The following is a 114,503-nucleotide window of genomic DNA, read 5'->3' as shown; positions in this document are numbered from 1 at the left end:
ACACCACCCAGCTCCGCGCCCGACATCGACTTCAGGCCGCCGAGCAGGCGACCGATCGGCGTACGGACCCCGGCGACGATGACGTTTCCGGACATGAGGATGCCTCCCACCAGCAGACGAACTTTCGCTGTCGACGATACCCAGCGGCGCGCACCGTCCGCGAGCGCGGTGCTCCGGCTCGGCTGAGGAAAACCTCACACGCCGGCCCAGGCCTCGTCGTACGACGATGTCTCCATGACCGTGGACCTCCCACACGACCTCTTCATCGCGATCGACCACGTCGGCATCGCCGTGGCAGACCTGGACGCGGCGACGACCTTCTACCGCGAGACCTTCGGCATGGAGACGGTGCACCAGGAGGTCAACGAGGATCAGGGCGTGCTCGAGGCGATGGTCCGGGTCGGACCTGCCGGCGGCGCGTCCGGGGCGATGATCCAGCTGTTGGCGCCGCTGGACGAGACCTCGGCGATCGCGAGGTTCCTCGACCGCAACGGCCCCGGCATCCAGCAGCTCGCATACCGCGTCACCGACGTCGACGCTGCCTCGGACGTGTTGCGCGGGCGCGGCCTTCGCCTGGTGTACGACGAGCCTCGCCGCGGCACCAGCGGCTCGCGGGTGAACTTCGTCCACCCCAAGGACACCGGCGGCGTCCTCATCGAGCTGGTCGAACCCGCCTCACCCACCTGACCGCCGAAGTGGAAGTTGTCCCGGGCCGAGGCGGGAGTTCCCCCGAGCCGAAGTGGGAGTTCCCCCGGAGAATCTCCACCTCGCGTGCGGAGAAGTCCCACTTCGGCCGCGGAGAAGGCCCACTTCGGCGGCTGAGCCGTCGGTCACACCGCGAGCATGGGTCGGCCGTGCGCTACTAGGGTGCCGAGCACCCCACCCGTCGATCCCGACACCTGGAGACGACCCGTGCAGCAGATCCTCGAGGCCATCTCGTCCGGCACCGCCCCCACGGAGGACTTCGCCGCGTTGGAGGTGCCCGAGAGCTACCGCGCCGCCACCGTCCACCAGGACGAGGTCGACCTCTTCGAGGGGCTGGACGCCAAGGAGAAGGACCCGCGCAAGTCGCTCCACGTCGACCGGGTGCCGGTGCCCGAGCTCGGACCAGGTGAGGCGCTGGTGGCGGTGATGGCGAGCGCCATCAACTACAACACCGTCTGGACCTCGATCTTCGAGCCGATGCCGACCTTCGCCTTCCTCGAGCGTTACGGACGGCTCAGCCCGCTCGCCAAACGGCACGACCTTCCGTACCACATCGTCGGCTCCGACCTGTCCGGCGTGGTGCTGAAGACCGGCCTCGGTGTCCACACCTGGAAGCCGGGCGACGAGGTCGTCGCGCACTGTCTGTCGGTCGAGCTCGAAGGGCCCGACGGGCACAACGACACGATGATGGACCCCGAGCAGCGCATCTGGGGCTTCGAGACGAACTTCGGCGGCCTGGCCGAGATCGCCCTGGTGAAGTCCAACCAGCTGATGCCGAAGGCGGCTCACCTGACCTGGGAGGAGGCCGCCTCCCCCGGCCTGGTGAACTCCACGGCGTACCGCCAGCTGGTCAGCCGCAACGGCGCCGGCATGAAGCAGGGCGACAACATCCTGATCTGGGGTGCGAGCGGCGGACTGGGTGGCTTCGCGACGCAGTACGCGCTCAACGGCGGCGCCGTACCGGTGTGCGTGGTGTCGAGCGAGGAGAAGGCCGAAATCTGCCGTCGGATGGGGGCCGAGCTGATCATCAACCGCTCGGAGAAGGACTACCGGTTCTGGAAGGACGAGCAGACCGCCGACCCGACGGAGTGGCGCCGTTTCGGCTCCGACATCCGGGAGCTCACCGGAGGCGAGGACGTCGACATCGTCTTCGAGCACCCGGGCCGCGAGACCTTCGGCGCGAGCGTGTACGCCGCGCGCAAGGGCGGCACCATCGTGACCTGCGCGTCCACGACCGGATACCTCCACGAGTACGACAACCGCTACCTCTGGATGAACCTCAAGCGGATCATCGGCTCCCACTTCGCCAACTACCGCGAGTCGTGGGAGGCCAACCGGCTGATCGCGAAGGGGATGATCCACCCGACGCTGTCGCGCAGCTACCCGCTCGACGAGGTCGGCCAGGCCGCGCTCGACGTCCACCACAACCTCCATCAGGGCAAGGTCGGCGTCCTCTGCCTGGCCCCTGAAAGTGGCCTCGGTGTGCGCGACGAGGACACGCGCGCCCGCCATCTGGACGCCATCAACGCCTTCCGCGGCGTCTGAGAGCCACGTCCGGCCAGGTCAGGTCGGCGTGTCGCAGCTACCCGTCAGAGGGCCACGTCCCACCGGGTGGAACTCGTTTCCACGCATCGGCCAGACTGGGTCCACATCGAGTTCCGGGAGGAAGTCCGCATCATGAGCGACCAGGGCCTGTCCATCTTCGACGAGCCGGAAGAGACGCCGAACGGGGATGACCAGCCGACCCGGGTGATGGAGGCCCAGAAGGACCGGGCGAAGGGCGCCAAGCCCTCCTCCAAGCCCTCCCCCAAGCCCTCAGCGAAGCCGGCCAAGAAGGCCGCCGCGACGTCCGCCGCGACATCGGCCGAGCCGCCCGCCGACGCCTCGACCGCGACGGCCGAGGTCGCGGAGAGCACAGCGGACCCGGAGCCCACGAAGCAGGTGACAGCGACTCCAGCGCCGGCGACCCAGGCACCGGCGGCACCCGCGCCGGCCGCCCCCAGGCCGAGCCGACCGACTCCGACGATGCCAGCCGCACCGGCTCAAGTGAGCGCACCGGCGTTCGCGACGGCACGCCGCGGCGGCTACGACAAGGCTTCCGTGGACGCCCAGGTCCGACAGCTGGTCCAGGACCGGGCCGGCGCCACCGCCGCCCTGGCCCAGGCCCAGCAGCGGGTGGCCGACCTCGAGGACCAGCTGCGCACCGCCCAGGACGAGCTCGCCGAGAACGCCAACCCGTCGTACTCCGGCCTCGGCGGCCGCGCGAGCGCGATGCTGCGCCTGGCCGAGGAGGAGGCCAGCGAGATTCGCGAGGCGGGCAGGCGCGACGCGGACGACATCCGCGAGCAGGCGACCCGCGACGCGAAGAACATCCGAGCCGAGGCGACCCGCGAGGCCGACGACATGCGCATCGTCCAGCTGAAAGAGCTCGACGAGACGCGGGCCCGAGTCACCGCCAACGCCGAGCAGGAACGCGCGCTGGCCGTGGCCGAGGCCGAGGACCTGCGTGCGTCCGCCAAGCGCGAGAGCGACCAGATCCGGCTCGCCGCGCAGCAGGAGACCAAGGAGCTGAAGGTCGGCGCGACCCGCGAGGCGGAGCAGGCACGCGCCTCTGCCGACCGCGAGGTCCAGGAGGCGCGGCGCACGCTCGCGGTCGAGCGGGAGCGGCTGGCCAAGGAGGCCAGTGACCACCACGCGACCGCGACCGCCGAGACCAACCGCCTCGTCGAGGAGGCCGAGCAGCGGGCGAACGCCGCCGAGACCCGAGCCCGCGAGGCCACCGCACAGGCCACCACCCACCGTCAGCAGGCCCAGACCGAGTCCGAGGCCATGCTCTCCCGCGCCCGCCGCGAGGCCGAGCAGATCGTGGCGTCCGCGCGCACCCAGGCCGACGCGATCACCACCGCCGGGAACGCCGAGCAGGAGCGCAACCTGTCCGCGCTCAAGGCCGAGGTCGACCGGATGTCCAAGCGCCGCGAGGCCATCTCCGCCCAGCTCGGCTCGCTGCGGGAGATGATGGCCGGCTTCGACGACGAGGAGTCCTGACCGTCCCCCGAGCCACGCGCGGGTCGGCGGCTCCGCGGTGCGGGCACGGCGGACCCCCATAATCGGCGCATGACCGACACCTCCGGGCCGGACGACGATGCCGGACGCGTCGAGCGCGTCGAGGAGGACGCCGAGGACCGGCCCGCCGAGCCGGAGCGAGCCCCCGTCGCTGTCGAGGTGGACGACGCGGTCGACTTCCTCCACCACCCGGACCTCAGCCCCGACGAGGTCGGTGAGCCCGGCCGCCCCCTGAACACACGTTCGCCCTTCATGTGGGGGCTCTTCGGCGGGCTCGGCGCCCTGGTGGCCGTGTGGATCGGCCTGATGGTCGTCTCCATCCGCGGCGTGCTGGTGCTGGTGGTGGTCGCCCTGTTCCTGGCGGTCGGTCTCAACCCGGCCGTCGAGTTCCTGATGCGTCGTGGCCTGAGCCGTCCGTGGGCCGTGCTCTGCGTGATCTTCGGCGTGGTGCTCGTCTTCGCGGGGTTCCTGGTGGTCCTGGTCCCGATCATCAGCCATCAGGTGACCGCGATCGGCGACAACCTGCCCGCCTGGTTCGACCGGCTGCAGAAGAACGACCAGATCCGGAAGTTCGACGACAAGTACGACATCACCACGAAGGTCGAGGACTACGTCAAGGAGGGGACCTGGGCGCAGAAGGCCTTCGGTGGAGTCGTCGGCGTCGGCCTGGCGCTCCTCGGGCTCCTGCTGAACGCGTTCATCGTCATCGTCCTGACGCTGTACTTCCTCGCGTCGCTGCCGTCGATGAAGCAGGCGGCGTACTCACTGGCCCCTGCGTCCCGTCGCGAGCGGGTCTCGCTGCTGGGCGACCGGATCCTCCGCAATGTCGGCGGCTACGTCTCCGGCGCGTTCGTGGTGGCGACGTGCGCCGGCCTCAGCACGTTGATCTTCCTGTTCATCGTCGGGCTCGGGAGCTACGCCCTCGCGCTGGCGATGGTGGTGGCGCTGCTCGACGTGATCCCGATGATCGGGGCCACCATCGGGGCGGTGATCGTCTGCGCGATCGCGTTCGCCACCGACGTCAAGACCGGGATCACCGCGGTGATCTTCTACATCGCCTACCAGCAGTTCGAGAACTACCTCATCTACCCGAAGGTGATGTCGCGGTCCGTGGAGATCCCCGGCGCCCTGACCGTGATCGCCGCCCTGATCGGAGGCACGCTCCTCGGGGTCGTCGGCGCCCTGCTGGCGATCCCGACGGCCGCCTCGATCCTGCTGCTGGTCAGAGAGGTGTTCCTGCCCAGACAGGAGGCCCGCTGAGCGGGCCGTCCCACACCTCCCTGGCAGACTCGCGCCCATGAGCTCCTGCTGCACTCCTGACCGAGATCCAGGAGCCGGGGGCCACCGGAGTGCCGAGCCGCATCCGCCGCGCGCAGCTGTCGCGGGTCCGCCACCCGACATCGCGACGATCCCGGCCGGGACGTTCGCGATGGGCACCGACGATCCCCGCGGGTACGCCGCGGACGGCGAGGGCCCGCCGCACCCCGTCGAGCTCGCGGCGTACCTGATGGGGACGCACACGGTGACGAACTCCGAGTTCGCACGGTTCGTCGATGCCACCCGACACCTGACCACGGCCGAGCAGTTGGGGTCGTCGTTCGTCTTCGCCGGCCTGCTCCCGGACGACTTCCCGCCGACGCGCGCGGTGGCCGCCGCCCCTTGGTGGCGCGAGGTCCCGGGCGCGACCTGGCGGAGCCCCGAGGGCCCGCAGTCCTCCATCACCGGCCGCGAGGATCACCCGGTCGTCCATGTCAGCTGGTACGACGCGGTCGCGTACTGCCGGTGGGCCGGCGCCCGCTTGCCCACCGAGGCGGAGTGGGAGCACGCCGCGCGCGGGCCGGAGGAGGGCCACCATTTCCCGTGGGGCGAGGTGCGCGAACCCGGCGGTGAGCACCGGATGAACGTCTTCCAGGGCCATTTCCCGCAGCACGACACGGGCGACGACGGCTGGGTCGGAACCTGCCCGGTCGGCGCCTTCCCACCGAACGCGTTCGGGCTGTACGAGACGACGGGCAACGTGTGGGAGTGGTGCGCCGACTGGTTCGCCCCCGACTACTACCGCACCTCCCCCGCCGTCGCGCCCATGGGGCCGGCGTCGGGCACCGCCCGGGTGCTGCGCGGAGGCAGCTATCTGTGCCACGACAGCTACTGCTGGCGCTACCGGGTCGACTCGCGGAGCTCGAACACGCCGGACAGCAGCGCCGGGAACGTCGGCTTCCGGGTAGCCGCGGACCTCTAGATGCCCTTCACCGAACCCTGGGCTCGCGTGATGGACGGGTAGCGGGCCATCGCCTCGAGCTCGCCCAGGTCGGTGTGGTTGCGGATGTAGCGGCGGGCTGCGTCGTACGGCGGAGCGTAGTCCCACTCGGGCTGCCGGCCCCGAGCGTGGGCTTCTCCCACGATCCGGCGGCGGCGCTGGCTCTCACGCACCTCCGCATCGATCCGGTCGAGGTCCCAACGCGCGGCGACCTCGGCGCGGAGCTCGGCGAGGATCTCGGCGGCGGCCGGGTCCTCGGCGCGGTTGATCCGCTCCAACGGGTCGTCGGGGAGGTGGAAGAGCTGGTCGGGATCGGCCGGGGAGTGGATCAGCTTCCAGGAGCCGCGGCGGTACATGACGATCGGGGCGATCGCACCCTCGGCGAGGTACTGGCCGACCACCACGTCGCGGTCGTCGTGGTCGCCGCGGAGCAGGGGCATCAGGCTCTCGGCGTCGAGATGCTCCGCGGCCGCCTCGTCGTCGCCGCCGGCGATCCCGACCAGCGTCGGCAGCAGATCCATCGTGGACACCGGCGAGGCCACCCGCGACGGCTCGAAGCGTCCGGGAGCGGACACCACGAGCGGCACCCGGGCGGAGCCTTCGTAGAAGGACATCTTGTACCAGAGCCCGCGCTCCCCCTGCATGTCACCGTGGTCGCTGGTCAGGATCACGACGGTGTTCTCGAGTCGACCGGTGACCCGCAGGATCTCGAGCAACCGGGCCAGGTGGTCGTCGACGTACGAAACCGCGCCGAGGTAGGCGTGGCGCGCGTCGCGCACCATGTCATCGGTGATCTCGACGTCCTCCATCGCGCAGACCGCGCGGAGCCGCTCGTCGTGCGGGTGGGTGATCGAGGCGTCGTACCCGTACGCCGGCATGGGGATGTCGTCGGCGTCGTACCGGTCCCAGTACTCACGGGGGATCGCGTACGGGTCGTGCGGATGGGTGAACGAGACCACGAAGCACAACGGCCGCTCGTCCCCGGACCGGATGTGCTCGAACAAGCCACGCTCGGCGGTGTAGGCGACCTCGTCGTCGAAGTCGAGCTGGTTGGTGCGGATCGTGGAGCCGGCGTCGGTCACCGACGACATGTCGTGGTACCAGTGCGGCCGCGAGTCGGCGCCCCAGTCCGGCGTCCAGTCGTAGTCGGCCGGGTAGATGTCGGTGGTGAGCCGCTCCTCGAAGCCGTGCAGCTGGTCGGGACCGCAGAAGTGCATCTTTCCCGACAACACCGTGCGATAGCCGGCGTTGCGCAGGTGATGGGCGAAGGTCGGGATCTCCGAGGAGAAGCCCGCCGCGTTGTCGTAGCTGTGCGTGTTCGACGGCAGCAGCCCAGTCATCAACGATGCACGGGCGGGCGTGCAGAGGGGGCTCGCGGTGTAGGCGTTGTCGAAGACGACGCCCGTCTCGGCGAGCTCCGCCATCGCCGGAGCCCGGGTCACCTCGTTGCCATGGAACGGCATGGCGGCGGTCGTCAGCTGGTCGGCCACCACGATCAGGATGTCGGGCCGGTCCGAAGCGGTCACGCCATGGGCTCTGGCTCGTTCGGCATCGTCGGCAGTGGCGCGCCCTGGACCTCACTCGTCGCGACCTCGAGGGACGGGGTGTCCGAGATCAGGTGGCGCGTGTAGTCCTGTTGCGGGTTCGCCAGCATCGCCGCGGTCTCGCCGTACTCGACGATGGCGCCGTCCGCGAGGACCGCGACCTTCTGGGCGATCGAGCGCACCAGCGGCAGGTTGTGCGTGACGAAGACCATCGACAGGCCCAGCTCGCGCTGCAGCTCACCGAGCAGCTCGACGATCGCGGCCTGCACGCTGACGTCCAGTGCCGAGGTGATCTCGTCGCAGATCAGTACGGACGGCTTGGAGATCAGCGCGCGGGCGATCGCGACCCGCTGCCGCTCGCCACCCGAGCACTGGTCGGGATAGCGCCGGGCGTAGCTCGCCGACAGCGAAACCTGCTCGAGCATCTCGGCGACCCGGCTCTCCGCCGTGCGACCCGTCGCGATCCCGAAGACGCTGAGCGGCTGCCCGACGGTCTCGCCGATCGTCTTGCGCGGGTTCAGCGAGCCGTACGGATTCTGGAAGATGTACTGGATCTGGCGGCGGATGTCGGTGCTGCGAGCCCGAGCGGACTTGGCCAGCTCGACGTCACCGAGCCTGATCGAGCCGGTCCAGTCGTGGTGAAGGCCGGCGATCGACCGCGCGGTGGTCGTCTTGCCCGACCCCGACTCGCCCACGATGGCCAGGACCTCACCTTGTTCGAGCGTCATGTTGATCGAGTGCAGCACCTCGGTGGGGCCGTAGAAGCCCACGACGTTCTCGAGGCTGAGGGCGGGCGCTTCGCTCTCGATCGGCGGGAGCTCGACGGGATCGCCGTACTCAGCCTGCTCGTAGGTGACCACCTCGCGTGCCTTGATGCACCGCGACACGTGATCGGGAGCGAGCTCGAGCATGTCCGGGACCCGCGCCTCGCACTCGTCGACGCGCAGGCTGCAGCGCGGCGCGAAGGCGCAGCCCGGAGGACGTTTCGCGGGCGACGGGGCGTGGCCGGGGATGCCGACGAGGCTGCGACCACCGGCCAGGCGCGGGATGGCCCCGACCAGGCGGCGGGTGTAGGGGTGACCCGATGAATCGAAGAGCTGGTCGGCGGGACCGAGCTCGACGATTCGGCCCGCGTACATCACCGCGACGCGGGTGGCGACGGCCGCCACGACCGCGAGGTCGTGGGTCACGTAGAGAGCAGCCACACCGTGCGCCGCAGCGAGCTCACGCACGGTCGCCAGCACCGTGGACTGGGTCGTCACGTCGAGGCCGGTGGTCGGCTCGTCGAGGACGATCAGGCGGGGCCGGTTGGCGAAGGCCATCGCGAGCCCGATCCGCTGCTGCTGACCGCCTGAGAGCTGGTGCGGGTAGCGCTTCAGGTACGCCGGGTCGTCGTCGAGCGCGACCTCGCGCATCATCTCCGCCATCCGCGCGGCGTTCTGCTCGTCGTCGTTCTGGCCGTGCGCCTCGAGCACCTCACGCAGCTGGGTCCCGACCCGCAGAGCGGGGTTCAACGAGGAGGCCGGGTCCTGCGGGACGTAGGAGACCAAGGACCCACGCAGGCGACGCAGGTCGGCGTCGCCCATCGCCCGGATGTCCTGGTCGCCGAGCATGATGGTGCCGCCGGTGATCTCGAGGCCGCGGCGGGCGTGACCCAGCAGGGAGAGGCCGACGGTGGTCTTGCCGGAGCCGGACTCGCCGACGACTCCGAGCACCTCGCCGGGAGCGATCTCGAAGGAGATCCCGTCGACGACCGGCGTGCCGTTGGTCGTGGAGATCTCCAGGTCCCGCACGGTGACCGCGGGACCTGCTCCCACGGCTGCGCTCTGCCGGTCGGGCAGCTGGTCGGTCGTCACTCGTCGCCTCGTTCCCGGTCGATGCCGGCCGCGGTGCGGGCGATGCCGTCACCGATGAGGCCGGTGCCCATCGTGAGCAGCGCGATGGCCAGGATCGGTAGCAGAGCACCCCACGGCTGCGTGGCCAGCGACAGCTGGTTCTGCTGGATCATCGTGCCCCAGTTGGCGCCGTTCGGGTCGTTGGCCAGGCCCAGGAAGGCCAGGGCGGCGATGACCGCGATGGAGTAGGTGAGCCGCAGGCTCGCCTCGACCATCATCGGGCCGAGGATGTTGGGGAAGAGCTCCCCGCTGATGATCCGGACTCGGGACATGCCCATCGCCTCGGTGGCGCCGATGAAGTCACGCTCGACGACCGGCTGGGCCGCACCGCGCGCGACGCGCGCCACCCTGGGCGCGGTGGTGAGGGCGATCGCGATGATCGTCACCCAGTTCTTCGGCCCGACGAGGGAGACCGCCACCAGGGCCAGCATGATCTGGGGGAACGCCATGATCACGTCCATCGCCCGCATCAGGACGTCGTCGAGCCAGTTCCGCGAGTACGCCGCCACCAGGCCGATGGCGAGGCCGACGACCAGGCCCATGGCCGTCGAGACGACCGCCAGGACCAGGATCGTCAGGCCGCCGTCCAGGAAGCGGCTCCAGACGTCCTGCCCGAGGTAGTCGGTGCCGAAGAGCGCGCCGTTGCCCGGCGCGGAGAACGGCTTGCCGACGAACTCGTCAGATGCGTGCGGAGCGATCAGCGGACCGAAGACCGAGATCAGCACCAGGATCCCGACGAGGACGAGGCCGACGCGCGTGCGACCGAGCCGGAGGGACCGACGGATGAGGTTCGACCCGCGTCCCGACGGGGTGGGGACGTCGACGCCCTCGGCCACCAGGGCAACGGCTTGGTCCCTGCTCAGCTCGACGTCGCGATCGCTCATAGCCGGGTCCTCAGTCGGGGCGTGACCAGGATCGTGGCCACGTCGGCCAGCAGGTTGAGCAGCACGTACAAGCCGGCGATCAGGATCGCCAGCGCCTGCACCACGGGAATGTCGTGGTTCACCACGGCATCCACCAGCTCGCTTCCGATGCCGGGGTAGTTGAAGACGTACTCGATCACGACGATGCCGCCGGCGAGATAGGCGAGGCTGATCGCCGCGACCTGGAAGACCGGGCCGATGGCGTTAGGCAGTGCGTGCCGGTAGAGCACGGTGCGCTCGGACAGCCCCTTGAGCCGGGCCATCTCGACGTAGTCGCTCTCGAGCACCTCGATCATGGAGGCCCGCATGATGCGCGAGACGTACGGCGTCACCGCGATCGCCAGCGTGGCCACGGGCAGGATCAGCTCGTCGGGATACTCCCACGCACGGTGTCCGGGTGGCACGGGACTGATCGCCGGCAGCCAGTGGAAGACCGACGTCGAGAACAGGATGACCAGGAGGAGGGCCACCACGAACTCCGGCAGCGACGCGAGCGCCAGCATGGTGTTCGAGACGATCGTGTCGAACTTCTTCTCCCGGTGCAGCGCCGCGTAGGAGCCGATCGCGATCGAGAGCGGGATCGAGATCACCGCTGCGATGAGCACCAGCACGATGGAGCTCACCAGCCGTGGGCCGAGCGCGGTGCTGACCGGCTGCTGCGAGGCCAGCGAGGTGCCCAGGTCGCCGTGCAGCAGGCCGCCGAGCCAGCTGAAGTACTGGCCCACGACGTTCTGGTCTAGGTTCAGCTGCGCCTGCAGCGCCGCCAGCCGGTCCGGAGTGGCGTCGCGGCCGAGGATCGCTCGCGCCGGGTCACCGAGGGCCTGCGTCCCGGCGAAGACGATGATCGAGACCAGGAACATCACCAGGACGCCGAGCAGCACCCTACGGACGATGAAGCCCCAGATGCCTCCACCGCGCAGCCACTTCATCGGTGGGCGCCTCCTCAGGCGAACCAGATGGTGCGGAACCCATGCCCGAAGCTCGCCAGGTTCAGCGTGCCCTTGCTGGGCGTAAGACCCTTCACGTTGCTGGCGTAGCCGTCGATGAGAGCGTTGAAGTACGGGATGATGTAGCCGCCGAGGTCGTACTCGTACTTCTGCATCTGGTGCTGGATGTCGATGCGCTTGTTGCTGTCCGTCTCGGCCAGGGCCTGCTTGTAGAGGGACTCGAAGTCCGACCCCGAGCCGGACTTGGGGGGCCAGTGCGTCTCGTTGTACGGCGAGTTCGGCAGCGAGCCCTGCTGCACCTGGTTGAGGTAACCGCGGGTTCCCCAGAAGTCCACCGAGAACGCCAGCTTGAGGTAGGAGTCGCCGTAGTAGTTCGGGTCGTTCTTGACCGTCACGTTGACCCCGGCGGCCTTGGCCTGCGAGGCGAACACACTGGCGAGCGGGACCATGCCGGACGCGCCGTTGGTGGTGTGCAGGTCGACGCTGAGCCCTTCCTTGCCCGCCTGCTTGAGCAGCGACTTGGCCTGTTCGATGTCCTGCTCGCGCTGGGGGAGGTCGGAGTTGTAGCCCTCGTCGAACGGCGAGTAGAGGTCGTTCGCGATCTGGCCGAAGCCGTTCCCGACCTGCTCGAGAATGGCCTTCCGGTCGATGATCAGCCGGAACGCCTGACGCACCTTGGGGTCGTCGAACGGCGGCATGTCGATCGCCATGCACAGCGGGATCCAGCCGCCGGTCTGGGAGTTCAGGACTCCGATGCCGGACGCCTTCGAGGCATCCACCTGCCCGGCCGGGATGTCGGTCATCGCGTCGATCTGACCGCCCTTGAGCGCGTTGAGCTGGGCGGTGGAGTCGTTGAAGTCGGTGATCGTCACCGTGTCGAACCACGGCGACCCGTCACCGCGCCAGTAGTTCGGGTTGCGCTCGTGGACGCTCTCCTGGCCGGGCGTGAAGCTCTTCAGCTTGTAGCAGCCGGTGCCGACCTGCGTCGAGGCGTCGCCCGAGAACTTCTCGTAGCCCACCGGAACCATGCCGAACGTGTAGCTGGCCAACGTCTGCGGGACCGTCGAGTCGGCGGTCAGCAGCGGCAGCTGGACGGTGTGCTTGTCGACCTTCTTCAGGTTCTTGATGTCCATCGTCGCGGTCGCGGCGAACCCGGTCAGGCCGTTCTTCTGGGTGCCGATGCGCTGCAGCGAGTAGATGACGTCGTCGGCGGTGAACGGCTTGCCGTTCTGGAACTCGATACCGTCGCGGATCTTGATCGTGTACTGCGTCGGGTTGTCGGCCTCGACGCTCTCGGCGAGCCCGTCGGTCTGCAGCTGGTAGTTGTCGTCGAAGACCAGCAGGGTCTCGAACGCGGTCATCAGCCGGGCCTGGTCGGGCTTGGTGACGATGTTCTGCCCGTCCATCATGTCCTTCGAGCCGCCACCGGTGACACCGAGGCGGAAGTTGCCGCCCTGCTTGGGGGTCCCGGCCCCGCCACTGGTCTCGGTCCCACCCGAGGGGGCCGGTGAGTTGCCACCGCAGGCCGCCAACGTGCTCGCGGCGACGACCCCTGCGGCGCCCATCACGAGTCCTCGCCGCGACGGGATCCAGAGACCGCCCTCCGGCTCGGACACCTGCCAGCGCTTCTCGCCTGATCCGGTCATCTGCGACGCCCTCTCGCCCGCCGGTCGTCCTGTAGCTGTCACCGATGTCGGTGCCAAGGCGTTCCGGGTGTTCGTATGATGAATGCACGGTTCACATCCGTGTCAAGCGCCACACCCGGAAATGAGCCCCCCAAACGATAGTGGGGCCGAAAGTCCCGGGATTTGGGCATGGAAGGTGCGCCATGAGCAACAACATCCCCGTCCCGGACCTCGACACGTTCCGTGAGCCGCAGCGTCAGTTCGAGCATGTCGAGGTCCCGGCCACGGCCCCGAAGCCCTGGCCGCGCGACGAGCGGCCGCTGGTCACCCGCATCGTCGGTGGGGGGCGCGAGTGGGATGTCGAGGAGTTCCTCACGGTCACGTCGTCGACCTCCTGCGTGGTCGTCGTCGACGGGGTCCTCGTGCACGAGTGGTACGCCGACGGCGTCGTCGCCGAGGCTCGGCTGCTCGGCAACTCGGCGACCAAGTCCGCCCTGGCGCTGCTCACCGGAGTCGCGGTCTCCCGTGGCCTGCTGCCCGACCTCGACCTGCCGGTCCGCGACCTCGTCCCGGAGCTCTCGGGCAGCGGGTACGACGCGGTGACCGTCCGCCAGGTCCTCACCATGACCACGGGCGTGGGTTGGGTCGAGGACTACCACGACCCCGACAGTGCCGCGTCGCGCATGATCGGGCGCTGGCGCGAGGGTCTCGGCGGGATCCGTGAGCTGCTGGGCGACATCCCGGCCGGTGACCCCCCGGGCACCCGCTACGCCTACTGCAGCCCCGACTCCATGGTGCTCGACTGGGTACGCGAACGGGCCACCGGTCAGGTGTACCCCGAGGCCCTGGCCGAGCTGTGGCGTTCCGTCGGCGCGGAGCAACCCGCCGTGGTCGGACTCGACGGACCGGCTCAGGCCGGCGGCGTCGCCATGGCCGCAGCCGCGCTCGCCGTCACGTCGCGGGACTGGGCCCGGATCGGCTGGCTGCAGGTGGACGGCAGCTGGGACGGAGCTCAGCTGGTCGACGAGTCTTGGGTGGCGGCGAGCAGCCGTCCGGAGCGCTCGTTCCTGGAGCCCGGCCGCCTGCCGAGCACCATCACCACGCACGCCGGGTTCGGCTACCACTGGTGGCCCACCACCCCCGATGGGTCCTGCGTGATGGCCGATGGGATGCGCGGTCAGTTTGTCTACGTCGATCGACCGCGCCGTACCGTCGTCGTCAAGACCTCCGCGTGGCCCTACGCCGACGCCTGGTGGGACCGCCAGTGCCGCGACCTGTGCTACCTCGGACTCCCCGCCATCGCGGAGTCGGCGGCACGCAGATGAACGGTCGCCGTCCTCCATGCCACGATGTGCCCGTGGTCATGGACGAGGACGTCGCGGAGCTGGGACCTGAGACGGGTCTCCCGTCGCGGGTGCAGTCCGTGGACCGGGCACTCCGGCTGCTCGAGGTGGTCGCTGCGACGGCGCCCCGCGGCGAGACGGTCGCCACGCTCGCCGGTCGCTGCGGCCTCAACCGCGCCACCGCCTGGCGGCTGCTCGGGACGCTCGAGGCACACAGCCTGGTCGAGCGAGACCCGGCGACGAACCGCTACCGGATCGGTCTGGCGATGATCCGGATGTCGGCCTCAGCCGGGTACGACGGACTCGTGCGCCGGACGCGGCACATCCTCGAGAGCGTCTCGGAGAAGACCGGCGAGACCGCCGACCTCGCGGTCGCCGGCCGGCACGGCGTCACCTACGTCGGCGAGGTCGCCCCGCCCTCGGTGATGGCCATCAACTGGGTGGCGCGCGAGGTGCCGCTGCACGCCACCTCCACGGGCAAGGCGTTCCTGGCGTGGCTCCCCGCCGACGAGGCCCGCCGCATGCTCGACGACCCGCTCCCGCGGTACACCGACACCACGCTGACCGATCCCGACGACCTGATGAAGGAGCTCGCCGCCACCCGCGAGCGCGGGTACGCCGAGTGCGCCGGCGAGCTGGAGCCGGCGTTGTACGGCGTCTCGGCCCCGATCCTCAACAGGGACGGTCGGCCGCTCGGGGTCTTCAGCATCTGGGGGCCGGTCGCCCGGGTCCCCGTGTCGCGTTTCGCCGAGCTGGGCCCGCTGGTGGTCGGAGCCGCGGCAGAGGTCCGCTCGGCCCTCCTGGACTGATCACGACAAGCCCGCAGAGGGTGTCGAACGACCGTTCAACTTGACCGGCTCGGGCTCTTGACAAGCGGGGTTCACGGCTAGGACCGTTTCACATGATGCGAACCACGTTCGCATCATGCACTTCCGACGCCGAACCAGGAGACGCTCATGCCGGCACGCAAGGTCATCATCACGTGCGCAGTGACCGGGGCGGCGCACACGCCGACCATGTCGCCGAACCTTCCGTACACCGTGGAAGACGTCGTCAACCAGTCGGTCGCCGCCGTCGAGGCCGGCGCCGCCATCATCCATCTCCATGCCCGAGACCCCCGCGACGGCCGGCCCACTGCGGAGCCCGCGGTCTTCCTCGACTACCTCAAGGGCATCAAGCACTCCACGGACGCGGTCGTGTCGATCACCAGCGGAGGCGGCACCGGGATGTCGGTCGAGGACCGGCTGCGCGTCATCTACGAGACCAACCCCGAGCTGTGCACGCTCAACCTCGGCACCTTCAACTACGGCAGCTTCCCGATGATCGCGAAGTACGCCGGCGCCTGGAAGTTCGACTGGGAGGAGCCGTACCTCGAGAGCACCCGCACCGAGCCGTTCGTGAGCACGTTCGCCGACATCGAGCACATGCTCACCGACGTCCGCACGCAGACCGGTTCGCGGTTCGAGTACGAGGCCTACGACGTCGGCCACCTGTACACGCTGGCGTACTACCTCGACGCCGGCCTGGTGGAGCCTCCGATCTTCCTGCAGACGATCATGGGCGTGATGGGCGGGATCGGCGCCAGCGTCGAGCATCTCGCCCACATGAGGTCGACCGCGGACCGTCTGCTCGGGGATGCTTACGAGTGGTCCGTGCTGGGCGCCGGTCGCCACCAGTTCGAGATGATCACCGCCTCGGCGGTGATGGGGTCCCACGTCCGTGTCGGTCTCGAGGACGGCCTCTTCATCGGGCGGGGTCAGCTCGCCGAGTCGAACGCCGAGCAGGTCGCGAAGATCAGGCGGATCCTCACCGAGCTCTCGATCGAGATCGCCACGCCCGACGAGGCGCGCCAGATCCTCGGGCTCAAGGGCTTGGACCAGGTCGGCTGGTGAGCCGGCGCGGCCGCCCCCAGCCGGACGCGGTCCGGACGGTCACGGTCGTCGGTACCGGCGTCATCGGCGGTGGGTGGGCGGCCCACTTCCTGCGGCGCGGGTACGACGTCGTCGCCTGGGACCCCGGTCCCGACGCACGCACCCGGCTCGCCGGGCTGCTGGACACCGCGTGGCCGTCGCTGGAGCGCCTCGGGCTCTGCGACGGCGCGAGCCGCGATCGGCTGCGCTGGGCGGACACGCTCGAGGATGCGCTCGTCGACTGCGACTTCGTCCAGGAGTCCTCGCCGGAGGTGCTCGAGAAGAAGATCGCCCTGCTCTCGGAGATCGACCGGCTGACCGGCCCGGAGGTCGTGGTCGCCTCGAGCACGTCGGGCCTGTTGATGACCGACATGGCAGCGGAGTGCCGACACCCCGGCCGCTTCCTGGTCGGTCACCCGTTCAACCCGCCGTACCTGATCCCGCTGGTCGAGGTCGTCGGGGGCCGCAAGACCGACCTCGAGGTGGTGACCTGGGCCGAGGCCTTCTACACGGTCGCCGGCAAGACCTCGCTCACGATGGAGCAGGAGGTGCCGGGCTTCGTCGGCAACCGGCTCCAAGAAGCGCTGTGGCGCGAGGCCCTGCACATGATCGACTCGGGACAGGCGACGGTGCAGCAGATCGACGACTCCATCGCCTACGGTCCCGGGCTGCGGTGGGCGATCATGGGCCCGATGCTCACCTTCCACCTCGCCGGAGGTCCCGGCGGAATGGGGCACATGCTCGACCACTTCGGCCCCGCGCTGCTCGAGCCATGGACGCGGCTCGAGGCCCCGGAGCTGACCACCGAGCTGCGCGACCGCGTGGTCGCGGGCGCCGTGACGGCGGCCAACGGCCACACCGTCGCCGAGCTCGAGCAGAAGCGCGACGCGTTCCTGGTCGACCTCCTGCTGCTGCTGGAGCGGCACCGTGGCGATGGCTGAGCCGGCCGTCGAGGCCGAAGACGGGGCGCCGTTCACGGCGTACCGGGAACCGGTACGCCGGGAGTGGCTGGACTACAACGGTCACCTGAACGACGCTAGCTACGCCCTCGTGTTCAGCGCCGCCCACGAGCTCGTGCTCGAACACCTCGGCCTGAGTGCGGCCTACCGGGAGAGCCACCAAGCGTCGATGTTCACCGTCGAGACCCACATCCGCTTCCTGGCGGAGTGCTCGGACGGCCAGACGCTGACCGCTTCGACGATCCTCGTGGACGCCGACGACAAGCGGCTGCGCCTGTACAGCGAGCTGTACGCCGACGGCGTGCTCGCCGCGACCGGCGAAAGTCTCTACGTCCACGTGGACACGACCGCCGGCCGCAGCGCCGTCCTGCCGGACGACCGCCGGACGCGCGTCGAGGCGATGCGCGAGGCCCACGCCGAGCAGCCGCGCCCACCGCATCTCGGCCTCGGGGTGGGGTCGCGGCCGTGAACGACCGGATCACCACGCCGTACGAGGGCCGGCCGGCGGTCTGGGACGACGACGCAGTCATCGACGCGCCCCTGCGCCTGCACCACACCACCGCGCCGCCGGAGTGGATGGACTACAACGACCACATGAGCGAGTCCTGCTTCCTGCTCGCGTTCGGGGACAATGCCGACGCCTTCTTCCGGTTTCTCGGCATCGACGAGGCCTACCGGGCGGCCGGGCACTCGCTGTACACCTCCGAGACGCATCTCCACCACCGACTCGAGGTCGCGCTCGGCGAGCCCCTCGTGATGACCCTGCAGGTCCTCGACCACGACGATCGTCGGCTGCACCTCTTCCACGAGATGCGCCACGGCGAGTCCGACGTACTGATCGCCTCCGCCGAGCAGCTGCTCGTTCACGTCGACACCGAGGCCGGCCGGTCGGCCGACCTGCCGGAGCAGCTGCGGACGCGGCTCGACGCGATCGCCGCGGCCCATGCCGCACTGCCCCGCCCCGACGTGGTCGGCCGGCCGATGGGCATCAGACGCCGGCACGGGCAGGACGGACAGGACGGATAGGACGGATAGGAGTGGTCATGGACTTCGGTCTCGACGACGAGCAGCGGGCGATCGTCGACACGGTGCGCACGTTCGTCACCCGGGAGCTGTATCCCCATGAGGAGGAGGTGGAGCGGACCAACGAGGTTTCCCAGGAGCTGGCGGCCCAGATCCGAAAGCGCGCGATCGAGGCCGGACTCCATGCCGCGAACATGCCCGCCGAGCTCGGCGGCGGCGGCCTGGACGCCGTGGGCATGACCCTGGCGGAGCGCGAGCTCGGCAAGACCAGCTATGCGCTCCAGTGGCTCGTGGCCAGACCCAGCAACATCCTCCAGGCGTGCGAGGGCGACCAACGCGATCGCTATCTGATGCCGGCCATCAAGGGTGAGCGCTACGACTGTCTCGCGATGAGCGAGCCCGGCGCGGGATCCGATGTCCGGTCGATGACGACGCGGGCGGTGCGCGACGGGGACGACTACGTCATCGACGGCACCAAGCACTTCATCAGCCACGCCGACAAGTCCGACTTCGTGATCCTGTTCGCCTCGACCGGCAGCGATGAGGTGCGCGGGCGCAAGGTCAACCTGATCACCGGCTTCCTGGTCGACCTCGACTCCCCCGGCCTCACCGTCGTGCCGGGACCGCACAGCGTCTCGCACCGCGGCTACCACCACAGCGAGCTGGTCTTCGAGAGCTGCCGGGTGCCGGTGGCCAATCGGCTCGGCGAGGAGGGTCACGGCTTCGACCTGATGGGCGAGTGGCTCGGGGCGAGCCGGCTGACGGTCGCAGCCACCAGCGTCGGCCGTGCCCGCCGCGTGCTCGACATGACGATCCGGTGGGCGGCGGACCGGCAGCAGTTCGGGCAGCCGATCGGGAAGTTCCAAGGTGTCTCCTTCCAGCTCGCAGACATGGTCACCGAGCTGGAGGCCGCCGACCTGCTGACGCTGCGCGCCGCGTGGAAGCTGGACCACGGCACGATGACCGACCAGGACGCCGCGATGGCCAAGGTGTTCGCCTCGGAGACGCTGGGCCGGATCACCGACCGTGCCCTGCAGATCCATGGGGGGATGGGCCTGATGGAGGAGCTGCCGATCGAGCGGTTCTGGCGCGACGCACGGGTCGAGCGCATCTGGGACGGGACGAGCGAGATCCAGCGGCACATCATCGGTCGCTCGCTGCTGCGCCCGTTGGACGCCTGAGTGGACGTGCCTGACACCGCGCGGCTGCAACGCCTGCTGAACCCGCGGAGCCTGGCCGCGATCGGCGGTCGTCCCGCCGAGGTCGCCGTCGAGCAGTGCCGGGCGATCGGGTACGCCGGTGACGTCTGGCCCGTCAACCCCACACGCCGGCAGCTGGGCGGCGTCCCCTGCCTCCCCGACCTCTCGCAGCTGCCCGGCGTACCGGACGCGGCGTTCGTGGCGGTGAACCGGGAGCGCACGATCGAGGTCGTCGCCGAGCTCGCGCGGCTCGGCGTCGGCGGTGTCGTCTGCCATGCGTCGGGGTACGCCGAGGACGGCGACGAGGGTGCGCGGCTGCAGAGCGAGCTGGTCGCGGCCGCCGGAGAGATGGCTCTGGTCGGGCCCAACTGTCTGGGCTTCGTCAACTACCTGGACGGCGCAGCGTTGTGGCCCGAGCAGCAGGGCGGCAAACGGGTCGAGTCCGGTGTCGCGCTGATCGCCCAGAGCGGCAACATCGCCGAGAACCTCACCATGCAGCGCCGGTCTCTCCCGGTGGCGGCCCTGATCACCATCGGCAACAGTGCCGTGACCGGTGTGGTCGACCTGATCGACGCGATGCTGGCCGATCCGCGGATCACCGCGATCGGGTTGTGCCTCGAGGAGATCCCGGAGGTCGCGGACTTCTCCCGGGTGGCGCTCGAGGCGCTCCGCCGCGCGGTGCCCATCGTGGCGCTCAAGTCCGGCGCATCGAGTCTCGGCGCCCAGGTGACACTCAGCCACACCAGCGCGCTCGCCGACTCCGACGTACTCGTCGACGCGCTCCTCGGTCGCCTCGGAGTGGCTCGCGTGCATGACGTCGAGACGTTCCTGGAGACGCTGAAGCTGCTCCACGTGCACGGCGCACGGCCGGGCACGTCGATCGCGTCAGCCAGCTGCTCGGGCGGCGAGGCCGCCCTCCTGGCCGACCTCGCTCACCGGACCGGACTCACCCTGCCCGAACTGCCGCCGCACACCCGGCAGGGACTGCACGCCGTACTCGGCGAGCGGGTCGCGGTGCGCAACCCGCTCGACTACCACACCTACATCTGGGGTGACCTCGCGCGGCTCACCGAGTGCTTCACGGCCCTGCTCGATGCCCGCGTCGACCAGCACCTGCTGATGCTCGACTTCCCGCGCGGCGACCGTTGCGACGTCGGCGAGTTCGAGACGACCGTCGCGGCGTGGGAGGCGGCGCAGCAGAAGACCGGGGCGCGCGCGTGCATCGTCTCCTCGCTTCCGGAGTCGATGCCGGAGGACGTCGCCCAGCGGCTGCTCGACGCCGGCATCGCGCCGATGCAGGGCCTCGTCAGCTGCCTGGCCGCGATCGAGCTGGCCGCGCAGATCGGCGTCGCGCAGACAGCGGTCGACGAGATCCTCCCGCTGCCCACGGCGGGACCGCTGCCGACGCAGACGGTCGAGCAGTGGGACGAGGTCAGGGCCAAGAACGTGCTCGCTGCCTACGGGCTCCCGGTGCCCGCCTCCGCCGTGGTCGTCGATGCCGCGGACCTGCCCGCTGTGGCTGCCGAACTCGGGTTCCCGCTCGTGCTCAAGGCGGTCGCGGACGGTCTCGCCCACAAGTCCGACGTCGGTGGCGTCGCGATCGGCCTCGACTCGGAGGGCGCCGTACGCCGTGCTGCCGAGGAGATGTCGGGGATCGCCGAGCGGTACCTGGTCGAGAAGATGGTCGACGGGGTGGTCCTCGAGCTGATCGTCGGCGTGCAGCGCGATCCCCGCCTGGGCCTGGCACTCACGGTGGGGGCCGGCGGCGTGCTGGTCGAGCTCGTCGCCGACACCGCCACCCTGCTCCTCCCGGCCACCCGCCTCGAGATCCGGGCGGCGCTCAGGGGTCTTCGAGTCGGTCCGGTCCTCGAGGGCTTCCGCGGAAGGCCCGCCGACCTCGAGTCCGTCGTGTCCGCGGTCGAGGCGGTCGCGGCGTTCGCCGTCGACCACGCAGACCGCCTCGTGGAGCTCGAGGTGAACCCCCTGCTGGTGCTCGCCTCCGGCGCGATGGCGGTCGACGCCCTGATCCGCTTGGCTGAACCCGACGGGTGACGAGGAGGACGACGTGGAAGCGGTGCGCACCGAGGTCGTGGACGACATCCTCGTGGTCACGCTCGACCGGCCCCGGGCGAATGCGATCGATGTGGCGACCAGCCGTGCGTTGTACGACGCGTTCGCGCGGCTCGAGTCGGATCCGGCACTACGCGTCGGGATCGTGACCGGCGCCGGGGAACGATTCTTCTCCGCAGGCTGGGACCTGAAGGCGGCCGCCGCCGGCGAGGCCGTCGACGCCGACCACGGGCCTGGTGGGTTCGCGGGCCTGACCGAGCTCTTCGACCGCACCACACCGGTGATCGCGGCCGTCAACGGTCTGGCGCTGGGCGGCGGACTGGAGCTGGCCCTCGCCGCCGACCTCATGGTGCTGGCCGAGCACGCCGAGCTCGCGCTCCCGGAGGTGCGGGTCGGGGTCGTGGCCGACTCCGGCGGGCTGCTGCGTCTCCCGCGCCGCCTTCCGGACGCCGTCGCCCGCGAGCTGTTGCTGACAGGTCGCCGGATGGCGGCCGACGAAGCGGCACGGTGGGGACTGGCCAACCGCGTCGTGCCGGGTGCCGAGCTGATGACGGCCGCCCTCGACCTCGCGCGCGCGATCAGCACCGGAGCTCCGCTGGCCGTGGCGGCGATCCAGGAGGTGCTGGCCACCACCGCCGGCCTCGACCTGCGCGAGGCCTTCGCACGCCTGCGCTCGGGCGAGCTCACGGCGTACACCCGGATGCTCGGTTCGGAGGATGCGGTCGAGGGTCCCCGTGCCTTCGCCGAGAAGCGGCCGCCGGAGTGGCAGGGTCGCTGAGGCACGCGCTGACCCGCCAGAAGGGAACGCTCCAGCACGCCGACCCGCCAGAAGGAGACGAGCCGTTCTGACGGGTCAGCGCCGGTGGGGCGCCCGTTTCTGACGGGTCAGCGCCGGTGGGGCGCGCGTTTCTGACGGGTCAGCGCTGGTCGGTCTCCCCGGTGCGCACGACGATCACTCCGGCGAGGAGCAGCACACCACCGAGCAGCTGGATCTCGCTGGGCAGCTGTCCGAGCAGCAGCCAGGCGAAGACCACGCTGAAGAGGACCTCGAGCAGCGCCACGAACGACGCCAGTCGCGCCCCGAGTGCCCGGGTGGCGAGGATCCCCGAGACGTAGGCGACTCCGGCGGTGACGACGCCGAGGGCCAGCAGGGGCAGCCACCAGGGGACGGCCACGTCGTTGTACGTCGCGTCCGCGGTGCCGACACTCAGGTCGGCCAGCCCGACCAGACCGGCCAGGCCCAGGGCGATCGAGCCGACGACGAGCCCACCGGTGGCGAGCACGATCGGAGGCAGACCGTTGTCCTCGCTCGAGGAGACCACGAAGAAGAACGCGCACCCGACCATGCCGCCGAGTGCCCAGAGCACGCCGAGACCGTCGACCGAACCGACGGAGAAGACGTCGAGCACCAGGAGCAGCCCGGCGATCGCGACGGCCGCTCCGGCGACGGTCAGTCGGGAGGGCGTCTGGCGGTGACGCGCCCAGAGCCAGCCGACCACGGCGACCGGCGCGACGTACTCGATCAGGATGGCGATCGCGACGGGAAGACGGTCGATCGCGTTGAAGTAGGCGAACTGGACGCCGGCACCCGCCACCAGACCGAACGTCAGCAGGAACCCGGCATTCGCGCGCAGCAGGTACCACCGACCGCGCAGGGCGAGCACGGCCGGAGCCAGCAGGGCGAGCGCACCGACCGCGAGTCGGCAGAGCACCAGCGCGCCAGGCGACCAGCCTGCGTCCAGGAGGCCGGCCGCGAGCCCTCCGGACAGCCCGAAGGACGCCGCGGCCAGCACCGCGAACGCGAGCCCGACCCGCGCACGGCGGCCGGCCACGACCCGAGTGTCATGAGTCAACGTCGCCATGACACGTGACATTACGACCGGCTCGTGTAATCTGTCAACATGGTTTTCACCCATGACACGGAGGCTGCGTTGCTGGCGGCCGTCGCGTTGGTGAACTCCGCCGAGGAGCCCGACACGCTGACCACCGTCGACGAGCTCGCCGGCTTCCTCGACGAGCACGAGTTCACCGGGACGCGGACCGGCGACGCCGCCGAGCTGGCCGCGGTCCGGGCGCTCCGTCCGCGGCTGCGCGAGGTGATGACGCGCGACCGCGACACGGCCGCGGGTCTCGTCAACGACCTGCTCGGCGAGGAGCACGCCCTCCCCCAGCTCGTCCGGCACGGCGGTCACGACTGGCACATCCACGCGGTCGCGCCGGATGCCCCACTCGCGACCCGGATGGCCGTCGAGGCGGCGATGGCGATGATCGACGTGATCCGCGGCGACGAGATGTCGCGCCTCGACATCTGTGCTGACCCGGACTGCGAGGGCATCGTCCTGGACCTCTCGCGGAACCGGTCGCGCAGGTTCTGCAGCACCACCTGCACGAACCGCGCCGCGGTCGCCGCCTACCGCGCCCGGCAGCGCTGAGACCGTGCGCATCGCGGTGGTCGGCGCCTCCGGGAAGACCGGCCGGGCGATCACGACGTCCCTCGCGTCGCGGGGCGCGGTCGTGGTGCCCGTCGGACGCCGGGAGTGGCCCGCGCTGGCGGTCTCCCTCGCCGGCTGCGACGCGGTGAGCATCGTGGCGCCGAACCTGCACCCCGACGAGCCGCCCCTCGTGGGCGAGGTGCTGGCGGCCGCGGAGTCGGCGGGCGTGGCCCGGGTCGTCTACCACTCGGTCGCCGCGGCGTTCGCCCCGGCGATGCCGCACCACCTCGGCAAGGCTCGCGCCGAGGACGTCGTACGCCGATCGTCGTTCGCCTGGACGATCCTCCAGCCCTGTGCCTACGTGCAGAACCTCGTCCCCGCGCTTCGGGCGGGCACGCCGTACCTCGAGGTGCCGTACGACGTGGACCGGCCGTTCGGACTGGTAGACCTCGACGACGTCGCCGAGGCGACGGCGGGGGTGCTGTTGGACGACGGCCATGCGGGTGCGACGTACGAGCTGGGCGGGCCGGACCTGGTCTCGGTGTCCGACGTCGCCCTGGCGGCCAGCGCGGTGCTCGGGCGGCCGGTCGTGGCCCGGCGGCAGGATCCGACGGACTGGGCGACCGGTCCGGGCGCCGCGCTCGAGCCGCGTGAGCGCGAGTGGCTGACGGCGATGTTCGGCTACTACGACCGGCACGGTCTGCCGGCCGGCGGTCGCGTGCTGCGTGGCCTGCTGGGTGGTCGCTCGACGTCCCTCGCCGAGACGCTCACGCGGGAGCTGACCGGCTCCGACTGAGCTTCCGGTCACGAGTCGTCCGGAATCCTCGCTAGCGTGGCGTCCATGGCTATCGCACGTTTCCCGACGGTCGTCCTCGACTGCCCCGACCCGAAGATCCTTGCCGAGTTCTACGGCGCGATGCTCGACTGGAAGGTCGAGGTGCCCGACGAGGGGTGGGCCCATGTCCGCGCCGACTACGGGGACTCGATCGGCTTCCAGAAGGTCGACGCGTACACACCACCGCAGTGGCCGGGACAGGACGGCCCCCAGCAGATGCACATCGACGTGGTGGTCGAGGACCTCGACGCAGGTGAGGCTGCCGTCCTCGAGCTGGGCGCGACCAGGCACGAGCACCAGCCGGGTACGACGTTCCGGGTCTTCCTCGACCCGGCCGGCCATCCCTTCTGCCTCTGCGTGGACTGAGCGTCCTGCCGATGACGACCACCGAAGCCGCTGGCGCGCTGACCGTTCGAGCGCTGACACCGGAGACCTGGGACGCGTTCGCCGACCTCCTCGAGCGACACAACGGCGTGTTCGGCGGCTGCTGGTGCACGTGGTTCCAGACCCTGCCCTCAGAGAAGACCTTCGACGCGGAGAGCAACCGCGAGCTCAAGGAGCGGCTCGTCCGCGAGGGCAAGGCCCATGCCGCGCTGGTCTTCGACGGCGAGGTCGCGGTCGCGTGGTGCGAGTACGGCAGCTGCGCGGAGCTGCCGAACATCTACCACCGCAAGCAGTACGACGAGGAGGCCGACCTCCACCCCGACTACCGCATCACCTGCCTCTTCGTCGGCAAGGGATATCGCCGCAGTGGTGTTTCGGCGCTCGCCCTGCGCGGAGCGGTCGACCTGATCGCGCGGGCCGGCGGCGGCGTCGTCGAGGGCTATCCGCACGACACCCAGGGCAAGAAGCAGTCCGTGCTCTACAACGGCACCCGCAGCCTCTTCGAGCGCGAGGGCTTCGAGTTCGTGCGCCCCAAGGGCCAGAAGAACACCGTGATGCGGAGGACCGTCACCGCGGCCCGATGACCGACGTCGACCGTCACTCGGCGCCGGATCCAGCGGCGTCGAGGAACCACCTCAGCACCTCGAGGAACACCTCCGGCCGCTCGGAGTGGACCCAGTGGCCGGCTCCCTTGACGGTCACCAGTCGGTTGCGTGGGAACCAGCGGTCCATCGCGCCTGCATACGCCGGGGCGGTGTAGTCGGAACGCTCCCCGGCCACCCAGAGCACCGAGCCCTGGTACGGCGGGGTGCCCGCCAGCTGCTTCTCCGGCCAGCCGCCGATCACGGGGAGCGCCGGGCCGAGCACATCGAGGTTGACCTGCCAGCGCCAGCCGTCACCGTCTCGGCGGAGGTTCTGGAGCAGGAAGCTGCGCACGGTCGCGTTGGGCACGGCCTCGGCCAGGGCTGTGTCCGCCTCGCCGCGCGTCGAGATCGTGTCCAGGGGCAGCCCGCGCATCGCCGCGACGTACCCGGAGAACTCCGAGAGGTGGTCATACGCCGTCGGGGACACGTCGACCACGCACAGCCGCTCGACGAGCTCGGGATGGCGGAGCGCCAGCACCATCGCGACCTTGCCGCCGAGGGAGTGGCCGACCAGGGCGACCGGGTCGTCGGCCCCCAGGAGTCCGGCCACCCGATCGGCGACCCGGACGTAGTCGAACCCGTTCTCCCAGGTCGAGCGACCGTGATGCGGCAGGTCCACGAGGAGAACCCGGTGTTCGTCGGCGAGAGCCTTGCCGATCTGGGTCCAGTTGCGTCCCTGACCGAAGAGACCGTGCAGGAAGACCACGCGCGAGCCCCGGTCACCCAATGCCGTCGTGTGCAGCGCAGTGGTGTCCAGGGGGCCCGGCTCGGTCACCGACGCAGTCTTTCAGAGGCCGAGGTCAGCACCACCGGCGTACGCCGTGCCGGGTCAGGTCGACGTCGCGGCGTACGACGGCGATCCGATCGGACCAGTGGCCGCACGTCCGCCGGAACGCCTTCGCGTGGTACTCCACGGCCAGCACGTGGTCGCCGTAGTGGTCGACGTAGCCGCCGCACTCGCGGTACTGCCCGCACTGCTCGGCGACCGCGAGGTCGAAGCCGACGCTCGTGCCGTCCCACTCGGCCCAGTTCTTCTGCGCGGCCGCCGGGCCGGCGCCATGCGCGCGGGTGACCAACCGCGCGGCGTACTTCTTGTTGTCGGCGCGGGTCAGCAGGAGGGCGCCCCGGGGTACCCGCACGACGCTTGTCAGAAGTCGAAGCCGTCGAAGACGTCGCCGATACCGCCGGCGACGTCGCCGATGCCGTCACCGATCCCACCGGCGAGGTCGCCCATCCCGTCGCCGACGCCCGCGGCCAGATCGCCGAGCCCGTCACCCATCATGTTGAAGGCGAAGCCCATGAAGATCCAGTCCATCGGACCGAAGCCGCCGAAGTAGCCCGCGGCGTACGGCCGGTAGGCGGGGCCGCCCTGCCAGTAGGGCACCCGCTGGGTGCCGACCATCACCTGCCGGGCGTCCGGCTCGGCGCCCGCCCTGACCCGCTCCGCGTCGAGGGCGCAGGCGGGGACCTTGCGGTCGGCGCCGCCGACCGGCGCATAGGTGACGTCCTCGACCGACAGCCCGTGCCGCGGGTCGAAGAAGCACGCCGGCCGGCGCTGCGGGATCGGCTCCCCCGCGACGCGCGCGTGCACGCACGCGATCGCGTATCGGCCGTCGTCGAGGATCTTGGTGACGTCCTGCACCTGCTCGGGCCGCTCGATCCGGTCGGCCGACGTCTTGGCGGCCTCGTAGGCGTCGAGCGCCCGCTGGTAGTCGGCGTTGGCGCCCTCGTCGAGCTGCCGACCGGCGAGGTCGAGGTCGAGGTCCTGCAGCTCGACGCCGAGCGCGGTCACGTCCTCGAACGCGAGCTTCTTGACCGGCTCGAGCTCCCGGACCGCCCGATCGGCGGCCACCTGCTTGTTGCGACGGCGTACGACGACGAAGACTGCCACCGCCAGCAGCACCAGGACCAGCACGATCACGCCACCCATGGACAGAGCCTACGTGGCGATCAGGACTCGCCAGTGCCGCCCGCGGCCCGGATCGCCCGCCCGCCCATCTCCGTCAGAGCGGTGCGCAGCTCGGCCGGCTCCTGCACCTCGAACTCCCAGCCCAAGAACGACAGGTGGAACGCCAGTCCGTACAGCGTCTCGGCACCCGCCTCGAGCAGCGTTGTGTCGTCGTCGATCGCGGTGAGCACGACCGAGCGAACGCTGGTGCGCTCGGCGACCTCCTTCAGCGGAGCTCGGACGACGATCCGCGCCTGGAAGCGGTACGCCGCGCTGGCCACCGCCCGCTGGACGTAGGCCGCGGGGTCCTCGTGCTCGCGCTCGCGAAAACGCCAGGTCGTCGGGGCGACCCTCGTCATCCGGTCGAGGCGGAAGGTCCGCCAGTCGTCGCGGTCGACGTCGTACGCCATCAGGTACCAGCGGCGGCCCGTCGCGACGAGCCCGACCGGCTCCACGGTGCGGGCGCTCGGGGTCTTGTCGCGCGACTCGTAGGCGAAGCGCACCCGGACCGTGTCGCGCACCGCGCGGGCGAGCTGCAGCAGGGCGTCGCCGTCGACGGTCGCCATCCCCGAGTCGAGGGTCTGGGTCGCCGCGTGGATGGCGCGCACCTCGCTGCGCAGCTTCGGCGGCATCACCTGGTCGAGCTTGGCCAGCGTCCGTAGCGCCGCCTCGCTCGCGCCCGAGACGGTGCCACCGGCGGCCATCCGCAGCGAGACCGCGACCGCGACCGCCTCGGCGTTGTCGAGCAGCAGTGGGGGGAGCCCGCGCCCGCGACCGAGCTGGTATCCGCCTCCGATGCCCTGCGTGGCGTGGACCGGATAGCCGAGCGCACGCAGCCGCTCGACGTCACGACGGATGCTGCGGGTGGTGACACCGAGCCGCTCGGCGAGCGCCGGCCCGGTCCAGACGGGCCGCTGCTGCAGCAGCCCGAGCAGGTGCAGCACGCGCTCGGTGGTCTCGGCCATGCCGGCCAGTCTGCCAGGAGTAGCGGACAGATCCTGTCCTGTTTGCAGGCGAGACTGGGACCACCTACCGAAAGGAACCGCCATGGCCCTCCACGTCCCGCCCGTCGCCGACGAGACCGACGCCATCCACGCCTTCCTCGCCCAGGCCCAGGACGCCTTCCGCGCCCTGCTCCATGGCCTGACTCCACGCCAGGCGTCGATCGCGCCCAGCGCGTCGTCCCTCTCTCTCGGCGGGCTGGTCAAGCACGCGACCGCCGTCCAGCGGGGATGGCTCGCGAGCGCCGAGGCAGCACCGGCGCTACCGACCGAGGCCGAGCGGTCCGATGGCGTCGGCGACTACTTCGAGGGCTTCACGTTCCGCGAGACCGACTCGCTCGAGGACCTCCTCGCGGCGTACGACGAGATGTGCGCGGCGGTGCTGGACGCCGTACGCCGCATCGACCTGGACACGGCGGTCCCGGTGCCGGACGCGCCGTGGTTCCCGAAGGACGTCGAGGCGTGGAACGTCCGCTGGGTCTGGTGGCACCTGATGGAGGAGCTCACCCGGCACGCCGGGCACGGCGACATCGTCCGCGAGACCGTCGACGGTGCGACGATGTACCCCCTCGTGGCCGCCCGCGACGGGCTCCCCGACCTGCCCTGGCTGCCGGCGTGGAAGCCGGTCGACCCGCCCTTCACCAGCGGTGTCTCGACGGTGCGCCTGCACGCGGCCGACCTCCCGGCCGCCCGTGCGTGGTACGCCGACCTGCTCGGCGCCGAGCCGTACTTCGTCCGTGACGAGTACGTCGAGTGGCGCGTCGGGCCCCACGACCACGAGCTCGGGATCCTCGACCTGAGGTACGCACCGCAACACGAGCAGGGCGGGACCGTGACCTACTGGCAGGTCGACGACCTCGGCGCGGCGCTGACCGACCTGCTGGCCCGTGGCGCGACCGTGCACGAGGACGTGCGCGACTTCGGCGGCGGCTACCGTGGCGCCGTGGTGATCGACCCGTTCTGCAACGCGCTCGGGATCATGCAGCGACCGACGGTCCCGACGACCGGCACTCACGACACGGGAGAAGCGGCATGAACGTGACCCTCGCCCGCAGCTGGAACGAGACGCTGCGCGACCAGCTCGACTTCCACTACCGCCGGCATCTCCGGCCACGCATGGAGGGGCTGACCGACGAGGAGTACCTCTGGGAGCCGGCGCCCGGATCGTGGAGCATCCGGCCCCGCGGGAGCTCCACCTCCCCGGCGCCGATCGGAGCAGGCACGATGCAGCGCGACGACGCACCGGACGAACCCGACCCGGCTCCGGTCACCACCATCGCCTGGCGGATCGCGCACATGACCGTCGAGTGCCTGTCGATGCGGACCATGAACCATTTCGACGGCCCGACCGCGCACTGGGAGACCTGGGAGTACGCCGCCACCGCCGACGAGGCGCTCGCCCAGCTCGACGCGGCGTACGCCGGGTGGTCGGCCGGTGTGGAGGGGCTCGGCGAGGACGGGCTGGCCCGCGCGGTCGGCCCGGCGGAGGGGCCTTGGGCGGAGTCGCCGTACGCCGACCTCGTGCTCCACATCAACCGCGAGCTGATCCACCACGGCGCCGAGATCTGCCTCCTCCGCGACCTCTACCGAGCCACCCACTCCCAGGAGATCTCATGAGCCGCACCGTCCAGGTCAGCTTCGACTGCGCCGACCCGAATACCCTCGCGGGCTTCTGGAACGAGGTGCTCGGCTACCGCTACGACTCGCCACCGCCCGGCTTCGCCACCTGGGAGGAGGCGCTCGACCACTTCGGGGTCCCCGAGGAGGACCGCAACAACGCCTCCGCCTCGGTCGACCCCGACGGCGTCGGGCCGCGGCTGTGGTTCCAGAGGGTGCCCGAGGGCAAGGTGGCCAAGAACCGGCTCCACCTCGACGTCCGCGTCGCCACCGACCTCTCCGGCGACGAGCGGATGGCAGCACTCGAGACGGAGTGCGCGCGGCTCGTCGGGCTCGGGGGACGTCGGGTACGCCGGTTCGAGCCCGAGCCGCCGATGAGCAAGGGCTTCCTGGTGATGCAGGATCCCGAGGGCAACGAGTTCTGCTTGGACTGATCGCCCTCGGCCAGGGCTGGCTCAGTCGCCGACGATCCCGTGGTGCTGGGCCAGGTACCGCTCGACTCGGCGGTCGGGGACCAGCCAGATCAGGGCCACCGCGATGAAGGGGATCAGCGCGAGCCACGGCTCCACGAACGCCAGCAGGATGCCGATCAGGTAGATCACCGGCGAGAGCTTGCCCTTGAGGTCGTTGCCGACGACCTCGCGCAGCCGCGGGCCGGTGACGGGCAGCCGCATCATGCGGAGCTGGAGGAGGTAGTAGGCGATCGCCGCGGCGAGGAGGTTGACGCCGTACACGACGGTCGGGGTGAGCGCCACCTTCGACTCGTCGAGCCAGGCGGTGGTGAACGGGTAGAGCGACAGCCAGAAGAGAAGGTGGAGGTTGGCCCAGAGCACCGAGCCGTCGACGTACTCGGCGATCTGGAACATGTGGTGGTGGTTGTTCCAGTAGATGCCGATGTAGACGAAGCTCAGCACGTAGGTCAACAACCCGACGCCGGTGTCGTGCCAGAGGTCCGAGAGGTGGTCGCCCTCCGGCTTGTGCAGCTCCAGGACCATCACCGTGATGATGATCGCGAGCACCCCGTCGCTGAACGCCTCGAGGCGGCTGGTCGGCATGCGCAGATCCTAGGAGGACCGGCGCATGTCGACCCTCGTCAGGAGCAGATGGCGGACCTGAGGGCGGCCTCGAGCGGGGTCCCCTTGTCGTCGTGACCGGTCCGGTGCGACTCGGCTCGGGCGGCCGTCTGCTCGGCTCCGCCGAATGGGACGGTCGTCACTCAGGACGTGTAGTCGCGGAAGCCGCGCTTGGTCTTGCGACCGAGGTAGCCGGCCGTGACCAGGTGCTCCAGCAGCGGCGCCGGGGCGAAGCCGGGCTCGCGGAACTCGAGGTACAGCTCCCGCTGGATCGCCAGCGACACGTCGTTGCCCACCACGTCGAGGAGCTCGAACGGACCCATCGGGAGGGCGCAGCCGAGCTTCATCGCGGTGTCGATGTCGTCGGCCGTGGCGTAGTGCGCCTCGAGCATCTTCACCGCGTCGTTGAGGTAAGGGAACAGCAGCGCGTTCACGATGAAGCCCGCCCGGTCGCCGCACGACACCGGCACCTTGTCCAGCGTCGCGCAGAGCGCGAGCACGGTCTCGTGCACGTCATCGGCCGTGGTGACCGTCGAGACGACCTCGACCAGCTTCATCACCGGTGCGGGGTTGAAGAAGTGCATCCCGATGACGTCCTGTGGCCGCTTGGTGGCGGTGGCGCAGGAGATGATCGGCAGGCTGCTGGTCGTGGTGGCCAGGATCGCCCCGGGCTTGCAGATCTCGTCGAGGTTCTCGAACAGCGTGGTCTTGACCTCGAGGTCCTCGGCCACGGCCTCGACGACGAGATCGACCGTCCCGAGGTCGTCGAGACTGGTCGTGCCGGTCAGGTGGCCGAGGATCTCGCCCTTGGCGTCCTGCTCGAGCTTGCCGCGCTGGATCGCCTTGTCGAGCGAGCGCTCGATCGCCCCACGCACGCCGTCCACCTTCGCGGTCGAGCGCCCGGCGTACGTCACGTCGTACCCGGCCTTGGCGAAGACTTCGACGATGCCTGTGGCCATCGTCCCCGTGCCGACGACGCCGACCGAGCGGACCGGACGCTTCAGCTGCGGCCGGTGCTCGGCGTCCGGCGTGTGGGCGTCGGCGACGACCAACGAGCTGTCCGGGCCCTCGTAGGCGTAGAACCCCCGGCCGGTCTTGCGGCCGAGGAATCCGGCAGTGACCAGCTGCTTGAGGATCGGGGCCGGCGCGTGCAGGCGGTCGCGGCCCTGCTTGTACATCGTGTCCAGGATCTCGTACGCCGTGTCGAGGCCGATCAGGTCGAGCAGGGCCAGCGGACCCATCGGGTACCGGCAGCCGAACCGCATCGCGGCGTCGATGTCCTCGCGCGTCGCGAACCGCTGCTCGAACATCGAGGCCGCGTGGTTGAGGTAGCCGAACAGCAGCGTGTTGGCGATGAAGCCGGCCCGGTCGCCGCAGATCACCGGGCTCTTGCCGAGCCTGGCCACCAGACCCTTGACGTCCTCGAGCACCTCCTCCTCGGTGACGACCGTGCGCACGATCTCGACCAGGTTCTGCACCGGGGCGGGGTTGAAGAAGTGGACGCCGATGACCCGGCCAGGATGGAGGTTCGCGGTCGAGATCTCGGTGACGCTGAGGCTCGAGGTGTTGGTCGCAAGGATCGTCTCCGGCTTCACGATCCCCTCGAGCTCGCGGAAGATCGACTTCTTGATGTCGATCGACTCCACGACCGCCTCGACCACGAAGTCGGCGTCCGCGAGGTCCTTGAGGCTGGTCGTGAACGTGACCCGGCCGACCAGCTCGGCCTGGTCCTCCTCGCTCAGCTTGCCGCGCTGGACCGCGCGACCGGTGGAGTGCTCGAGGTGCTGGCGGCCGCGTTCGACGGCCTCGTCGGTCACCTCGACGCCGACCACGGAGAACCCGTTGCGTGCGAACACCTCGGCGATGCCGGCACCCATCGTGCCGAGACCGACGACTCCGATCGTGGTGAACTCGCGGCTGGTCTGCGTCTCGGGCGCGGCGGCGTCGGTGGGACTGCTCGTCATGGGGCGCATCCTCCCACGCACCCCGACGCGGCCACCGCGAGGTGGCCCACAGCCGTCTGGGGCCGACAGGGGCACCGCAGGTCGCCATGACGCATACCACGGGTCGTGACCGGATCGTGACCGGCGCCGAACCGGGGACTCCCCTAGAGTCACGGTCATCGCCCCGGAACTCGGACCGGGGCCGAGTCGATCGGATCTCGGATGCGACACACCCCCCTCCTCGTCCTGCTCGCCGGCTCCGCGCTCGCCCTCGGCGCGTGCGGCGGTTCGGGGTCGTCCTCGGACACCGGCAGCGAGGTCGACACCGGCCAGCTGGGCAACACCGGCAGCGGCACGGATGCCACCGCGACGGGTCCGGTCACCATCGACGGAGCCCAGAAGGGCGGCATCGTCACGGTGCTGACCAACACCGGGCTCACCACGACGATCGACCCAGCCGAGGCCTACTACCTCGACACGATGTCGATCGACGGGCAGCTGATCACCCGGTCGCTGACGCAGTACAAGTACGACCCGACGTCCAAGCAGATGGTGCTGGTGCCCGACCTCGCCACCGACCTCGGGCAGCACAACGACGACTACACGAAGTGGACCTTCACGATCCGCGACGGGGTGAGGTTCGAGGACGGGTCGCCGGTGACCGCGAAGAACATCGCCTGGGCCATCCAGCGGTGCATGGACGCCGAGACCTTCCCGACCGGCCCCTGTCAGTACTACTCCAACGTCTACTTCCGCGGCGGCTCGTCGTACAAGGGCCCCTACACCGCCCCGAACCAGAAGTTCACGGCCGTGAAGGTCAACGGCGACAAGCTGACGATCTTCATGGACAAGCCCTTCCCCGACATGCCCTACTGGGGCGCCTTCCCCGCCAACGGCCCGGTGCCACTGGGCAAGGCCTCGGACCCGAAGACCTACAAGAACCACCCCCTCTCGACCGGGCCGTACATGATCAAGTCGTTCAGTCCCGCGAAGGAGCTGGTGCTGCAACGCAACCCGCACTGGGACCCGAAGACCGACCCGGCGCGGACGGCGTACCCCGACGGCTACGACTTCAAGACCCAGCAGCCGTCGGAGAAGATCGACCAGATCGTGATGTCGGACTCCGGGTCCGGGCAGACGACGCTGACCTACGACAACCTGCTCGCCCCCGATTACCAGACGATGAAGGAGAAGTCCTCCGACCGGCTCACCCTGGGCGGCCAGCCGTGCACGTTCTACTGGGGACCGGACAACCGGAAGATCACCGACAAGCGCATCCGTGAGGCGCTGTCGTGGGCATACCCCTACAAGAACGCCATCCTGGCCGGTGGCGACATCCCGGGGGTCACGGCGGTCCCCGCCACCAACCTGATGCCGTCCGGCATCCCCGGCCGTACGCCGTACAACGTGACGGGGCGCGAGCCCTTCCAGACCGACCCGGCCAAGGCCAAGGAGCTGCTGCAGCAGGCGAATGCGATGGGCTACGACATCACGTTCCTGTTCCGCTCGGACGACCCGGTCAGCGTCAAGGTCAAGGACGCCATCGTGAAGGCGCTCGGGCAGGCCGGCTTCAAGGCGACGCCGGTGCCGACGACGATCGCGAACTACGTCGCCGACCGAGGCAAGACCACCTCCGACATCAACGTCCGCTCGGCCAGCTGGTGCTCGGACTGGCCCTCGGGCAGCACCTGGCTGCCGACGGTCTATGCCGACACCGACGCCGAGAAGACCCGCTCGTTGGGCGCGAACTACTCGGTGTTCTCCAGCAAGGCGGTCGCCAACCAGATCAACCAGATCCAGCTGCTGCCGCTCGATCAGCAACCGAAGGCCTGGAACGACCTCGACAAGGAGGTCATGACGAAGTACTTCCCGCTGTTCCCGACGTACTACGGCGGCGTGGTGATGGCGCACGGGTCACAGGTCAAGGGCATGAGCGACGACAGTGCGCTGGGCATGCCCACCTGGAACACGATGTGGGTGGGTCGGTGACCTGACTCTGGTCCGGGGGCCTGGTCCGTCTTCAGGCAGGGTCCCCGACCAGGGCGGTCACCGCGTCCGCACAACCCCACGACAGGGTGACGCCCGCGCCGCCGTGGCCGTAGCAGTGGATCACGTCGCCGACTCGTTCCAGCCGCACTTCCGGGCGAGCGGGGCGGAGCCCGACCTTGTGCCGCAGGATCCGCGCCCTCGCCACGTCGGGGACGAGCGCGGCGGCTCGCCGCAGGATGTCGTCGGCGACCTCGGGTGACGGCGAACGGCTCCAGTCGCCGTCTTCGTCGGTGCCGCCGAGGACGACGTCGTCGGTGCGCGGGATGACGTACGTCGGGACCTCCCCCGCCGGCCCCTCCTCCGCCAGCCACCACTCGTCGAGACCGAACTGCTCGACCACCACCACCTGCCCGCGCACCGGTCGCGTCGTGGTGTCGCCGGCGAGGGCGCGTGATCCGAGACCGGAACAGTTCACGACCAGCGGCGCCTCGGGGAGCCGCGCGAGGGCCATCCGGGTGATGGTTCCACCCGCGTCGAGGACGCGCTCCGAGAGCCAGCTGAGGTAGCGCGGCATGTCCACGACCGGCGTGACGAACGTCCACGCGTCGACGTACGGCGCGCGCGGGTCGACCCGGTCCAGCGACGGCACGGCGTCGAGCCACCATGGATCGCCCGGCTTCTCGAGGAACAGCTCGGTGCCCCTGCGCATGGCGACCCCGTCGGCCCCCTGCGCGGCGAGCCGCGCGAACTCGGCGTACGCCGTCTTGCCCCAGGCCGTCACCTTGTCCTGCGGGAACGCGAGGTAGGGGTACCAGATCGCGGCCGCCACGCTGGATGTCGTCTCGAGGGGAAGATCGCGCGCCAGGACGTCGACGCGGTGCCCGGCCTCGAGCAGGCGCAGTGCGCAGCTGAGACCCACGACTCCAGCGCCGACGACGACGATCCGATCCGGGCGCTCCGGCATGCGGCCGAGTCTGCCCCACCCGGTAGGGTCACCGCCCGTGAGGCTGCGTCGATGAGGCTGGTGGTCGCTCGCTGCCAGATCGACTACGCCGGGCGCCTGACGGCTCACCTGCCGATGGCGACCCGGGTGCTGATGATCAAGGCCGACGGGTCCGTGCTGGTGCACTCCGACGGCGGCTCCTACAAGCCGCTGAACTGGATGTCGCCGCCGTGCACGCTGCGGGAGGGCGCGTCCGAGGACGGCGCGGTGCTGTGGACGGTGACCTCGCGGTCCTCGTCCCAGGGCCAGGCTGACACCCTGCAGATCCTGATCGACGAGGTCTTCAGCGACAGCTCCCACGACCTCGGCATCGATCCCGGACTGCAGAAGGACGGAGTCGAGAAGCACCTCCAGGAGCTGCTGGCGGAGCACCCCTCGACCCTGGCCGACGGCCTGACGCTGGTCCGCCGGGAGTTCCCGACCGCGATCGGCCCGGTCGACCTGATGTGCCGCGACGCCGACGGCGCCTCGGTGGCGGTCGAGATCAAGCGCCGCGGCGAGATCGACGGGGTCGAGCAGCTCACCCGCTACCTCGAGCTGCTCAACCGCGACCCGCTCCTGGCACCGGTCCGCGGGATCTTCGCCGCCCAGGAGATCAAGCCGCAGGCGCGGGTGCTGGCCACCGACCGCGGGATCTCCTGCGCCGTCGTCGACTACGACAACCTGCGGGGCTTGGACAACGCCGACGATCGCTTGTTCTGAATGCTGTCGGCGGTGACGAGCGGCCGCCCAAGTAGCGCGATCGCGCTGTTATGACAGCCGCGAGCGGCCACCCGCTGTCACAACCGCGCGATCGCGCCGTTTGAGCAGCCCCGGCCGAGAGCGCTCAGGCGCCCACCGCACCGGCTGCGCGCTGGAACAGCTCGACGAGCAGGTGGGCGTACCCGAGGGCGTCGTCGATCGCGCGATGGGTGTGGGGCACCTCGCCGAACCACTCCGAGGGCAGGGTGGCCGGTGACACCTCGCGGACGGATCGACCGGTGACGGCCGCGGCGTACGACCGGAGGCAGAGCGTGTCGTGGAAGAGCGGCTCGGACTCGTAGATGCCGTCGATCAGCTGGTGGTCGGTGAAGCGACGCAGGTAGAAGTCGATCCACGAGCCGTCGAAGGCCACGGGGTGGGCCGCGAAGATCCGCGGGCCCGGCAGATCGAGGACGAACGCCACGAAGTCATTGATCACCTCGGCCGCCTCGCGCGGATCGGTCGTGGCCGCGAGCAACGCCGCTGGCTCGTCGTTCTCGAACCACGCGCGGGTGCCGGGATGCCACGAGCTGCCGGGCAGCTCGGCGAGTACCGCCTCGAAGCGCCCGCGTTCCTCGCCGGTCGCCGTGACGGCCACGGTGGCGAAGGAGAGCATCGAGTGCTGACCCGGCCGGAAGCCGGTCGCCTCGATGTCGGTCACGAGGTACGTCGCGTCGTCGGCGTCGGCGGTCACGAGGCGCCACCCTGCCAGACGGGTCGGACGCGACACCGTCCCGCTGCGACTCAGGACGCGTCGGCCTCCCGCGGCTCCACCCGTGACCGGGCGGGGCCGGACCCGTTCGCGCGCAGCAGGGGCTCGGAGCGCGGCTCCGGCGGGCCGGCGGGGAGCTCGGGCTCGTCCGCGGCCGCGTGCGGCAGGGACGCCTCGCCACTGGCCGCGGCCTCGAAGAACCTGAGCATCTCGACGGGGAAGGGCAGCACGAGGGTGGAGTTCTTCTCGGCGGCCACCTCGACCATGGTCTGCAGCAGTCGCAGCTGCAGCGCGGCCGGGGTGGCGCTCATCGTGCGCGCGGCCGAGGCCAGCTTCTCCGAGGCCTGGAGCTCACCGTCGGCGGTGATGACGCGCGAGCGGCGCTCGCGCTCGGCCTCCGCCTGGCGCGACATGGAGCGCTTCATCGACTCAGGCAACGCGACGTCCTTGATCTCGACCCGGTCGATGTCCACCCCCCACCCGGCGGCGGGGCTGTCCATCATGATCTCCAGCCCCTCGTTGAGCTTCTCCCGGTTGGACAGCAGGTCGTCCATCTCGCTCTTCCCGATGATCGACCGCAGCGAGGTCTGGGCGACCTGGAGGATCGCGAATCGGTAGTCCTCCACGACCACGGCAGCGCGCCAGGGGTCGGTCACCCGGAAGTAGACGACAGCGTCGACCTTCACGGTCACGTTGTCGCGGGTGATGCCGTCCTGGGCGGGCACCGGAAGCGTGATCACCTGGACGTTGACCTTCGTCATCCGGTCCACGAACGGGACCAGAGCGGTCAGGCCGGGCTGGCGCACGCTCTTCTGAGCCCGACCGAGCCTGAAGACCACCCCGCGCTCGATCTGCTTCACCACCCGAGCACTCGCGAACCACATCACGGCCCCGAGAGCGAGGAGGACCAAGAACACCAGGGCCACCACGTCCATGTCGCCTCCCAACCGGGCACGCCACTTCCTCCCAAGGGTACGCCGGGGCCGCGAGGCGTTCAGGCGGCCACCGACTCGGACTCGACGACCTCCTCCTCGGCCGGCGCGGGCAGCCGGCCCGGCAGCAGGAACGCCGAGGCGACCGCACCGGCCAGGCAGAGCAGCCCGACGACCACGCAGGCGGTCGACATGGCCGACATAAACGAGTCGTGGAACGCCGTCAGCAGCTGTGGGTCCCGTAAGGCAACCGCCTGAGCGACCCCGACCGAGTCCTGCGCCCGAGAGACCACCGGGCCCGGCAGCGCCGCGAACGCGCCCGAGGCGAGGTGCGATCCGAAGACCGACGCGAAGATCGAGCCGACCACGGCCACCCCGAGGGTCCCGCCGAGCTCGCGGGTCGCATCGTTCACCGCCGACCCGACGCCGGCCCGCGCCGGAGGCAGTACGAGCAGGATCGACTCGGTCGCCGGGGTGGAGATCAGTCCCATCCCGAGGCCCATCATCACCATCTGCGGCACGATCACAGTGGCGTACGGCGTGGCGACGCCGGACGTCGAGATCCAGAGGAAGGCCGCTCCGAACAGCACCATCCCGGTGGTCACCACGATCTTGGTCCCGATCCGGGGCGCCAAGGCGGCGCCGACGACGGAGGCGACCGCGATCGACAACGCGACCGGCAGGATTCGCGCGCCCGTCGAGAGCGCGCCGAACCCGCGCACGAACTGGAAGTACTGGGTCACCAGGAAGATGAACCCGAACAGCGCGAAGAACGTGATCGTGACGGCTCCGCTGGCGGCGCTGAACCGGCGGTCGCGGAACAGCGAGACGTCCAGCATCGGGTGCGTCGTGCGACGCTCGCGCAGCACGAAGGCGCCCAGCAGCATCGCCGCGATCGCGAACCCGCCCAAGGTCTCGGCCGACCTCCAGCCGTGCGCGGGCGCCTCGATGATGGTGTAGGTGAGCGTGGCCAGCATCGCCACCGACAGTCCCAGGCCGGGCAGGTCGAGCGGCGGCACCGATGGGTCGCGCGACTCGGGGATCAGGGCGTACGCCGCGACGGACGTCACCAGCGCGAGCGGGACCAGCGCCCAGAAGACGCTGCCCCAGTAGAAGTGCTCGAGCAGCACGCCGCCGGTGACCGGACCGGCCGCGACGCCGAGCCCGACGACCGCACCCCAGATGCCGAGCGCCGTCGCGCGCTCGCGGCGCTCACGGAACGTGTTGCTGATGATCGACAGGGTCGTCGGGAAGATCAGGGCAGCGAAAGCGCCCATCACGAAGCGAGCGGCCACCAGCGCCTCCGCCGACGTGACCAGCGCACCGACGGCGCTCGCCGCGGCGAAGCCGACCAGGCCGGTGATCAGGGCCGGACGCCTCCCGAACCGGTCCGACAGGCTGCCCGCCGCCAGGACGAGCCCGGCAAAGGCGAGGTTGTAGCCGTCGACGACCCACTGGAGCTGGCGGGTGCCCGCCGAGAGCTCACGCGAGATCGACGGCAGGGCGACGTTGACGATCGTGGTGTCGAGGTTGATCGCGAGCACGGCCGCGCACACCGTGGCCAGGACCCACCCCTTGCGAACGGTCTGGTGGGGCGCGGTCCGCTCCCTCAGCGAGCTGCTCATCTGTATCTCCGCGGTTCTCGAATCCCATGTGGACGCTGACAACATCACGGTACGACGGGATGTAACCAGTGTCAACATCCATTACCCTGGATCCGTGAGGGATCGCATCCAGCCGTACCACCACGGGAACCTGCGACCCGTCCTGGTCGACACCGCGGTCGAGCTCGCCCGCACCACCGGTCCGGACGGGGTCGTGCTGCGCGAGGTCGCGCGCCGCGCCGGGGTCTCGCACAACGCGGCGTACCGCCACTTCGACGACCGCGCCGCCCTCCTCTGCGAGGTCTCCGACCGTGCGATGGCCGACCTCGAGCAGGCGATGAGGACGCGCATCGAGGCGGTGGCGATCGACGACCCGGTGGCGCGAGCCGTCGAGCGGCTCCGCGAGACCGGGCGCGCCTACGTCGACTTCGCGATCCGCGAGCCCGGCCTGTTCGAGGTCGCGTTCAGCGCCGGGGTGACGGCCGACGAGCACGACGCGGCGACCCGGGCCGGCCCGTACGGCCTCCTGAACGCCGTGCTCGACGAGCTGGTCGACGTCGGCGCGCTCTCATCCGAACGCCGCCAGGGCGCCGACGTGGCGTGCTGGGCAGCCGTCCACGGCTATGCCGAGCTCCACGTGCACGGCCCACTGCGCGACGTACCGGCCATGTTCCGAGATCAGGTGCTCGAGTCGGTGCTCGACGTCGTGCACCGCGGGCTGCTCGGGTAGTCAGCCCGCCACGCGCCACCCATCGGCGTCGTTCTCGAAGACGTACGCCGAGCCGTTGAGGACGCCGTCGCTGGCCGGTGCGTCGGGAGACCCGGGCGCGATCGCGCCCCAGAGCGCGAGCATCACGCCGCCGTGGGTCACCACGAGGACCGTCTCCCCGCGGAACTGGTCGGCGACGTCCTCGAGCACGCCGAGCACCCGATCGGCCGTCTCTCGTCCGGTCTCCCCGCCGGGGACCCCGCGCGACAGGTCACCGGCGAGCCAGGCCCGGACCATCCCGTCGAAGAAGCCGTGCTCGTAGGGATGTCCCAGGTAGTCGCCGGCCGGGAACTCGTGGAGCCGCTCGCGCACCCGCACCGGCAACCCGAGCACGCCGGCCGCGATCTCCGCGGTCTGCACCGCGCGCGACAGCTCGCTGCACATCACCGCCGCAACCTTCTCCGAGCCCAGCCGCTCGCCCAGGTCACGTGCCTGCTTGCGACCGAGCATGGTCAGGCTGCCGCCCGTCGCGTTCATCTCGGGCGTCTCGTACTCCGCCTCCCCGTGCCGGGCCACGATGATCCGGGCCGGGCAGTGCACGTCGCTCACACCACCAACCTAGCCAGGGGACCACGAGCTTCGTCCCGCCCCGTCGGGAACGCGCCGCACGGCCCGGGTACCGGCGCCCTGTCGGCATTCCCACTCGGCCACCTCATGCGCTCGCGCCTGGCGGCCAACCCGACGTACTCCGTCGCCTACCTGTGGGCGTTCACGTTCGAGACGCTCTACCTGACCCGTGGGTGTGGCCGCCTGAGCCGTCCGCGGGGCAGGATGCCCAGCATGCGGATCTACCACGTCGCCACGCTGCCCGACTGGAAGCAGGCGCAGGACACCGGGACGTACACGACGTCGACGTACGGGCGCACGCTCGAGCAGGAGGGCTTCATCCACGCGGCGTACCACGACCAGGTACCCACCGTGCGGGACCGGTACTACGCCGATGTGGCCGAGCCGCTGCTGGTCCTGGAGATCGAGAGCGACCTGCTCGACGCCGAGGTCCGGGAGGAGCCGGTCGGCGACGCGACGTACCCGCACGTGTACGGCCCGATCCCGACCGACGCCGTCGTCGCCTGGCGACCGGCGCGGATGCCGACCATCGACCTCGGGGCCAGCCGCGCGCCGCGTCCTCCGCTCCCCACGATCACGATGGCGTTCCGTGGTCTGACGCTCGTGCTGGCGACGGCCGCGCTGACCGCGTTCGTCTGTGCGGTCATCGCGCAGTCCCGCACGGACGACGGCCACCTCCCGGAAGGAGTCTCCTTCGTGCTCTGGTCCTTGCTGGCGGTCCTCGCGGTCCCTTCCGTCTTCGCCCTCGGGTACGGCGAGTGGGTGCGCCACCAGGCGGCGCAGGCGGGTGAGCTGGCCGGCGAGTAGTCAGGCCGACTGCTCGACCGGCTCCCAGCCCAGCTCGGATCGCCGCTCCTAACGCTGACCCGTCAGAAGCGCGCAGCCTCAGGGCGCTGACCCGTCAGATGACGACTCGGCGGGAGGTCAGCCTCCGGCGGCCCTGGGCGCCGAGGGGTCGTCGCCCTCGAGGCCGCCCTCACGCGCGACGTACTCCTCGATGTTCTCCACGACGTCGGCGTTGCGGCGTACGACGGCGAGCAGGTCGCTCATGGATGCGACCTCCTCGACCTGCTCCTTGATGAACCACTGCAGGAACTGCTCGGAGGCGAAGTCGGACTCGTCGCGCGCGATCACGAGCAGCTCGCTGACCTGGGTGGTCACCCGGTTTTCCTGCTCCAGCGCCAGCTCGACCGGCGCGACGACGCCGTCGAACGAGGAGACCGGCGCCGCAATCGTCGGGATGGCGACCTCGGAGTCGGTGTCGAGGAGGTACTGCACCATCATCAGCGCGTGGCTGCGCTCCTCGAGCGCCTGGGTGTAGAAGTACGCCGCCATCTGCGGCAACGTCAGCCCGTCGTAGTGGATCGCGCAGGCGAGGTACTGGTTGTGAGCGGCCAGCTCGTGGCCCACCTGCTCGTTGAGACGCTCGACGAAACGGGGTGCAGGCACGGGAACTCCTCGGTGATCGACAGGGATCTCAGGCGGCCTTGACCAGCTTGCGCTTCTTGACCGTATAGCCCTGCGGCAGCGTGCCCTCCTTGAGCATGCGGATGGGACAGCGCTGGCAGCGCGTGTCGCTCACGCAGCACTTGGCCTTGGGCTTCTTCTTCTTGCCCTTGGTCTTCTTGGACACGCGCGCACTCTAGCCAATCAGGTGAGGCTTACCTAACTCCGACTGCCCGGGCAGGCACATGCTCCACCGGCCGGTCATCTCGATCCGCGACGCGCCACCGTGGATGAAACCTCCCGCGGCGTGGTAGCGGGCGATCTGATGCCAGGTCGCGCGGGAGTGCGGTGGGGTCCCCCGGCGTGGCCCGCGGCGCTGTCATCCCCGCCCGACGCTCGTCCGGGCCGTCGGGTTGACGCGTCGCCTCCGGAAGAGGATGCGGATCAGTCGAGGTCGTTCGCCTCGCGGATCACGTCGACGATCCCGTCCATGATCTCGGTCAGCCCGAAGTCCTTCGGCGTGTACACCGCCGCCACGCCGGCGTCGATCAACCGGCGGGCGTCGGCGTCGGGGATGATCCCGCCGACGACCACCGGGACGTCACCGATGCCGGACTCCTCCAACGCCACCAGGACCGCCGGCACCAGCTCCATGTGGGATCCGCTGAGGATCGACAGCCCGACGCAGTGCACGTCCTCGGCCACCGCGGCCGAGACGATCTGCTCGGGGGTGAGCCGGATGCCCTGGTAGACCACCTCGAAGCCCGCATCGCGAGCTCGTACGGCGACCTGCTCGGCGCCGTTCGAGTGACCGTCGAGGCCCGGCTTGCCGACCAGGAGTCGCAGCCGGCCACCCAGCTCGTCCCCGGTCTCGCGCACGCGGCGGCGTACCTCGGCCAGCTCCTCACCCGCCGAGCCGACCGTTGACGAAGCGCCGACGGCACCGCTCACCCCGGTCGGTGCCCGGAACTCGCCGAACACCCCGCGCAGGGTCCCCGCCCACTCCCCCGTCGTCGCACCAGCCCGCGCGGCGGCGAGGGTGGCGGTCATCAGGTTTGCGTCGGTCTTCGCATCGGCCGCCAGCCGGGCCAGGGCCTCGGCGACCGCGGCCTCGTCGCGCTGCTCCTTCCAGGCGCGGACGCTCTCGATCGCGGCCCGCTCGGCCTCGGGATCGGCGGCCTGGATCGCGGCATCGAGGTCGGCGGTGAGAGGCGACGGCTCGGTGGTCTCGAACCTGTTCACACCGACCACGATCTCCTCGCCGGACTCGATCCGGGCACGGCGGACGGCGTGCGACGACACCAGTTCCTGTTTCATGTAGCCGGACTCGACGGCACCGATCGCTCCGCCCATCGCCTGGACGCGGTCGATCTCCGCCCTCGCGCTCTCGACCAGCTCGGCGACCTTGCCCTCGACCACGTGCGAGCCGGCGAACAGGTCGTCGTACTCCAGCAGGTCGGACTCGAAGGCCAGCACCTGCTGGAGCCGCAGCGACCACTGCTGGTCCCAGGGCCTCGGCAGGCCGAGCGCCTCGTTCCACGCCGGCAGCTGTACGGCGCGCGCGCGGGCGTCCTTGGAGAGCGTCACGCCCAGCATCTCCAGCACGATCCGCGGCACGTTGTTCTCCGGTTGGGCCTCGGTCAGGCCGAGGCTGTTGACCTGTACGCCGTACCGGAAGCGGCGCATCTTCGGATCGTCGACGCCGTACCGGTCACGGGTGATCTCGTCCCAGAGCTGGACGAACGCCCGCATCTTGCACATCTCCTCCACGAACCGGACACCGGCGTTGACGAAGAACGAGATGCGGCCGACGACCGTGCCGAAGTCCTCCTGTGACACCTGGCCCGACGCCTTGACCGCGTCGAGGACGGCGATCGCGGTGCACAGCGCGTAGGCGAGCTCCTGGGTCGGCGTCGCGCCGGCCTCCTGCAGGTGGTAGCTGCAGATGTTGATCGGGTTCCAGCTCGGGATCTCGTGGACGGTGTAGGCGATCACGTCCGAGATCAGGCGCAGGGAGTGCTCGGGAGGGAAGACGTAGGTGCCGCGGGAGAGATACTCCTTGACGATGTCGTTCTGGGTGGTGCCGTCGAGCTGGTGGGCCACTTCGCGTGCATCGACGCCGGGGTTCTGCTCCTCGGCGACCACCTGGTAGAGCGCCAGCAGCCACATCGCGGTCGCGTTGATCGTCATCGAGGTGTTCATCTCGGTGAGCGGGATGTCCTCGAAGAGTCGTCGCATCTCCCCCAGGTGCGGGATCGGGACACCGACCTTGCCGACCTCGCCCTTGCTCAGGGGGTGGTCGGGGTCGTAGCCGGTCTGCGTCGGCAGGTCGAACGCCACCGAGAGACCGGTCTGGCCCTTGGCCAGGTTGGTGCGGTACAGCGCGTTGGACGCCGCAGCGGTCGAGTGGCCGGCGTACGTGCGCATGACCCAGGGACGGTCCTTGGCGGGCATGAGCCGAGGGTAGGTCCGGCGAACGACGGCCCGCCCGCATCTGTGGGCTATTCCTCACGTGCGCTACTGCACACGGTGGGATCGGTCCGGACCGGTCGATTCTCCCGCGGGATCGCGCCCCGATCCCTACAGTGGAGGCATCCGCGGGTGGGGGCCCGCGCCTGAGCGGGGGAACTCATGAACGAGCAGCACACACCGGTGCCCGCGCGCCGAGGCATCGATCGTCGCAGCGTCGTCCGGGCCGGGGTCTGGACCGTCCCGGTCGTGACCCTGGCGACCGCAGCGCCGGCCTTCGCTGCCGTCTCGGGCCCCACGAAGGGGACGCTGCGGTTCGACACGTTGAACCTCTTCGGGGCCGACTACGACGACAAGGGCAAGCCGACGTCGCTCCAGTCGCAGGTCCAGGTGCAGAACGCCTACACCGCCGGCGGCCCGACGCTGACGAGCCTGTCCCTCTTCGTCACCTACTCCGACGCCCGCGTCGACGGCGACGCCCCGCAGGCGGTCACCGGCACAGGCTGGACCTCCGGCTCGGTCACGAAGACCAATGGTGGCTGGATCTACAGCTTCGTCTGGGTCGGCAGCCTGGCGGCGTCTCAGTCGACACCGCAGCTGAGCTACAAGGTGCCGTTGAAGAACAACTCGAGTGGCAACGCTGACATCTCGGCCATCGCCTCGGCCACCGGCGTGCAGTCGGCCACCGGCAGCGCGTCCACCAACCTCTGACCCGACCCTGACCAGACGGCTCAGGCGCTCGCGGCCGCCCGCTCGACCTCGATGAACCGGGCCAGTCGCGAGAGCTGGAGCATCCGGCGTACGGCGGGCCCGCAACCGCGCACACGCAGGTGCTGTCCGGCGCGGCCGGCCTCGATGGTGGCGTAGGCCAGTACCCGCGCCGCGGTGACGTCGAGGGTGTCGACGTCGGTGAAATCGATGGTCAGGTCGCTGTCGTAGCCATCGAGATGCTCGTGGATGGCGTTGCGGACGTCCATCGTGCTCCGCACGTCGAAGTCGCCGCTGAGCCATAGCGTGTGCCCGTCGTGGACAATTTCCATCGTCCGTCCCCCGATCCCCGTCCTCGTGGTGAGGCGTGTGGTCCGGCTCATCGATCTGCTCCGTCCTCCGCGGACCCGAGTCCCCGGCATTGGTGCTCTCTGAGCAACGTTCCTGTATCCACTATGACGCGCTGACCCAAGCGGAGGTTTGCGCCGGAGCGGGGCGAATCCCCGTGCGGCCGTCGCGCACTACGCTTCAGAGTCATGGTGAACCTGACGCGGATCTACACCCGCACGGGTGACGCGGGCACGACCCGGCTCGGTGACCTGAGCACGACGTCGAAGAACGACCCCCGACTCCACGCCTATGCAGACGTCGACGAGGCGAACGCCCAGCTGGGGGTGGCACTTGCTCATGACCTCGAGGAGCCGGTCCGGGATGTTCTGATACATGTCCAGAACGACCTCTTCGACGTCGGCGCGGACTTCTGCACGCCGATCGTGGAGAACCCGGAGTTCCCGCCGCTGCGGATCACGCAGGAGTACGTCGACCGGCTCGAGGGCTGGTGCGACGAGTACAACGCCGACCTACCCAAGCTTCGGTCGTTCATCCTGTCCGGCGGCACTCCGACCGCGGCCCAGCTGCACATGGCACGGACGGTCATCCGTCGGGCCGAGCGCTCGGCGTGGGCGGCGTACGACGTGCACGCCGAGACCATGAACCCGATCGCGATCCGGTACCTCAACCGCCTCTCCGACCTGGTGTTCATCCTGGCCCGCTACGCGAACCGCGAGCACGGCGACGTGCTCTGGGTGCCGGGAGGGGAGCGCTCGTGACGGGTCAGACGCCCGGGGGCTCGACAGCCTCGACCGACGGAGCCGGCACGGCGCCGAAGCCGGATCCGGTCGACGAGCTCGTCTCGACCACGCACTCCCTGCGGCTGCGGCGCGGCGAGCTGCGCTACACCGCGCGGACCGGACGGGTGGTGCTCCGCGAGGAGGAGCTCAAGAAGGGCGTCTTCCAGGGCTGGAAGGCCCGCGCCGAGATGTCGGTGACGGCGTACACGCTCGACGACACCGACGTCACCACCCGCCCGATCACGTTCGTCTTCAACGGCGGCCCGGGCTCGTCGTCCGTCTGGCTGCACATGGGCCTGCTCGGGCCGCGCAGGGTCGACGTCGGCGACGTGACCGCGCCGCACCCGCCGCCGTACCGCCTGGTCGACAACGCCGAGACGCTGCTCGCGGCCTCCGACCTGGTCTTCATCGACCCGATGTCGACCGGCCACACGCGCGCCGTCGAGGGTGGCAAGCCCAGGCGCTATCACGGCTTCGCCCAGGACGTGGAGCAGGTCACCGAGCTGATCCGGCTGTGGTGCACCCGTGAGGACCGCTGGATGTCGCCGAAGTTCATCATCGGCGAGTCGTACGGCACCGTGCGTGCGGTGGCCGTCGCCGAGCGATTGGCCTCGCGACACGCGATGGGGCTCAACGGCCTGGTGCTGGTCTCGAGCGTGCTCGACTTCGGCAGCCAGGACTTCGAGCACCACCGGGCCGACGAGTCGTGCCTGAACTTCCTCCCGACGTACACCTCGATCGCGCACTACCACGGCAAGGTCAAGGGCCGGGCGGCCAAGCTCCGGGCCGAGGCCGAAGCGTTCTCGGCCGGCTCGTACCGGCTCGCGCTTGCCGCGGGGCGCCGGCTGCCGGCCAAGGAGCGCACCTCGATCGTGCGCACGCTGGCCCGGCTGACGGGGCTCTCCGAGGAGTACGTCGACCGCACCGACCTGCGGGTCGAGCACTGGCGCTTCTGCACCGAGCTGCTACGCGACCGAGGAATGACCGTCGGCCGGATCGACGGCCGTTTCATCGGCCCGCTGTACTCGGCCATCGCGGAGAACATGGACCACGACCCGTCCATGGACGCGATCGAGGCGCCGTACTCCGCGGCTCTGCACCACTACCTGCGCGGCGAGCTCGGCAGCCGCCAGGACCTCCCCTACGAGGTGCATGCCACGTCGATCAAGCACTGGTCGTTCAAAGAGTTCGAGGGAAAGCCGATCTTCGTCGCCGACAAGCTGGAGCGGGTGATGCGGGCCAACCCCCACCTGCGGGTGCGGATCGAGTACGGCTACTACGACCTGGCCACGCCGTACCACGCGGCGGAGAACATGGTCGCCCACCTCCGCCTCCCGGATGCCGCCTTCGATCGGATCGAGCACGAGTACTTCGAGACGGGTCACATGCCCTACCTCCACGAGCCCTCTCGGAAGCGCGAGGCGGCCTCGATCGCCGCCTTCGTCGAGCGGGGCTGAGCGTGGCCCCTCGGCCTCGTCCGGAGCCGATGATGGCGCCTCCGGGCGCCGTCTCCGTGTTCACCGACGGCGCATGCTCCGGCAACCCCGGACCCGGCGGCTGGGCGTGGGCGGTCGACCGCACGACGTACGCCTCGGGCGCCGAGCCGGTCAGCACGAACCAGCGCATGGAGATCCGCGCCGCGCTCGAGGCGGTCACCGCCCTCGAGGGACCTCTCCTCGTGGTCAGCGACTCGACGTACGTCGTGAACTGCTTCCGCGACCGCTGGTGGGAGGGCTGGCTCTCCCGCGGCTGGCTGACCTCGGCGAAGAAGCCGGTCGCCAACCGCGACCTCTGGGAGCCGCTGATCGCGGCGGTCACCGAGCGAGGCGACATCGCCTTCCACTGGGTGAAGGGCCACTCCGGTCACGAGATGAACGACTTCGTCGACCAGCTCGCGGTGGAGGCGAGTCAGCGCGGGTAGCGTTCGCCCAAGCCTCAGGACCCTGCGACCAGCCGATCCATGGCGGTGAGGAGACACCCGGGTGCCTCGTGCCAGACGAAGTGGCCGGCCCCCGGCTCGACGTGGGACCACGCGCCCGGGATGCGGGCGGCGCTGTCCGTGCCGGCACTGGGTGGCATCGGGCTGAGCGCGCCGACGAGGACACCGAACGGCACCGTGATCGACGCGAGCGCCGACTCGAGCTCCGGCAGTCGGGTCGTCAGATCTCCCCAGAGTCCCAGGTTCGCCGCTTTGGAGAACTCCATGTGCGGCATCGGCGGTGCCGATGAAGGGTCGGCGAAGTAGGACGGCCAGAAGAGGGAGAACGCCTCGAGGGACTCCTCCGGCGTCGCCTCGCCGGCCATGTCCTTCTCGTCCAGCTCGCGGGCGCGCTCACGTTCGGCCGCGTTCACGCGCGCCACCATCTCGGCTCCGAACGCCACGCCACCGCCGTCACCGACGGCTCCCAACGGGTCGACGGACAGCACACCGGAGAGCCGCTCGGGAATGACGAGGGCGGCGTGGAACACCAGGTGCCCGCCCCACGAGTGGCCCATCAGGTAGGCGGAGTCCCATCCGAGTCCGTCCAGAACGGAGGCCAGGTCGGCCACCGCCTCGGCCACCGTGAACTCGCCCTGCTCGGTGGACGGCGCGATCCCGCGCTGTTGGTACGTCGCGACCTGGTAGCGGGTGGCGAGCTCGGCCACGGCGTCGTCGAGATAGGCGCCGTTCATGCCCGGGCCACCGTGCACGGCGAGCACACGAGGGCCCTCGCCGGCGACCCAGCCCGAGAGGCCACCTGACTCGGTGGCAGCAGTGAAGGGGGTTCGATCCATCGCCGCAGCGTAAGGCAGTTGCTAGCGTGCGCGGAGAAACTGGACGAGGGAGGGGCGGCCGCTGTGCTGTCGGACATCGAGATTGCCAATGCTGCGACGTTGCGCCCGATCGGTGCGGTGGCCGGCGAAACCCTCGGGATCGACGAGCGGCACCTGGTGCCGTACGGCCACTACAAGGCCAAGGTCGACCTCAACTATCTGGCCTCGCTCGCCGACCGGCCGCTCGGGCGCCTGGTCCTGGTGACCGCGATGTCGCCCACTCCCCCGGGCGAAGGCAAGACCACGACCACGGTCGGTCTCACCGACGCGTTGCACGGGCTGGGACACCGGACGGTCGCCTGCCTGCGCGAGCCGTCGATGGGCCCGGTGTTCGGGATGAAGGGCGGCGCGGCGGGCGGCGGCTACAGCCAGGTCGTGCCGATGACGGACATCAACCTCCACTTCACCGGTGACTTCGCGGCGATCGCCGCCGCGAACAACCTGCTGGCGGCCCTGATCGACAACCACGTGCACCACGGCAACGCGCTCGACATCGACGTCCGGAGCATCACCTGGAAGCGGGTCCTCGACATGAACGACCGCGCCCTGCGCGAGGTCGTGGTCGCGCTCGGCGGACACGCGAACGGCTTCCCTCGCGAGGACGGGTTCGACATCGTCGTCGCATCGGAGCTGATGGCGATCTTCTGCCTGACCGAGTCGTGGTCGGACCTCAAGCGACGCATCGGTGACATCGTGATCGGCCAGTCGCGAGCGATGAAGCCCGTCACCGCGCGCGACCTCGGTGCCGACGGCGCGATGGCGGCGCTGCTGCGGGACGCGCTCGCGCCGAACCTGGTGCAGACCATCGAGGGCGCCCCGGCCTTCGTGCACGGCGGTCCGTTCGCGAACATCGCGCACGGCTGCAGCTCGGTGATGGCCACCCGCTCCGGACTGCGGTTGGCCGACATCGTGATCACCGAGGCCGGGTTCGGCGCGGACCTGGGCGCGGAGAAGTTCGTCGACATCAAGTGCCGCAAGTCCGGCCTGCGTCCCGACGTCGCCGTGGTGGTGGCGACGGTGCGCGCCCTGAAGTACCACGGCGGCGTACCTCTCGCCGACCTCGGTACCGAGGACCTGGGCGCGGTCGAGGCCGGCATGGTGAACCTGCGCCGGCACCTCCACAACATCCGCGAGGTGTACGGCGTGCCGTGCGTCGTGGCGATCAACCGCTTCCCGACCGACACCGACCTAGAGGTGGCCAAGGTCGTCGACCTCGTCGACGAGGAGGGTGTCCGGGCCTTCCCCGCGACGCACTTCGTGGACGGCGGCGGCGGCGCCCAGGACCTCGCCAAGGGCGTGCTGCAGGCGCTCGACGAGCCGTCGCCGTACACCTTCTCGTTCACCTATTCCGACGAGCTGTCGCTCACCGAGAAGGTCGAGGCCATCGCGACCCGGTTGTACGGCGCGGGCCTGGTCACCTGGGAGGCCAGGGCCCGGCGACGGCTGCAGCGCATCGAGCGAGACGGGTACGGCGCACTACCGGTGTGCGTGGCCAAGACGCAGTACTCCTTCTCGACCGACCCGACCGCGCTGGGCGCACCGAGTGGTCACGAGCTCCATGTCCGCGAGGTCCGGCTGTCCGCCGGCGCGGGCTTCGTCGTCCTGGTCTGCGGCGACGTGATGACCATGCCGGGGCTCCCCCGTGAGCCGTCCGCCGCCCGGATCGACCTGGCCGAGGACGGGACCATCCTCGGCCTCTCCTAAGACCCGACCGGGTCTCCCCGTCACGTTTCGCTCGGCTGTCTCGACTCGGGGTGAGAGACAGTCGAGACGAGAGGTGAGAGCGATGCACGTCTACATCGCAGGTGGCACGGGCGTGGTCGGGAGGAGGCTGATCCCCCGGCTGGTCGCGCGCGGGCATCGGGTCACAGCGACGACGCGAGACCCGGCCAAGACCGCCGGGATCGAAACCCTGGGCGCGCAGGCGGTCGTCGTCGACGGGTTGGACAGCGCGGCCGTCGGCGAGGCGGTGGCGAAGGCCGAGCCGGATGCCGTCGTACACCAGATGTCGTCGCTGGCCGGCAAGCTCGACCCGAAGCACTTCGACCGGTCGTTCGCGATGACCAACCGGCTACGCACCGAGGGACTGGACCATCTGGTCGCCGCCGCCCAGGCCAGCGGGGTGCGGCAGATCGTCGCCCAGAGCTACACGGGCTGGCCGAACATCCGCTCGGGCGGATGGGTCAAGGACGAGGAGGACCCGCTCGACCCGGAGCCGCCGAAGGCGCAGCGGGAGTCGCTCGCGGCGATCCGCTACCTCGAGGAGACCGTGCAGAAGGCGGACGGCACGGTCCTGCGGTACGGCGGGTTCTACGGCGACCCCTCGGACCCGATGATCCCGATAGTGCGGAAGCGGCAGTTCCCGCTCGTCGGCGGCGGCACCGGTTACATGTCCTGGGTGCACCTGGACGACGCGGCGAGCGCGACCGCGCTGGCGCTCGAGCAGGACGCCCGCGGGGTCTTCAACATCGTGGACGACGAGCCGGCCCCGGCCTCCGAGTGGCTGCCGTACCTCGCCGACTGCATCGGCGCGAAGTCGCCGCGGCGGCTGCCGGTCTGGGTCTCCCGGCTGGCCGCCGGTGACGTCGCCGTCTCGATGCTGACCCGCACCCGCGGCTCGTCCAACGCGCGGGCCAAGCGCGAGCTCGGGTGGGACCTGCGCTGGCCGTCCTGGCGGGAGGGTTTCCGACATGGCTTGGCGAGGTAGGAGTACGGCGTGAGTGACGAGGAGTTCGAGGACCTGCGCCCGCTGCTGTTCTCGATCGCCTACCGGATCCTCGGCAGCGTCAGCGAGGCCGAGGACGCCGTCCAGGAGACCTGGCTGCGCTACCACGCGAGCAGCACGGTCCCGATCTCGCTGAAGTCCTTCCTGTCCGCGGTCGTGACCCGGGTGTCGATCGACGTGCTGCGATCGGCGCGGGTCCGCCGCGAGTCCTACGTCGGTCACTGGCTGCCGGAGCCTCTGCTCACCGACGGCGAGGCCGCGACGTACCCGGATCCGGAACATGCCGCGGAGCTCGCCGACTCGCTGTCGATGGCGGCCCTGTTGCTGCTCGAGCGGCTGAGCCCGGAGCAGCGGGCGGTCTTCGTGCTGCACGACGTGTTCGCGTTCCCGTTCAGCGAGATCGCCGAGGTCATCGGCAAGTCGGACGTCGCGTGCCGACAGCTCGCGTCGCGCGCGCGCCGGCTGATGGAGGACGGCAGACCGCGGTTCGACGTCGACCGTCGCGAGCGCGAGGAGCTCGCCGCACGGTTCTTCGACGCCCTGACCGTCGGAGACGTCGACGAGCTGCGACAGCTGCTCGCGGCCGACGTCGAGGTGTACGGCGACGGCGGCGGCAAGGCTCCGCAGTGGATGAGGGTCGTCGTGGGCCTGGACAACGTCGCGCGGATGTTCGCGGGGTTGGGTCAGCGGTTCGCCGGCAGCGGGCTCCAGGTCGACCGGCACGAGGTCAACGGCCAACCGGGCGCGGTCTTCCGCGACGCCTCCGGTCGGGTGATCAACGTGCTCACGCTGGACGTCCTGGACGGCCGGATCCAGGTCATCCGTTCGGTGATCAACCCCGACAAGCTCCGGCACATCGGGCCGGTGGCGGATGCCTGGGCGGTGCTGCGCCAGACGTCACCGAGCGCCGGTTCCTGACGTCAGTCCTCGGGCATCGAGCGACGGTCGCCGACCGGGCGGCCGGCCTGCGGGAAGCCGAGCACGCCTGCCGCGACCCACCACTCCATCACGTCGTAGGTGAGTCGTCCCGCCACCACCGAGGGATCGCCGTCGGACAGCCGTGCCGCCTCGGCGAGGTCGCAGGCGAAGATCGACATCCCGCGGTACGACGTGTCGCTCTGCTCGCCGAACGGTCCGTTCACCACCAGCAGACCCTGCCGCCTCAGCTCGGCGCGATACGCCAGATGGCTCGCCTGGAGCTCGTCGAGCTCCTCGTCGGACATCTGCGGCACCTCGGCCGGCCGGCGCAGGACGACGAGCGTGTACACGTCGAAGGCGTCGGGGATGTTGGGGTCGCGTGGCATGGGGCCGTCACGATAGCGGGCGCCCCGGGACGCGGTCGACGGCCGCGACGGCCGGTTCGTCGTGCTCGTTCACAGCGACGACATCAGGAGTCGAAGCCCATGCCGAGGCGGTCGAGGGTGCGGAGCCAGAGGTTGCGCCGGCCCTGGCGGCGGTCGGCGGAGGCCAGCGACCGCCGGGTGAGCTCGATGCCCGTCCAGGCGAACGGCTCAGGTGGGAAGGGCAGCGGTCTCTTCCGCACCATCTCGAGGCGGGTGCGCTCGGAGTCGACGCCGTCGAGCAGGTCGAGCATCACGTCGGCGCCGAAGCGGGTGGCGCCGACACCGAGCCCGGTGAAGCCGAGGGCGTACGCCGCGCGCCCGGCGTACGCGGTGCCGAAGAAGGCACAGAAGCGGGTGCAGGTGTCGATCGCCCCGCCCCAGCGGTGGGAGAATCGCAGGCCCTCCAGCTGCGGGAACGTGGTGAAGAACTGCCGGGCCAGCAGGTCGAACGTCTCGGGCCGCTGGTCGTAGTCCGGGCGGACGTGCCGGCCGACGTGGTAGATCGCGTCGTAGCCGCCCCAGAGGATCCGGCCGTCCCGGGTCATCCGGAAGTAGTGGAACTGGTTGGTCATGTCGTCGAGCCCCTGCCTCCGGCGCCAGCCGACCGCGTCGAGCTGCGCGGGTGAGAGCGGCTCGGTCATCAGTGCGTAGTCGTACACGGGAACCGTGTGCAGCCGCACCCGGCGGACCAAGGAGGGGAACGCGTTGGTGCCGAGCGCGACCCGGCCGGCGCGCACGACGTACCCCGCGTCGGTGCGGACGTCGAGGCCCGCTCCCCCGCGCCCGATGCCCCCGACGTGGGTCCCCTCATGGATGCGGACGCCGAGCGCCTCGGCCGCCGCAGCGAGACCCCAGGCGAGCTTCGCAGGATGGACCAGGGCCATGTCGCGCGGCTCGAAGACACCGCCCAGGAACGTCGGCGAGCTCACCTCGGCCCGGAGGGCCTCCTGGTCGAGGTACGTCGCGTCGGGGTTCTCCGCGGTCATCTCGCGCAGCCACTCGAGATGGTGCGGCTCGGTGGCGACCGTGATGGCACCCGGCCGCTCGAACTCGCAGTCGATGCCGTAGTGCTCGAGCGTCGCCTCGATGGCGTCGAGGTTGTCACGGCCGAGCCGGTCGAGGGTGTCGATCTCGTCGGGCCACCGATCGGCGCCGTTGGCATGCCCGTGCGTGATCGACGCGGCGCAGAAGCCGCCGTTCCGGCCGGACGCCGCCCAGCCGATCCGGCTGCCCTCGAGCAGCACCACGTCGCGCCCGGGGTCCCGCTCCTTGGCCAGGATCGCGGTCCAGAGACCGGAGTAGCCGCCGCCCACGACGCAGAGGTCGGCGACGACGTCGGCGCCGGGCCCCGGTCGCGGCGCAGGCCGGTCGGGGCTGTCGAGCCAGTACGGCGTGGTCGAGGAATCGGCGAGCGACGGGTGGAGGTCCCCTGGCATGGCGGCATCGTGTCAGAACGGCCGGACCTCAGCTGCGGGCCGTCTCCGCCTCGACGAAGGCTCGGGCGTGGCGAGGTCGCCGCAACCGGATCACGGCTGGTCCGGACGTGGCGGTCTCCCACGCCCGCATCTCCCTCCGCTTCCGCTGGAAGGAGGTGAGCTGCCACATGACCAGCGTGTCGCGCGCGAGCACGGCCCCACGGAGCGTCTCGCGGTTCCCGTTACAGACCTCCTCGCCGTCGATGATCCGGGCGGCCGTCCGCCGGAGCAGTCGACCGAGACTGGTCAGCCGCGGGTAGTCCAGGGCGACGACCAGGTCGGCACGCTCGATCACGAGATCCCGCCAGTGGCCGTACGCCGAGTCGAGGACCCACGCGTCGGTGCACGTCAGGGCGTCGAAATGGGCGATCTGGTCCGCGACCGGCATCGGCACCCAATCCGGGCTCCAGGTGATGTCGTCCACGCTGGTGACGGGGAGTCCGGTCAGCTCACCGAGGATCCTCGCCATGGTCGACTTCCCGGACCCGGTCACGCCGTACACCAGGATCCGGCGAGCGTCTCCCAGCCGGTCGGTCTCGGGCACCCGGCGATGGTATAGAGCGAGGAAGGATCACGCAGGGGCCACCCGCGGCTTCCGGACCGAGCTGACCAGCACGGCGGCCGGGATCATCGCGATCGCGATCACCAGCAGCGACCGCAGCGTGCCTACCTGGTCGCCGACGAAGCCGAGCAGGGGTGGCCCGGCCAGGAAGGCGCCGTATCCGATCGTCGAGACCACGCTGACTCGGCGGGCGGCGCGGGCCGGGTCGTCGCCGGCGGCGCTCATCCCGACCGGGAAGCCCAGTGCGGACCCCAGGCCCCACAACACGATGCCGACGACGGCCAGGGCGGCGACCCCGGTCCAGACGACGATCAGGACGCCTGTGGTCGCCGCCAGCGCCGAGGCGAGCATCGACGGAGCCCGCCCGAACCGGTCGAGCACGATCGGTCCGCCGAGCCGGCCGAGCGTCATCGAGGCCACGAAGAGCGCGAAGCCGAGGACGCCGACCCAGTGGCGCGCGTCGTACCCGTCGATGAGCGAGAGCGCCAGCCAGTCGTTGGCGGCACCCTCCGCCAGCGTGAACGCCAGCACCATGAGGCCGATCGCCAGGGTGCGCGGCTCGAGCCAGGCCGACCGGCTGGCGGTCGCATCGTCCACCTCGTGCTCCTCGTCGGCGGGCAGCAGCCGACGGCTCGCGACGACCGCGACGATGACGGCCACCGCGGGGACGACGGCGTAGTGCACGGCCAGGGGTACGCCGAGGCCCGCCGCGACGGCTCCGACTCCGGCGCCCGTGAACGTCCCCAGCGACCAGCCGGCGTGAAAGCGCGGCATGATGCTCCGGCCCAGCTCCCGCTCGACGGCCGCGCCGTCGACGTTCATGGCGACGTCCCAGACGCCGGTGCCGAAGCCGTAGGCGAGGAGCCCGACCGACGCTCCGAGGGCCGAGCCGGCGGTGGCCATGGCACCGGCCACGACCAACCCGACCAGGTCGACCAGCGCGCCGAGCCGGACGACGGCGCCGGCGCCGAACCGCTCGATCAGATGCCCACTCGCCGGCATCCCGATCATCGAGCCCACGGCCACCGACAGCAGGAGTGCGCCCAGGGCGCCGTTGGTGAGGTCGAGGGACTCGCGCAGGTCGGGCACGCGGGAGGCGAGCGTGGCGAAGCAGAAACCGTTCAAGCCGAACACCAGGGCCACCGCGTTGCGAGCGGTGGTCGCGCCGGCCAGGGTCGGCGACGAAGTCACGGGCCGCCGATCACAGGTGATGAGCGCCAGGTGGGGCCGCCTCGAGCCAGGACTGGAAGCCCATCAGCGACGAGGAGCCGAGCGCCAGCTCGATGACACCGCTGGGCGTCTCACAGCGGATCACGACGTGGCCCGGGTAGAGGGAGAGCTGCTCGACGCCCTCGGGCTCGCGGCGCTCGACGTACGCGAGCGTGGTGCGGGCCCAGACCCGCTTCGGCCGGGGCGAGAGCGAGAAGATCCGGAACCACTCGAGCGAGTCACCGGCGTACCGGCCGAGGCCCAGTAACCAGCCGCGCCCGGGCGTGGTGGCCCGGGCGCGGTAGCTGAGCTCGAAAGTGCCGCCGTTGCGGGAGAGCCAGCGTCGGCGGACGATCAGGGCGACTCCCAGGAGCAGCACGAGCAGGAGCACGACGGCGGCCGACTCCAGCAGACCCTCCCAGATCGGCAAGACTTCCTCTCCTGTCAGCCCCAGCGGGCGATCAGTCCTCGCCCTCCAGCGCGGCCTTGCGCTCCTCCAAGAGGCGCTTGGCCTCGTCGAAGTCGCTCTCGTGGGCTAGCTCGGCGTACTCGCACAGCAGCCGGACGTGGTTGTCGGCGACGGAGATGAACCCGCCGTCGACGGCCGCGACCCAGTGCCCGTCATCGACGGTGCGCACGTCCACCTGGCCGGCCGCCAGCACCGACATCACCGGCGTGTGGTCGGCCATGATGCCGATCTCGCCGGCCAGCGTGCGGCAGTTGACCACGGTGGCCTCGCCCGACCAGACCTCACGGTCGGCCGCGACGAGGGACACCTGCATCGTCTTCGCCATCTCAGAGGCTCTTCTGGATCTCGTCCCACTTGCGCTCTACGTCGTCCAGACCGCCGCACATGAAGAACGCCTGCTCCGCCACGTGGTCGTACTCGCCGTCGGCGATCTTGTTGAACGCCTCGACGGTCTCGGTGACCGGGACCGTCGAGCCCTCGAGGCCGGTGAACTGCTTGGCGACGTAGGTGTTCTGGGACAGGAAGCGCTGGATGCGGCGCGCCCGGCTGACGATGATCTTGTCCTCCTCGGACAGCTCGTCGACGCCGAGGATCGCGATGATGTCCTGGAGCTCCTTGTTGCGCGGGAGGATCTGCTTGATCCGGATCGCGCAGTCGTAATGCTCCTGCCCGATGTACTGGGCGTCGAGGATCCGCGACGTCGAGGTCAGCGGATCCACCGCCGGGTAGATGCCGAGCGAGGCGATCTCACGCGACAGCTCCGTGGTGGCGTCCAGGTGGGCGAACGTCGTCGCCGGCGCCGGGTCGGTGTAGTCGTCGGCGGGCACGTAGATCGCCTGCAGCGAGGTGATCGAGTGACCACGCGTCGAGGTGATCCGCTCCTGGAGCGTGCCCATCTCGTCGGCCAGGTTGGGCTGGTAGCCCACCGCTGACGGCATCCGCCCGAGCAGAGTCGAGACCTCCGACCCGGCCTGGGTGAACCGGAAGATGTTGTCGATGAACAGCAGCACGTCCTGGTTCTGTACGTCGCGGAAGTACTCCGCCATCGTCAGCGCGGACAGCGCGACCCGCAGCCGGGTGCCCGGCGGCTCGTCCATCTGGCCGAACACCAGGGCGGTCTGGCCGATGACGCCGGCCTCGGTCATCTCCTGGATCAGGTCGTTGCCCTCACGGGTGCGCTCACCGACGCCGGCGAACACCGAGACACCGCCGTGGTCACGGGCGACGCGCGCGATCATCTCCTGGATCAGCACCGTCTTGCCCACGCCGGCACCGCCGAACAGGCCGATCTTGCCGCCCTGGACGTACGGCGTGAGCAGGTCGATCACCTTGATGCCGGTCTCGAACATCGTGGTCTTGGACTCGAGCTGGTCGAACGCCGGAGCCTTGCGGTGGATGCCCCAGCGCTCCTTGACCTCGAACTTCTCGCCCTCCACGAGGTTCAGCGGCTCGCCGAGCATGTTGAACACGTGACCGAGGGTCACGTCGCCGACGGGCACGCTGATCGGGCCACCGGTGTCGGTCACGGTCGCACCGCGGACCAGGCCGTCGGTCGGCTGCAGCGAGATCGCTCGGACCATGCCGTCTCCGATGTGCTGGGCGACCTCGAGCGACAGCGTGTGCTTCTCGCCGGCGAGCTCGAACTCGCACTCGAGCTTGTTGTACATGTCGGGCATCGAGTCCACGGGGAACTCGATGTCGACGACGGGGCCGATGACCCGGGCGATCCGGCCGCCCGCACCCTCGGTGGCGTCGGCCTTCTTCTCTTCAACCGTGGCACTCATGTCTCTCAACTCACTTCGTTGCTGGTTCGCGGGGGTTACTCGCCGCCGGCGTTGGCGTCGGCCAGCGCGTTCACGCCACCGACGATCTCGCTGATCTCCTGGGTGATGCCCGCCTGGCGGGCCTGGTTGGCGATGCGGGTGTACTTCTTGATGAGCTCCTCGGCGTTGTCCGTCGCGGACTTCATCGCCTTCTGCCGGGCCGCCAGCTCCGAGGCGGAGGCCTGGAGCAGGGCGAAGAAGATGCGGCTCTGGACGTATCTGGGCAGGAGCTCGTCCAGCACCTCCGCCGGCGACGGCTCGAACTCGTACAGCGGGAGCACGTCGTCCTTCTCCGGACGTTCGTCGCTCTCGACGACCTCCAGCGGCAGCATGCGTAGGTTGTGCGGCTCCTGCACCAGCATCGACCGGAACTGCGTGTAGACCAGGTGCACCTCGTCGACCTGCTCCGGCTCGCCCTCCTCGGCGGTGAACGCGCCGATCAGCGCCTCACCGATCTCCTTGGCGTTCTGGTAGCGCGGCTGGTCGGAGAAGCCCGCCCAGCTCTGCGCCACGTCGCGGCCGCGGAAGCGATAGTAGGCCTCCCCCTTGCGGCCGGTGAGGTAGGTGACGACCTGCTTGCCCTCACCGCGCAGCCGCTCGGCGAGCCGCTCCCCCTCCTTGAGCACGCTCGAGGAGTAGGCACCGGCCAGACCACGGTCGCTGGTCACGATCAGGATCGCGGCCCGCTTCGGGTCTTCCGGCTCGGTGGTCAGCGGGTGGTCGGTGTTGGAGTACGTCACCAGCGCCGAGACCGCCCGCGTCAGCTCCCGTGCGTACGGCGCGGCCTGCTGCGCCCGCTGCTGCGCCTTGATGATCCGGGACGCGGCGATGAGCTCCATGGCGCGCGTGATCTTCTTGGTCGACTCGACCGAGCGGATCCGGGCGCGGTACTCACGCAGCGATACGGCCATGTGTCAGCCCCGCTTCTGCTTGACGATCTGCTCCTGCTCGAGCTCCTCGTCGGTCACGGGGTCGGCCTTGGCCTCCGTGCCGGGCTTGATCGACTGGCCCTCGCTGGTCTCGAACTGGTCGAGGAACTCGTCGTACGCCGAGGACGCGTTCTCGTCGGCCGCGTCGTCGAACGTGCGCGACTCCCTGATGCCGTCGAGCAGGTCCTTGTGCTGGCGGGCCAGGAAGTCGAGGAACTCCTGCTCGAACCGCAGTACGTCGTCGACCGGCACGCGGTCGAGACGGCCGGTGGTGCCGAGCCACAGCGAGACCGTCATCTGCTCCAGCGGGTAGGGCGAGTACTGCGGCTGCTTGAGCAGCGCCATCAGCCGCTGACCGCGGTCGAGCTGCTGCCTCGACGCGGCATCGAGGTCGGAGGCGAACATCGCGAACGCCTCCATCGCGCGGAACTGCGCCAGCTCGACCTTGAGCGAGCCGGTGACGGCCTTCATCGCCTTCGTCATGGCGTTGCCACCCACGCGGGAGACCGAGACCCCCACGTCGATCGCCGGGCGTTGGTTGGACGCGAACAGGTCGGACTGCAGGAAGATCTGCCCGTCGGTGATCGAGATGACGTTGGTCGGGATGTAGGCCGACACGTCGTTGGCCTTGGTCTCGATGATCGGCAGGCCGGTCATCGAACCGGCACCCATGTCGTCGGAGAGCTTGGCGCAGCGCTCGAGCAGGCGGCTGTGCAGGTAGAACACGTCGCCGGGGTAGGCCTCGCGGCCCGGTGGGCGGCGCAGCAGCAGCGACACGGCGCGGTACGCCTCGGCCTGCTTGGTGAGGTCGTCGAAGACGATCAGCACGTGCTTGCCCGCGTACATCCAGTGCTGGCCGATGGCCGAGCCGGTGTAGGGCGCGAGGTACTTGAAGCCAGCGCTGTCGGACGCCGGTGACGCCACGATCGTGGTGTACTCCAACGCTCCGGCCTCCTCCAGGGCGCCACGCACGGCGGCGACGGTCGAGCCCTTCTGGCCGATCGCGACGTAGATGCAGCGAACCTGCTGCTTCTCGTCTCCGCTCTCCCAGTTCTGCTTCTGGTTGATGATCGTGTCGATCGCGATCGTGGTCTTGCCCGTCGACCGGTCGCCGATGATCAGCTGACGCTGGCCGCGGCCGATGGGTGTCAGCGCGTCGATGGCCTTGATCCCGGTCGCCATCGGCTCGCTCACCGACTGCCGCAGCATCACGCCCGGGGCCTGGATCTCCAGGGCGCGGCGCTCCTCGGACTCGATCTCACCGAGGCCGTCGATCGGGGTGCCGAGCGGATCGATCACGCGGCCCATGAAGGCGTCGCCGACCGGGACCGACAGGATCTCGCCGGTACGTCGGACGGACTGGCCCTCCTCGATCTTGTCGAAGTCGCCGAGGACCACGACGCCGATCTCGCGAGTGTCGAGGTTGAGCGCGAGGCCGAGCGTACCGTCCTCGAACTCCAGCAGCTCGTTGGCCATCACAGAGGGAAGACCGGTGACGCGCGCGATGCCGTCGGCGGTCTGCGCGACCGTGCCGACCTCCTCCTTGCTGGCCGCCTCGGGCTTGAAGTCCTCGACGTACTTGGTCAGTGCGTCGCGGATCTCCTCCGGACGGATCGTGAGCTCCGTCATCTCTTCCCTACTCTCTTGTCTGTTCTTCGAAGTCTGTGTGCGGTGGTCGAGCCTGTCGAGATCACCCGACGAGACTCCTTCGCGCGTCGTCGAGCCGGCCCGCAACCGTGCCGTCGATGACGTCGTCGCCGATCTCGACGCGCAACCCCCCGAGGACGTCCGGATCGATTTCGACGTTGAGGTGGACCGTCGTGGCGTACTGGCGGCCGAGGATCTCGGCGAGGCGGGTCTCGTCGACCTCGCTCATCGGCCGGGCGACCCGGACCGTCGCGACGATCTCGCTCTGCGTCTCTGCGGCGACCTGGCGGTACGTCGCGAGCGCGTTGGTGACCGTGCGGTAGGTGCCGGCGAGCGACTGCTTCACCAGCGTGATCGTCGCGGGGACGGCCTTTCCGTCGAGCAGCGAGTCGACCAGCGCGGCCTTGTCGTCGACAGAGCGGGCGGGGTCGGACAGGGCCGAGCGCAGCTGCGGGTTGCCGTCGACGATGCCGGACAGCTCGAACAGCTCGTCGGTCACCCGATCAGCCTTGGCACCTGCGGACCGCACGATGGCGATCTCGCTGAGCCGCTCCAGTACGTCGGCCAGGTCGCGCGGGCGCGTCCAGCGACGGCCGACCGCGTCGGTCAGCAGGTCGAGGGTCGGATCACCGATCCGGCCGGTGAACACCTGCTGGACCATGCCCTGCTTGGCCTCGACGGGCAGGGACCCGTCCGTGGCGAACCGGCGCAGACCTGCCTCGCTGCGGAAGAGCTGGCTCACCGTGAACAGCTCGTCGCCGAGCGTGGCCGCGGCCTGGTGGGTCCCGATCGCGCCGTCGAGCCGCTCGATGAGCGCGGTCAGTGCCTCGGCGGAGCCTCCCCGCAGGTCCATCAGTGCGCCTCCTCCAGGTCGGCGAGGAAGCGCTCAACCACACGGCCCTGGCGCTCGTCGTCGTCCATGGACTCGCCCACGATGCGGCCGGCCAGGGTGGTGGCCAGGCTGCCTACGTCGCGACGTAGCGACGCGAAGGCCGACTTGCGGTCGGCCTCGATCTGGGCGTGCGCGTGCTCGACGATGCGGTCGGCCTCACCCTGCGCCTTCTCCCGCGCCTCCTGCACGATCTGCGCCCCTTGCTCGCGAGCCTCCTCGCGGATCCGCGCCGCCTCGTGCTTGGCGTTGTTCAGCTGCTCCTTGTAGTCAGCCTCGGCCTTGCGCGCGTCGGACCTGGCCTCGTCGAGCTCGGCGAACTGGGTGCGGATCGCCTCCTGACGCTTGGTCATCGCCCGGTTGATCGGCGGGATGAGGTACTTCCCGAAGATCCAGACCAGGATCGCGAAGGCGAGGAGCTCGACCAGGAAGGTCCCGTTGGGGACGAGGAAGTTGCTCGCCAACGGCACCACGGGGGTGCTGACAAGTGTGTCCATCAGTCAGTCCTGTCTTCCTGCCGGGTGTCTCGGGGGCCTCGACTCACTTGCCGAGGACGAAGACGAACAACGCCATGAAGGCCAGGTTGATGAAGTACATGCCTTCAACCAGCGCGACCGTCAGGAAGAAGATTGTCTGCAGGCGCCCCTGAGCCTCGGGCTGGCGCGCCACGCCCTGGATGTACGACGAGCCGGCCAGGCCGTCACCGACGCCGGCGCCGATCGCGCCACCCGCGAGAGCCAGGCCACCGCCGACGAACGCGCCGGCCGTCTTGATGGCCGATTCCATGGTGGTTGCTGCCACTATTTCTCCTTGGTTCCGCGCCGGGTGCCGACGCAATGGGTGTACCTCTGGTGCGGTCGAGCGTGAGTCGCTCAGGCCGCGAGTTCGGGTTCGGCTGGCTTCGCCTCCGCATCGGGCTCGGTGTCGTCGGAGTGCTCCTCGGAGAGGTCCTCACCGTGGCCCGCGCCCGCCATGCCGAAGTAGAGCACCGTCAGCAGGGCGAAGATGAAGGCCTGGATGCCTCCGATCGCCATGTCGAACAGCTTCCACAAGATCGCGAACGCGACGGAGAGGACGCCTCCGATGGGGATGACGCCGACCGTCCACGCGGTGAGAGAGGCGATCAGGGCCAGCAGGATGCCGCCGGCGAAGATGTTGCCGAAGAGTCGGAGGGCCAGGGAGATCGGCTTGGTGATCTCCTCGATGATGTTCAGCGGCAGCAGGAAAGGGTAGGGCTTGAGGAAGTGGCTGAGGTAGCCCTGGACACCGTTCTGCTGGATGCCGTAGGACCAGGCCCCGATCATCACCACGAGCGCCATCGCGTAGGTGAGGTTGGTGTCCGACGTGGGGGCGGGGAGGAAGTGGTAGTGCTCGTTGGGCTCGCTCGGGATCATCTCGAGCCAGTTCGCGATCAGGATGAAGAAGAACAGGGACACGGCCAGCGCGACGGCGAACGGGTTGACGCGACCGAGGTTGTCCTCGACCTGCTCCTTGACCTGGTCGACCACCAGCTCCCAGAGGATCTGGAGCTTGGTGGGCACGTGGTCGTCGATGTTGCGGGTGAGCTGGTGCCGGGCCCAGAAACCGAGCACCACGACGATCGTCCCGGCGACCAGGGTCGTCCAGATCGTGTCCATGTTGAAGGTCATGCCCAGGAACTGACGCTGGACGTGCTCGCCGATCTTGATGTCGGTCGCCCAGATGACGGCGGGGGTCATGGGTCCTTCAGCTCCTTCAGCAGGGGCACGGTGGTCATCACGAGTGCGATCAGCCGGAAGATGGCCAGCCCGAACAGCAGTCCGATGCCGTCCGGCCAGAACCACACCGCGATGCCCACGGCGACCACGGACAGCACCAGCAGCCGGACGAGGGTGGACATGGCCAGCTTGTTGCGGGTCGGCTGCTCACCGGACGTGATGATCCGTAGCAGCCAGTACTCGGTGGCCAGGTGGTTCAGCAGGCCGAGCGCGACACCTCCGGCGATACAGCCGGCGAGGGTCCACTCGTCGAGCTGCCCGAGCACCCAGTACGCCGCCCCCGCGAGCACGAAGGCCACCACGATGGTCTTGCGCTGGTCGCGCACAACGCGCCAGTAGGAAGGACGAGCCTCGGGCACCGTGGACGGGCTCTCCTGCTCAGTCACGGCCGTCACCGGACCGACAGGCGTGGTCATGACGCACGCTCATCGCAGGACGCTCCTGACCCGCACCCAGAAGGCCCCGGCACCCGACGCGATGCCGAGCGCGAGGCCCACGAGGGTGAACGCCGGCGTCGTACCGGCCGCGTGGTCGACGAGGAGACCGAGCACCGTCCCGAGGACCACCGCACCCGCGAGCATCCCGCCGAGGCCCGCGAGATCGCGACCCCGCAGGGTCGGGTCCGGGTGTCCGTCGGCCATACACGCAAGTCGCTCTCAGGGGTGTTTACGTCGGGATGATCAACGTCGCCGACGCACACTCCACGGGGCCTCGGCGACGCTCGGAAACTATCACAGCGAGTCCCTGCCTCGAACCGGGCGGGGAGCGTGCACACCACGGCCCCGGAACGGGTCACGAGGCGGTCGGTCGTCATGGTCTGGCGGCCTGATCTGATCGGCAACGGGGTGCTTGTGAAAAGTAGCACAAGCGTTCCGGCGAGCGCCAATCGGGTTCCCTCGAGGTCACCCGGCCGAGCGGATCGGCGTCAGGTCACCTTGTCCGCGGCCGGGTCCCCGGCCGGCACCTGTTGGCGGTGCAGGCCCGGGAGCAGGAGCGTCAACGCGATGGTGACCGCCGCCGCGCTCCCGATCAGCGTCCACATCAACGGCCCGGTGTAGAGGCTGATCACGACCGTGCTGCCGGCGACGAGGGCGGCCCACATCCACATGATCAGCACCGCGCGACGCTGCGAGTGGCCGATCTCGAGCAGCCGGTGGTGGAGGTGCTGCTTGTCCGGAGCGAACGGCGAGCGTCCGGCGCGGGTTCGCCGGATCACCGCCAGTACGAGGTCTGCGATCGGGACCACGAGCAGGGTGATCGGCAGCGCCAGTGGGAGGAAGGTCGGGGCCAGGCTCGCCGGTGAGCCCATCGCGCCCTTGCTGAGCTCGGTACCGGAGTACTGCCCGGTGAGCGTGATCGCGCTCGCGGAGAGGACGAGCCCGATCAGCATCGAGCCGCTGTCGCCCATGAACACCCGGGCCGGGTTTACGTTGTGTGGCAGGAACCCGATGCAGGCTCCGCCCAGCATGGCGCTGAGCAGCGCCCCGGTCGAGGCCAGGGACGCGTTGTTCAGGTTCGTCAGCTGGTAGCAGAAGACGAAGAACGCGATCGCGCCGATACCGACGACACCGGTGGCCAGGCCGTCGAGCCCGTCGACGAAGTTCACCGCGTTGATCGTGGCGACGACCACGAACGCGGTGAGCAGGGCACCCTGCGCGGAGTCCAGGGCGAACTGGCCGCCGTGGCCGGTCGGGAAGAGGTAGTACTGGATGCCGTTGAGCACCAGGAACCCGGATGCGAGCACCTGACCGCCCAGCTTGGTCAGCGCGTCGAGCTCGAAGAGGTCGTCGAGCGTGCCGATCGCGCAGATCATCGCTCCCGCGATCAGCACGATCCGGGCGTCGTGGAACACCACCGGGTCGCTGCGCGAGAGGAACGGAAGCTGGTGCGCCACGACGTACGCCGCGGCCAGGCCGCCGAGCATCGCCAGGCCCCCGAGGTACGGCACCGGCTCGGCGTGCACGTCGCGGTCGCGCACCTTGGCGACCGCGCCGGTGCGCAGGGCGATCTCCCGGGCGATGACCGTCAGGAGGTACGTCGCGGCCGCCGCGACCAGGAAGACGAGGAGGTACTCACGCACGGGGCACGCCCGGTCCCGCCTCGTCCTCGTCGGTCTCGATGACCGTGCAGCCGAGCGGCTGCAGGACGTCGTTGAGCGCCTCCACGGAGAGCGCGCCCGCGCGGAGCAGCCGCGGCTGCGAGAGTCGCACGTCGAGGATGGTCGAGGCCTCACCCTTGGGTGAGGGACCACCGTCGAGCACCACCTCCACGTTGTCGCCGAGCATGCCGTCGGCGGCCGCGGCCTCGGTCGCGGCGGGCAGGCCGCTGAGGTTGGCCGAGCTGACCGCGAGAGGGCCGGTGCGCTCGAGCAGCGCCAGGGCGATCTCGTGGTCGGGCATCCGCACCGCGACCGTGCCACGGGTCTCCCCCAGGTCCCAGGTCAGGGACGGCTGCTGCTCGCAGACCAGGGTGAGCGGCCCCGGCCAGAAGGCCTCGGTGAGGGCGTCGACGTACGCCTGGACGTTGGTGGCGAGGGCGGCGAGCGTGGTCGCGGCACTGATCAGCACCGGCGGCGGCATCTCGCGGCCACGGCCCTTCGCCTCGAGCAACGCCTGGACGGCGGCGTGGTCGAACGCGTCGGCCCCGACGCCGTAGACGGTGTCCGTCGGGAGCACGACGAGGCCACCGCGCTGCACGGCCTGCGCGGCCGCCTCGATCGCGGTCTCCCGGTCCTCGTCGGACGCGGTGGGGTACGTCGTGCTCACTCGATCCTCTGAATCGTCCATGTCGATCTGCGGGGTCGGGCTTATCGTGCCAGTCGCGCGGTCAGGTACCGCGCACGCCCGGTCAGGTCCGGGTGGTCGCGCACCTGCTCCCACCGCCCGGTGGCGCTGAACACGGCCGGTGCACTCTCGCCCTGGACGTCTGCGTGCTCGACCCCGACCCGGGCTCCGGGCCGCAGCAGGAGCGCCGCCCGGCCCTCGACGACCCGGATCGTGTCGAGCCCGTCGCCGGTCGCGTAGAGGGCCAGCTCGGGGTCGTGGTCGCGCACCTCGACCGCCACCGACTCCCAGGCCTCGTGCGGGATGTACGGCGGGTTGCTGACCACCACGTCGACCGTGCCGGCCAGGTCGGCGAAGGCGTCCGCCAGGTCACCCAGCCGCAGCTCGACACCGGTGCCGGCCAGGTTGCGAGCCGCCCAGGCATGGGCGGCCTCGTCGAGCTCGATGGCGTGCACGTCGGCGGCCGGGACCTCGGCGGCGACGGCCTTGGCCATGGCGCCCGAGCCGGTGCCGAGGTCGACGACGACGGGCGCTGCCGTGCCGGCCGTGACGGCGGCTCGGGCCTCGTCCACCGCCCATCCGGCCAGCAGCTCCGTCTCGGGCCGGGGCACGAACACACCCGGGCCGACCTGGAGCTCGACGTACCGGAAGTGCGCCACCCCGGTCAGGTGCTGGAGGGGCTCGCGAGCCGCCCGTCGCGCCACCAGCGCGTCGTACTCGGCTGCCTGGGCCGGGCCGACGTCGCCGGTGAGCGGGAGCCGGCTGCGCGGGACTCCGAGGACGAACACGAGCAGCTCGCTCGCGTCGTTGTCGGGCGACTCGACCCCGGCTGCCGCGAGCCTGCGTACGGCGTCGGCGACCAGGTCGCGCGGGGTCGTCACTCAGCCCGCCTCGACCGCGTCCAGTCGCGCCTCGAGGTCGGCCTCCACGCACGAGTCGACGACGGGCTGCAGGTCACCGTCGAGGACCTGGTCGAGGTTGTAGGCCTTGTAGCCGGTGCGGTGGTCGGAGATGCGGTTCTCCGCGAAGTTGTAGGTGCGGATGCGCTCGGACCGGTCGACGGTGCGTACCTGGCTGCGCCGGGCCTCACCCGCGGCCGCGTCGGCTTCCTCCTGGGCGGCGGCCAGCAGCCGGGCCCGCAGGATGCGCAGCGCCTGCTCCTTGTTCTGGAGCTGGCTCTTCTCGTTCTGGCAGCTGACCACGATTCCGGTCGGCAGGTGGGTGATGCGGACCGCGGAGTCGGTGGTGTTCACGCTCTGGCCGCCGGGGCCGCTGCTCCGGAACACGTCGATGCGCAGGTCGTGCTCATCGATCTGGACGTCGATCGCCTCCGCCTCGGGCATCACGAGCACTCCGGCCGCGCTGGTGTGGACCCGGCCCTGCGACTCGGTGACCGGCACCCGCTGGACGCGGTGGACTCCGCCCTCGAACTTCAGCAGTCCGTACGGCGCGTGGCCCGGCTCGGCCCTGCCCCCTCCGGCGCGCGCCTTCACCGCGAGGGTCACGGACTTGTACCCGCCGAGGTCGGACTCGGTGGCGTCGAGGATCTCGGTCGACCAGCCCGCGCGCTCGGCGTACCGCGTGTACATGCGGAGCAGGTCACCGGCGAAGAGCGCCGACTCCTCACCACCCTCACCCGACTTGATCTCCAGGATCGCGTCCTTGTCGTCGGTCGGGTCGCGCGGAACGAGCAGTCGACGGAGGCGCTCCTCGTCCGCCTCGCGCTGGGTCGTGAGGGCCTCGACCTCGTCGGCGAACGCGGGGTCCTCGGCGGCCAGCTCGCGGGCGGCGGCGAGGTCTCCACCGGTCCGCTGCCACGCCCGCCAGGTGGTGATGATCGCGGTGAGCTCGGCGTACCGCTGGTTGAGGGCCTTGGCCGTGCGTGCGTCCGCGTGCGTCTCGGGGAGGGCGAGCTTCGCCTCGAGCTCGGCGTGCTCACCGAGCAGGCTCTCGACGGCCTCGAACACGGCTCCTCCTCCGCTCCGACTTCAGCTGTGACAAATCGCGACGGCGCCGACCCCATGGAGGAGGTCGGCGCCGTGGACGGAGCTACTTGGAGGCCTGCTCGGCAGGTTGCTCAGCTGGCTCGGCCTTCTTCTGGGCCTTGGCGTAGCGAGCCTCGAAGCGGGCCACGCGGCCTCCGGTGTCGAGGATCTTCTGCTTGCCCGTGTAGAACGGGTGGCAGTTGGAGCACACGTCGGAATGGATGACGCCGTTCGCGGCCGTGCTGCGCGTGGTGAACGTGTTCCCGCAGCTGCAGGTCACCTCGGTCACGCGGTACTCGGGGTGGATGTCCTTCTTCATGGTTTCCTTTCGGGCCGCCGGGTCCTCGCCGCCGATCCTGCTGACCAGCGGGTTGAGGTGAACCGGAACCAAGGGGCGATTGTGCCACCGGATGGAACGCCCTCGCGAATCGCGATGTTCCCTCACCGGACGCTCAATCCTCGGCGCCCATAGCCCCCGGAGTGGTCTTCTGCACCTGCATGAGGAACTCGACGTTGCTCTGGCTCTTCTTGAGCCGCTCGATCAGGAGCTCCAGGGCCTGCTGGCCGTCGAGGCCCGAGAGCACCCGGCGGAGCTTCCAGACGATCTGGAGCTCCTCCTTGCTCATCAGGAGCTCCTCGCGGCGCGTGCCGCTCTGGACGGCGTCGATCGCGGGGAACAGGCGCTTGTCGGCGAAGTCGCGACGCAGTCGGATCTCCATGTTGCCGGTGCCCTTGAACTCCTCGAAGATCACCTCGTCCATCTTCGAGCCGCTCTCGATGAGGGCGGTGGCGAGGATGGTCAGCGAGCCGCCGTTCTCGATGTTGCGCGCCGCTCCGAAGAACTTCTTGGGCGGGTAGAGCGCCGCCGAGTCGACCCCACCGGACAGGATCCGGCCGGACGCCGGGGCCGCGAGGTTGTAGGCGCGGCCGAGGCGGGTGATGCCGTCCAGCAGCACCACGACATCGTGACCCAGCTCGACGAGGCGCTTGGCGCGCTCGATCGCGAGCTCGGCGACCATCGTGTGGTCGCTGGCGGGACGGTCGAACGTCGAGGAGATGACCTCGCCCTTGGTCGAGCGCTCGAAGTCGGTGACCTCTTCCGGTCGCTCGTCGACGAGGACGACCATCAGGTGGCACTCGGGGTTGTTGGTGGTGATCGACTTCGCGATCGACTGCATGATCATCGTCTTGCCGGCCTTGGACGGCGACACGATCAGGCCGCGCTGGCCCTTGCCGATCGGTGCGGCGATGTCGATGACGCGACCGATCAGGTTGGTGGGCTCGGTCTCGAGGCGCAGCCGCTCGTCGGGGTACAGCGGGGTCAGCTTGGCGAACTCGACGCGGTTCTTGGACGCCTCGGGGTCGGCGCCGTTGACCGAGTCGATCCGCACCATCGGGTTGAACTTCTCCTTGCGCTCGCCGTCACGGGGCTGGCGCACCTGGCCGACGATCGCGTCGCCTCGTCGTAGGCCGTACTTGCGGACCATCGACAGCGACACGTAGACGTCGTCGGTGCCGGGCAGGTAGCCGCTGGTGCGGACGAACGCGTAGTTGTCCAGCACGTCGAGGATGCCCGCGGCCGGGGTGAGGACGTCGTCATCGAGGATCGTGGTGTCCGGCTCGTTGCGCTGGCCACCGGTCTGCGGGCGGTTGCCGCGGTCGCGGCCCCGACGCCGACGGCTGCGGCGGCTGCCCTGCCCGTCGTCGTACTGCTGGTTGCCGCCCTGCTGACGATCCTTGGTCTGGTTGCCGCCCTGGCGGTCCTTGTTCTGGTTGTCCCGGCCGTCGCGGTTGTCCTGGCGGCGCTGCGAGCCGTTGTCGCCGCGGTCCTCGCGCTGCTCGTCGGACTGCTGGTCGCGGTCCTGCTTCTTCTCGCGCGGGCGGTCGGCGTCGTCGCGGCGCTCGCCACGGCTCTCGGTGCGGCTCTCGGTGCGGCTCTCGGTGCGGGGAGCGGAGGTGCCGTTGCCGCCGGCCTGAGCCGCCTTGATGGCATCGACCAGCTGGGCCTTCTTCATCGAGCCGGTTCCCCGGATGCCGAGGCCGCCGGCCATCGACTTCAGGTCTGCCAACAGCATGGAGTTGAGTCCACCCGACTTCTTCTTGGGAGCGGGCGCGGCGTCGGCAGAGCTGCCGGACGCGTCCGTCGGAGTGGATTCGATGGTTTCCGTCACGTGAGGTCCTTCCCACGTATTCAGTGCCGTCCGGCTGATTGCCGGAGGCCTCTGGGTTCTCTGCCTCTCGGCCGTGGGCAGGACATGAGTGCGAACGCATGCACCGCTGCGGCACGGAGAGGAGGGGTGCGCGGGGTGTGGGGCAGATCCTGGAAGGAACTGCGTCGCCGCCCTGGCGCATCGCCACGATAGCACCAGCCCTCGTCGTGCGCGGCATCGCCACGATTCACCAACGGCGCGCTGGTAAAAGGTGGAACGCCACCCGACGGGTCGGCATTCCCGGCTATCGAACCGCGGTTCGTACGCCGTCCGTGGCGACGTCCAGGACGAGCTGCGCCCACCCCGCCGGGGTGTACGACGTGAGGTCGCGGTCGTCGGCGAGCAGCACGAGCACCGACGGGCCCGCGCCGGACACGACCGCGGCGTGGCCGTCGGCGCGGAGCCGGTCGACCAGGTCCATGGAGTCCGGCATCGCGGGGCGGCGGTACGGCTGATGCAGCAGGTCCTCGGTCGCGGTGAGGAGCAGGTCCGTCCGTCCCGCCAGGGCAGCCACGAGCAGCGCGGCTCGACCGGCGTTCGCGGCGGCGTCACGATGCGGGACGACCTCGGGGAGCAGATCTCGGGCCACCGTCGTCGAGAGCGCCGTCGGCGGCACGAAGGCCACCGCACGGAGGCTCGGTGCCACCGTGGCGCGGCTCGCGTAGAAACCGTCGTCGGACCGACCGGCGACGGTCAGCCCGCCGTACACCGCGGCGGCCACGTTGTCGGGATGCCCCTCGAGCTCGGCGGCCAGCCGGAAGGCCGCGTCGTCGGCGAGCCGCTCCGGCCCTCCTCCGACGAGTGCCCGGGCCAGGAAGACACCGCCCACGATCGCCGCGGCCGAGGACCCCAGGCCCCGGGCGTGGGGGATGCGGTTGCGACAGGACAGGAGCAGTCCGTCCGGCCGTGCGCCCAGGGCATCGAAGGCGGCGTGCATCGCGCGGACCACGAGGTGCGTCTCGTCGCGCGCCACGTCGCCGGCACCTTCGCCGACCACGTCCACGCCGAGGCCCGACCCGGTGGCCGTTGCCTCGAGCTCGTCGCGCAGCTCGAGGGCGAGACCCAGCGAATCGAAGCCCGGGCCGAGGTTCGCACTGGTCGCCGGCACCCGGACCACGACGGGGCAGGAGACGAACGTCATCGGAGTCCCGCCGCCGCCGCGGCCTGCTCGACGTCCGGATCGATGACGGCGTCCACGAGGTCTCCCGCTGACTCCAGCGCGGTCGCGGTGTCCTTGAGCCCGTGACCGGTGACGGTGATGACGACGGTCAGGCCGGCGTACGACTCCCCCGCCTCGAGGTCGGCGAGCAGCCCGGCGACACCGGCGGCGGACGCCGGCTCGACGAAGACCCCGTCGCGACGGGCGAGCTCCGCCTGGGCGGTCAGGATCTGGCCGTCGCTGAGTGCCCGGAACCGTCCACCGGACTCGTGGGCGGCGGCTTCGGCCTGCTTCCACGACGCGGGGTTGCCGACCCGGATCGCGGTGGCCTTGGTCTCGGGGTCGGGGAACGGCTCACCGGTCACGAGGGGCGCGGCCCCCTCGGCCTGGAAGCCGCGCATCCGGGGCTTGCGGGTGGTGCGGCCGAGCACGGCGTACTGCTCATAGCCCAGCCAGTACGCCGTGATGTTGCCGGCGTTGCCGACCGGCAGCAGATGGACGTCGGGCGCATCGCCGAGGAAGTCGACGATCTCGAACGCCGCGGTCTTCTGACCCTGCAGGCGCACGGGGTTCACGGAGTTGACCAGCGCGACGGGATAGGTCCACGACAGGGTCCGGGCGAGCTCGAGGCAGCGGTCGAAGTTGCCGCGCACCATCACGATCAGCGCGCCGTGGACGATCGCCTGGGCCATCTTCCCGGACGCGATCTTGCCCTCGGGCAGCAGCACGATCGGGGTCAGGCCGGCACGCGCGGCATACGCCGACATCGACGCGGAGGTGTTGCCGGTCGACGCGCAGACCACCGCCTGGGCGCCCTCGTGCCGGGCGACGGAGATGGCGGCCGTCATGCCGCGGTCCTTGAACGAGCCGGTCGGGTTGTCGCCCTCGATCTTCAGCCAGACATCACCGTCGGCCCGCTCGGAGAGCCAGTCGGAGTGGACCAACGGCGTGCCGCCCTCACGCAGCGTGACGGGCTCGAGGTCCTCGGGGATCAGGTCGAGGTAGGGGCGGTACTCCTCGATCACACCCCGCCACTGGGCGGTCATTCGGCCATCCCTTCGACCCGCATCACCGAGCTGACCTCGCGCACGCAGGACAGTCCCCGGAGCCGCTCGACGGTGCGGCTGAGCTGCGCGTCGGTGGCGTCGTGCGAGACGACGACGAGCTGCGCGTCGGCGCCGCGGCCTTCCTGGCGCAGCGTCTGGATCGAGACGTCCTCCTGGGCGAAGGCGGTCGCGATCTCGGCCAGCACGCCCGCGCGGTCGTCCACGTCGACGGCGATGTGGTAGCGCGTCCGGGTCTCGCCCATCGGTAGCACGACCCGGTCGGCGTACGACGACTCGCCGGCGCCGCGGGTCTCACCGAGCCGGTTGCGGGCGACGCTCACCAGGTCTCCGAGCACCGCGCTGGCGGTCGGTGCCCCGCCGGCACCGGGGCCGTAGAACATCAGCTGCCCGGCGGCGTCGGACTCGACGAAGACCGCGTTGAACGCCTCGCGGACGCTGGCCAGCGGGTGCGACCTCGGGATCATCGCCGGGTGGACGCGCACCGAGACGCCGTCCCCCGCGAGCTCCGCGATCGCGAGCAGCTTGACGACACTGCCCATCTGAGCGGCCGAGGCGATGTCGGCGGCGGTGACGTCGGTGATGCCCTCGCGATGGACGTCGGCGGCGGTGACCCGGGAGTGGAAGGCCAGGCTCGCCAGGATCGCGGCCTTGGCCGCGGCGTCGAAGCCCTCGACGTCGGCGGTCGGGTCCGCCTCCGCGTACCCGAGGTCCTGCGCCTCCTCCAGCGCCTCCTCGAACCCGGCGCCGGTCGTGTCCATCTTGTCGAGGATGAAGTTCGTGGTGCCGTTGACGATGCCGAGCACCCGGGTGACCCGGTCGCCGGCCAACGACTCACGCAGCGGCCGCAGGATCGGGATCGCACCCGCGACCGCGGCCTCGTAGTAGAGGTCGCGGCCGGCCTTCTCGGCAGCCTCGAAGAGCGTCGGGCCGTCCTCGGCCAGCAGCGCCTTGTTGGCGGTGACCACGCTGGCGCCGTACTCGAGTGCGGACAGGATCAGCGCACGGGCCGGTTCGATGCCGCCGATCACCTCGACGACCACGTCCACGTCGTCGCGGGCGACCAGTCCGGCGGCGTCCGTGGTGAGCAGTCCGTCCGGGACGTCGACCTCGCGCGGCGCGTCGATCCGGCGTACGGCGACGCCCACGAGGTGCACCGGCGCGCCGACCCGGGCGGCGAGGTCGCCGGCCTGCTCGGTCAACAGTCGCACCACCTGCGAGCCGACGGAGCCGCAGCCGAGCACGGCGACGTTCAGCGGCTTCACGTCGCAACTCCCAGGTCGGTGGCCAACAGGTCGTCCACAGTCTCGCGGCGCACGATCGTCGTCGCCACGCCGTCCCGCACCGCGACCACCGGCGGACGCAGCGCGTGGTTGTAGTTGGACGCCATCGAGCGACAGTAGGCCCCGGTCGACGGTACGGCGAGAAGGTCGCCCGGGCGGACGTCGGCGGGCAGGAACTCGTCCTTGACCACGATGTCGCCGGCCTCGCAGTGCTTGCCGACCACCCGGACCAGCGCCGGCGGTGCGTCTGACTCCCGCGACGCGATCGTGCAGGAGTAGTCGGCGTCGTAGAGGGCGGTGCGGATGTTGTCGCTCATGCCGCCGTCGACGCTCACGTAGGTGCGCACCGCTCCCCCGTCGAGCTCGACCCGCTTGACGGTGCCGACGGTGTAGACGGTGCACATCGCCGGGCCGACGATGGCGCGACCGGGCTCGATCGACAAGCGAGGTTGCCCGATTCCGAGCGCACGGCACTCGTGCTCGACGATCTTGGTGATCTCGATCGCGAGCTGTGCGGGGTCGGACGGGTCGTCCTGGGTGGTGTAGGCGATGCCGAAGCCGCCGCCGAGGTCGAGCTCTGCCAACGTGACGCCGAGCTCCTGGCCGACCTGCGCGTGCAGGGCCAGCACGCGACGGGTCGCCACCTCGAAGCCCGAGGTGTCGAAGATCTGGCTACCGATGTGCGAGTGCAGCCCGAGCAGCTCCAGGCCCGGGGCGGCGACGACACGGCGTACGGCCTCCAGGGCGTCGCCGGAGGTGATCGAGAAGCCGAACTTCTGGTCCTCGTGGGCGGTCGCGATGTATTCGTGGGTGTGGGCCTCGACCCCGGCCGTGACGCGCACCATGAGGCGGGCGGAGCGGCCGAGCGAGGCGGTCACGCGCTCGAGCCGCTCGATCTCGTTGAAGGAGTCGACCACGATCCGGCCCACTCCCTCGGCCACGGCGCGCGTCAGCTCGACCTCGGTCTTGGTGTTGCCGTGGTAGCCGAGCCGAGCCGGGTCGAAGCCCGCGCGCAGCGCGACGGTCAGCTCGCCGTCGGAGCAGACGTCGAGCGACAGCCCCTCCTCGGCGACCCAGCGGGCGACCGTCGTGCAGAGGAACGCCTTGCCGGCGTAGAACACGTCGTACCCGGCGAAGGCCTCGCGGAAGGCGCGCGCCCGGGCGCGCAGGTCGGCCTCGTCGAGCACGTACGCCGGCGTGTTGACGTTGGCGACGAGCTCCGGGATCGGGACGCCGCCGACGATGAGGTCACCGTCGACCTTCCGCGTGGTCGACGACCACAGCGCCGGGACCAGGGCGTTGGCATCGTCGGGCGGGCGCAACCAGCCCGGACCGCGCAGGGCACCGTCGGCGTGCGCCCAGCCGGCCTCGTGGGTCGGGCTCACATCCGGTCCGGCGCGGAGACGGCCAACAGGCCGAGCCCGTTGGCCAGCACGATCCGGGTCGCCTCGACCAAACGGAGCCGCGCGCCATGGAGGTCGCTCGGCTCCTCGTCGCCCATCGGCAGGACCCGGCAGTTGTCGTAGAAGCGGTGGTATGACGCGGCCGTGTCCTCGAGGTAGCGCGCGACCCGGTGCGGCTCACGCAGCGTCGTCGCCGCCGTGACGACGCGCGGGAACTCCGCCAGCGCGCGCAGGAGGTCGCCCTCCTTCTCGTGCGTGAGCAGCTCCGGGTGGGAGGCGGGCTCGAGCCCGAGGTCCGCGGCGTTCCGCAGGATCGAGGCGACACGGGCGTGCGCGTACTGCACGTAGAAGACGGGGTTGTCGCTGGTCGCCTTGGCCCAGAGGTCGACGTCGATGTCGAGGTTGGTCTCGATGTGCGTGCGCACGAGCGCGTAGCGGGCGGCGTCGATCCCGATCTCGTCGACCAGGTCGAGCAGGGTGACGATGTTGCCGGTGCGCTTGCCCATCCGCACCACGGAGCCGTGGCTGAGCAGGTTCACCATCTGGCCGATGATGATCTCGAGGTTGACGCCGGGCTCGTCGCCGAACGCCGCGCACAGCGCCATCATCCGGCCGACGTAGCCGTGGTGGTCGGCGCCGAGCAGGATCAGGCACCGGTCGAAGCCGCGCTCGCGCTTGTCGAGGTAGTACGCCGCGTCGCCGGAGATGTAGGCGCCGTGACCGTCGCTCTTGACGATCACGCGGTCCTTGTCGTCGCCGTACTTCTCGGTGCGGAGCCAGGTGGCGCCGTCCTGCTCGTAGATGTTGCCGAGCTCGCGCAGCCGCGCGATGGCGCGATCGGTGGCGCCCGACTCGTAGAGGTCGTTCTCGTGGAAGTACGTGTCGAAGGGCACCCGGAAGTCGGCGAGGGTCTGCTTGATCTCGTCGAACATGATGCCGACGCCGTACTGCCGGAACGCCTCGAGTGCTTCCTCGTCGGGCAGATCCGGCGCCTCGGGGTGGTCGGCGACGATCGCGGCCGCGACCTCGGCGATGTACTGCCCGGGGTAGCCGTCCTCGGGTGTTGGCTGGTGACGTGCGGAGGCGAGCAGCGACCTGCTGTACCGGTCGATCTGGGCGCCGTGGTCGTTGAAGTAGTACTCCCGGCTCACCTGGTAGCCGCTCGCCTCGAGCAGTCGCGAGAGGCTGTCGCCGACCGCGGCCCAGCGGGCACTGGCCAACGTCACCGGACCGGTCGGATTGGCCGAGACGAACTCGACGTTGACCTTCTGCTTGCCGCCCTCCTCGGACCCGCCGTACGCCGAGCCCGCCGCGACGATGTCGTCGGCGACCGCGCCCTGGGCAACGGCGTCGACGCTGATGTTGAGGAAGCCCGGCCCGGCGATGTCGACGCCCGCGATGCCGTCGGCGGCGCCGAGTCGCTCGGCGATCAGCGACGCGAAGTCGCGTGGAGACGTGCCGGCCCGCTTGGCCAGCTGGAGGGCGACGTTCGTCGCATAGTCGCCGTGGCCCTTCTGCCGGGGTCGCTCCACCGTGACCGTATCGGGCAGGCCGTCGGGCAGCGTGATCGCGCCCTCGGCGGAGAGGTCCGCCAGGGACGCGACGATCAGGTCGGAGAGCTGCTCGGGTGTCACCGGGCCAGGGTATCGGCGCACGGCGCGGGACCTCGCCCGACTTCCGCCAACCGGATCGGCGAGGCTGCCCGGGCCTCGACGCCGGTTTCTCGCGCCGCCTGCTGCGCTTGTAAGGTCGTCCCACCCGAGCCCCCGTAGCTCAGGGGATAGAGCACCGCCCTCCGGAGGCGGGAGCGAAGGTTCGAATCCTTCCGGGGGCGCGTTTTTCGCCGGGTACAGAGACCCCCCGGCACGCCTCAGGGCGTCACTTCACCTGATGGGGGCCACCCGCCGGTCGATCCGGGCGGCGAGGCGGGTGGTGTCGGCGGTGGTCCAGCCGGGGGGCGGAAGGATCGTGGCCCAGGCGTAGACCGGAGCCGTGCCGAACTGGTGGCCCTGCCCTGCTGGGGCGTCATTGGCGACCATCTGGTCGGCGCCCAGCTGCAGCATCGTGATGATCGGGATCCAGTGGACGGACGGTGAGACGTCGCGGCCGCGCGGCTCGGACAGCCAGTCGGGCTTGTGCAGTGCCAGGGACCAGTCCCACCAGGTGACCGGGTCGTTCGCGTGCTGGAGGTAGACGACCCGGGAGCCGGTCCAGGAGTCCTCCGTGCCGAAGACCGGCGGGCTGTCGGCGAAGCGGACGGTCGCGCCGCCCTCGTAGGTCGGCAGCACCTCGGGTGTGCCGGGGTCCCGGTCTGCGGTGAACCGACTCCACAGCGAGTTGTTGTTGGTGGGCCCGACGAAGAGCGCGCCGTCCGTCCGGGTGGCGAGGTCCTGGGCGCCGCTGAACGCTGCCTCGGCACCGAAACTGCCCAGGCTCTCGCCACTCACCACGAGCTTCGGCCGGTGAGCGGGCGGCAGCTCCTTCCAGTGCGCATAGACGTCGTCGAACAACAGCCGACCTGCGGTCTCGGCACGGTTCCCGTCCACGAGGAACGACAGCAGGCTCGGCAGATAGGAGTACTGCATGCTGACCGTGGCGGTGTCGCCGCCCCACATGTACTCGAGAGCCTGGGCCTGGTTCTCGTTCACCCAGCCGCGACCGGTGCCGGTCACGACGTTGAGGACGGCACGCTTGAAGCCGCCCATCCGCTCGAGCTCAGCGACTGCCTGAGCGGCCTCCTGCCTCAGGTCGACCTCGCCGTCGGTGCCGACGCCGACGTAGGCCCGGACCGGTGCCATCGCCGGCTGGTCCGTGAACGACGCGATCTGGGCGCGGGTCGGCGCGTTGGCGATGAAGACCCGGCCCTGTCGACCGAGGTCGTCCCAGGTCACCCCCGACCGCGGACCGCCGGACAGGAAGCGGCTCGTGGGCGCGGGGGTGTCGGTGGAGAACTCGTCGTTGGCCGCCATGAACGTCGCATCGAGGGTCTCGAGCAGCCGGTTGGTGGCGACGCCCGTGACCAGCACGTAGGCCACCAAGGCGACGACGAGGCCCCCGACCACGGTCGCGGCCCTGGCCGGTAGGAACCGGCCGACGAACCGGCCCACGACGCGGCCCGCAGCCTTGAGTCCGCGCGCCACCGCCAGCATGACGACGAAGAGGATCGCGCCGATGGCGAGCATCAGCAGCGGGCTGCCGATCCCGATCCGGTCGAGGCCGACGAGGTCGCGCAGCCGGTTCTCCCAGCGGAGGTACGCCGCCAGCATCACGAGGGTGCCGACGAGGGCCGCGACACCGACGACGAGCCAGGCTCGACGACGCGGCCGGCCCACCAACCGACCTCCACAGATGCGTACCAGCCAGCCGAGAAGGGCGCCGAGCCCGTAGCCGACGAGCGCCGCGACCGCCATCACGACGCCCTGGTAGACCGGGCTGCGTGGCAGCAGCGATGGGGTCAGTGAGGCCCAGAACAGCAGTGTCGCGCCCGCGGTCGCGGCGAACGGCGCACGCAGCTGACGTCGGAGCCGGGCCAACACAGGCCTCATGGTGGCATGCGCGTGCCTGCGAGCCTCTTGGCTTGGCCTCGGCCGGCGGCCCCTTCGCCGCCCACGGCCGTTAGCCTCGCAAACGTGACCGAGTACCAGGTGACCTACTGGCGCGAGCTGCCCTCGATGGTGGTGGCCCGCGAGGGGGACGCGACCGTGATCAAGAGCCAGCTGGCTCAGCGGTTCCAGGACGCGATCGACGACGCCGCCATGCGACTGGGCGAGACCGGCGCCGACGCCTACCTCGCCGGGTGGGCGCGAGGCGAGTGGACGCCGGCCGAGGGCGGCGGGACCGAGGTGTGCGACCGCGTGGTCGCCGAGCTGGAGAAACAGTGGCCCGACGCGCGGCTGACCGAGTACCTCGACGGGCTCGAGGCGGCGCCGTAGGCGCACTGAGCCCGGATCCACCGAACCCGTCGAGGACCGACCTCTGGTCGGCGCGTGGGCTCCCGGTGACCCGGCTGTCCGCCGGCTGAGCCCAGCAGCCGCTGAGCTCCTCCCCGGCTCCCGCGGACGGCCGCGGCGCGTGCAGCCGGGTTCGCCTCCACCCGCCACGCAGACTCGTCGCATGCCCTCGCTGTCGCGCCTGACCGACCGGCCGACAGCGGCCACCGTCGTGATTGCCGGCGTGGGCGTCGTCGGGTCGGCCCTGGTCGCGCGGGCGTCGTACGTCGTCGGCACGCTGCCCGGCCACCACCTCGACCGGGCCGCCGCGACGGGGGCGTACCGATGGCCTTACGAGATCGGCGTCGCGCTCCTCGTGCTCGCCTGGCTGGCGCTGGGTCGGCTCGTGCTCGACCCGACCGTCCCGGGGATGACCCGCCGGGTGTGCTGGGCCGCGGCCGCGATGGCCGCTCCTCTGCTCGTCGCGGCGCCGGTGACCAGCCAGGACGTCTGGTCCTACTTGGCACAGGCCAACGTCGCCGCCCACGGACTCGACCCGTACTCCGTGGGTCCGAACGCGGTCCCCGGTCCCTTCGCCCACGCCGTCGCCCACGAGTGGACCGACCATCCGTCGCCGTACGGACCGTTGTGGGTCGGGCTCAGCCGGGTCGTCGTCCAGATCGCACAGCCGCATCCCTGGGCCGGGATGTTCCTCCTGAGACTCGTCGCGGCCGCCGGGATCGTGGCGACCGGTTTCGCGCTGACCCGCCTGTGTCGAGCCACCGGGTGGCGAGCCGAGGTGGCACTATGGCTGACCCTGGCCGGTCCGTTCGCCCTGCTGATGCTGGTCGGGGCGGTGCACAACGACTCGGTGATGCTGGCACTCCTGGTCGGCGGCGTGACGGTCGCGGCCACCGTCCGTTCCCTGCGGACCGCGATCCTGGTCGGTGCCGTCCTGGTCGGCGCCGCTGCCGCGGTCAAGGTCACCGCGTTGGTGGCCTTGCCCTTCCTGCCGCTGGTCTGGCACTGGTACGCCGCGGACTCCGACGCCGCCGACCCCGCCAACCGGAGGCCACCGACACTCGGGCGCTGGATCGTCGCCGGGACGGCCAGTGTGACCGCCGGCGTGGCCGCCCTCCTGCTGACCGGACCGCTTCTCGGGTTCGACCTGGGCTGGATCTCACAGGTCGGGGACGGGACCGTGGGCGTGAGCTGGCTCTCGGTGCCGCAACAGGTCGGGAACCTCCTCCACCTGGTGGCGCCGGACCGGGTCGCGGGCCACGCGCGGGACCGCTACTCACTCATGCACCCGATCGGCCTTGCCCTCCTGGCCCTAGGTCTCGCGGTGGTGACACTCACCGCCCGTCGCCGGCCTCCCCTGCGCACCCTGACCTGGGTGACCCTGCTGCTGGTGGTGAGCAGCCCGGCCCCGCGCCCCTGGTACCTGCTGTGGCCGTTGGTGTTTCTGGCCGCCGACCGCCTCTCGCCGCGCGCGCTCGTCGCGGTGGTGGCGGGGTCGGCGACGCTGGCCCTCTGGTTCCCACCCGCGGTCCACCCGGCGGTGCCCGAGTGGATCCTGCCGGCGCTCTTCTTCCCGCTCGCAGCGCTGATCGTGCTGACGGTGCTCCCCACGACCGCGCGCCGACCGACGTCGACACCCCCGTCGGCCTGAGCCCGTGGCCTGTAGCGAACCACTGGGGTGCGCAACGGTGCTTCAAGCCCGGGCTGCTGGTGCCACCCAGCACCGGCATCCGTTGGATGCGACGCACCCTCATCCCCAGTCGGTCCACCTCGAGCATCGCGCCTCGAAGCCGTTCGGCTCGGTCGCCGTGTTCGGCGCCCAGTCCGGCAGCTTCCAGACGGCTAGCGGCGTCAACGGCGCGAAGGCTCACAAGACAGCGCTGGTGAACGTCGCCACCAACGAGGCGGTCGCGAGCGCCATCAACCCGGTCGGTGGCAAGGACGCGTTGCTGTGCACCGAGGGCCAAACGATCTTCCAGCGCGGACGAGTCGATCGCCGACATCCAGTACACGGCCAACGACACCTTGGCGGTGCTGCACGGCCCCGCGACCACGGCCACCGGCTGGGCGCTCACCCTCGTCAAGAAGGTTCCGCAGGGGCATCACGCGATCAAGGGATCGACCGCGACCACCGCGCCCGACGGAGCCGGCAGCCTTTCGGTCTGGCCACCGCCGGAGTCACTCCGATGAATCGGTTGACCCGGTCACCCGTTTCGACCTAGGCCGGGGCGGCGCCTGCAGCGCAGAATGCGCTCATGGCCTCGCCCCCACAGGTCCCTACGGCCGAGGAGACCCCCGCGGCCTCGGAGGCGGTGCTCGACCGCCGCCGGATGAACCTGGTCTTCGTCACCGTGATGGGCGGGATGCTGCTGGCCGCGCTCGACCAGACCATCGTCTCGACGGCCCTGCCGACCATCGTCGGCGACCTGGGCGGCGCCGACCACCTGTCGTGGGTGGTCTCGGCGTACCTGCTCACCGACACCGTGGCCACGGTTTTGGCCGGCAAGCTCGGGGACCTGTTCGGCCGCAAGCTGGTCTTCCAGGTCTCGGCGGGGTCGTTCGTGCTGGCTTCGGCCGCGTGCGGTCTCGCCCAGAGCATGTCGTGGCTGATCGCGGCGCGCGCCGTCCAGGGGTTCGGGGCCGGCGGGCTCCTGGTCACCGCCACGGCGGTCATCGGCGACGTGATCCCGCTGCGCGAGCGTGGCAAGTACCAGGGCGCGCTGGGCGCGGTGTTCGGCGTCACCACCGTGCTCGGGCCGCTGCTCGGCGGCCTGTTCACCGACCACCTGTCGTGGCGCTGGGCCTTCTACGTCAACCTGCCGATCGGGATCGGGGTGGTCGTCCTCGCCGCCGCGACGATGCCGCACCTCGAGGGCGTCGGCCGACCGGTGATCGACTACTTCGGCGCCGTCTGCGTGGCCGCCAGCGCCGGCTGCCTGACCCTGGCCGTCTCGTGGGGCGGCACCCAGTACGCCTGGGACTCACCGACCATCATCGGGCTGTTCGTCGTCTCGGCGGTCAGCCTGGGGCTGTTCGTGCTGGCGGAATCGCGCGCGGCCGACCCGATCCTGCCACTGCGGCTGTTCCGCTCGTCGGTGTTCACGATCTCGGTCATCCTGGCGTTCATCGTGGGCTTCGCCATGCTCGGCGCGATGACCTTCCTGCCTACGTTCCTGCAGTACGTCGACGGCGTGTCGGCCACCGTGTCGGGTCTACAGATGCTGCCCCTCGTGGTCGGTCTCCTGCTCACCTCCATCGCCTCCGGCACCATCATCGGCAGAACCGGTCGCTACCGCTGGTTCCCGATCGTCGGCACCCTGCTGATGGCCATCGGGCTCTGGCTGCTCTCACGCATGAACGCGTCCACGCCGTGGGGGGTCCGCGCCCTCTACATGTTGGTGTTGGGCTGCGGCATCGGGTTGTCGATGCAGGTGCTCACGATCATCGTGCAGAACACCGCGGCGTACCGCGACCTCGGCGTGGCCACCTCCGGCGTGACCTTCTTCCGCACCCTCGGCAGCTCGTTCGGAGCCTCGATCTTCGGCACCGTCTACGCCAACGTCCTGAGCAACCACCTGCCCGCGGCGTACGCCGCGTCGCCGGGGGTCGACCCGACCCGGACCACCACGCCCGAGGCTCTGCACTCCTACCCACCGGAGCAGATCACGGCCATCGTCGACGCCTACGCACACGCGCTCCAGGTCGTCTTCCTGGCGGCCGCGCCGGTCGCCCTGGCCGCGTTCGTGCTGGCGTGGTTCCTCAAGGAGGTGCCGCTCCGCGGCAGCACGCGGGCCGGGGCGGCCGATGTGGGGGACGGCTTCGGGATGCCCGAGAACAGCGACCGGGTGCGCCGCCTCGAGCTCGCCATCGGCCGGCTCTCCAGCAGGGTCACCCGCGACGACCTGATCGCGATCTGGCGCGAGGCCGGAACCCGGCTCGGGGTGGCCGATGGCTGGTGCCTGGCCCAGGTGCACGCGCGCGCCGATCTCGGCATCCGCCCGACGCTGGAGTCGGTCGCGCTCCGGGTGCGGGTGCCCCAGGAGGTGCTGGCACCGGCCTTCGCCGCCGCGATGAAGCGTGGGTACCTCGTCGACCACGACAACGTGCTCACACTCACCGAGACCGGGCAGCGCGAGGTCGCGCTGCTGGTGAGGGCCCGCCGTGCCTGGCTGGCCCGCGAGCTCAGCGACTGGGGGGCCGAGGACGACGCGCTCCTGGCCGAGGCGTTGGACAACCTCGCGCGACGCCTGCTGGACGAGAGCACCGGCAGGGAGCTCGAAAGCGTTGCCGGCTGAGTCGGGCGGATCCCTCTCCGGCGCGTACCCGGCGCTCGCGGTGGCCGACCCGGTCGCCGTGGACTGATCACTGGTGGACGAGATGGATGACCGAGTCGTCGCCATGGGAGAGCCACAGGTCCTGGTCGAGGACCTCGATGGCGGGGTGTGAGCTCAGGAAGTCGGTCAGCCACGCGTCCTGCCGGCTCAAGGCGTCCTCGCAGGCCTTCCTCGTCGAGGCCAGGGCAGGGACGACCAGGTCGTCGCCCTCGATGGAGGCGCCACCGAACAGCGTGTTGCAGTCCGCGTTCACCGACAACGAGTCGCTCTGGAACCGGATCTCGACCTCCGTCCCCGGCACGAGGCTGACGTCGGGATCCAGCACGCTGTCCGCAACCCAGACACCGCCCTCCAGCTGCGACAGATCAGCGGGTGTCTGAGCAAGGCCGCCTACGTCGACGCGAGGCTGTGAGTTGTCACACGCGGTGAGAGCCAGCGCGACCATCAAGCCGCCTACCGCGAAGCGAACGCCCGATACGCGCATGATCATCGTCCTCCTCGTCGTCAGAACTCCACGGGATCGCGGACGATGGGGCAGGTCATGCAGTGGCCGCCGCCACGCCCACGCCCGAGCTCGGCACCGACGATCGTGATCACCTCGACGCCGGCCTTGCGGAGCAGGGTGTTGGTGAGCGTGTTGCGGTCGTAGGTGAAGACCACCCCCGGCTCGAGAGCCACCGCGTTGTTGCCGCTGTCCCACTGCTGCCGCTCGGACTGGTAGACGTCGCCGCCGGTGTCGATGACCTGGATCGAGTCCAGGCCGAGCGCGCGGGCCACCACGTCGACGAACCTCGCCGAACCCTCGTCCACGACCTGGACGCCGGGTGCCTGGTCCGACGGCAGCAGGGTGAAGGTGTGCACGGCGTCCATGATCGTCGGGTAGAGCGTGACGATGTCGCGGTCGACGAACGTGAACACGGTGTCGAGGTGCATCGCGGCCCGCAGCTTCGGCATACCGGCGATGATCACGCGCTCCGCGGCGCCCTGGGCGAAGAGCGCCGCGGCGACCTGGGTGATGGCCTGTCGCGAGGTCCGCTCGCTCATGCCCATCAGCACCACGCCGTTCCCGACCGGCATGATGTCGCCGCCCTCGAACGTCGCCTCCCCCCAGTCGCGCTCCGGGTCGCCCCACCAGACCGTCGAGCCGGCGTAGTCCGGGTGGAACTCGTAGATCGCCTTGTAGATGAGGGTCTCGTCCTTGCGTGCGGGCCAGTACAGCGGGTTCATGGTCAAGCCGCCGTAGAGCCAGCACGTGGTGTCTCGCGTGTAGAGCGTGTTGGGCAGTGGCGGCATCAGGTACTCCCGGACGCCGGTCGACTCGCGCGCGAGCGCGATGTAGTCGGTGCGGTGGTCCTCGGGCAGGTCGTTGGTGGCCATGCCGCCGATCAGGTACTCGGCGAGCTGGCGCGGCGCCAGCGACTCGAGGTACGCGCGGGTCGCGTCGACCAGTCCGATCCCGACGTGGTTGGGCTCGATCTTGCGGTCCAGCAACCAGTCGCGCGCCCCGTCGACCTCCATCGTCTGCGCCACGAGGTCGTGCAGCTCGACCACCTCGACTCCGCGCTGGGTGAGCTTGTTGACGAAGTCGGCGTGGTCGCGCTGGGCGTTCTCGACCCACATCACGTCGTCGAAGAGCAGCTCGTCGTTGTTGCTCGGCGTGAGCCTCCGGTGGGCCAGACCGGGCGCGCAGACCAGCACCTTGCGGAGCCGGCCGACCTCGGAGTGGACGCCGTACGTCGAAGAGACAGACTCGGTCATGGGGTTGCCTTTCTTGTCGGGGCGGGAACGCCGTCTCAGATCGTGATGCGCCCGGTCCACAGTCCCACGGCGCCGATGATGCCCGCCGCCACGATCACCACGCAGAGCGCCATCTCGGTGGCGCTGAAGATGCGGCGTCCGCGTTCGCTGCGGGCCTTGACGTAGAGCAGCGTGGCCGGGGCGAGGATCACCGTCGACAGCAGCAGGAACTTCAGCCCGGCCGCGTCGAAGAGGAACAGGGTGTAGGCCGTCGCGATGCCGGCGAAGATCGTCTCCCTGCGACGCGTGCCGGGACTGACGGACTCGTAGGACTCTCCGATCAGGCCCAGCTTGAGGGCGTAGGCCGCCGCCAGGAAGTACGGGATCAGAGCCAGGCTGGTGCACAGGTCGAGCATGAAGTTCAAGGCGTCGGTGAGGATGAGCGTGGCCGCCAGCAGGCCCTGGACGGCCAGTGAGGTCACGACGAGGGCCGTGATCGGGGTGCCGTGGGCGTTCTCCTGGCCGAGGAACTCGGGGAAGTCCTCGTTCCGGGACGGGATGTACATGACCTCGGCCGCCATCAGCGTCCAGGCGAGGTAGGCGCCGAGGACCGACACGATCACCGCGACGCTGATGAAGACCTTGCCCCAGTCGCCGACGACGTACTGGAACACCCCGATCATCGACGGCTGCCGGGTGTCGGCGATCTGCGGCTGCGTCATCACGGAGTAGCTCGAGAGGGTGACCAGGGCGAAGATCGACAGCACGCTCAAGAATCCGAGGACGGTCGCCTTGCCGACGTCCTCGCGCCTCTTGGCGTAGCGCGAGTAGACGGTGGCGCCCTCGATGCCGAGGAAGACGAACGTCGTGATGATCATCGTGTTGCGGACCTGCTCGTTGAGGTTGCCGAGGTCGCCGTACCCGGTGGCGGTCCAGTTGTCGCGGAAGACACCCGCGTCGAAGTTCACGAACAGCACGACGATGAAGACCAGGATCGGGAGGATCTTGAAGACGGTGACGATCCGGTTGATCACGGCGGCGTCGCGCACACCCCGGGCGATCAGGATGTGGAAGAGCCACACGCCCACGGTCGAGACGCTCGCCGCGAGCACCGTGTCACCGTCGCCGAAGCTGTCCCAGAACGTGCCGATGGTCGCGGAGATGAAGACCCAGTAGAAGGTGTTGCCGGCGACGGCGCTCGCCCAGAACCCGATCGCGGAGTTGAAGCCGGCGTAGTCCCCGAACCCCGCCTTGGCGTAGATGAAGACACCGGAGTCCAGGTCGGGCTTGCGGATCGCGAGATTCTGGAAGACGAAGGCCAGCATCAGCATCCCGGCACCCGCGATCGCCCACGCGATCAGCGAACCAAGGATCCCGGTCGCGACCCCGAAACGGGCCGGCAGCGAGAACACGCCCGCGCCGACCATCCCTCCGACCACCATCGCGGTCAGGGTCGGCAACGTCATCTTGGCGACGATGCCTGACGTGGTTCCTGCTGCGGTTTCGGCGTCTGTGCTCATGCTGTCTCCTCGATCGGACCGTTGGTGGTGTCGACCTTCTCGATGCGGAACCCGGTGAAGCCGTACAGGACGCTCAGTACCGGACTTGCGTAGGAGAAAATGGCGTACGGAAGGTAGAGCAAGGTCGACACTCCGAGCGTGGCGGCCATGAACGCGCCGCAGGAGTTCCAGGGCACCAGCGGCGAGGTGACCGTGCCGCTGTCGGCGGCGAGCCGGGACAGGTTGGTCGGGGCGAGACCGCGTCTGGCGAACTCCGCACGGAAGATCCGCGTCGGCAGGACCAGCGCGATGTACTGGTCCCCGGCGACGACGTTGAGGCCGAAGCCGCAGACGAAGACCGCCACGAACAGTTGACCGGTCGACGTGGCCATGGCGAACAATGGCGCCACGAGCCGGGTGATCAGGCCGAACTCCTCGAGCATCGCGCCGAAGGTGACCGCACCCAGGATCAGCCAGATCGTGAGCAGCATGCTGTCCATGCCGCCGCGGGAGAGCAGCCTGTCGACGTCGGGGATGCCGGAGTCGATCGAGAAACCGTTGGCCATGGCCAACCAGACCGCCTTGATCGACTCCACGACCACGTTGCCGGTGCCGCTGACGAAGTCGGCGTACACGTCCGGCTGGAGGAACGCCCCGAGCACCCCGGCGAACAGGGTCGACGCCAGCAATGCCAGCGACGCCGGCACCCTCCTGATCGACAGGTAGGCGAGCAGGGCGAGGGGGAGCAGCGCGAACGGGGTGATGTTGAAGACCTGGTTGAGCTTGTCCAGGTCGGACGTGGTCTCTGCGGAGGTGACGGTAACGGGCCCGGTGATGCCGAGCACGGAGAAGACCACGACGGCGATCACGAAGGCGGGCACCGACGTCCAGACCTGACGCTTGATGTGCTGGTAGACGTCGACCTCGACCATCTGCGCGGTGAGGACGGTGGTCTCCGACAGCGGCGAGGCCTTGTCGCCGAGGTAGGCACCGGAGATGACCGCGCCGGCGGTGATCTCGGGCGAGACTCCGATCAGGCCGGCGATGCCGACGAGGCCGACGCCGATCGTGGCGGCGGTGGTCCACGAGCTGCCGATGCTCAACGCCACGACGCCGCAGATCAGCGCCGTCGCTGCGTAGTACCAGCCGGGCGACAGGATCTGGATGCCGTAGTACACAAGGGTGGGGATGGTGCCGCTGAGGTTCCAGACGCCGATCAGTGCGCCCACGGCCAGGAGGATGAAGACCGCGCTCGTCACGGACGCCAGCGCGCTCCGGCCCGACTCCTGGACGGCGGAGAACTCATACCCGTTCTTCATCGCGATCAGGGCCACGACCGCGCAGCACAGGAGCAACGCGACCTGGACCGGGCCGTCGAGCGCGTCGAGCCCGAAGAGCGCCAGCGCGCCGGCGATGAGCAGGGCCAGCGTCGCCAGCGGCAGGAGGGCGTCGAACAGCGAGGGTGGCCGGATCCGGTCCAGGTCCGTCTGGTCAGACACGGGCAGACCTCCGGAACTGGACCGACGGCACCGAGACCCGGCCGACCACGTCCGTCGGGCGCGCTGGGCGCACCGCCGTCGAGCGACAGCGTGGCAGGACACCGGCACGTGGTCGTTCACCCGATCCGGGTGAACGCATCGCGATCCGGCCGCCTGCGGGTCAGGTATCAGGGACGACGTCCGCCGGTGCCGGCAAGCTCCGCCGCCAGGTCGCCACCGCGACCACACCCATGAGGACAGGCACTCCGACCGTGAACACCCGCCACACGATGAGACCGGCCACGGCCGCCGCCTCGATCGACGTCCCGCCCGACTCCACCAACCCGGCCAGGATCAGCGCGTCGACGACGCCGAGGCCCGAGAACGGGAAGAGCGTGAAAGGGTAGGCGAACAGGTAGGCCACCGCGAGGTCGGCCAGCGAGGCGTCACCCGGTCCGACGCCGACGAACCGCAGGCACAGCAGCAGGACCAGGATGTCGGTCGCGAGCATCCCGCAGTAGGCGAGCAGCGAACGCGGGAACCCGCGCCGGAAGGTGGCGGAGATGTCGGCGCGGAAGGTGAGGCAGGCCTCTGCCCAGGCCCCGGGGTCGACGTCGCGGCCAACCCGCCGGACCACCTGCCCCGCCCGCGTGCCGACCGTACGCGCGAGCGCCTCGCTCCGGAGCACCAGCAGGATCCCGGCCAGGATGGCGAGCGCCACCAGGATGAACAGGATCTCGAGCCAGCGGAGGCCGGCCGGTCGGTCCAGCACCAGCAGGAAGACGAACCCGAGCGCCGGGGTGAGGAACCGTACGACGTAGAAGGTGAGGGTGTTCATCAACGTCCCGGCGAGTCCCTTCGCCGCCGAGACGCCCCAGGACACGAACATGGCCACCCGCAGCGCCAGGTCGCTGGGCGGCGGCGCGATCATCGACATCAGGATCGCGCCCAGGTCGTTCAGCGTGGCCTTGTAGGTCGAGACCCCCCGGATGTAGAGCGCCAACGGCAGCGCGTTCAGCACCTGGCGGACCAGCACGACGGCGAGCAGGACGATCGGCTGCCACCACGTCAGCTTGGTCAGCGCGCCGCGTACCGCTGCCCAGTCGATGGCACCGATCACTTGGACCACCAGCACCGCAACCACCACGGAGAGGGCGAACATCGCTCCCCGCCTGAGCCAGGCCTTGCGCTGCACACTCAACGCTCAGCCCGTCCCGTTGAGTGTGTTCACGACACCGAACAGGTCGCCCCGGTCGTAGAAGTCCACCGCGACGAAGTTCGGCAGCAGCCCGCGCTCGGCCTGGCACTGCTCCGCGCGGGTGAGCAGCACCGCACGGGCATTGACCTCGGCCGCGTTCGAGACCTCGCGCCGCTTGTTGGTGATCCAGTGGTTCAGCAGGAACAACGAGGCGTTCGGGGAGCCGCGGTTGACGCGGCACGAGAACTGCCCAGGACCCCGGAAGTGGAACGGCGTCTCCTGTACCCACTGGAAGCCGGGCAGCAGCCAGGGGTACGTCGTACCGCCGCCGTGGTTCTCCATCAGCACCACCAGCCGCTGACCGGACGCGATCATCTGGCCGAGCGTTGGCCACCGCCCGTCGGAGCCGGGTGTGTAGACGTAGGGCAACAGCCCGGCCTGGTCGAACACCTCGGCGGTGTCGGCCGGGCTCACCATGTCCTGCACGAAGACCGTGACGACCTCGCGCGGGTGGGCGGCCAGCCAGGCGCGCACGTCCTTCATCACCGGCAGCCACTTCGTCGAGCCGAGAGCGCACAGCGCGTGGCACAGGTACGGCTCCACCGGTCCACGAGGAGTCAGGTTCAGGGCATCCCGCAGGCGGAGGGCGCTGCGCAGGGAGGCCTCGCCGAACGACGCCCGCGCCTCGGTCAGTGCGGCTGCGCGGCTGTCGTCGGCGTTGGCGATGATCCCGCGGCGCTGCGTCCGCTGGCCGTACCAGCTGTCGACGAGAAGTACCCGGATCCCGTGGTCCAGCTGGGCGACGATGCCGTCGGGCTGCTCCGCGAAGAACCAGCCGGGCTCGTTCGCCGCCGACATGGCGTTGTGGGTCGCCGGGAAGGCCACGGCGTCGTACGGGCGGTCGCACAGGGCGGCGTATCCGTTGCAGGTGCTGTCGTCATGGCCGAACGCATCTGCTGCGTCGTCGTGCGCGGGCCAGGCACCGACCACCAGGATGAGCACCAGCGCGAGCAGCGCGGCCACACCGGCCACGTGCTGCCACTGTGCCCGGTGGCCCACGGCGCGCCCCCCGTGCAGCACCGTCTCGCGGACCGCCTCCACCACGATCGGAACCAGCAGCGCGACGGCGGTCACCACGAGCACGAGTCCGGTGGCCCACAGCAGCGCCCGGAACAGCTCGAGGGGCTGCAGCACGAGGGCCACGCCGGCGAGCCCGACGAACACCGCCCGGTAGGTCCGCGGACCGAGCCGCGGCCCCGGGTCGACCATCTGGCTCCACGCGTGCGCCGCCAGCGCGCGGGGACCGAGATCACCCCCGAGCCGGTCCGGCCACGGCCGAGCCAGCAGCGTCAGCACGTAACCCGTCGCTGCGAGGACGCCCGCAGCGGCCCAGAAGTCCCCGTCGAGCTCGTGCCACACCGCCCGCACGACGGCACCGGACAGCGTGCCGTCGTCCAGCCTCCCGGTCAGGAAACCGACCAGCACCAGCAGGGCGGCCAAGCCGGCGGCCGCGCCGAGCGCGCCCCGGCCCACCGTCCCGAGGGCGCCGGACAGCCGAGCGCGGCGGGCGCGGTCGTCGGCTCCGAGGGTGGCGCCGGCAACGACCAGCACCAGCAGCCCGAGCAGCGGAAGCACCCAGGACATCCAGCGCACCAGGTGCACCCAGCGCACGGCATCTCCGCTGGCGTCCTGGCCGCCGAACGCCGACAGCCGGACGTCGATCTCGGCCGGCAGCGCGGCACGCTGCTCCGGCGCGGCGACGTTGACGACACCGACCACGAGCGCGGCCACGTCGGCCAGCCGCAGCACGACCGTGTTGCGACCCCCGTCGGTCAGGCTCCGGTAGAGCGGTCCGACTGCCGCGGATCGCACCGTGGAGCCCAGGGCAGGGCTGGCCACGAGGGCGGTGGCGGTGGACTCCAGGAGCGGCCGGATCGCGGTCAGGTCCGGTTGCGCGGCGAGCAGGCGCGCGGTGACCAGGCCCCCGAGCTGGCGTGAGACCGCCGGATCGGCGCGGACGGCGTCGACATGGTCGGCGAACCTGTCGGCGTCGAGCACCTCACGGTGCAGGACGCCGGCGATCGTGCCGAGGAGCAGGAGCAGCGTCCCGAACACCGTCAGCAGCCGGTGCACCGCCCTCACCCGCCGCACTATCCCACAGGAGTGACGCGTGAGGGCGCGCTGCTCACGCGTCCGCGGCCACCGCCGCACGGAACGTCGCGGCCGCCGTCGTGACATCGTCCGCCGTCGTCTGCCAGCTCGTCACCAGACGGATGCTCGTCTCGTCCATCCGGTAGAACAGCAGGCCGGCGTCGGCCGCTGCGTCGAGCGCGGCAGCCGGCAGCTCCACGAAGGCCATGTTCACGTCCACCCGCTCGGCGAGGCGCACGCCGTACGACGCGAGCGACTCCAGCTCGGCGACGAGCTCGGCCATCCGCTGGTTGGAGTGGCCCGCGAGCCGCAGCCACAGGCCGTCGGTGAGGTACGCCGCGACCTGCGCCGACTGGAACCGCATCTTGCTGGTGACGTGGCCGGAGCGCTTGGTCCGGTAGACCAACTCCTCGGCGATCCGGTCGTCGAATGCCACGATCGCCTCCGCGCTCAGGGCGCCGTTCTTGGTCGCACCGAGCGACAACACGTCCACACCCGCGCGCCAGGTGACGTCCGCCGGTGCGCAGTCGAGAGCCGCCACCGCGTTCGCGATCCGCGCGCCGTCCAGGTGCACACGGAGCTCGAACTCGCGGGCGATGTCGGTCAACGCCGCGATCTCGTGGGGCCGGTAGACGGTCCCGTAGTCGCTGGGCAGCGTCAGCGACAGCACGCTCGGCTGGCTCTCGTGCGGATCGCCCCAGCGGACCGACTCGAGCGCCGCACGCAACTCGTCCGGCTCGATCAGGGCATGGGGACCGCCGACGCCGCGCATCACGGCGCCGCCGCTGAACAACGACGTCGCGCCGCCCTCCGCGGTGATGATGTGAGCGGACTCGTGGCAGAGCACCGCACCCCACGGCGGGGTCGACGCCGACAGGGCCAGGGAGTTCGCGGCGGTGCCACTGGTGACCGGGAAGACCCGGGCGGTCGGGTGCTCGAACACCGACCGGACGACCTCCTGCAGGTGGGCGGTGAGCTCGTCGCCGCCGTACGCCAGGGCGGAGCCGGTGTTGGCCGCGTCGACCGCGGCCAGGATCTCGGGAGCGACGCCGGCGGCGTTGTCGCTACGGAGCTCGATCACTGCTCGATCACTGGTCGATCACTGCTCGATCACTGGTCGATCACTTGGGCGGGAGCGAGCGCGCGTAGGTGAGGCCACGGCCGACCCAGCGGGCGAGGTCGTGCTCGTCCGTGACGGCGTCGGCCGAGACCCGGAGCCAGCCGCTCATCTCACCCCGGCCGCCCATCTTGAACGGCGCGGCGCCCGGCTCTTCGAGCAGCGACTCGGTCTCCGACGGCTCCACCCGGACCATCAGCCCGCCCTTGCCACTGGCGGCCACGGCCATGTGTCCGCCGAGCAGGAACGCGAGCCCGCCGAACATCTTCTTCTCCTCGACCGGCTCCCCCGCCGTGTGCTCGCGGATGCGCGCCGCGAGCGCTTCGTCGTACGCCATGGGCCGAGGCTAGCCGCAGTGCGAGAGGGTCGCGTCCTTCCGGATCTGGTTGCCCATGTCGCGGGCCTGCGCGACGTACGGCAGCACGATGCTCGCGCCGCCGGACGAGACTCCGATGCCACCCTGGACGACGCAGGCCCTCACCTTGCTCGGGTCGACCTGGGCCATCACCTGGGCCAGCCGGAACAGCTCGACCGGCGGCAGGTTCGTGTACATGTGGCTCATTGCGTCCAGGACGCCGTGCTCGATGAAGCCCGGCTTGTGGGCGTTGGCGCTCACCTTGGCCTGGATCGCCTTGAGCACGATCTCCTGGTGGGCGGACCGGTCGAAGTCCCCCCGCGGCAGGGTGTGCCGGATGCGGGAGTACGCCACGGCGTCGTACCCACTCAGGTGGATCCGTCCGGCCTTGAAGCCCTTGGGCTTGAGCGAGACGTCGCTGAACGCGTACGGGTTGCGCACATCGACACCCCCGAGCCAGTGCACCATCTGGGTGAGGTACTGGAAGCGGGTCACGAAGACGTACTTCGGATGGACGCCGATCAGGTTGCCGACCGTACGGCCCAGCAGCTCCGGTCCGCCGTAGTAGAGGGCCGCGTTGATCTTGTCGTTGCCGTGGCCCGGAATGTCGACCCAGGAGTCGCGGGGTACGCCGATGATGCTCGCGGCGTGCGTCTTGGTGTTGATCGTCACCAGCTGCAGAGCGTCGCCGCGGGTGTGGGTGAAGTTCTCCCCCGGTCGGGCGTCGGATCCGACCGCGAGGATCGAGATCACGTTCTGGTTGATGGCCGCCGCATCGGCCTGGTGCACCTTCACCAGGGCGAACTCGGTCGACTTGGGAGACGCGTCGGGCAGCGCCAGCGTGATCAGCGCGAGTACGACGCCGAGCGACACCAGCTTGGCCACCCGCAGGATCCGGCGCTTCATCACTTGCTCCCGTTCGACACGTCGTACCCGAAGACCCGCCACGACCCGTGGTCGTCCGGGCTGAGGAACAGCCGCCCGGTGACGGTCACACGCTGCGTGGTGTGGCCGGTGGTCCTGAACACCAGGCCGACCCGGGCGGTCGCACCGGCCGGGCGCCCGTGCGGAGCGAACACGTCGACGGTCACCTTCCGCTTCTTCACGACGACGCCGTCGATCTTCTTGCGGAGCTTCCAGTTGGTCATCAGCTGCATCTGCTGCCGGGCCTCGTGCTTCGCGGGCTTGGTGAACGCCGCGAACGCCGACTTGAAGTCGCTACGCGGATAGGTGACGGCGACGAACCCGCCGTCGATCCAGGTGTCGGCGGCATGGCCGACCCGCTTGAGTACCTGCTTGCGATGCTTCTTGAAGATCCGTCTTCCGGGCTGGTGGACGTCGCCGGCCACCCGCCCGAGCACCACCGTCGAGGCCACGGGTTGGGCTCCGCCGATGCCGGAGGCCCCGGACGTCGGACCGGCCTCGGGTGCGGACGAGTCGCTACTGCTGCACCCGCCGGCGGTGAGCGCCAGTACGACGAGCGCAGCCAGGGCAGCGCTCCGCGAGGTGGTCCGGGATCTGGTCACGGACCTGGTCACGGATCTGGTCGGATGCGTGTGGAAGGGAGGCAAGCCTCGGTCCTTTCCGGTCGGTTCGGGGGTGTCGTCTCGGTGTCCCGGACGGCCTCCGGGACCTCCTGACAACGACCGGTCGTGGTGATCGGGTACACCTTGCACCAGCGCAGCACCGTACTTCGGTATTTGTGTGCGTGGGGGACTAGCCTGGATGTCGCACCCCGATCATCCACGCGCACGTCCCGGAAGAGGCGAAACACACTCGTGTCGCAGCAGCAGACAAGCCCGTCCGACTCGGCCTCGTCAGCACCATCCTCCGACTTCGGAGCCAACGAGTGGCTCGTCGAGGAGATGTACGAGCAGTACCAACGCGATCCGGGAAGCGTGGACCCGAGCTGGGCGGCGTACTTCAAGACCGGTGGGAACGGTACCGACAAGGGTGCCGCGAACGGAGCGGCGGGCGCGTCGAGCGCTCCGGCGACCGACAAGCCGGCCCCCGCCCCGACGCCCGCCCCGACGCCCTTCCCGGCGGCGCCCGCGAAGGCGCCCGACGAGGGCCGGGCCGCTCCGCAGGCGACCCCGCGCCCCGCCAGTGCGGCGGAGCCGGCCAAGGGCACCGACAAGCCCGTGCCGAAGGAGAAGAAGGTGCCCGCGCCGGTCCCGCTGAGCGACCAGGCGACGTACACCATCCTGCGCGGTGCGCCCGCTCGCACCGTGGCGAACATGGACGACTCGCTCTCGGTGCCGACCGCGACCTCCGTTCGCTCGGTGCCGGTGAAGCTGCTCTGGGACAACCGGATCGTGATCAACAACCACCTGTCCCGGGCCCGCGGCGGCAAGGTGTCGTTCACCCACCTGATCGGCTACGCGTTGGTCAAGGCGCTCAAGGCGATGCCGGAGATGAACGTCGGCTTCGACGTGGTCGACGGCAAGCCCAACCAGATCACCCCGGCCCACATCAACCTCGGGCTGGCGATCGACATGCAGAAGAAGGACGGCACCCGCCAGCTCCTCGTGCCCAACATCAAGGGCGCCGAGACGATGGACTTCGCCGCCTTCTGGACGGCGTACGAGGACATCGTGCGCAAGGCCCGCGACGCGCGGCTCACGGTCGAGGACTTCCAGGGCACCACGATCTCGCTGACCAACCCGGGCACGATCGGCACCAACCACTCCGTGCCGCGGCTGATGCGCGGTCAGGGCGCGATCATCGGCGTCGGCGCCATGGAGTACCCCCCGGAGTGGCAGGGCGCCTCCGAGGAGGCGATCGCCCGCAACGCCATCAGCAAGGTGATGACGCTGACCTCGACGTACGACCACCGCGTCATCCAGGGCGCGCAGTCGGGCGACTTCCTCAAGCGCCTCCACCAGCTCCTGCTCGGTGACGGGGGCTTCTACGACGAGATCTTCCGGGCGCTGCGGATCCCCTACGAGCCGATCCGCTGGAGCAACGACATCGCGACGTCGCACGACGACGAGATCTCCAAGCAGGCGCGCATCCTGGAGCTGATCCACGCCTACCGCGTGCGGGGTCACCTGATGGCCGACACCGACCCGCTGGAGTACCGCCAGCGCAGCCACCCCGACCTCGAGGTCGAGTCGCACGGCCTGACCTTGTGGGACCTCGACCGGGAGTTCGCCACCGGCTCGTTCGGCGGCGAGGGCCGGCGCTTCATGAAGCTGCGCCACATCCTCGGCATCCTGCGTGACTCCTACTGCCGCACCACCGGCATCGAGTACATGCACATCATGGATCCCGAGCAGCGCAAGTGGCTCCAGGAGCGCGTCGAGCGGCCGCACGTCAAGCCCCCCCGCGAGGAGCAGCTGCGGATCCTGCTCAAGCTCAACCAGGCCGAGGCGTTCGAGACGTTCCTGCAGACCAAGTTCGTCGGCCAGAAGCGGTTCAGCCTCGAGGGCGCCGAGACCACGGTCCCGGTGATCGACGAGATCTGCGAGGCGGCCGCGGAGGCCGAGCTCGACGAGGTCACGATCGGTATGGCGCACCGCGGGCGGCTCAACGTGCTGGCCAACATCGTCGGCAAGAAGTACTCCCAGATCTTCCGGGAGTTCGAAGGCAACATCGACCCGCGCACGGTCCAGGGCTCCGGCGATGTGAAGTACCACCTCGGTGCGGAGGGCGAGTTCGTGTCAGGGAGCGGCGACACGATCAAGGTGTCCGTCGCCGCGAACCCCTCACACCTCGAGGCGGTCGACCCGGTGCTCGAGGGCATCGCCCGCGCCAAGCAGGACATGCTCGACCGCGGTGCCGAGTACCCCGTGCTCCCGCTGCTGCTCCACGGCGACGCGGCGTTCGCCGGCCAGGGTGTGGTGGCCGAGACGCTGAACCTGTCGCAGCTGCGCGGCTACCGCACCGGCGGCACCATCCACCTGGTCGTCAACAACCAGGTCGGCTTCACGACCTCGCCCGGCGCCTCGCGGTCCTCGCTGTACTGCACCGACGTCGCGCGGATGGTGCAGGCGCCGATCTTCCACGTGAACGGCGATGACCCGGAGGCGTGCATCCGGGTGGCGCGGCTGGCGTTCGAGTACCGCCAGGCGTTCAACAAGGACGTCGTCATCGACCTGGTCTGCTACCGCCGCCGCGGTCACAACGAGGGCGACGACCCGTCGTACACCCAACCGTTGATGTACGACCTGATCGAGCAGAAGCGCTCGGTTCGCAAGCTGTACACCGAGTCGCTGATCGGTCGTGGCGACATCACGATCGAGGAGGCCGAGCAGGTCCTCAAGGACTACCAGCAGCAGCTGGAACGGGTGTTCACCGAGGTGCGCGAGGCCGACTCGCAACCGACCGAGTGGACGACCGTGCCCGACTACCCGGAGAAGTCCGTGGGCACGACGGACACCGCGGTCACCCCCGATGTGATGAAGCGGATCGCCGACGCGTACGTGACGCCGCCGAACGGCTTCACGGTCCACCACAAGGTGATGCCGCAGCTCCAGCGCCGGGCCAACGCCATCGCCGACGGCCCGATCGACTGGGGCACGGGCGAGATCCTGGCGCTCGGCTCGCTGCTGATGGACGGCCGCCCGGTGCGCCTGGCCGGCCAGGACTCGCGCCGCGGCACCTTCGTGCAGCGGTTCGCCACCATCATCGACCGCACCAACGCCAACGAGTGGACGCCGCTGGCCGCGCTCACCGAGGACCAGGCGAAGTTCCACATCTACGACTCGCTGCTCTCCGAGTACGCCGCCCTCGGCTTCGAGTACGGCTACTCCGTGGCCCGGCCCGACGCGCTGGTCGTCTGGGAGGCGCAGTTCGGCGACTTCGTGAACGGTGCCCAGACGGTGATCGACGAGTTCATCAGCTCCGGCGAGGCGAAGTGGCGACAGCAGTCCGGCGTCGTGCTCCTGCTCCCCCACGGGTACGAGGGTCAGGGTCCCGACCACTCGTCGGCCCGTATCGAGCGGTGGCTGACCATGGCCGCCGACGACGCGTTCGTGGTGGCGCAGCCGTCGACCCCCGCGTCGTACTTCCACCTGTTGCGGCAGCACTCGCTGAGCGAGGAGCACCGGCCGATGGTCGTGTTCACGCCGAAGTCGATGCTCAAGCGCAAGGAGGCGGCGTCGCAGCCGGCCGACTTCACCACGGGCACGTTCCGGCCGTTCGTCACCGACGACGCCGACCACGCCGACCCGGCAACCGTCGACACTCTGCTCATCTGCTCGGGCCGGATCACCTGGGACCTGATGGTCGAGCGGGCCAAGCGCGAGGACGCCGGCCGGTTCGCGATCGCCCGGGTGGAGCAGCTCTACCCCGCCCCGATCGACGAGATCAAGGCCGAGCTGGCCCGGTTCCCCGGGCTGAAGGCCGTGCGCTGGGTGCAGGACGAGCCGGGCAACATGGGCCCCGCGCCGTACTACTCGCTCAACGTGTGGCCCCAGCTCGATCTGCCGGTGGAGTGCGTGACGCGGCCGCGGTCGTCGTCCCCGTCGGTCGGCACCGCGAAGCGGCACGCCGAGGAGCAGAAGTCGCTGGTGGCGGCGGCGTTCGAGAGTGTCGCCGACCGCACCGTCCGGGATTACTGACGGCTCCGCCGGCCAGCAGCAGCGATGTACTTCACCGACCGCGGGATCGAGGAGCTCCAGCAGCGCCGGGGCGACGAGGAGGTCACCCTGGCGTGGCTGAGCGACCGGCTCCAGGAGTTCACCGACACCCACCCGGAGTTCGAGACCGCCGTCGAGCGGTTCGCGACCTGGCTGGCACGCCTCGACGACCCCGAGGACTAGCACCCGGTGGGTGGAACGACGGTCGGCGCGCGCCTCGACGCGGCGGTGCGCGAGCTCTCGCCGGGCTACTTCTCGGTGGTGATGGCCACCGGCATCATCTCCGTGGGTCTGGGATACGACGGCCGACGGCTGCTGTCGCGGTGCCTCCTCGTGTTGTCCGTGGCCGCCTTCGTCGGTCTGGTGCTGCTCAACGCCTGGCGCCTGGTCTCCCACCGCGCCGAGCTGGTCGACGACCTCACCCATCTGTCGGGCGGGTTCGGGTTCTTCACGTTCGTCGCCGCTGCCGACGTGCTCTCCGCCAGGATCGCCGCCGACCAGGCGACGTTGGCGCTGTGGCTGCTCGGCGTCGGCGCGGCCTGCTGGCTGCTCCGGGGCTACGCCGCCCCGTGGACGACCAGGCTCGGCGCGGATGACCGACCCGTCACGGCCGTCGCCAACGGGACCTGGTTCTTGTGGGCGGTCGGTGGCCAGTCCGTGGCCGTCGCGGCCGCCGTGCTGGCCGTCGAGCGCCCCGGTCCGGCCCTGCCCGCCGTCGCCGTGGGGACGTGGTTCCTCGGGGTGTTCCTGTACGCCGTGACCGGCTTGTTCGTGGCGATGCGGCTGCTGGCCCACGACCTCGGGGCCGACGACCTGACTGCCCCGTACTGGATCGCCATGGGTGCAGCCGCCATCACCACACTGGCCGGCGCGGAGATCACCCTGCTGCCCCACGACGCGGTCCTCGACGCGGCCGGCAGCGCGATCCGTGGTGGTGACCTGTTCGCGTGGGTGCTGGCGACCTGGCTGGTGCCGGCCCTGGTCGCGGCGGGTTGGTGGCGGCATGTCACCCACCGGGTGCCGCTCCGGTACGACGTACACCTGTGGAGCATCGTCTTCCCCCTCGGTATGTACGCCGTCGCGAGCACCCGGCTCGGGGTCGCCGACGGGTTCCCGCTGCTGGTCGACATCGGCCGGGTCTGGATCTGGGTCGCCCTGGCCGCCTGGGCCGTCACGTCCGTGGCGGGGGTCGCGCACGTCGTACGCCGGGTGTTGCGGCCGTAGACGCCGTCCCGGCAGGAGGGCACGCTGTTAGGTTCACCGGTGTGGGCGTGGCCGCAGACCTCGGTTACCGGATCGGACGACCCACCGGGTTGCAGCGGGCGACCCAGTCCGTCGCCTCCACCCGGGCCGGGGCGTGGGTGTTCTCCAAGGTGCTGCGTCACCTCGACGACCTGGTCGGTCGCGCCTCACGCGGACGCACCAGTGTGCCGGAGCTGCTCGCGGGTCTGCCGGTGGTCGACGTGACCACCACGGGCCGGAGGTCCGGGCTGCGACGTACCACGCACCTGATCGCCGTCCCGTACGGCGACACGCTCGCCCTCCTCGGCACGAACTTCGGGCAACCCGCGACCCCGGCGTGGGTGCTGAACCTCGAGGCGGACCCGCGCGCGACGCTGCGCCATCGGGGGACCACGCTCGAGGCCGTCGCCCGGCCGGCCACCGAGGAGGAGCGCGAGTCCGTGCTGGCGGGGTCGACGGAGGTCTACGGCGGGTACCTGACGTATCAGGCGCGGATCACCGGCCGCCGGCTGCGGATCTTCCTTCTCGAGCCCGCCTGACCGCCGAGTCGGCGCAAAGTGACGCCAGGTCCTCAGCGGGGGCGGTGGCGGTGGAACTCGACTACCTGCTGGAACGTCGGACGGTTCTGCCAGTCGATGCTCGGCTGGCCGACCAGACCGAGGGCGCGGAAGCCGATCGAGTCGAACTCCGGCATGGTCTGTCCCGCGGCATGCGACAGCGTCGAGTCGGTCCAGGCGGCGGCGTGGGTGCTCCCGTTCGCCCGCGCCAGCCCGGCGTACGTCGCAGCCAGCGCGCGGGCGACCTTCCGTCGGCACGTGGCCGGTCCGCCACCGCACTCGTGCCGCGTCAGCACCCGCCCGAACCCGTCCTTCGGATGCCGGTGGAGCAGCTGCTGGAGGGTCGACATCAGGTACCCCTCGAACCCCCCGTCGTACGACGAGCCCAGGTGCGCGTCGCCGCTGTTCGGGGTGTTCACCCACTGCATCGGCAGCTTCGCGTATCCCGGCAGGGACGCACCGCCCGTCGACGCGACCCCGGAGAGCCCACCCTTGGCCAGGATCCCGTCGTAGAGGGCGCGGATCAGGTTCGGCATCAGCTCGTCGTCGATCGCGATCGCCGCGTGGTGGCGGTACTGCGTCGCGGACGCCTTCGCCTTGCGCCGATGTGCGCCGTCCGCGACCCAGCCCTTCAGCAGCCTGCCCATCGCCCGCGTATGTGCGGTCTGGTGATGTCCCTTCAGGAAGCGCAGGAGCAACGGTGTGACCTCGACGCCGTCGAGGTCCTGGCTGGCCGCCGCTTCCATCGCCTGCACGACGTCCGCCCGCGTGACCCGGTCGCCCGTGGCTCGGAGCTTCCGCTTCAGATGTCGCACCAGCATCACCGAGCGGTAGGTCTGCCCGTTCGCGTACTCGCCGTCGGTGGCGAAGCCCGGCGCCGGCTTGTTGTTCCAGCTGACCAAGAAGCCCTGCTTCGGGTTGACCTCGTGCGGGTGCTGCTTCAGCGAGAGGAAGCCGCGCCACTCGGACTTCCCGGTGCCCCACGTCGGCAGTGTCGGGTCGGCATGCGGGTTGCGCCTCGGGTCGCGGCCGCTGACGAAGTAGCCGGTGTCGCGGTCGTCGACGTAGAACCAGTTGAACGTGTAGCCGATCTTGTTCGCCTGCCGCATCCAGCTGTGCACGTCGTGGGTCACCCTCGGGTCGCCGAACCCCAGGAAGCCGACCACCGAGTCGATGTCGTGGCCGTACGTCGACCGCTGGTTGACGATCGCGACCGGATGGCCGTGGACCTTCGTCCAGCCCTGCACGACGCCGTGCCGCGTCCGGTAGATCTCGTGCGAGATCGTGGCCGGCACACCTCCGCCGCTCCCGGGCTTGGGCAGGACGTTCTCGCTGAACGAGTCGTGCCTCATCGGCACGCACCGCCCGCGGAAGACGTACGACGTGCCCTGCGCGGCCGGCGCCGCGCCGCCCGGGTCACAGATCCTCTCCACCCGCTGGTCGATCAGGTCGCTGCCTGCCGACGTCGCCGACCAGGCGTAGTCACGTCCGCGGCCGAGCTCGACCAGGCCGGTGCCGGGGAACGAGGCGCCCATCGCGTCGTAGTCCGGCGCGTGCAGGTCGAGCACGGAGAGGATCTGCGGCGCGAAGTACGAGACCTGCGGCCCGAACACCGCGACCGGATGGCCGGACTTCGTGTGCGAGCCGTTGACGACGAGCGCGTTGCTCATGTGCTGCGGCATCGCCCGCAGCGCGTTCACGATGTTGGCGCCGATCCGCTGGCGGGTCGTGAGCTGCGAGGTGGACCCGGTCGGCAGACCGGAGCTCGTGCCGCAGCCGGCGGACGTCGACGCCGGCCCGCCGCTCAGCGCACGCGGGCCCGGGATCGCGTTCAGCGAACGGTGCCACGGCGCCGTTCGCACGTCGTACCGGAATCGCCGGTCGGTGATCGTGGTCGGGGCGAGCGGGTCGTTCTGGTGATTGAGGTCGCGGTAGGCCCTCATCCCGGCCTGGGCGCCGTACCGGCCCTGGAGATAGCGCAGCAGGTGACCGTCGTCGGTCTCGGAGCCGCCGCCCTTGCCGAAGATGCCGCCGATCAGGCCGGCGATGGAGACCACGTCGGCAGCCGTCCACGGCTGCGGGACCGTGGCGTCGGGCGCACCGGCCAGGTAGTCGACCGGCAGCTTCGACGGGTCCCGCTCGGCGGCGCTGATGTAGGCGTTCACCCCCTCCACGTAGGAGTCGATCATCGACTTCGCGAGCGCACCGCGGGCGCCGTACCGCTTCGGCAGGAGGTCGACCTGCCGCTGCGCCTGTGCCTGCGTGTACGGCGCGAGCAGCAGCTGATCGTGGTCCATCTGCTCGAACTCGCACGATGCCCCGAGGAAGCCCGACAGGGTGCCCGCGCCGTAGTGGCGCAGCACGTCCATCAAGAAGAGCCGGTCCTCGGCCTGCGCGTAGCCGGCGCCGAATGCCGCGGTCTGGTCGGTGTCGCCGTAGATGTGGGGCACGTCGTGGGTGTCGCGGTAGATCGTGACGCCGTTCTCCGGCGTCTCGGTGCGTGTGATGTCCCTCGGCCGGACCCCGAACGACTCGTCGTTGAAGTACCTCCCGAGCGTCGCGTTCGTGAGGTGGGGGTAGCCGTAGAGCAGGCCGGAGTACTGGCCCAGCTGGTCCTGGCTGCTCGCCGGACGCTGCTGCGTCGTCTCGAACGCCAGCGCGTCGGTCGCGTTGACCAGACCGTTCTCCCCCGGTGGCAGCACGTAGCGCGCCCGGCCGTCGGCCAAGTCGTGCCGGCGGTACGTCGGGCCTCCGGCGGCATCGGCCGGGCCGAGTGCGGGCGCGAGCAGCGCCAGGGACGTGGCCGCAGCCGTGAGGGAGAGGGCCAGGGAACCGGCACGCAGGCGCATCGCGACCTCCAGGGCATCGTCGGGTCTGGTGTCCCAACGCGCCGGAGCGCCCGGAAGTTACGGAGCGGTAACCGGCCTACTTCGGCGTCCACGGCACCAGCGGCCGCACCGTCACCTCGGGGATCGTCGCGTCACGGGGCACGTCGAGGACGTGGAGCACGGTGGCGGCCACGGTCTCCGGACTGATCCAGAGCGCCGAGTCGTAGGTGCGGCCCTCCTGCTCGTGCACCTTCTCCTGCATCGGCGTCGCTGTCCGCGAGGGGAAGACGGTCGTCACGCGCACGCCGTTCCCCAGCTCCTCGGCGCGCAGCGAGTCCGCAACGGCGCGCAGCCCGAACTTCGACGCGGCGTACGCCGCCCACGAGGCGCCGGCGGCCAGCCCGGCCCCCGAGTTCACGAAGACGACGATGCCGCGTGCGGCCCGGAGGGCCGGCAGGCACGCGCGGGTGAGGAGAGCAGGGGCAACGAGATTCACCTCCAGCTGCTCCCGGAAGTGCTCGGCGCGCAGCTCGGCCACGGGAGCGAGCTCGACGACACCGGCGATGTGCTGCACCGAGTCGAGCCGGTCGGGAAGACCGGTGATCTGGTCGATCGCGTCGGGGTCGGCCAGGTCGGCCATGATCAACGTGGCGCCCGGGAACCGCTCGGCCAGGGTGTCGGCGCGCTCCGGGTTCCGCGCCAGGAGGACCAGGTCGTCTCCTCGGCCGTGCAACGCCTCGGCGACCGCCGCGCCGATGCCCGAGCCGGCGCCGGTGATCAGGTGGGTCGCCATCAGCGGGTGAACACGATCTTGCCGAAGACCTCACCGTCGTTCATCGCGGCGAAGCCGTCGCGGGCGTCGGTCATCGGCAGCGTGCGGTCGATCAGCGGCTTGGTGCCGGTGGCGTCGAGGAACGACACCAGCTGCCCGAGCTCGGTGCTCGTGCCCATGGTCGAACCGACCACCCGGAGCTGCAGGAAGAAGATCCGGTTCAGCTCGGTGCTGTCCGGGTTGGGCCCGCTGGTCGCACCACTGATCACGAGCGTGCCTCCGGGGCGGAGCGAACGCAGCGAGTGGGTCCACGTGGCGGCGCCTACCGTCTCCATCACGGCGTCGACCCGGTCGGGCAGCCGCGCACCGCTCTCGAACGTCGCGTGGGCGCCGATCTCGAGCGCCCGTGCCCGCTTGCGCTCGTCACGGCTGGTCGCGAACACCTGGAGACCGCCGGCCCGGGCCAGCGTGATCAGGGCGGTGGCGACGCCACCGCCCGCGCCCTGGACCAGCACCGACTGTCCCGGTCTGAGGGCGCCCTGCACGAAGAGCATCCGGTACGCCGTCAGCCAGGCCGTGGGCAGACAGGACGCCTCCTCGAACGACAGCGATGCCGGCTTCGGCACCAGGTTCGCCCTCGGTACGGCGACCCGGTCGGCGAAGGTGCCCTGGTAGCGCTCGGACAGCAGTGACCGACGCGGGTCCTCGGTCTCGTCACCACGCCACGAAGGATCGCTGATCACGGCGTGGATCAGCACCTCGTTGCCGTCCTCGTCGATGCCGACGGCGTCGCAGCCGAGGATCATCGGCAGCGCGTCCTCGCGCAGCCCGACGCCGCGCAGCGACCAGAGGTCGTGGTGGTTCAGCGACGCCGCCTTGACCTGCACGGTGGTCCACCCGTCCGGGACCTCCGGGTCGGGTCGCTCCCCCACCACCAACCCGGTCAGCGGGTCGTCGGTGCTGAACTTCTCGGCGTACAAGGCGAACATGTCCCGACCCTACTGACACGCCGAGGTGGCTCTTCTCCCGTGCCGAGGTGGGCCCTCTCCCGTGCCGAGGTGGGGTCTCTCCGTCTCCCAGGTGGCGCTTGTCGAGGCGAGCCGGCCGGGACAACTCCCACCTCGGTTGCTGACAAGGCCCACCTCGGCGGTCAGGGGCGGGCGACGCCGTCGGCGCGGGCCGCCGCGGCGACGGCCGTGGCCACGGCCGGTGCGACCCGCGGGTCGAACGGCGAGGGCACGATCAGGTCGTCGGCCCGGTCGTCGCCGACGAGCCCGGCGAGCGCCTCGGCGGCAGCGAGCTTCATCCCCTCGGTGATCGCGGTGGCGTGGACGTCGAAAGCCCCTCGGAAGATCCCGGGGAACGCCAGCACGTTGTTGATCTGGTTCGGGTAGTCGGAGCGACCGGTCGCGAAGATCCGGGCATGCCGGTGAGCGATCTCGACCGGCACCTCGGGGGTCGGGTTCGCGAGTGCGAAGACGATCGCGTCGTCGGCCATGCTCGCGACGACCTCCTCGGGCACCGTCCCACCCGAGACACCGAGGTAGACGTCCGCGCCGACCATCACGTCGGCCAGCGACCCGTGCCGGTCGTGACGGTCGGCGGTGTCGACGGCCAGCGCCTTCTTGACCGGGGTGAGATCGGTACGCCGCGAGTTCAGCACCCCTTGCCGGTCGACGACCGCGATGTCACCCACCCCGTCGTTGAGGAGGATCCGCGCCACCGCGACACCGGCTGCTCCGGCGCCCGAGACGACCACGCGCGTGCTCTCCGGCGTACGACCGGTCAGCGTCAGCGCGTTGGTCAGCGCGGCGAGCGCGACCACGGCGGTGCCGTGCTGGTCGTCGTGGAAGACCGGGATGTCGAGCATCGCCTTGAGCCGTTCCTCGATCTCGAAGCAGCGCGGCGCCGAGATGTCCTCGAGGTTGATGCCGCCGAAGCTCGGCGCCAGCCGCGCCACGGTGGCGATGATCTCCTCGACATCTGTGGTCGACAGGCAGATCGGCACCGCGTCGACACCGCCGAACTGCTTGAACAGCACCGCCTTCCCCTCCATCACCGGCATCGCCGCCGCCGGCCCGATGTCGCCGAGGCCGAGGACCGCGGTGCCGTCGGTGACGACGGCGACGGTGTGGGGCACCCAGGTGTACTCCCGGGTCAGCGTCGGGTCGGCGGCGATGGCCTCGCAGACGCGCGCGACCCCGGGGGTGTAGGCCAGTGAGAGGTCGTCCCGGTCGCGCAGCGCGACCCGCGACCGTACCTCCATCTTCCCGCCCACGTGCAGGTCGAACACGGGGTCGCCGGCGAACCGGTGTGCGTCGGGGGCAGCCACTCCGTCACTGTGGCACAGCGGGTACGGCGCGCCTCGCGCCGAGGGCGTTCGTGGACACCACTCCGGGCGGCTCCGGTCACAACCGCCGACCGACCGCGGGGTGCGGCCAGATCCGGGCCACGACGACCGCCACCACGTCATCGGCCGAGATCACACCGCGATGACGCGAGTCGACACCGTCGTCCGGATTGTCACTCAGCAGCCACCAGCCAGGCTCGCCGGCGCGGGTCGGGCGCTGCTCGACAGCCCGCTTCACCGCCAAGGTGCCGTCGGCGAAGCGGGCGAGCACCAGGCGGCCGGCCGACACCGGTGCGGCGTACCTGACCAGGAGACGGTCGCCCGGCTCGAGGGTCGGCCGCATCGACTCGTGGTGGACGCGGGCCACCCCGATTGCTCGCGGACGAAGAGGGTACGAACCCGGTCCAGGGGGCCTCGGCACGCGGAGTAGTGTCCCAGGCGAGGCAGGAATCCTCTGGAATCCCCGACCTCCATCTGACAGAGAGGACCACGATGTTCGCGAAGCTGTTCGCTCCCACGATCGACGTCTCGGCCCACTGCGACCTCCCGTGCGGCGTGTATGACCCGGCCCAGGCCCGCATCGAGGCGGAGTCGGTCAAGGCGATCATCGCCAAGGTCGCCGACAACGACGACCCCGACTTCCGCACCCGAGCGATCCTGATCAAGGAGCAGCGCTCCGAGCTGGTCAAGCACCACCTGTGGGTGCTCTGGACCGACTACTTCAAGCCGCCGCACTTCGAGAAGTACCCGCAGCTGCACACCCTGGTGAACGAGGCCACCAAGCTGGCCGGCGCCACCGGTACCAAGGGTGAGATGGACGCCGGCAAGGCCGACGAGCTGCTGGCGAAGATCGACGAGATCGCCGAGATCTTCTGGGAGACCAAGAAGGCTTGAGGCAACCTGCAGGCCGCTGACCTGCGCGTTTATCCTTCTGACGCTGGTGTAGTCCGCAAAAAGTCCGCGAGCGGACCAAGCGCTGCGTCGAGGACGTTGCGCGTGCGGTCCTCGTCGCCGGGGAACAGGTGCGCGTAGGTGCGCAGGGTGATCACCGCCGACGAATGGCCGAGGAACGTCTGAACCTGCTTCACCGACGCGCCCCCGGAGATCAGTGCCGAGGCCGCAAAGTGGCGTAGACCGTGGCTTGTCACCCGGACGCCAGCCTCGCACGCTGCGTCACCGAGAAGTCGCTTCCAGCGCCGGTAGGACAACGGGACGCCCCACTCATCGCGGAAGAGGGCATCGTCGGACGGGTATGCCGCGAGGTATGCGGCCAGCGCTTCGATGACGACCTGGCCCACCGGGACGATGCGGCGGGAAGTCCTCGACTTCACCGCCGCAAGCTCTCCGGACTGCAACCGCTGGCGCTCGACGCGGATCGTCCCGCGCAGGAAGTCGACGTCCGAGACCGAAAGCCCCAACAGCTCGCCAACCCGCAGTCCGGAGCCTGCCAACGTGACTACGACGGCCTGCCACTGCGGGTCGAGCGCGGAGCGAAGCGCTGCGACCTCCTCGACGGTGGGCGGCACGACCTCGTCGCCGTCGCTCTTCGGAAATGTGATCCGCCGGCACGGCGAGGCGGAAATGACCCTGTCGTCCACAGCCGCGTCGAACACTCGCGCCGCTACCTCGTAGATGTTGCGCACCGTCCCAGCCGAGAGGCCCTTGGTCTCCAGCAGCTTGATGAACGCTTGGACGTCGCTGCGGCGCACCGCCCCGATCGCGCGCCCGCCGAGTGCGGGCATGATGTGTCGTCGTAGCGCATTGTCGACGATGCGCGCCGTGCCACTGCTGGAGACCTGCACACTCTGCCAGCGGGACGAGTACGCCCGTACGGTTTCGCGTCCCGCTTTCGGGTCGACGTAGTCGCCTCGGACGATGGACGCCGTCACTGTGTCGAGCCATCGTTGGGCGTCGACCTTGCGAGTGAAGTGCCGGGCGTGCTCGCGATCGGCCTCGTCGCGATATCGCGCCCTCCACCTGCCGTCCGGGCGCTTCTGAATGCTGGCCATGGGTGCCTCCGAGTTGGTGTGACCTCCGCTCGTGTCGACAGGTTAGGCCGAGTGCTGGTTGTGTCGTTGTTCGCGGATGTAGCGGCGGAGGTCGCCGACGGTGGTGACGAGGTGGCGGCCGATCTTGAAGAACTCGGGTCCTTTGCCGGTCTGGCGCCACCAGCGCAGGGTGTTGATGGGCATTCTGAGGATGTCAGCGGCCTCGGACAGGGTCAGGAGCTCCTCGGGGTCGCGCTCGGGGAACGGGATCTGGTGGGTGATGGTGCTGGTCATGGCGTCCTCCTGTGGCTCGTGGTCGGCTCTCCCCGATCAAGCGCAGGCGTCCGGGTGAATGGACAGTCGGTGCCGGTCGTCGGTGGAGAGGTGGTGCTGACAGGTAGGTGTGCAGCGGTTGCCAACGTGGCCACCGAAAACATCCGATCGGGTATCGTGGGCGGATCGACCCGTGGTACCTGCTCGAGATCGCGAGGCGAGCCAGCGGCCTCAGCCAGGCGGAGGTGGCTCGCCTGGGTGGCACGTCCCAGGCCACGGTCTCGGCCTATGAGCGGGGACTGAAGACACCGTCGCTGCGGGTGGCGGCCCGCCTGTTGGCCGCGATGGGCTGGGAGCTCACCGTGCGGTCGCGGGTGGTGTTCACCGAATACCACCCGGAGGGGATCGTGGCGTTCTGGGCGCCGAACCGGCTGTGGCGGGTTCCTGCCCCGGACTGCTTCACCACCCTTCACGTCCCGGACCTGTTGGGCCACACCGAGCAGGACGACTGGAACCTGGCGGATCTGACCGACCGACGGCGGGCCTATGAGATTCTGATCCGCCGCGGGATGCCGCAGATGATGATCCGGTGGCTCGACGGCGGGTTCCTGGTCGACTGCTGGGATCGGCTCGACCTGCCCGACCCGGTCCGTGCCGCGTGGGAGCCGGCGGTCCGGGACGCCACCCGATCCCACGGCAGCGGCGTCTTCTCCTGGACCTCCGGAGAAGACCCGGAGACCGGGCCGCTGGCCCGGATCACCTGGATGGAGTTCCTGCCGAAGCCACCTCCCCCGCCTCCCCCGCCGCCGCCACGGCGGTCCCGGTTCGACCCACGCCCCTGACGAGGCCATCAGAACCCGATGCCGGGGCTTCTGGTTCTCGATGGTGGCGAGTAGGCCGGCTCCGTGGGCGACTGGCGAATGTGCTCCACTCTGCGTTGTTCGATCTCGGCGGGCGAGAGCAGTCTGCGGCGGCGTGGATCGTGGGGGGCGTTGGGACCGTAGCGTTCGATGTCGTCGGTGGCGCGTTGTGCGGCGTGGGTGGGGCCGAGGTCGGCGCGGTCGCGGCCGAAGACCTCGATCCACTGACGCCGCGCCTCCTCCAGCGACGGTGCGACGAGGTGGGCGGTGTTGTGGTCGCGGCCGCGGGTCATGCCGACGTAGGCCGAGGCGGCGCCGGTGTGGTCGCCGACCAGCACGCGGGCCGATGCGACGGTGGTGCCTTGGGCGCCGTAGGCGGTGGTGGCGTAGGCGAGCTCGACATGCTTGGCCACATAGTCGGGGGGCAGGGTCCGGCGTCCCGCCTCGCCGACCACGACCAGCCCGCCGCCCGCGGAAGTGGTGGTGGTGGCGGTGACGGTCCAGGTCTCCCGGTTGGCGACATCGACCTCGCTGTCGTTGCGGCGGGTGGCGATCCGGTCCCCTACCCCGATCTGCTCCCCGGTGCCGGTGGTCACCTGGTCGGCGGCCTCCCCGGTGACTTGGCCGGTGTCGTGGCGGATCTGGTGGGCCAGGGCGTTGATCCGGCCGACCTGGTCGCGGGTGTCGGCGACCACCAGCTCGCCGAGACAGGCTCGGACGGCCAGGGCGTGGTCGCGTTCGACCTCGCTGGCATGGACCACGATCTCGCCGCGGTCGTTGAGGTGGTCAAAGACCCAGTCGATGTTCTGGCCCTGACGCATCCGCAGCGACAGGCCGGCGTAATCGGGGTCGGTGAACCGGCGCACCCCGTCGAGCTCGACGCACCGGTGGGGGGCGTACCGGGCCGCGAGATCGAGCACTCCCCCACGGCCCACGGCGGGGAGCTGGTGCCGGTCCCCGACCAGGTCGAGGTCGGCGCCGGTGGTGTCGGCCAACTCGAACAGTCCGCGGGCGGTGTCCTGGTCCAACATCCCGGCCTCGTCGACCACCAGCACCGTGCGATGGTCCAACCGCGGCGCCGTCGGCGACGGTGCCACGCGGGTCCAGTTGCCGTCGGTGTCCCACCGGTAGCCGTACCGGTGCAGCAGCCACGCCACCGACCGCGCCGGAGCACCGATCTCGTGGGTGGCGACCTGGGCGGCCTTGCGGGTCGGGGTCACCACCAGCATCCGCCCACCCCGAGCCTCGACGTGGGCGCGAGCGGCCGCCAGCCTTATGGTCTTGCCCGACCCGGCCGCCCCCTCCACCACCGTCAGCCGGTTCGCGGCGGCCCGGGTGGTGATCCGTGCGATCAGCTCCCGCTCCACCGCCAACACCGGGGCCGAGGTGTGGGAGCGGATGTGCTCGGGCACATCGGCGCGATCGAGCAGTGGCCGCGAGGCCCGGAGCACCCGGGCGGTGAGGTCCTCGGCCAGCTCACCGCGGACCCCGGCCTCGGCGACCACGCCGGCCGAGGCGACCAGGCGCTCCACCTCACCGCGAACATCGGCGGCGTTCCACGCCGAGTGGCGGCTCCCCAACCTCGTCATCGCGGTCTCAACCATCGACTCGCGGTCCAGCGTCCCCACCCGCACCGCCGCCGGGTCCCCTCGCACCACTGTGAGGGTCTCGGGGTCCACTGGCTGGTTGGGTGGTCGGAACCCCAGCTCCCCCAGCTCCTCACACCACCGTGCGGTCAGATCCTCCCCAGTGGTGGGCACGACCTTGTCCGGCCGCGCCTGCGCCCACGCCCGCCGGTCCCATGCCCGCCGCAACCTCGGTCCGGGCTCCTCCCCAGAATGCTCCCCACGCCAGACGGCCTCATAGGAGTCGACCTGGGTCTCGATCTGCTTGGCCCGGGCGCTGAACGCCCCCACGTACCCGGCCAGCTCGGTGATCTCGCCCGACTCCGGGTCGACGGTGTAGCCGTGAGCGGCCAACGCGGCCCGGAACCCCGGATCACACATCACCGCGGCATGCCCGATCCCGTTGATCGCCTCCAGACTGTCCCGCACCCCCACCGTATGCAGGCCCCGCCACCGGCCCTGTGCCCAGACCCGGGCGTTGACCTGGAGGTGGAGATGTCGGTGCGGGTCCCCAGCCCGCGAGGTGTAGTGCCGGACCACGGCGGCCTCGATCTGCTCGACCGGAACCTGCACCTGCCTCCCCCGCGGCCCAATCCGGGTGGTCGCATGCACCGCCAGCCACCCCACGACCTGACGGGCGGCCCGGTCCTGGGCCGCGTCATAGGCGGCCGCCACCTCCGGATCCACCGCTGCGGCCAGCGACCAGGTCTTCGGCCCGTTGACCGTGACCTCGACGAACCGGACCGCCCGGTCATCGGTCCGCAGCCGCCCCTTGGGCCGGTCGGTCTCCACCGTGCGGCCGGCCACCCAGCGCTCATAGGCCGGGCCGTCCATCGGCGCCAACTGAACGACGCCGTCTTGGGTGGCGACCAGCCGAGAAGCTAGTCCGGTGCCCTCGGCCAGGTAGTAGTCGTCGGCACGCGACCGGTCGGCCTCCACATACGCCCGAGCCGCAGCCGGGCTCCCGCGGTAGATCTTCACCCCGCCATGCACCCCGAAACACCCTCCCTCGACAACCCTCAACAGCCACAAACCCCCAGGTCAGCAGCCCTTTTCCCTACCCAACTTCGTAGCATGCGTGCCGCCGAATGAGGAGAGAGGAGGGGCCAGAAGGGGAAGGAATTGAGGAGCCGTTGGTGGTTGGTAATGAGGGACGAGGGGAGGAAGGGAGCGTGGGGAGAGGCGAGCAGGGAGAGACATGGAAGCTGGTACGGAGCGGACCTGGGAATACCCCGAGGCGGCGTCACGCCCTGGTCCGCTTCCCGGGCAGCAGCAACGTCACCTCCCTCAGAGCTGCCGGCGCGCCGACGGGGCCCACGACCTGGCGCCAGCGCATCCATCCCAGTCGTAGCAACGCCGGGCTACTGCGCCGCGGATTGACGCCGACTCATCGCACTGTCATGCCGATGAGAGGTTGTTACGGAGCGGCCGTCCGCCAACTCATATCCTGCGGCCGAACCACCATCGGCGTGCCAGCGGGGGTTCTCCCTCTCGGCGCAGCTCCGGCCGCAGCTGCGGCGCCCTGTCGTAGGAGGACGACTGCCCCAGTACCGTGCCCGACCTGTGCCGATGGAGCCGGTACGTCGGTGTCCGGCGGAACCACAAGAAGCACGCCACGGCCAGCAGAACGAAGAAAACGACCTCGACGACCGGGACCATGAGTGTCTC

At 70.3% G+C, this 114,503-nt stretch carries 111 protein-coding genes and 1 tRNA gene (1 of these 112 running past the window's edge); 42 read left to right on the top strand and 70 right to left on the bottom strand.

The genetic code is table 11. From position 1 onward, the window contains the following. Nucleotides 1-95 carry the 5' end (the start) of an acetyl-CoA C-acetyltransferase gene (locus VGJ24_RS14175; RefSeq protein ID WP_331501274.1) on the bottom strand. The gene continues 1,093 nt to the left of window position 1, outside the view, so the window shows 95 of its 1,188 coding nt (coding positions 1-95); its start codon is at nt 93-95; the stop codon falls past the left edge of the window. Between the two features lie 139 nt (nt 96-234). Between VGJ24_RS14175 and mce the strand changes: the two genes are divergently transcribed. From mce to VGJ24_RS14150, 5 genes are all read left to right on the top strand, one after another. Further along, on the top strand, nt 235-687 hold the full coding sequence (gene mce, locus VGJ24_RS14170) for a methylmalonyl-CoA epimerase (protein WP_331501273.1): 453 nt from the start codon (nt 235-237) through the stop codon (nt 685-687). Between the two features lie 225 nt (nt 688-912). Then, nucleotides 913-2,250: a crotonyl-CoA carboxylase/reductase gene (gene ccrA, locus VGJ24_RS14165; protein WP_331501319.1), complete on the top strand. Its 1,338-nt coding sequence runs from the start codon at nt 913-915 to the stop codon at nt 2,248-2,250. 132 nt (nt 2,251-2,382) lie between these two features. Beyond that, on the top strand, nt 2,383-3,750 hold the full coding sequence (locus VGJ24_RS14160; RefSeq protein ID WP_331501272.1) for a hypothetical protein: 1,368 nt from the start codon (nt 2,383-2,385) through the stop codon (nt 3,748-3,750). Nucleotides 3,751-3,819: 69 nt separating this feature from the next. Next, complete coding sequence (locus VGJ24_RS14155) at nt 3,820-5,028, top strand: AI-2E family transporter (RefSeq protein ID WP_331501271.1); 1,209 nt, start codon at nt 3,820-3,822, stop codon at nt 5,026-5,028. A gap of 37 nt (nt 5,029-5,065) precedes the next feature. Beyond that, complete coding sequence (locus VGJ24_RS14150; protein WP_331501270.1) at nt 5,066-6,007, top strand: formylglycine-generating enzyme family protein; 942 nt, start codon at nt 5,066-5,068, stop codon at nt 6,005-6,007. Here VGJ24_RS14150 and betC read toward each other — a convergent pair. The 5 genes from betC to VGJ24_RS14125 are packed head-to-tail and all read right to left on the bottom strand — an operon-like array spanning nt 6,004 to nt 12,980. Further along, nucleotides 6,004-7,551: a choline-sulfatase gene (gene betC / locus VGJ24_RS14145; RefSeq protein WP_331501269.1), complete on the bottom strand. Its 1,548-nt coding sequence runs from the start codon at nt 7,549-7,551 to the stop codon at nt 6,004-6,006. The two genes, VGJ24_RS14150 and betC, sit on opposite strands and share 4 nt — an antisense overlap. Then, a complete protein-coding gene (locus tag VGJ24_RS14140; protein ID WP_331501268.1) occupies nt 7,548-9,425 on the bottom strand; it encodes an ABC transporter ATP-binding protein in 1,878 nt (625 codons plus the stop codon). Before VGJ24_RS14140 ends, betC begins: the two co-directional genes overlap by 4 nt. Continuing rightward, the gene (locus VGJ24_RS14135; protein WP_331501267.1) at nt 9,422-10,348 is read right to left on the bottom strand and encodes an ABC transporter permease; all 927 of its coding nucleotides are present in this window, start codon (nt 10,346-10,348) and stop codon (nt 9,422-9,424) included. The genes VGJ24_RS14140 and VGJ24_RS14135 overlap by 4 nt, the downstream gene beginning before the upstream one ends. Then, on the bottom strand, nt 10,345-11,316 hold the full coding sequence (locus VGJ24_RS14130) for an ABC transporter permease (RefSeq protein ID WP_331501266.1): 972 nt from the start codon (nt 11,314-11,316) through the stop codon (nt 10,345-10,347). Before VGJ24_RS14130 ends, VGJ24_RS14135 begins: the two co-directional genes overlap by 4 nt. Before the next feature lie 14 nt (nt 11,317-11,330). Next, complete coding sequence (locus tag VGJ24_RS14125; protein WP_331501265.1) at nt 11,331-12,980, bottom strand: ABC transporter substrate-binding protein; 1,650 nt, start codon at nt 12,978-12,980, stop codon at nt 11,331-11,333. Nucleotides 12,981-13,162: 182 nt separating this feature from the next. Between VGJ24_RS14125 and VGJ24_RS14120 the strand changes: the two genes are divergently transcribed. The 9 genes from VGJ24_RS14120 (at nt 13,163) to VGJ24_RS14080 (ending at nt 22,241) form a co-directional block, all read left to right on the top strand. After that, nucleotides 13,163-14,284, top strand: a complete 1,122-nt coding sequence (locus VGJ24_RS14120; protein WP_331501264.1) for a serine hydrolase — start codon at nt 13,163-13,165, stop codon at nt 14,282-14,284. Nucleotides 14,285-14,322: 38 nt separating this feature from the next. After that, complete coding sequence (locus VGJ24_RS14115) at nt 14,323-15,111, top strand: IclR family transcriptional regulator (protein WP_331501318.1); 789 nt, start codon at nt 14,323-14,325, stop codon at nt 15,109-15,111. A gap of 147 nt (nt 15,112-15,258) precedes the next feature. Further along, nucleotides 15,259-16,194 carry a 3-keto-5-aminohexanoate cleavage protein gene (locus tag VGJ24_RS14110; RefSeq protein ID WP_331501263.1) on the top strand — a complete coding sequence of 312 codons (936 nt, stop codon included), beginning with the start codon at nt 15,259-15,261 and terminating at the stop codon, nt 16,192-16,194. Then, complete coding sequence (locus tag VGJ24_RS14105) at nt 16,191-17,153, top strand: 3-hydroxyacyl-CoA dehydrogenase NAD-binding domain-containing protein (RefSeq protein WP_331501262.1); 963 nt, start codon at nt 16,191-16,193, stop codon at nt 17,151-17,153. Before VGJ24_RS14110 ends, VGJ24_RS14105 begins: the two co-directional genes overlap by 4 nt. Next, entirely contained in the window at nt 17,146-17,640 is a 495-nt protein-coding gene (locus VGJ24_RS14100; protein ID WP_331501261.1) for a thioesterase family protein, read from the top strand. The genes VGJ24_RS14105 and VGJ24_RS14100 overlap by 8 nt, the downstream gene beginning before the upstream one ends. Next, the gene (locus tag VGJ24_RS14095) at nt 17,637-18,197 is read left to right on the top strand and encodes a thioesterase family protein (RefSeq protein WP_331501260.1); all 561 of its coding nucleotides are present in this window, start codon (nt 17,637-17,639) and stop codon (nt 18,195-18,197) included. The genes VGJ24_RS14100 and VGJ24_RS14095 overlap by 4 nt, the downstream gene beginning before the upstream one ends. Nucleotides 18,198-18,214: 17 nt before the next feature. Beyond that, nucleotides 18,215-19,375 carry an acyl-CoA dehydrogenase family protein gene (locus VGJ24_RS14090; protein WP_331501259.1) on the top strand — a complete coding sequence of 387 codons (1,161 nt, stop codon included), beginning with the start codon at nt 18,215-18,217 and terminating at the stop codon, nt 19,373-19,375. Beyond that, nucleotides 19,376-21,445 (top strand): acetate--CoA ligase family protein, encoded by a 2,070-nt coding sequence (locus VGJ24_RS14085; RefSeq protein ID WP_331501258.1) that lies wholly within the window; start codon nt 19,376-19,378, stop codon nt 21,443-21,445. A gap of 13 nt (nt 21,446-21,458) precedes the next feature. Next, on the top strand, nt 21,459-22,241 hold the full coding sequence (locus VGJ24_RS14080) for an enoyl-CoA hydratase-related protein (RefSeq protein WP_331501257.1): 783 nt from the start codon (nt 21,459-21,461) through the stop codon (nt 22,239-22,241). Nucleotides 22,242-22,380: 139 nt separating this feature from the next. Here the strand turns inward: VGJ24_RS14080 and VGJ24_RS14075 are convergent, their stop codons facing one another. Beyond that, nucleotides 22,381-23,295, bottom strand: coding sequence for a DMT family transporter (locus VGJ24_RS14075; RefSeq protein ID WP_331501256.1), 915 nt, complete (start codon nt 23,293-23,295; stop codon nt 22,381-22,383). Between the two features lie 69 nt (nt 23,296-23,364). Between VGJ24_RS14075 and VGJ24_RS14070 the strand changes: the two genes are divergently transcribed. The 4 genes from VGJ24_RS14070 to VGJ24_RS14055 are packed head-to-tail and all read left to right on the top strand — an operon-like array spanning nt 23,365 to nt 25,698. Further along, nucleotides 23,365-23,895, top strand: a complete 531-nt coding sequence (locus VGJ24_RS14070; RefSeq protein ID WP_331501255.1) for a CGNR zinc finger domain-containing protein — start codon at nt 23,365-23,367, stop codon at nt 23,893-23,895. 4 nt (nt 23,896-23,899) lie between these two features. Beyond that, the gene (locus VGJ24_RS14065) at nt 23,900-24,691 is read left to right on the top strand and encodes an SDR family oxidoreductase (RefSeq protein WP_331501254.1); all 792 of its coding nucleotides are present in this window, start codon (nt 23,900-23,902) and stop codon (nt 24,689-24,691) included. A 45-nt stretch (nt 24,692-24,736) separates the two neighbouring features. Further along, a complete protein-coding gene (locus tag VGJ24_RS14060) occupies nt 24,737-25,096 on the top strand; it encodes a VOC family protein (RefSeq protein ID WP_331501253.1) in 360 nt (119 codons plus the stop codon). Between the two features lie 11 nt (nt 25,097-25,107). After that, nucleotides 25,108-25,698, top strand: a complete 591-nt coding sequence (locus tag VGJ24_RS14055) for a GNAT family N-acetyltransferase (RefSeq protein ID WP_331501252.1) — start codon at nt 25,108-25,110, stop codon at nt 25,696-25,698. A 13-nt stretch (nt 25,699-25,711) separates the two neighbouring features. Here the strand turns inward: VGJ24_RS14055 and VGJ24_RS14050 are convergent, their stop codons facing one another. Genes VGJ24_RS14050 through VGJ24_RS14035 form a run of 4 tightly spaced genes read right to left on the bottom strand, consistent with a single transcriptional unit; the run spans nt 25,712 to nt 28,671 of the window. After that, the gene (locus VGJ24_RS14050; RefSeq protein ID WP_331501251.1) at nt 25,712-26,533 is read right to left on the bottom strand and encodes an alpha/beta fold hydrolase; all 822 of its coding nucleotides are present in this window, start codon (nt 26,531-26,533) and stop codon (nt 25,712-25,714) included. A gap of 25 nt (nt 26,534-26,558) precedes the next feature. Beyond that, complete coding sequence (locus VGJ24_RS14045) at nt 26,559-26,897, bottom strand: endo alpha-1,4 polygalactosaminidase (protein ID WP_331501250.1); 339 nt, start codon at nt 26,895-26,897, stop codon at nt 26,559-26,561. Nucleotides 26,898-26,905: 8 nt separating this feature from the next. Continuing rightward, complete coding sequence (locus VGJ24_RS14040) at nt 26,906-27,688, bottom strand: hypothetical protein (protein WP_331501249.1); 783 nt, start codon at nt 27,686-27,688, stop codon at nt 26,906-26,908. Between the two features lie 20 nt (nt 27,689-27,708). Beyond that, nucleotides 27,709-28,671, bottom strand: coding sequence for a YafY family protein (locus VGJ24_RS14035; RefSeq protein WP_331501248.1), 963 nt, complete (start codon nt 28,669-28,671; stop codon nt 27,709-27,711). Between the two features lie 82 nt (nt 28,672-28,753). On the opposite strand from VGJ24_RS14035, the gene VGJ24_RS14030 reads away from it, so the two are divergent. The 3 genes from VGJ24_RS14030 to VGJ24_RS14020 are packed head-to-tail and all read left to right on the top strand — an operon-like array spanning nt 28,754 to nt 30,758. Continuing rightward, nucleotides 28,754-29,743, top strand: coding sequence for a DUF664 domain-containing protein (locus tag VGJ24_RS14030; RefSeq protein ID WP_331501247.1), 990 nt, complete (start codon nt 28,754-28,756; stop codon nt 29,741-29,743). Continuing rightward, nucleotides 29,740-30,324 carry a DinB family protein gene (locus VGJ24_RS14025; protein ID WP_331501246.1) on the top strand — a complete coding sequence of 195 codons (585 nt, stop codon included), beginning with the start codon at nt 29,740-29,742 and terminating at the stop codon, nt 30,322-30,324. The genes VGJ24_RS14030 and VGJ24_RS14025 overlap by 4 nt, the downstream gene beginning before the upstream one ends. Further along, entirely contained in the window at nt 30,321-30,758 is a 438-nt protein-coding gene (locus VGJ24_RS14020; RefSeq protein ID WP_331501245.1) for a VOC family protein, read from the top strand. Before VGJ24_RS14025 ends, VGJ24_RS14020 begins: the two co-directional genes overlap by 4 nt. 21 nt (nt 30,759-30,779) lie before the next feature. On the opposite strand, the gene VGJ24_RS14015 is transcribed toward VGJ24_RS14020, so the two are convergent. From VGJ24_RS14015 to VGJ24_RS14005, 3 genes are read right to left on the bottom strand one after another with little or no spacing between them, the layout of a single operon-like run. Next, a complete protein-coding gene (locus VGJ24_RS14015; RefSeq protein ID WP_331501244.1) occupies nt 30,780-31,379 on the bottom strand; it encodes a TMEM175 family protein in 600 nt (199 codons plus the stop codon). A 38-nt stretch (nt 31,380-31,417) separates the two neighbouring features. After that, a complete protein-coding gene (locus VGJ24_RS14010; RefSeq protein WP_331501243.1) occupies nt 31,418-31,540 on the bottom strand; it encodes a hypothetical protein in 123 nt (40 codons plus the stop codon). After that, nucleotides 31,541-33,361, bottom strand: coding sequence for a 3-hydroxybutyryl-CoA dehydrogenase (locus VGJ24_RS14005; RefSeq protein WP_331501242.1), 1,821 nt, complete (start codon nt 33,359-33,361; stop codon nt 31,541-31,543). It lies immediately after the preceding gene. Nucleotides 33,362-33,562: 201 nt separating this feature from the next. Here VGJ24_RS14005 and VGJ24_RS14000 point away from each other — a divergent pair, with 201 nt between their 5' ends. After that, complete coding sequence (locus tag VGJ24_RS14000; protein WP_331501241.1) at nt 33,563-35,329, top strand: ABC transporter substrate-binding protein; 1,767 nt, start codon at nt 33,563-33,565, stop codon at nt 35,327-35,329. 31 nt (nt 35,330-35,360) lie between these two features. On the opposite strand, the gene VGJ24_RS13995 is transcribed toward VGJ24_RS14000, so the two are convergent. Continuing rightward, nucleotides 35,361-36,293: an FAD-dependent oxidoreductase gene (locus VGJ24_RS13995; RefSeq protein WP_331501240.1), complete on the bottom strand. Its 933-nt coding sequence runs from the start codon at nt 36,291-36,293 to the stop codon at nt 35,361-35,363. A gap of 51 nt (nt 36,294-36,344) precedes the next feature. On the opposite strand from VGJ24_RS13995, the gene nucS reads away from it, so the two are divergent. Then, on the top strand, nt 36,345-37,034 hold the full coding sequence (nucS, locus tag VGJ24_RS13990) for an endonuclease NucS (RefSeq protein WP_331501239.1): 690 nt from the start codon (nt 36,345-36,347) through the stop codon (nt 37,032-37,034). A gap of 124 nt (nt 37,035-37,158) precedes the next feature. Here the strand turns inward: nucS and VGJ24_RS13985 are convergent, their stop codons facing one another. The 3 genes from VGJ24_RS13985 to VGJ24_RS13975 are packed head-to-tail and all read right to left on the bottom strand — an operon-like array spanning nt 37,159 to nt 40,342. Then, nucleotides 37,159-37,767 (bottom strand): exonuclease domain-containing protein, encoded by a 609-nt coding sequence (locus VGJ24_RS13985; protein WP_331501238.1) that lies wholly within the window; start codon nt 37,765-37,767, stop codon nt 37,159-37,161. Nucleotides 37,768-37,817: 50 nt separating this feature from the next. Continuing rightward, nucleotides 37,818-38,720: a slipin family protein gene (locus VGJ24_RS13980; protein WP_331501237.1), complete on the bottom strand. Its 903-nt coding sequence runs from the start codon at nt 38,718-38,720 to the stop codon at nt 37,818-37,820. A gap of 59 nt (nt 38,721-38,779) precedes the next feature. Further along, nucleotides 38,780-40,342 (bottom strand): MFS transporter, encoded by a 1,563-nt coding sequence (locus VGJ24_RS13975; protein ID WP_331501236.1) that lies wholly within the window; start codon nt 40,340-40,342, stop codon nt 38,780-38,782. Between the two features lie 94 nt (nt 40,343-40,436). On the opposite strand from VGJ24_RS13975, the gene VGJ24_RS13970 reads away from it, so the two are divergent. Beyond that, on the top strand, nt 40,437-41,051 hold the full coding sequence (locus tag VGJ24_RS13970; protein WP_331501235.1) for a TetR/AcrR family transcriptional regulator: 615 nt from the start codon (nt 40,437-40,439) through the stop codon (nt 41,049-41,051). Here VGJ24_RS13970 and VGJ24_RS13965 read toward each other — a convergent pair whose 3' ends face one another. Beyond that, nucleotides 41,052-41,639, bottom strand: a complete 588-nt coding sequence (locus tag VGJ24_RS13965) for a histidine phosphatase family protein (RefSeq protein WP_331501234.1) — start codon at nt 41,637-41,639, stop codon at nt 41,052-41,054. A 105-nt stretch (nt 41,640-41,744) separates the two neighbouring features. On the opposite strand from VGJ24_RS13965, the gene VGJ24_RS13960 reads away from it, so the two are divergent. Continuing rightward, nucleotides 41,745-42,464, top strand: a complete 720-nt coding sequence (locus tag VGJ24_RS13960; RefSeq protein WP_331501233.1) for a DUF952 domain-containing protein — start codon at nt 41,745-41,747, stop codon at nt 42,462-42,464. A gap of 117 nt (nt 42,465-42,581) precedes the next feature. Here the strand turns inward: VGJ24_RS13960 and VGJ24_RS13955 are convergent, their stop codons facing one another. The 3 genes from VGJ24_RS13955 to VGJ24_RS13945 all read right to left on the bottom strand — a co-directional run bounded on the left by VGJ24_RS13955 (nt 42,582) and on the right by VGJ24_RS13945 (nt 45,557). Then, a complete protein-coding gene (locus tag VGJ24_RS13955) occupies nt 42,582-43,106 on the bottom strand; it encodes a ferritin (RefSeq protein WP_331501232.1) in 525 nt (174 codons plus the stop codon). A gap of 28 nt (nt 43,107-43,134) precedes the next feature. After that, nucleotides 43,135-43,290 (bottom strand): hypothetical protein, encoded by a 156-nt coding sequence (locus VGJ24_RS13950; RefSeq protein WP_331501231.1) that lies wholly within the window; start codon nt 43,288-43,290, stop codon nt 43,135-43,137. A gap of 257 nt (nt 43,291-43,547) precedes the next feature. Then, nucleotides 43,548-45,557: a protein meaA gene (locus VGJ24_RS13945; protein ID WP_331501230.1), complete on the bottom strand. Its 2,010-nt coding sequence runs from the start codon at nt 45,555-45,557 to the stop codon at nt 43,548-43,550. 177 nt (nt 45,558-45,734) lie between these two features. Here VGJ24_RS13945 and VGJ24_RS13940 point away from each other — a divergent pair, with 177 nt between their 5' ends. After that, on the top strand, nt 45,735-46,283 hold the full coding sequence (locus VGJ24_RS13940) for a hypothetical protein (protein WP_331501229.1): 549 nt from the start codon (nt 45,735-45,737) through the stop codon (nt 46,281-46,283). 20 nt (nt 46,284-46,303) lie between these two features. Here VGJ24_RS13940 and VGJ24_RS13935 read toward each other — a convergent pair whose 3' ends face one another. Continuing rightward, nucleotides 46,304-46,663, bottom strand: coding sequence for an STAS domain-containing protein (locus tag VGJ24_RS13935; protein WP_331501228.1), 360 nt, complete (start codon nt 46,661-46,663; stop codon nt 46,304-46,306). A gap of 153 nt (nt 46,664-46,816) precedes the next feature. Here VGJ24_RS13935 and VGJ24_RS13930 point away from each other — a divergent pair, with 153 nt between their 5' ends. Genes VGJ24_RS13930 through VGJ24_RS13920 form a run of 3 tightly spaced genes read left to right on the top strand, consistent with a single transcriptional unit; the run spans nt 46,817 to nt 49,331 of the window. Continuing rightward, on the top strand, nt 46,817-47,389 hold the full coding sequence (locus VGJ24_RS13930; protein ID WP_331501227.1) for a cob(I)yrinic acid a,c-diamide adenosyltransferase: 573 nt from the start codon (nt 46,817-46,819) through the stop codon (nt 47,387-47,389). Further along, complete coding sequence (locus VGJ24_RS13925) at nt 47,386-48,867, top strand: S10 family peptidase (protein ID WP_331501226.1); 1,482 nt, start codon at nt 47,386-47,388, stop codon at nt 48,865-48,867. The genes VGJ24_RS13930 and VGJ24_RS13925 overlap by 4 nt, the downstream gene beginning before the upstream one ends. Nucleotides 48,868-48,899: 32 nt before the next feature. Next, nucleotides 48,900-49,331: a ribonuclease H gene (locus tag VGJ24_RS13920; protein ID WP_331501225.1), complete on the top strand. Its 432-nt coding sequence runs from the start codon at nt 48,900-48,902 to the stop codon at nt 49,329-49,331. A 14-nt stretch (nt 49,332-49,345) separates the two neighbouring features. On the opposite strand, the gene VGJ24_RS13915 is transcribed toward VGJ24_RS13920, so the two are convergent. Beyond that, nucleotides 49,346-50,185, bottom strand: a complete 840-nt coding sequence (locus tag VGJ24_RS13915) for an alpha/beta hydrolase (RefSeq protein WP_331501224.1) — start codon at nt 50,183-50,185, stop codon at nt 49,346-49,348. Nucleotides 50,186-50,248: 63 nt separating this feature from the next. On the opposite strand from VGJ24_RS13915, the gene VGJ24_RS13910 reads away from it, so the two are divergent. The 3 genes from VGJ24_RS13910 (at nt 50,249) to VGJ24_RS13900 (ending at nt 53,867) form a co-directional block, all read left to right on the top strand. Beyond that, entirely contained in the window at nt 50,249-51,928 is a 1,680-nt protein-coding gene (locus VGJ24_RS13910; RefSeq protein ID WP_331501223.1) for a formate--tetrahydrofolate ligase, read from the top strand. 82 nt (nt 51,929-52,010) lie between these two features. Then, nucleotides 52,011-52,931: an NAD(P)-dependent oxidoreductase gene (locus VGJ24_RS13905; protein WP_331501222.1), complete on the top strand. Its 921-nt coding sequence runs from the start codon at nt 52,011-52,013 to the stop codon at nt 52,929-52,931. A 9-nt stretch (nt 52,932-52,940) separates the two neighbouring features. Beyond that, nucleotides 52,941-53,867: an RNA polymerase sigma-70 factor gene (locus VGJ24_RS13900; protein ID WP_331501221.1), complete on the top strand. Its 927-nt coding sequence runs from the start codon at nt 52,941-52,943 to the stop codon at nt 53,865-53,867. Between the two features lie 2 nt (nt 53,868-53,869). Here VGJ24_RS13900 and VGJ24_RS13895 read toward each other — a convergent pair whose 3' ends face one another. The 26 genes from VGJ24_RS13895 to argS all read right to left on the bottom strand — a co-directional run bounded on the left by VGJ24_RS13895 (nt 53,870) and on the right by argS (nt 78,573). Further along, nucleotides 53,870-54,253, bottom strand: a complete 384-nt coding sequence (locus VGJ24_RS13895) for a YciI family protein (RefSeq protein WP_331501220.1) — start codon at nt 54,251-54,253, stop codon at nt 53,870-53,872. Between the two features lie 83 nt (nt 54,254-54,336). Continuing rightward, complete coding sequence (locus tag VGJ24_RS13890) at nt 54,337-55,728, bottom strand: FAD-dependent oxidoreductase (protein WP_331501219.1); 1,392 nt, start codon at nt 55,726-55,728, stop codon at nt 54,337-54,339. A 28-nt stretch (nt 55,729-55,756) separates the two neighbouring features. Next, nucleotides 55,757-56,311 carry an adenylate kinase gene (locus tag VGJ24_RS13885; RefSeq protein WP_331501218.1) on the bottom strand — a complete coding sequence of 185 codons (555 nt, stop codon included), beginning with the start codon at nt 56,309-56,311 and terminating at the stop codon, nt 55,757-55,759. A gap of 27 nt (nt 56,312-56,338) precedes the next feature. Continuing rightward, nucleotides 56,339-57,520, bottom strand: coding sequence for an MFS transporter (locus VGJ24_RS13880; RefSeq protein WP_331501217.1), 1,182 nt, complete (start codon nt 57,518-57,520; stop codon nt 56,339-56,341). Nucleotides 57,521-57,530: 10 nt separating this feature from the next. Next, nucleotides 57,531-57,968: a DUF2550 domain-containing protein gene (locus VGJ24_RS13875; RefSeq protein ID WP_331501216.1), complete on the bottom strand. Its 438-nt coding sequence runs from the start codon at nt 57,966-57,968 to the stop codon at nt 57,531-57,533. A gap of 31 nt (nt 57,969-57,999) precedes the next feature. Beyond that, nucleotides 58,000-58,332 carry a F0F1 ATP synthase subunit epsilon gene (locus VGJ24_RS13870; protein WP_331501215.1) on the bottom strand — a complete coding sequence of 111 codons (333 nt, stop codon included), beginning with the start codon at nt 58,330-58,332 and terminating at the stop codon, nt 58,000-58,002. 1 nt (nt 58,333) lies between these two features. Then, a complete protein-coding gene (gene atpD, locus VGJ24_RS13865) occupies nt 58,334-59,791 on the bottom strand; it encodes a F0F1 ATP synthase subunit beta (protein WP_331501214.1) in 1,458 nt (485 codons plus the stop codon). Nucleotides 59,792-59,826: 35 nt separating this feature from the next. Then, nucleotides 59,827-60,741 (bottom strand): F0F1 ATP synthase subunit gamma, encoded by a 915-nt coding sequence (locus VGJ24_RS13860; RefSeq protein ID WP_331501213.1) that lies wholly within the window; start codon nt 60,739-60,741, stop codon nt 59,827-59,829. Nucleotides 60,742-60,744: 3 nt separating this feature from the next. Then, nucleotides 60,745-62,388: a F0F1 ATP synthase subunit alpha gene (atpA, locus tag VGJ24_RS13855; RefSeq protein WP_331501212.1), complete on the bottom strand. Its 1,644-nt coding sequence runs from the start codon at nt 62,386-62,388 to the stop codon at nt 60,745-60,747. Between the two features lie 61 nt (nt 62,389-62,449). Further along, nucleotides 62,450-63,259: a F0F1 ATP synthase subunit delta gene (locus VGJ24_RS13850; RefSeq protein ID WP_331501211.1), complete on the bottom strand. Its 810-nt coding sequence runs from the start codon at nt 63,257-63,259 to the stop codon at nt 62,450-62,452. Beyond that, nucleotides 63,259-63,792 carry a F0F1 ATP synthase subunit B gene (locus VGJ24_RS13845; protein ID WP_331501210.1) on the bottom strand — a complete coding sequence of 178 codons (534 nt, stop codon included), beginning with the start codon at nt 63,790-63,792 and terminating at the stop codon, nt 63,259-63,261. Before VGJ24_RS13845 ends, VGJ24_RS13850 begins: the two co-directional genes overlap by 1 nt. A 43-nt stretch (nt 63,793-63,835) precedes the next feature. After that, on the bottom strand, nt 63,836-64,096 hold the full coding sequence (locus VGJ24_RS13840; protein ID WP_349257101.1) for a F0F1 ATP synthase subunit C: 261 nt from the start codon (nt 64,094-64,096) through the stop codon (nt 63,836-63,838). 71 nt (nt 64,097-64,167) lie between these two features. Then, nucleotides 64,168-65,013: a F0F1 ATP synthase subunit A gene (gene atpB, locus VGJ24_RS13835; protein WP_331501209.1), complete on the bottom strand. Its 846-nt coding sequence runs from the start codon at nt 65,011-65,013 to the stop codon at nt 64,168-64,170. Further along, complete coding sequence (locus tag VGJ24_RS13830) at nt 65,010-65,468, bottom strand: hypothetical protein (protein WP_331501208.1); 459 nt, start codon at nt 65,466-65,468, stop codon at nt 65,010-65,012. Before VGJ24_RS13830 ends, atpB begins: the two co-directional genes overlap by 4 nt. Nucleotides 65,469-65,477: 9 nt before the next feature. After that, nucleotides 65,478-65,693: an AtpZ/AtpI family protein gene (locus tag VGJ24_RS13825; protein ID WP_331501207.1), complete on the bottom strand. Its 216-nt coding sequence runs from the start codon at nt 65,691-65,693 to the stop codon at nt 65,478-65,480. A gap of 284 nt (nt 65,694-65,977) precedes the next feature. Continuing rightward, entirely contained in the window at nt 65,978-67,132 is a 1,155-nt protein-coding gene (locus VGJ24_RS13820) for an MraY family glycosyltransferase (RefSeq protein WP_331501206.1), read from the bottom strand. After that, a complete protein-coding gene (locus VGJ24_RS13815) occupies nt 67,125-67,817 on the bottom strand; it encodes an L-threonylcarbamoyladenylate synthase (protein WP_331501205.1) in 693 nt (230 codons plus the stop codon). Before VGJ24_RS13815 ends, VGJ24_RS13820 begins: the two co-directional genes overlap by 8 nt. A 41-nt stretch (nt 67,818-67,858) precedes the next feature. Continuing rightward, nucleotides 67,859-68,716, bottom strand: coding sequence for a peptide chain release factor N(5)-glutamine methyltransferase (gene prmC, locus VGJ24_RS13810; RefSeq protein WP_331501204.1), 858 nt, complete (start codon nt 68,714-68,716; stop codon nt 67,859-67,861). Continuing rightward, nucleotides 68,717-69,802 carry a peptide chain release factor 1 gene (gene prfA / locus VGJ24_RS13805; protein ID WP_331501203.1) on the bottom strand — a complete coding sequence of 362 codons (1,086 nt, stop codon included), beginning with the start codon at nt 69,800-69,802 and terminating at the stop codon, nt 68,717-68,719. Nucleotides 69,803-69,884: 82 nt separating this feature from the next. Further along, the gene (rpmE, locus tag VGJ24_RS13800) at nt 69,885-70,139 is read right to left on the bottom strand and encodes a 50S ribosomal protein L31 (protein WP_331501316.1); all 255 of its coding nucleotides are present in this window, start codon (nt 70,137-70,139) and stop codon (nt 69,885-69,887) included. Nucleotides 70,140-70,272: 133 nt separating this feature from the next. Continuing rightward, nucleotides 70,273-71,895 (bottom strand): transcription termination factor Rho, encoded by a 1,623-nt coding sequence (rho, locus tag VGJ24_RS13795; RefSeq protein ID WP_414691091.1) that lies wholly within the window; start codon nt 71,893-71,895, stop codon nt 70,273-70,275. Between the two features lie 379 nt (nt 71,896-72,274). After that, a complete protein-coding gene (gene thrB / locus VGJ24_RS13790; protein ID WP_331501201.1) occupies nt 72,275-73,171 on the bottom strand; it encodes a homoserine kinase in 897 nt (298 codons plus the stop codon). Next, nucleotides 73,168-74,235 carry a threonine synthase gene (gene thrC / locus VGJ24_RS13785; RefSeq protein ID WP_331501200.1) on the bottom strand — a complete coding sequence of 356 codons (1,068 nt, stop codon included), beginning with the start codon at nt 74,233-74,235 and terminating at the stop codon, nt 73,168-73,170. Before thrC ends, thrB begins: the two co-directional genes overlap by 4 nt. After that, entirely contained in the window at nt 74,232-75,518 is a 1,287-nt protein-coding gene (locus tag VGJ24_RS13780) for a homoserine dehydrogenase (RefSeq protein ID WP_331501199.1), read from the bottom strand. The genes thrC and VGJ24_RS13780 overlap by 4 nt, the downstream gene beginning before the upstream one ends. Further along, nucleotides 75,515-76,921: a diaminopimelate decarboxylase gene (gene lysA, locus VGJ24_RS13775; RefSeq protein ID WP_331501198.1), complete on the bottom strand. Its 1,407-nt coding sequence runs from the start codon at nt 76,919-76,921 to the stop codon at nt 75,515-75,517. The genes VGJ24_RS13780 and lysA overlap by 4 nt, the downstream gene beginning before the upstream one ends. Then, nucleotides 76,918-78,573, bottom strand: a complete 1,656-nt coding sequence (gene argS / locus VGJ24_RS13770; RefSeq protein WP_331501197.1) for an arginine--tRNA ligase — start codon at nt 78,571-78,573, stop codon at nt 76,918-76,920. Before argS ends, lysA begins: the two co-directional genes overlap by 4 nt. A 128-nt stretch (nt 78,574-78,701) precedes the next feature. Between argS and VGJ24_RS13765 the strand changes: the two genes are divergently transcribed. Next, nucleotides 78,702-78,773, top strand: a tRNA-Arg gene (locus VGJ24_RS13765). Between the two features lie 49 nt (nt 78,774-78,822). Here VGJ24_RS13765 and VGJ24_RS13760 read toward each other — a convergent pair. After that, nucleotides 78,823-80,484 (bottom strand): alpha/beta hydrolase, encoded by a 1,662-nt coding sequence (locus VGJ24_RS13760; protein WP_331501196.1) that lies wholly within the window; start codon nt 80,482-80,484, stop codon nt 78,823-78,825. An 84-nt stretch (nt 80,485-80,568) separates the two neighbouring features. Here VGJ24_RS13760 and VGJ24_RS13755 point away from each other — a divergent pair, with 84 nt between their 5' ends. The 3 genes from VGJ24_RS13755 to VGJ24_RS13745 all read left to right on the top strand — a co-directional run bounded on the left by VGJ24_RS13755 (nt 80,569) and on the right by VGJ24_RS13745 (nt 85,184). Continuing rightward, nucleotides 80,569-80,871 (top strand): virulence factor, encoded by a 303-nt coding sequence (locus tag VGJ24_RS13755; protein WP_331501195.1) that lies wholly within the window; start codon nt 80,569-80,571, stop codon nt 80,869-80,871. A 181-nt stretch (nt 80,872-81,052) separates the two neighbouring features. Further along, nucleotides 81,053-82,540, top strand: coding sequence for a polyprenol phosphomannose-dependent alpha 1,6 mannosyltransferase MptB (gene mptB, locus VGJ24_RS13750; protein WP_331501194.1), 1,488 nt, complete (start codon nt 81,053-81,055; stop codon nt 82,538-82,540). A 604-nt stretch (nt 82,541-83,144) separates the two neighbouring features. Next, the gene (locus VGJ24_RS13745; protein WP_331501193.1) at nt 83,145-85,184 is read left to right on the top strand and encodes an MDR family MFS transporter; all 2,040 of its coding nucleotides are present in this window, start codon (nt 83,145-83,147) and stop codon (nt 85,182-85,184) included. A 67-nt stretch (nt 85,185-85,251) separates the two neighbouring features. On the opposite strand, the gene VGJ24_RS13740 is transcribed toward VGJ24_RS13745, so the two are convergent. The 10 genes from VGJ24_RS13740 to VGJ24_RS13695 form a co-directional block, all read right to left on the bottom strand. After that, nucleotides 85,252-85,713, bottom strand: a complete 462-nt coding sequence (locus VGJ24_RS13740) for an META domain-containing protein (protein ID WP_331501192.1) — start codon at nt 85,711-85,713, stop codon at nt 85,252-85,254. Nucleotides 85,714-85,727: 14 nt separating this feature from the next. Further along, nucleotides 85,728-86,981, bottom strand: coding sequence for an arginine deiminase (locus VGJ24_RS13735; RefSeq protein ID WP_331501191.1), 1,254 nt, complete (start codon nt 86,979-86,981; stop codon nt 85,728-85,730). Nucleotides 86,982-87,016: 35 nt separating this feature from the next. Then, complete coding sequence (locus VGJ24_RS13730) at nt 87,017-88,480, bottom strand: basic amino acid/polyamine antiporter (protein WP_331501190.1); 1,464 nt, start codon at nt 88,478-88,480, stop codon at nt 87,017-87,019. Continuing rightward, entirely contained in the window at nt 88,477-89,958 is a 1,482-nt protein-coding gene (gene nhaC / locus VGJ24_RS13725; RefSeq protein WP_331501189.1) for a Na+/H+ antiporter NhaC, read from the bottom strand. Before nhaC ends, VGJ24_RS13730 begins: the two co-directional genes overlap by 4 nt. Before the next feature lie 160 nt (nt 89,959-90,118). Next, a complete protein-coding gene (locus VGJ24_RS13720) occupies nt 90,119-91,099 on the bottom strand; it encodes a lysylphosphatidylglycerol synthase domain-containing protein (protein WP_331501188.1) in 981 nt (326 codons plus the stop codon). 42 nt (nt 91,100-91,141) lie between these two features. Then, nucleotides 91,142-93,277 (bottom strand): hypothetical protein, encoded by a 2,136-nt coding sequence (locus VGJ24_RS13715; protein WP_331501187.1) that lies wholly within the window; start codon nt 93,275-93,277, stop codon nt 91,142-91,144. A 43-nt stretch (nt 93,278-93,320) separates the two neighbouring features. After that, entirely contained in the window at nt 93,321-94,367 is a 1,047-nt protein-coding gene (locus VGJ24_RS13710; protein WP_331501186.1) for a threonine aldolase family protein, read from the bottom strand. Nucleotides 94,368-94,407: 40 nt separating this feature from the next. Then, nucleotides 94,408-94,740, bottom strand: coding sequence for a TfoX/Sxy family protein (locus VGJ24_RS13705; RefSeq protein WP_331501185.1), 333 nt, complete (start codon nt 94,738-94,740; stop codon nt 94,408-94,410). A 9-nt stretch (nt 94,741-94,749) separates the two neighbouring features. After that, nucleotides 94,750-95,664 carry an LCP family protein gene (locus VGJ24_RS13700; protein WP_331501184.1) on the bottom strand — a complete coding sequence of 305 codons (915 nt, stop codon included), beginning with the start codon at nt 95,662-95,664 and terminating at the stop codon, nt 94,750-94,752. Then, on the bottom strand, nt 95,664-96,284 hold the full coding sequence (locus VGJ24_RS13695; protein WP_331501183.1) for a hypothetical protein: 621 nt from the start codon (nt 96,282-96,284) through the stop codon (nt 95,664-95,666). Before VGJ24_RS13695 ends, VGJ24_RS13700 begins: the two co-directional genes overlap by 1 nt. 252 nt (nt 96,285-96,536) lie before the next feature. Between VGJ24_RS13695 and VGJ24_RS13690 the strand changes: the two genes are divergently transcribed. The 4 genes from VGJ24_RS13690 to VGJ24_RS13675 are packed head-to-tail and all read left to right on the top strand — an operon-like array spanning nt 96,537 to nt 102,121. After that, nucleotides 96,537-100,322, top strand: coding sequence for a multifunctional oxoglutarate decarboxylase/oxoglutarate dehydrogenase thiamine pyrophosphate-binding subunit/dihydrolipoyllysine-residue succinyltransferase subunit (locus VGJ24_RS13690; protein ID WP_331501182.1), 3,786 nt, complete (start codon nt 96,537-96,539; stop codon nt 100,320-100,322). A 24-nt stretch (nt 100,323-100,346) separates the two neighbouring features. Beyond that, entirely contained in the window at nt 100,347-100,523 is a 177-nt protein-coding gene (locus tag VGJ24_RS13685; RefSeq protein WP_331501181.1) for a DUF6104 family protein, read from the top strand. Nucleotides 100,524-100,529: 6 nt separating this feature from the next. Next, nucleotides 100,530-101,564: a tellurite resistance/C4-dicarboxylate transporter family protein gene (locus VGJ24_RS13680; protein WP_331501180.1), complete on the top strand. Its 1,035-nt coding sequence runs from the start codon at nt 100,530-100,532 to the stop codon at nt 101,562-101,564. Nucleotides 101,565-101,605: 41 nt separating this feature from the next. Continuing rightward, nucleotides 101,606-102,121, top strand: coding sequence for a nitroreductase family deazaflavin-dependent oxidoreductase (locus VGJ24_RS13675; protein WP_331501179.1), 516 nt, complete (start codon nt 101,606-101,608; stop codon nt 102,119-102,121). Nucleotides 102,122-102,153: 32 nt separating this feature from the next. Here VGJ24_RS13675 and VGJ24_RS13670 read toward each other — a convergent pair whose 3' ends face one another. The 5 genes from VGJ24_RS13670 to VGJ24_RS13650 form a co-directional block, all read right to left on the bottom strand. Beyond that, complete coding sequence (locus VGJ24_RS13670; protein WP_331501178.1) at nt 102,154-104,988, bottom strand: penicillin acylase family protein; 2,835 nt, start codon at nt 104,986-104,988, stop codon at nt 102,154-102,156. A gap of 76 nt (nt 104,989-105,064) precedes the next feature. After that, a complete protein-coding gene (locus VGJ24_RS13665) occupies nt 105,065-105,760 on the bottom strand; it encodes an SDR family oxidoreductase (RefSeq protein WP_331501177.1) in 696 nt (231 codons plus the stop codon). Then, nucleotides 105,760-106,728, bottom strand: a complete 969-nt coding sequence (locus VGJ24_RS13660; protein WP_331501176.1) for a zinc-binding dehydrogenase — start codon at nt 106,726-106,728, stop codon at nt 105,760-105,762. Before VGJ24_RS13660 ends, VGJ24_RS13665 begins: the two co-directional genes overlap by 1 nt. Nucleotides 106,729-106,889: 161 nt before the next feature. Continuing rightward, nucleotides 106,890-108,005: an NADP-dependent malic enzyme gene (locus VGJ24_RS13655; protein WP_331501315.1), complete on the bottom strand. Its 1,116-nt coding sequence runs from the start codon at nt 108,003-108,005 to the stop codon at nt 106,890-106,892. 142 nt (nt 108,006-108,147) lie between these two features. Further along, nucleotides 108,148-108,510 carry a S24 family peptidase gene (locus tag VGJ24_RS13650; protein ID WP_331501175.1) on the bottom strand — a complete coding sequence of 121 codons (363 nt, stop codon included), beginning with the start codon at nt 108,508-108,510 and terminating at the stop codon, nt 108,148-108,150. A 71-nt stretch (nt 108,511-108,581) separates the two neighbouring features. On the opposite strand from VGJ24_RS13650, the gene sodN reads away from it, so the two are divergent. Then, complete coding sequence (gene sodN, locus VGJ24_RS13645) at nt 108,582-108,983, top strand: superoxide dismutase, Ni (protein WP_331501174.1); 402 nt, start codon at nt 108,582-108,584, stop codon at nt 108,981-108,983. A gap of 29 nt (nt 108,984-109,012) precedes the next feature. Here sodN and VGJ24_RS13640 read toward each other — a convergent pair whose 3' ends face one another. Further along, nucleotides 109,013-110,098, bottom strand: a complete 1,086-nt coding sequence (locus VGJ24_RS13640; RefSeq protein ID WP_331501173.1) for a site-specific integrase — start codon at nt 110,096-110,098, stop codon at nt 109,013-109,015. A gap of 42 nt (nt 110,099-110,140) precedes the next feature. After that, complete coding sequence (locus tag VGJ24_RS13635; RefSeq protein WP_331501172.1) at nt 110,141-110,371, bottom strand: helix-turn-helix domain-containing protein; 231 nt, start codon at nt 110,369-110,371, stop codon at nt 110,141-110,143. A gap of 107 nt (nt 110,372-110,478) precedes the next feature. On the opposite strand from VGJ24_RS13635, the gene VGJ24_RS13630 reads away from it, so the two are divergent. After that, a complete protein-coding gene (locus VGJ24_RS13630; protein ID WP_331501171.1) occupies nt 110,479-111,192 on the top strand; it encodes a helix-turn-helix domain-containing protein in 714 nt (237 codons plus the stop codon). Nucleotides 111,193-111,200: 8 nt separating this feature from the next. Here the strand turns inward: VGJ24_RS13630 and mobF are convergent, their stop codons facing one another. Together mobF and VGJ24_RS13620 are read right to left on the bottom strand one after the other, a co-directional pair. Then, nucleotides 111,201-113,816, bottom strand: coding sequence for a MobF family relaxase (gene mobF, locus VGJ24_RS13625; RefSeq protein WP_331501170.1), 2,616 nt, complete (start codon nt 113,814-113,816; stop codon nt 111,201-111,203). A 459-nt stretch (nt 113,817-114,275) separates the two neighbouring features. Then, nucleotides 114,276-114,503 (bottom strand): hypothetical protein (locus tag VGJ24_RS13620; RefSeq protein ID WP_331501169.1); only part of this gene is annotated, 228 nt, incomplete at its 5' end.

Source organism: Nocardioides sp. (assembly GCF_036493135.1).
Classification (GTDB): domain Bacteria; phylum Actinomycetota; class Actinomycetes; order Propionibacteriales; family Nocardioidaceae; genus Nocardioides.
Note: the sequence above shows the minus strand (reverse complement) of the source record. Positions and strands in the feature narration are given on the sequence as shown.

Coding starts and splice junctions, on each gene's coding strand:
- VGJ24_RS13920 (WP_331501225.1), top strand. CDS start 48,900: ATGGCGCCTCCGGGCGCCGTCTCCGTGTTCACCGACGGCGCATGCTCC.
- VGJ24_RS14060 (WP_331501253.1), top strand. CDS start 24,737: ATGGCTATCGCACGTTTCCCGACGGTCGTCCTCGACTGCCCCGACCCG.
- VGJ24_RS13895 (WP_331501220.1), bottom strand. CDS start 54,253: ATGCCACGCGACCCCAACATCCCCGACGCCTTCGACGTGTACACGCTC.
- VGJ24_RS14130 (WP_331501266.1), bottom strand. CDS start 11,316: ATGAAGTGGCTGCGCGGTGGAGGCATCTGGGGCTTCATCGTCCGTAGG.
- VGJ24_RS13685 (WP_331501181.1), top strand. CDS start 100,347: ATGTACTTCACCGACCGCGGGATCGAGGAGCTCCAGCAGCGCCGGGGC.
- VGJ24_RS14000 (WP_331501241.1), top strand. CDS start 33,563: ATGCGACACACCCCCCTCCTCGTCCTGCTCGCCGGCTCCGCGCTCGCC.
- VGJ24_RS14005 (WP_331501242.1), bottom strand. CDS start 33,361: ATGACGAGCAGTCCCACCGACGCCGCCGCGCCCGAGACGCAGACCAGC.
- VGJ24_RS13660 (WP_331501176.1), bottom strand. CDS start 106,728: ATGTTCGCCTTGTACGCCGAGAAGTTCAGCACCGACGACCCGCTGACC.
- VGJ24_RS13850 (WP_331501211.1), bottom strand. CDS start 63,259: ATGGACCTGCGGGGAGGCTCCGCCGAGGCACTGACCGCGCTCATCGAG.
- VGJ24_RS14100 (WP_331501261.1), top strand. CDS start 17,146: ATGGCTGAGCCGGCCGTCGAGGCCGAAGACGGGGCGCCGTTCACGGCG.
- VGJ24_RS13745 (WP_331501193.1), top strand. CDS start 83,145: ATGGCCTCGCCCCCACAGGTCCCTACGGCCGAGGAGACCCCCGCGGCC.
- VGJ24_RS13945 (WP_331501230.1), bottom strand. CDS start 45,557: ATGCCCGCCAAGGACCGTCCCTGGGTCATGCGCACGTACGCCGGCCAC.
- VGJ24_RS13870 (WP_331501215.1), bottom strand. CDS start 58,332: ATGGCGAAGACGATGCAGGTGTCCCTCGTCGCGGCCGACCGTGAGGTC.
- VGJ24_RS14090 (WP_331501259.1), top strand. CDS start 18,215: ATGGACTTCGGTCTCGACGACGAGCAGCGGGCGATCGTCGACACGGTG.
- VGJ24_RS13665 (WP_331501177.1), bottom strand. CDS start 105,760: ATGGCGACCCACCTGATCACCGGCGCCGGCTCGGGCATCGGCGCGGCG.
- VGJ24_RS13735 (WP_331501191.1), bottom strand. CDS start 86,981: ATGACCGAGTCTGTCTCTTCGACGTACGGCGTCCACTCCGAGGTCGGC.
- VGJ24_RS13760 (WP_331501196.1), bottom strand. CDS start 80,484: ATGAGGCCTGTGTTGGCCCGGCTCCGACGTCAGCTGCGTGCGCCGTTC.
- VGJ24_RS13700 (WP_331501184.1), bottom strand. CDS start 95,664: ATGAAGCGCCGGATCCTGCGGGTGGCCAAGCTGGTGTCGCTCGGCGTC.
- thrB (WP_331501201.1), bottom strand. CDS start 73,171: ATGACGTTCGTCTCCTGCCCCGTCGTGGTCCGGGTGCCGGCGACCAGT.
- VGJ24_RS13730 (WP_331501190.1), bottom strand. CDS start 88,480: ATGAGCACAGACGCCGAAACCGCAGCAGGAACCACGTCAGGCATCGTC.
- VGJ24_RS13640 (WP_331501173.1), bottom strand. CDS start 110,098: ATGGCCAGCATTCAGAAGCGCCCGGACGGCAGGTGGAGGGCGCGATAT.
- VGJ24_RS14120 (WP_331501264.1), top strand. CDS start 13,163: ATGAGCAACAACATCCCCGTCCCGGACCTCGACACGTTCCGTGAGCCG.
- VGJ24_RS13635 (WP_331501172.1), bottom strand. CDS start 110,371: ATGACCAGCACCATCACCCACCAGATCCCGTTCCCCGAGCGCGACCCC.
- VGJ24_RS13845 (WP_331501210.1), bottom strand. CDS start 63,792: ATGGACACACTTGTCAGCACCCCCGTGGTGCCGTTGGCGAGCAACTTC.
- VGJ24_RS13720 (WP_331501188.1), bottom strand. CDS start 91,099: ATGTTCGCCCTCTCCGTGGTGGTTGCGGTGCTGGTGGTCCAAGTGATC.
- VGJ24_RS13980 (WP_331501237.1), bottom strand. CDS start 38,720: ATGGACGTGGTGGCCCTGGTGTTCTTGGTCCTCCTCGCTCTCGGGGCC.
- VGJ24_RS14015 (WP_331501244.1), bottom strand. CDS start 31,379: ATGCCGACCAGCCGCCTCGAGGCGTTCAGCGACGGGGTGCTCGCGATC.
- atpA (WP_331501212.1), bottom strand. CDS start 62,388: ATGACGGAGCTCACGATCCGTCCGGAGGAGATCCGCGACGCACTGACC.
- VGJ24_RS13995 (WP_331501240.1), bottom strand. CDS start 36,293: ATGCCGGAGCGCCCGGATCGGATCGTCGTCGTCGGCGCTGGAGTCGTG.
- VGJ24_RS13825 (WP_331501207.1), bottom strand. CDS start 65,693: ATGGCCGACGGACACCCGGACCCGACCCTGCGGGGTCGCGATCTCGCG.
- VGJ24_RS13975 (WP_331501236.1), bottom strand. CDS start 40,342: ATGAGCAGCTCGCTGAGGGAGCGGACCGCGCCCCACCAGACCGTTCGC.
- VGJ24_RS13940 (WP_331501229.1), top strand. CDS start 45,735: ATGAACGAGCAGCACACACCGGTGCCCGCGCGCCGAGGCATCGATCGT.
- VGJ24_RS14040 (WP_331501249.1), bottom strand. CDS start 27,688: ATGGGTGGCGTGATCGTGCTGGTCCTGGTGCTGCTGGCGGTGGCAGTC.
- VGJ24_RS13830 (WP_331501208.1), bottom strand. CDS start 65,468: ATGACCACGCCTGTCGGTCCGGTGACGGCCGTGACTGAGCAGGAGAGC.
- VGJ24_RS13930 (WP_331501227.1), top strand. CDS start 46,817: ATGGTGAACCTGACGCGGATCTACACCCGCACGGGTGACGCGGGCACG.
- nucS (WP_331501239.1), top strand. CDS start 36,345: ATGAGGCTGGTGGTCGCTCGCTGCCAGATCGACTACGCCGGGCGCCTG.
- thrC (WP_331501200.1), bottom strand. CDS start 74,235: ATGACCGCCCAGTGGCGGGGTGTGATCGAGGAGTACCGCCCCTACCTC.
- VGJ24_RS14070 (WP_331501255.1), top strand. CDS start 23,365: ATGGTTTTCACCCATGACACGGAGGCTGCGTTGCTGGCGGCCGTCGCG.
- atpB (WP_331501209.1), bottom strand. CDS start 65,013: ATGACCCCCGCCGTCATCTGGGCGACCGACATCAAGATCGGCGAGCAC.
- VGJ24_RS14125 (WP_331501265.1), bottom strand. CDS start 12,980: ATGACCGGATCAGGCGAGAAGCGCTGGCAGGTGTCCGAGCCGGAGGGC.
- VGJ24_RS14150 (WP_331501270.1), top strand. CDS start 5,066: ATGAGCTCCTGCTGCACTCCTGACCGAGATCCAGGAGCCGGGGGCCAC.
- VGJ24_RS14020 (WP_331501245.1), top strand. CDS start 30,321: ATGAGCCGCACCGTCCAGGTCAGCTTCGACTGCGCCGACCCGAATACC.
- VGJ24_RS14030 (WP_331501247.1), top strand. CDS start 28,754: ATGGCCCTCCACGTCCCGCCCGTCGCCGACGAGACCGACGCCATCCAC.
- VGJ24_RS14160 (WP_331501272.1), top strand. CDS start 2,383: ATGAGCGACCAGGGCCTGTCCATCTTCGACGAGCCGGAAGAGACGCCG.
- mce (WP_331501273.1), top strand. CDS start 235: ATGACCGTGGACCTCCCACACGACCTCTTCATCGCGATCGACCACGTC.
- VGJ24_RS13705 (WP_331501185.1), bottom strand. CDS start 94,740: ATGGCGTACGACGAAGCGCTCGCGGCGCGCATCCGCGAGCACACGGCG.
- sodN (WP_331501174.1), top strand. CDS start 108,582: ATGTTCGCGAAGCTGTTCGCTCCCACGATCGACGTCTCGGCCCACTGC.
- atpD (WP_331501214.1), bottom strand. CDS start 59,791: ATGAGTGCCACGGTTGAAGAGAAGAAGGCCGACGCCACCGAGGGTGCG.
- VGJ24_RS13960 (WP_331501233.1), top strand. CDS start 41,745: ATGCGCTCGCGCCTGGCGGCCAACCCGACGTACTCCGTCGCCTACCTG.
- VGJ24_RS14135 (WP_331501267.1), bottom strand. CDS start 10,348: ATGAGCGATCGCGACGTCGAGCTGAGCAGGGACCAAGCCGTTGCCCTG.
- VGJ24_RS13655 (WP_331501315.1), bottom strand. CDS start 108,005: ATGGAGGTACGGTCGCGGGTCGCGCTGCGCGACCGGGACGACCTCTCA.
- VGJ24_RS13890 (WP_331501219.1), bottom strand. CDS start 55,728: ATGCCAGGGGACCTCCACCCGTCGCTCGCCGATTCCTCGACCACGCCG.
- VGJ24_RS13860 (WP_331501213.1), bottom strand. CDS start 60,741: ATGGCCGTATCGCTGCGTGAGTACCGCGCCCGGATCCGCTCGGTCGAG.
- VGJ24_RS14025 (WP_331501246.1), top strand. CDS start 29,740: ATGAACGTGACCCTCGCCCGCAGCTGGAACGAGACGCTGCGCGACCAG.
- VGJ24_RS13915 (WP_331501224.1), bottom strand. CDS start 50,185: ATGGATCGAACCCCCTTCACTGCTGCCACCGAGTCAGGTGGCCTCTCG.
- VGJ24_RS14155 (WP_331501271.1), top strand. CDS start 3,820: ATGACCGACACCTCCGGGCCGGACGACGATGCCGGACGCGTCGAGCGC.
- rpmE (WP_331501316.1), bottom strand. CDS start 70,139: ATGAAGAAGGACATCCACCCCGAGTACCGCGTGACCGAGGTGACCTGC.
- VGJ24_RS14035 (WP_331501248.1), bottom strand. CDS start 28,671: ATGGCCGAGACCACCGAGCGCGTGCTGCACCTGCTCGGGCTGCTGCAG.
- rho (WP_414691091.1), bottom strand. CDS start 71,895: ATGCTGTTGGCAGACCTGAAGTCGATGGCCGGCGGCCTCGGCATCCGG.
- VGJ24_RS14055 (WP_331501252.1), top strand. CDS start 25,108: ATGACGACCACCGAAGCCGCTGGCGCGCTGACCGTTCGAGCGCTGACA.
- VGJ24_RS14110 (WP_331501263.1), top strand. CDS start 15,259: ATGCCGGCACGCAAGGTCATCATCACGTGCGCAGTGACCGGGGCGGCG.
- mptB (WP_331501194.1), top strand. CDS start 81,053: ATGCCCTCGCTGTCGCGCCTGACCGACCGGCCGACAGCGGCCACCGTC.
- VGJ24_RS13905 (WP_331501222.1), top strand. CDS start 52,011: ATGCACGTCTACATCGCAGGTGGCACGGGCGTGGTCGGGAGGAGGCTG.
- VGJ24_RS13740 (WP_331501192.1), bottom strand. CDS start 85,713: ATGATCATGCGCGTATCGGGCGTTCGCTTCGCGGTAGGCGGCTTGATG.
- VGJ24_RS13670 (WP_331501178.1), bottom strand. CDS start 104,988: ATGCGCCTGCGTGCCGGTTCCCTGGCCCTCTCCCTCACGGCTGCGGCC.
- VGJ24_RS14115 (WP_331501318.1), top strand. CDS start 14,323: ATGGACGAGGACGTCGCGGAGCTGGGACCTGAGACGGGTCTCCCGTCG.
- VGJ24_RS13935 (WP_331501228.1), bottom strand. CDS start 46,663: ATGAGCCGGACCACACGCCTCACCACGAGGACGGGGATCGGGGGACGG.